Below are 115,343 nucleotides of genomic sequence, written 5' to 3' on the forward strand. Positions count from 1 at the left end.
TTTAACTGAACTAAACTTTTTAGATAATTTTCTGGCAACTCTTTTACTTGCCTTAGCCACTTCAGTACTAATTTCAGAAACATCATGACCTAAACTCTTTATTACATCCAAAAACTGACTGGTGATGGATTGCTCTAATTCCTTTTTTATCGCTTTTTTCCCCGGTTTTTTTTGAGACTTGGTTTTAGTGGTTTTCATAATATTTTTCGTTTTTTTGTGAGATGGATTTAAATTCTCTTAAATCTACTTATTTTTTTACTTTAAAGCTAAAACCATGCCTTCTTTTGATATTGTAAGTAAAGTTGATGCCCAAACCCTTGACAACGCAATTAATAATGCGAAAAAGGAAATTTTAAACCGTTTCGATTTTAACGGTTCAAAAAGTACCATCGATCTGGATAAAAAAACAAATGTAGTAACCATTGTTACCGAGGATGATATGCGCTTAAAAGCAATTGAAGGTTCTATTATTTCCCGGATGATGAAACAAAATCTGGATCCTAAAAGTCTTGATTTTGGAGACGAGCACCAGGCTTCAGGAAACATGATCCGGAAGGAAATTAGCATTAAAGAAGGTTTAGATAAAGAAGCTGCTAAAAAAGTGGTTGCTAAAATTAAAGCCAGTGGTTTAAAGGTTCAGCCATCTATTATGGATGATCAGGTTAGGGTAACTGCAAAGAAAATCGACGATTTACAGGCGGTTATTAATCTTTGTCGTAATGAAGATTTCGGACAGCCCTTGCAATATATTAACATGCGCAACTAACCATCTGTTTAACTGTAAGTTATAACAATTTATTGACAGTTCTGCAATAACCAAATCTAAAAATGGAAATAAGTGAAAATGGCTTTGTTTTTTCAGATGACAAATCACTTTTGGATATAAATGTCATTCATCGGTATTTGAGTAAAGAATCTTACTGGGCTAAAAATATCCCTTTTGAAACTGTTAAAAAATCTATTGAAAATTCGCTTTGTTTTGGAATTTATCAAAATGCTAAACAAGTTGGTTTTGCCCGTTGGGTAACTGATTGTGCTACATTTGCCTGGCTTTGCGATGTTTATGTGGAAACAGATTATAGAGGTTTGGGATTATCTAAAAAACTGATGTCTTTTATGATCTTTCACCCGGATTTGAAAGGATTAAGAAGTTACAGATTAGGCACTTTGGATGCACATGGCCTATATAAGCAATTTGGATTTAAACCGGTGAAAAACCCGGAAAGACTGATGGCTATTGTTGTTGAAAATCCATACGATGCAGATTAAGAAGCATAGTTAAACTATAAAGTGTCTACAGAATATAATAAAGCCTGAATACTCAATAGATTCAGGCTTTATTATATTCAATGATTTTTATTTAAACAGATATAAATCATCTTTTTAAAGAGATTTTCACTATTTAAAAAAATTAAAATTATATTTCGGCGTTTAATACAAAAGAACATAAATGAATAAGAATAATTTTTTAAAATCGCTGCTTACTGTGGCAGCTATTGGTGCCATGCCATTTCTGGGAATGGCTCAGCAAAGACCAAACTGGCAAAATCTTGATCTTAAAACCGATACTATTTTTGGTATCAGTACAGATAAAGCATACAAAGAACTTCTTAAGGGTAAAAAATCGACTAAAGTTATTGTTGCGGTAAATGATGGTGGTGTTGAGGCGCAACATGAGGACTTGAAAAGAATTATGTGGGTGAATACCAAAGAAGTGGCTGGCAATGGAGTAGATGATGATAAAAATGGTTACATCGATGACATTAACGGATGGAACTTTATTGGTGGTCCAAAAGAATCTGTTAATTTTGAAACACTGGAATTAACCCGTTTGGTTCGTCGTGATCAGGCTAGATTTGCCAACACTACAGATGCAAATGTTGCAGAAAAGGATAAAAAGGATTTTGATACTTTTAAAGCCAGAAGAGCGGACTTAGAAAAACAATTAGGTGAAGCAAAAGCAAATTTGAGTGGAATTACGGGTTTTAAAAATGCGCTGGATAATCTGGTAAAAAAAATGGGTAAAGAAAACCCAACAGCAGAAGATTTTGCCAATTATAAACCAACTACTGAAATTGAAGGCAGATTACAAGCTGCATTGGCTGAGCCGTTAAAGCAAATGTCGTTCAAAGATTTTTACGAAGACCAGATTGTTGAAGGGTTTGATTACTACAGCAGACAGGCTAACTATAATTTAAATTTAGATTACAATCCTCGCAGTATCGTTGGTGATGATCCAAACAATAGTAAAGAAAAATTTTACGGAAATAATGATGTAGCCGGACCTGATGCCATGCATGGATCTCACGTTGCAGGTATTATTGCTGCAGACAGAACCAACCAGCTAGGTATTATGGGCGTTGCGGATAACGTAGCCATTATGGGTGTGCGTTGTACGCCTAATGGTGACGAACGCGATAAAGATGTTGCAAACGCCATTCGTTATGCGGTTGATAACGGTGCTAAAGTAATAAACATGAGCTTTGGTAAACCATATACCTGGGATAAAGCTGTTGTTAATGAAGCAATGAAATATGCTGTATCCAAAGATGTGCTTATTGTACAGGCGGCCGGAAACGAAAATAAAGACATTGATACTGAAAATAATTTCCCTAACCATAAAGATTTAGATGCTAAAACCATTGCTTCATGGATTACTATTGGTGCTTCAGGACCAAAAGATGATGAAACATTAAAAGCAAGCTTCTCTAACTTCGGTAAAACGCAAGTTGATGTTTTTGCGCCGGGTGTACAGATTTATTCTACTGTACCGGGTTCTAAATACAAATATTTGGATGGAACGAGTATGGCCTCTCCTGTTGTTGCAGGTTTAGCCGGATTAATTCGTTCTTATTATCCTAAACTTACAGCGGCACAGGTAAAAGAAATTATCGTTAAATCTGTTGTAAAAGTTAACCACAATGTAGAATACAAAAAAGGTGAAGGTGATGATGCTCCAAAAGTTTCTGTTCCATTCTCTGATTTATGTATTAGCGGTGGTATTGTAAATGCTTATAATGCTTTAAAATTAGCAGCTACTTACAAATAAAATTAAAACATAAAAGTTGTGCGTCGGTTTAAACAACTGGCGCACATACTAAAACATGAAAATAAATCCGCTCTTAATCGTTAAATTAATTCTTGTCCTTTTTATACTGGTTGGCTTAGGCTTAACATTTTTTATGATCAGACAGGAGGTTAAGATTATTGGGGCCTATTTAGTTTCTGTACTTTTTTTCTTAATCCCTTCTTTGGTACTTTATGATTTAATATTTGGATTTAGCATTTCTGAAAAAACGATAAAGAAGCAAACCGAACGACAAAAAAGCTTATCATTTGATCATGATGGCATTCTTTATAAAAGACCTCTTTTTGATATCACTCAATTAATTTCCTGGGATTCCATTGAAACCGTAATTTTCAGAAATTATAATAGTGATGATCGGGCACAATATATCTTTCATTTAACAAAACCACCAGTTCAAACTTTGTCTGAAAATCCATGGTGGCTCAATAGAATTTTTCCAACCGCAATAAAGAATACAAATAAAATTTTGATCGATGATGAAGCTAAAGGTTTTAATGAAATACCTAAAATGATGGAAACTTATTTAGGGAAAGTGAAATCGTTTAATCCATCAGAAGATAATAGAAAAGGTGTTTTATTGAGTTCGAAAACAACTATTAAGCAGGATGTGATACAAACTGAGGAGCATTGGAAACCAAATAATGATTATGAACCTGAAAAGGTAATATTTGATAGACTGGATAGAAATATTGAGCAAATAAATAGTAAACAATAAAGGCGAACCTAAATGGCTCGCCTTTATTTCTTTAAAAAACCTGAATTAAATTAAACTGTAGCCATATCAATTACGAATCGGTATTTAACATCGCTGCCTAAAACTCTTTCATAAGCTTCGTTTACGTAATTGATGTTAATCACTTCTACCTCAGAAACGATACCATGTTCTGCACAATAATCAAGCATTTCCTGTGTTTCTTCAATACCACCAATACTTGATGCAGTTAAAGCCCTGTTACCACTCATTAAAGCCGAACCCGGGAATTGAATTGGCACCGGCGGAATACCTACGCAAATGTGAACACCATTTACATTTAATAATTTAAAATACATTTCATAATCGTGCGGTGCAGAAACAGAATCCAGGATAAAGTCGAAATATTTAGCATATTTTTTTAACTCATCCGGGTTTTTAGTTACGACGAAATTATGTGCACCCAGTTTTTTTGCATCCTGCTCTTTAGATGGCGAAGTACTTAAAACAGTTACCTCAGCACCAAAAGCTACAGCAAATTTAACGGCCATATGTCCTAAACCACCTAAACCTAAAACTGCAACTTTATGTCCTTTATTAATACCCCATCTTTTAATCGGCGAATAAGTAGTAATACCGGCACATAGTAATGGTGCAACACCACTTAATGGTAATTTATCAGAAACTTTTACTACAAATTCTTCTGTACAAACAATTTTGTTTGAATAACCTCCATATGTTGGAGTTACTTTATCGCGTTCAACACTATTATATGTCCAAACGGTTTCTCCCTTTTCGCAGAACTGTTCCTGACCGCCCTGACAGGTTGGACATTCTTTACAGCTATCCACCATACAACCGATACCAGCAAGATCACCTGCTTTAAATTTAGAAACTGCTGATCCTACCTCCGTAATACGACCTACAATTTCGTGTCCCGGAACCATTGGATATTTAGCAGGGCCCCATTCACTTCTTACCTGGTGAATATCAGAATGGCAAATTCCGCTAAATAATATTTCAATTAATACATCTTTAGGTCCAACGTTTCTTCTTTCGAAATTCCATGGAGCCAATTTATCAGTTTGGCTGTGAACAGCATATCCTTTTGCAGCTATCATATTTATTTTTTTGTTTTAACAAAGCTATGCAAACATCTTCTTAATGGAAAAATCAAACCACCTTCAAAAGGTTTATATAATGTAAAAAATGTTGATTTTATTTTTCTCACAAGAATTTTATCCGGCCAGTATTTTATCCGGTGTTATTGGTAAAGTCCTGATTCTTTTACCTGTAGCATTGAAAACAGCATTTGCAACTGCCGCAGAAAATCCTATTAACGCAATTTCGCCCATTCCTTTTGCACCCATTGGATTAATAATCGGATCGGGCTTATCTATAAATATGACATCAATTTGTGGAACATCGGCATGTACCGGAACATGGTAATCAGCAAAGTTGTTGTTAATGTAACGCCCAAAGCGATGATCAATAACAGCTTCTTCAGTTAGCGCCATACCTATGCCACCTACCGCGCCACCAATCATTTGGCTACGGGCAGTTTTTGGGCTTATAATTTTACCAGAATCACCTACAGAGACAATTTTACTCACTTTTACAACACCCGTCAGGTTATTCACTTTTACCTGTACAAAGTGAATCGAAAAAGAATACATAGAATAATTATCCCGTTCTTTTCCGGCCTGACTTTCTTTAGTTACTTCAATAGATGGTAAATTATTTTTCCGGAGTACATCCACAAAATTAGAAGTAGCATCCATATTTGAATTGGCTGCCAGTTCTGCAATAGTTGATTTTAGGGATAGGCAAACATCATTAACGGCAGAACCTATGGTAGAAAGCGTTGCGGAACCGCCCTGGCTTGGTGCCGGAGGCAGCGATGAATCGCCTAATTCAAAAGTGATTTTATTAACCGGGATATCCATCAGTTTATTCGCGATTAAAGTCATTCCGGTACCTGTTCCCGGGCCAATATCACTGGTTGCACTTTGCAATACCAAGCTTCCATCGGCTTTTAAAATGCCTTTAACACTTGCTTTTCCACGATTAGCATTAAATACACCCACACTTACACCATAACCGGTTTGCCACGGCCCTTCTACCAAACTTCCAGGCTTATTTTTTCTGTTGCTCCAGCCTATTTTTTCAGCGCCAAGTTTATAGGCTTCCTTAATATTTTTACTGGAGAAAGGTTTATTTCTTTGCTGGTCTGTTTCCGGGTCGTTCATGATCCTAAAATCAAGTGGATCCATATCTAATGCATGTGCCATTTCATCAATAGCACTTTCCAGTGCAAAAGCACCAGTTGCTTCACCCGGGCCACGCATCCAAATTGGTACGCCCAAATCAACCGGAACAATGGTATAAGCCGTATTTACATTATCGCACTGATACATAAATTTGGCCATGTTAACCACACCTTCAGTAAAGTTTTCATAAACAGAACTTTCTCCGAAGGCAGTATGTGTAATTCCGGTTAACTTACCTTCTTTTGTTGCACCCAATCCTACTTTTTGAATGGCTGCTGGCCTGTTGCCCACCATGGTAAACATCTGCATCCGGGTAATGACCAGTTTAACGGGTTTACCAATATGTTTTGAAGCCATTACGGTTGCAATTTCAAGTGGCCAGGTTCTTAAAGCCATTCCAAAACCGCCACCCACAAATTCAGAATTAACCTGAATATTTTCTGCCGGGATTTTGAAAACATTGGCAATGGTATTTTGGGTTGCCTTTACCCCTTGCGTTTTGGCATAAACCGTTACCCGATCTGCAGGTTTCCAATCGGCTATAATACCATGAAGTTCCATAGGATTATGGGTTTCAATTGGCAATACATAACGCTGCTCTACCTGTACATCAGCTGTTTTATAAGCATTTTCTATTCCTCTTTTATAATTGGGTTGCCCCTGAAGCTTTTTCGCCTTCGGATCTGCCAAGGCTTTTTCAAAATCGGTGTTAAAATCTTCCTTTTCGTAGGTTGCTTTAACCAAAGATGCTGCATAAGTTGCTCTTTCAAAGGTATTTGCAACCACAATGGCTATAGGCTGACCATTATAAAAAACCTGGTTGGTATAAAAAATCTTCATTGGCGAGCCGCCTTCCTGTTCGTAAAGCGGTGCCGAAGGTTTATTTAAATGAGATACAACGGCTATAACACCCGGCGCCTTTTCAGCAGCTTTCGTATCTAACGAAGTTATTTTACCTTTGGTTACTGTACTGGTAACCAATACCCCATAGGTTAAGCCGGGCAATTCATACTCTGCAAAGTATTTAGCTTTGCCCGTTACTTTAAATATGCCATCAACACGATCGTTATCGTCCTTAAAAAATAGATTTTCCATTAGGCTTTAGTTTTTGCAAGGGTTAAAGCTTCGATAATTGCGTTGGGAGCCAGTTTCAATTTAAAATCATTCTCGCCGAAACCTTTAGCACCAATCATAGCCAGTTTGGCTGCTTCTTCAAAATTCTGAACGTTTGCTTCTTTGCCTTTTAAAAAGTTTTCGGCTGCTGTTAATCTCCATGGCTTATGCGCCACCCCACCCATAGCCAACCGAATGGTATTTATTTTATTATCCCGCATCTCAAAAGCGGCAGCTACAGAAACCAAGGCGAATGCATAAGAGGCACGGTCACGGATTTTAAGGTAATGAACGTTTTTATTCAGTGCATTAACTGGAATTTCTACCCTGATAATCAGCTCATCCGGCTTCAGGTTGTGGTCCAGATGTGGCGTATCGCCCGGTAAACGATGAAAATCTGCAAAAGCTATTTTCCTTTCTGTTTTGGCATTGGCTATCACCACTAAGGCATCAAGTGCAGCTAAAGCGATACACATATCGCTTGGATGAACGGCGATGCATTGTGGCGAAGTGCCAAAAATAGCATGCATCCGGTTAAAACCTTCTATCGCTCCACAACCAGTTCCAGGTTGCCTTTTGTTACAAGGCATTTCTGTATCATAAAAATAGCCACATCTTGTTTTTTGAAGCATATTACCACCAACCGTAGCTACGTTTCTTAATTGAGCAGATGCACCAGCTTGCAAAGCCATGGATAATAAAGGCAGTTTTTCTTTAATTAAAGGATGATCAGCTACCGCAGAATTCGAAGCCAGGGCACCAATATGAATTTTATCGCCTATTTGTTGTATCTGTTTGAGCGGTACATGATTAATATCGATCAGTTTTTCAGGTGCCAGTACACCTCTTTTCATCAGGTCAATCAGGTTTGTTCCACCGGCAATAAATTTTGAGCGCTTATCTTTCAGCAATAAAGCAATGGCTGATTTTGCACTGGTTGTTCTAAGGTATTGAAAGTTGATCATAACTTTGCTCCTCCTTCTTTTACTTCAACAATAGCATCAACTATATTAGGATAAGCACCACAACGACAAATATTTCCACTCATATATTCCCTAATTTCGGCCCTTGAATTTGCATGTCCTTCTTTAATACAGGCAACTGCCGACATAATTTGTCCGGGTGTACAATAACCACACTGAAAACCATCGTGTTTAATAAAAGCCTTTTGCATGGGATGCAGTTCATCTCCTTCTGCTAAACCTTCAATGGTGGTAATTTTCTTGCCCTCATTCGTCACAGCCAGGCTTAAACACGAATTTACACGTATGCCATCCACATGAACCGTACAAGCACCACATTGCCCATGATCACAACCTTTTTTAGTTCCCGTTAAATGGAGTTCTTCTCTTAATAAATCAAGCAAAGTAACCCTGGGCTCAACAGACGCCGTATAGGCCTTGTTATTAACAGTAAGATTAAGCGGGATCTTTTCAAAAAGTTCCGCGAAACGTTCGTCAACCCCATTTTCTGCAGCCTTAACTGCAGCAGAAGGTGTTAAAGCAACAGCAGCAATGATTGTACTTTTCTTAAGAAAATTACGCCGGCTATCACCCTGATTTTGATTCGGATCAGAAGATTGCATAAATTGTAGTTGTAATGATTGGATACTTCTTCTAAGTTCGTGAATTGGTGGCGAATAATACAGAAAACCAGAAATTTAGAATAATTCTAATAAGGAAGAAACGAAACCACTTTCGAGCTTGAAGCATAAAATGATTTAATATTTAAAATAATTTTTATAATGTGCTTTCAATGTATATTTTTAGCAAATGGAGCAAGCAAAACCACTACCCGAATTATCAGCAGAAGAGCAGCGTGTTTTAGGATCGTTAATTGAAAAGAGCAGAACAACGCCCGATTATTATCCAATGACCCTTAACGGCTTAACTGCTGCATGTAATCAAAAAAGTTCGAGGTATCCTGTTGTAAATTATGATGAAGAAACAGTTACCTTAACTTTAAATCAGTTGAAAATTAAAGGTTTAATTTCTACCGCAACGGGAGGATCAAGCCGGGCAACTAAATATAAACACAATTTAGCCATTGTTTATCCTTTACTTCCTTCGGAATTGGCCATTATTTGCCTGCTACTTTTACGCGGACCTTTAACGCCCGGAGAAATTAACAGCAACTCGGGCAGATTATATGAATTTGAAAGCATTGAAGAAGTTTTAGAACAATTGCAAAAACTGGCTGATGATGAAACATCTTTTGTTAAACAATTAGTTAAAAAACCGGGGCAAAAAGAAGCACGTTTTATCCATTTGCTTGGCGAATTTGTAGAAAACGATGCAAATGTTGTTGCAGAACAACAATCTGTAGCTGTTTTTCAGCCTAATGAAGCGCTTGAAAACCGTTTAGTTAAACTGGAGCAAGAGGTGGAAGAATTAAAGGAGCTGGTGAATCTTTTAATGAATAAATAGTATATATAGCTTTTATGAGATAATTTGTCATTCTGAGGAACGAAGAATCTCTTTAGTTCTTAAATAAACTTAAGATAACCCAAAAATAATTCGGGATGAATAAATAATTGGTTTCTCTTCTTTGGGCAACCAAAGAAGCAAAGTTGCCGGCTTAAAATTTTTGTATTTAAGTTACTGCATAGGCCTGGACATTACCTTCCCAAAAATTTGTTATGCCGGATTTAAGAAAAACGTAGAAACAGTGCTTTGGCCTTGTCGGGTATAAAAAATACCTTCTATACATCCTGAGCTTCCCGAGGGATCCTGAGTATCGTTTTAAGCCACTAATAAATTTAGACGAACCCCGAAATAATTCGGGGTAACGAAATTAAGCTGGATTTATAGTACCCGAAAACCCTGAGCACTATAAATCCATTATTTTTTAGGCTTCGTATTTCTTAAAAATGGTACTTGCAGTATGTCCGCCAAAACCAAAAGTGTTATTTAAAACATAATTGATTTCCTGTTTAACAGATTTACCCAAAATAATATTTAATCCGGCCGGAATTTTCTCATCCAGCTTAGTGGTATTAATTACTCCCGGGATAATGCCATCACGAATAGAAAGGATACTAATAATACTTTCTACAGCACCTGCGGCACCTAATAAATGGCCTGTTTGAGATTTAGAGGCACCAATGGCCACCGGTAAATCTCCAAAAATTGCATTTATAGCTGTTAACTCACTTAAATCACCTAAACCTGTAGAAGTGGCATGGGCATTAATATAATCGATTTTATCAGCAGAGATTCCGGCATCGCTTAAAGCTTTTTTCATGCCCAGTACTGCACCAATTCCATTAGGAGGTGTGCCGGTCAAATGATAAGCATCACCGGCCATCCCGCCACCAATAATTTCAGCATATATTGTTGCGCCACGCTGCAAAGCATGTTCCAGATCCTCTAAAATCAATGCTCCGGCGCCTTCACCCATTACAAAACCATCTCTTTCTGCGTCAAATGGTCTTGAAGCTGTTTCAGGATCATCATTTCTTTTGGATAAAGCCTGAGCGGCATTAAAACCACCAACAGAAGACTTCGTTAAAGCCGCTTCAGATCCTCCTGCAATCATAATATTTGCTTTTCCTAAGCGAATGGTATCAAAAGCGCTAATAATGGCCGTATTGGAAGAAGCACAGGCAGAAACCGTACAATAATTTGGACCGCGTAATTTATGGCGGATTGAAATGGCTCCGGCTGCAATATCCACGATCATTTTCGGGATAAAGAAAGGGCTAAATCGTGGCGTACCATCACCTGCGTGAAATTCTTCCAGCTGTGCTTCAAAAGTACCTATCCCTCCATTTCCGGTGGCCCAGATTACACCAACTTCTGCAAGCTGATCATCGTTCATTCCAGCAAAATCAAGCCCTGCATCCTGAATGGCCTGATCTGTTGAGGCAATGGCATATTGGGTAAATAAATCAAACTTTCTCAGTTCTTTTTTATCCATGTAAGCCTCTGCATCAAAGTCTTTAACCTCACAGGCAAATTTGGTTTTAAATTTATCGGTATCAAATTTTGTGATTGGACCTACGCCGTTTTTTCCGGCAATAATATTCTGCCAGAAATCGTTAACGTGGTTTCCCAATGGCGTTATTGCACCCAACCCGGTAATAACTACTCGTTTCATTTTAATTTTGTTTCAGGCCGGTATTCTTAAATAAATAATCGACCAATTTTTGAATTTTAGGACCAATAATAAGTATAGCAGGAATTACGATTACATAAGCAATTGCCCATGACCTCAGCCATATCTTAATAAAATTATTAATAAAGCCAAGATTGGCAGCGATTACCGAACCCGTTATAATTCCGGTGGTAAAAATACCCATAATTAACGCAAAGGCCAGTTTTTTCTTCATATTCCTGCTATAAATTTAAATTGATTACTTAACAGATTCTACCCATTCGGCTCTGTTTGCATTCATAACATTCAGTGCATCAGCGGGTGAAGAACGAAACAAGTTATATATTGTTTCTGTATCACCAACCCTGATTTCGTACTCATTATTTTCTAAAGCTTTAATTAAATCGTCAGCTACTGCCGAAGGATGAATTCCATTGTGTCCCCCTATTTCTTTTGAAAGTTCTGTATTCACCAATGGCGGCATTAATTCAAAAACTTTAATGGCTGTATTTTCAAGGCTTAATCTTAAAGAAATGCTGTAAGAATGTAATGCGGCTTTACTTGCGGCGTAAGTTGGCAAACTAATTCCCGGAACAAAGGCTACAATAGAAGAAACATTTACTATTGCCGCTTCTTCCTGTTGTTTTAATGCAGATAAGAGTTTTTGATTCAGTTTAATTACAGACAAATAGTTGGTTAACATTTCTTCTTCTGCAATTGCTGCTGCATCCTGATTTTGATGGCCAAGGTTATGAAGAATGGCTCTACCAGCATTATTGATCACAATATTCAATTCAGGGAATTCTCTCTTAATGCGTTCAACCAGCTGATCTATGTCAGTAGCTTTACTTACATCAAAAGGAATGGCCGTTACATTATTTAATCCGGCAGCAGCGGCATTTAAACGTTGCTCATCACGGCCAGTAATAATTACATGATTACCCAGAGCCGATAATTGTTTTGCAATCTCAAAACCTATTCCAGCGCTTCCACCGGTAATTAAAACTGTATTTTTTGTTGTTTTCATGATTATATTATTTTTTAAAATTTTAAGATTAAACAGGTACTCACCGCATGCGCATAAATGGTTTGATGTTCATCAACCAACTGAGCTTCAACCAAAGCAGTTCTTCCACCCAGATTAATCACTTTACTAATAGTTTTTAACGATCCTGTTTTAATGGTTACCGCTTTAAGGAAATTAACCTTTAATTCAAGTGTGGTATAACCTTTCCCTGCAGGTAAAAGAGAATGCAAAGAACAACCCGTCGCTGAGTCTAAAATGGCCGATATTACACCGCCATGTACCGTCCCTATAGGATTATAATGAAATTCCTGAGGAGTAAACTCAAATACAACTTCGCCTTCTTTCATCTCGGTTACGGTAAAATCTAATGTATACAACAGTGGTGGTAATGGTAATTTCCCTTCGCTCATTGCTTGCAGATATTCGAGCCCGCTTAATTGTAGAGCTTCTTTTGCGCCTTCCATCGGGTCTTTCCAGGTAATTATTTTGCTTCTTTCCATAATTTAAATACCGATCGGTATATTTTAGATTAAAAAATTTTAACTGATGCTATTGATGTATTTTTTTAAAGAGTCCATAATTAAATTCCAGTAATCCGTTTTTTCAGTAAGGCGTGCAATCATAATTGCCCCCTCTATCATTGCAATAATGGTTAAAGCAATTTGCGCCGGATTTTCGTCTTCCCTTATCTCCTTTTTAACAATTCCCTGCTCTGCTATTCTGGTTATGCCATTCTTCCAGGCCAATACCGCTGCCAGTACTTTCTCTCTCAATACCGGATGGGTATCGTCAGCATCAATTGCTGTATTTAAAATCGGGCAGCCTCCTTTTGCAAAATTACCAGACAAAAACTGATGATACATTTCTGCATAAACCATTAATTTATCCTGAGTACTGGTTCTTCTGTTAATTTCTGCCCCTATCCTTGAAACCACATTACTTAGATTGTAATCGAAAGCAGCAATTGCTACTTCATCTTTATTGAGGAAATTGCCATAAATACTGCCCTTTGTTAAACCAGTAGCAGCGGTAAGGTCATTCATAGAGGTACCCGCATATCCTTTCATATTAAAGATTGGTGCGGTTTGCTCTATAATAAACTGCCTTGTTTTTTCTGCCTTGGTCATGATGTTTTAAATAACAACACAAATATATACCAATCGGTATTATTTAAACAAATAATTTTATCATAATTAAATCACATTCTATTTATAGTTGAATTTTGTGACTTAACTAAAGCATAAAATACTAAAATTGAAGCCGTTAAAACAGATGACAACTGGGAACAATAGCTGCAGCAACCCATTAAGGATTAACAATTTAATTTATAAAAGGGATAGCAGTTATCCCTTTTTCCATTTAATACCGCAACCTATTGCTTTGGTAGAAGCTATTACTGGTTTTTTACCTGCAGAAAGATCTGATATTGCATTTTTAACATAATTTGTCCTGCCCGCATTTTCAACCTCGGGATCATTATCAATAGCGCCAATATATTCAACAATGTTGCCTTTATCTGTTTTATTGAGTACAAAAACATGTGGCGTTCTGCTTGCACCAAACTGTTTGGTTACTATGTGGTCAGGATCCAGTAAATAAGGAAAAAGAAAATTCTTTTCTTTCGCCAGTGCCTGCATCTTTTCAAAGCTTTCATCAGGTACAGCTTCAGCATCGTTAGGATTGATGGCAATCACCGGATAACCTTTTGATGCATAATCAACATTTAATTCGGCTACGCGTTCCTGATAAGCTTTAGCCACCGGGCAGGTATTACAGGTAAAAACAATTATAAACCCTTTTGCATCTTTGAAATCAGCGAGACTCAGATTTTTATTGTTTATATTTTTTAAACTGAAATCTTTTACAACATCACCAATCTTATAACCTTCAGTTTGACTAAATGCAGCATAAGAAATAAGCATTAATCCAATTAAAAACAGCTTTTTCATAACTTTTCTATTTAAAATTTAACAACGTTTCTTTTAGTTCCGGATAGGTAAATTCCTTTTCGTAAAAGCGCCTGTTTTTATGATTAACAAATAGTGTGGCCGGTATTGCTCCAGTCCATTTTTTATCTATTCGTTCTATATATTGCTGTTGATCGGGTTCATTCAGTAAAAAAACTTCGGCTTTTATTTTATTTGTCTTAATAAAAGGAATTACTTCTTTCTGTAATTTCGATTTAAAATCCAGGCTAATCAATATCACTTTTACAGGCTTTTTTGCATTTTCCACACGCAATTTTTCAAAATTTGGAAGTTCTGCCACACATGGCGAGCACCAGGTTGCCCAAAAATTAATGACATAAGTGGTGTCTTTTCCACCAGCCATGCGTTTATCCAAATCGTTTAAAGTGATCATCCTTACCTGAGAAGAAGCCTGATAACTCATTAAATATAAACAAACTATAAAAAATAAACGAATCATATTTTCTTCCTGTATACTGTAGTTTCAGGTAATTTTTAATTGATTGAGCCTGATTTCACCAAAACTTTTTGATAAGCCGGTAAGGTCAGATCATCGACAATTACCCCCCTTGTGGTTGATGCATGTACAAAAAAGCCATTATTTAAATAAACGCCTACATGATCTACATTGTTGCCTCCAAAAGAGAAAAAGAGCAAATCGCCTTCCTGCAAATTATTTACGTCTTTAGAACGGACTACATTGGCCTGATCACGGGAGATTCTCGGTAATGTTTTACCATAAATTTCCTTTTCGAGCAAAAAAGCAAAACCCGAACAGTCTATTCCATTTTTATCCAAACCACCTAACCGATACCTGACACCTGTCCAGTCGGTAATGAAACGATAAAGTGGTTTACTTTTTAAATTTGCCATAGCATCGGCAGCTTTTGAGGCTTTAGTATCTGTTTTAACTGTATACTTCCTTGAACCGCAAGAAGAAAGGATCAGCATAGTTGCTATAAGGTAAAAGATGTGAGGTTTGAGGTTTAGGGTTCTTTGTATCATATTATAATAAGTTGTCCGGCATGATTTTAACTTTAGTCTCTGCTAAATCTACATCCTTAGACAAGCTCAAGAATGACAGGTTTGCTGTGATGGGTATTTCTATTTACAACAGATGCTGAAACGGGTTCAGCATGAGGCAATGAATTAAACTTTTCTAATTCTTGATCAGCCTTTGGATTTCATCCAGCTTTAGCAGCGCTTCTACCGGAGTTAACGCATTTACATCTAAATTATTGAGCGTATCACGGATTTTAATCAACACAGGATCATCTACTGCAAACATTTGCAATTGGTATGCCTGGTTCTGTACTTTTTTAATACTGTCTTTAATGCTCTGTCCTTCGGTCCTGTCTATTTCTAATTTCTTTAAAATTTCATTGGCCCGCTGAATCAGTTTTGTTGGCATACCCGCCATTTTTGCGACATGAATACCAAAACTATGTTCGCTACCTCCTGGAACTAACTTTCTTAAAAAGATCACTTTATTAGCCATTTCTTTTACTGATACATTAAAATTCTTAATGCGGGGCATGGTGTTGGCCAACTCGTTTAATTCGTGGTAATGGGTAGCAAATAAGGTTTTAGGACGAGATGTTGGATGCTGGTGCAGAAACTCTGCAATAGCCCAGGCAATAGAAATCCCGTCGTAAGTACTGGTACCACGACCAATTTCGTCTAAAAGGATTAAACTGTCATCAGAAATGTTATTTAGAATACTGGCCGTTTCATTCATCTCCACCATAAACGTACTTTCTCCTGATGAAATGTTATCCGAGGCGCCTACACGGGTGAAAATCTTATCCACCAATCCTACTTCAGCCTCTTTTGCAGGAACGAAACAACCCATTTGAGACATGAGTACAATAAGTGCAGTTTGCCTTAAAATAGCTGACTTACCTGCCATATTGGGACCGGTAATCATAATAATCTGCTGACTTTCAGTATCGAGGTAAACGTCGTTTGTAATGTACTCCTGCCCTACGGGTAACTGTTTTTCAATTACCGGGTGACGGCCGCCTTTAATATCCAGCACTTTAGTAGTGCTCATTTTTGGCTTGGAGTAATGATTTTTAACCGCAAGACTTGCAAAACACAGCAAGCAATCCAGTTGGGCAATTAAAAATGAGTTGAGCTGGATGGGTTTAATGTATCCTGCAGTTTGATACATTAATTCGTTGTATAAACGAACTTCAATTTGCTGTATCTTTTCTTCGGCACCTAAAATCTGATCTTCGTATTCTTTCAACTCGGGTGTAATGTAGCGTTCTGCATTAACCAAAGTTTGTTTACGAATCCAGCCTTCGGGGACTTTATCTTTATGGGTATGGGTTACTTCTAAATAATAACCGAATACATTGTTAAAAGCTATTTTTAAAGATGGTATTCCGGTTGCTTCTGCTTCACGTTTCTGAATCTGTACCAGATAATCTTTACCACCGAAAGCAATTTTGCGTAAACGGTCTAAATCTTCATCAATACCATCGGCAATTACATTTCCTTTAATGAGCAATGCCGGCGGATCAGCCTGTAATTCTCTTTCTATCTTTTCGCGAATGGCAATACAGGGGTTTAACTGATCGGCAAGTTTAATTAAAAAAGGATTTTTAGAGGCTGCACCTAAGGTTTTAACAGCTTCGATATGCGTTAAAGCCCTTTTAAGCTGCATCAATTCTCTCGGGCCAACACGCTGTAAACCAACCTTGGAAATTAATCTTTCTAAATCACCAATTTGTTTAATATGCGTTAAAAACTCCTGCTGAAGTTCATCGTGTTTCACAAAAAAATCGACCATTCCTAAACGCTCTTCAATTGGTTTAAGCTCCTTTAAAGGCATTATGATCCACTTTTGAAGCAAACGGGCCCCCATGGGTGTACAGGTTTGATCTAAAATATCGAATAGGGTAACGGCATTATCATTGGCAGAGTTAACCAATTCCAGGTTGCGGATGGTAAAACGATCCAGCCACATGTATTTGTCTTCTTCTATCCTGCTTATCGACGTAATGTGTTGCAAATTACGGTGTTCGGTTTCGCCTAAATAGTGTAAAATTACACCGGCAGCAACAATGCCACTTTGCAAACGATCTATACCGAAGCCTTTTAAGGAGGTTACTTCAAAATGTTTGGTTAAGGTTTCATTACCATAATCAGCAGTAAAAGGCCATTCATCCAAACCAAAAGTATAAAAACGATCTCCAAATTGTTCGGTAAATACCTGACGTTTAGATTTCTGAAAAATAACTTCCGAAGGTTTAAAGCCTTGCAAAAGCTTATCTATATAATCACTGTTGCCTTGTGCAATTAAAAATTCACCGGTTGAAATGTCTAAAAAGGAAACACCAATTTGCGTTTTATCAAAGTAAACGGCGGCTAAATAGTTATTTGATTTTTGATTAACAATATTATCGCCATAGGCTACGCCCGGCGTTACCAATTCGGTTACGCCCCGTTTTACAATGGTTTTGGTGGTTTTTGGATCTTCCAGCTGATCGCAGATGGCAACCCTTTGTCCGGCTCTAACCAGCTTGGATAAATAGTTATCTAATGAATGGTGTGGAAAGCCTGCCAGTTCTAAAGCACCCCCATTTGGGCCTGTTCCTCTGCGGGTTAATACAATGCCTAAAATCTGAGCTGTTTTAACGGCATCTTCGCCAAAGGTTTCATAAAAATCGCCTACTCTAAATAATAATAATGCACCGGGATACTTTGCTTTAATGGCATTGTATTGTTGCATTAATGGGGTTTCTTTATTCGTGTCTTTAGCCAAAACTGAAATTAATTTACAAAAGCCATAAAGATAGCAGGTTTAACGGTTGTATAAAGATTTTGTTGAAAAGTTAAAAGATTGTGGAGGAATAAAAGAGAGAATTCATATCTGAATATGAACAACCAAATTCTAATTAAACTTATTTACTTAATGTTGCCTGTTTACTAAATGGCAGCAAAAATTGTATTTGCATCAGCCGTGTTAGCAGTTAAACGGGCTACATGATTTGTGGCCAGTGTTTTAAGAAATAATGGAGGCCCTGAATATTTAGCAATTTCTTTTGGAGGTTTAACCAGCTTGTTATTACAGGCGCATATTAGAGTATCTACTTTTAAGCCGCTATAGTACCTTATTGCCTCTATTAATGCCCCAGAGTAATCGCCCATAGTGTAAAAAGCAACTTGTTGACCTTTGTACGTAACTATAACTGAAAAATCATTAGAATTGGCTCCTAATTGTGTTTTAATACCTGGTACTACACCTGTTTTAATAAGCATGTCGTAAACGATATTTAATGTGGTGGTTTTTCCTTTACCGGAATCACCGTAGAGCGTTAGGATTTTCATGTTTTATTGTAGTTAGAGTTATTAGTTTTGGATTGCTCAGAACAATAACTAATTAAAAAATTATTTAATTGAGGTCAAATACGGTGCCCTCGTTCCATTTCCCATTGATAAAAGCTCCCTTATACTGACATTCAGGTCCTTTTTTTTCATTGATAACTACTGAATGATGTCTGAAACCATAAATTTTATATACTTTTTTATTGTAAACAAGTTTTATCGTATCCTGAACGGAAAAGCTACCCTCATATTTAAATTCATTAACCTCTTGAGTATCATACAGTATTTTGTTTAGTATTATTTTACCTTTATTATCTTTTAGCTGTACGTCGATCTGATTTGAGTTTTCTGTTTGTTTCACTGCGAACGTTAAGAATGTGTGGATATTCGGATTTTTTTCGCATGCTGTTTGAAACTGATCATCCTTACTTTTCTGGTCAATGTAGCCATATCCCATATATCCCAATATGGCAAGCACTATAAGTATTATGAAAAAAGGGGTCTTATTCATATTATTTACAAATTGGATATCACTGGTATTTTAGATTAAAGTATAATTTATTTAATATTTTTTCCTTAAGGTACCCCCTTCACTGATGCGTGTATATCACCTCTACACCAATCATAAAAATCAAATTGACAGTTTGAAAAAATAATAAGTTCTGTGGATAAATATAGATATTACAATTGGGCAATATAACTTAAAAACAATTCCATTGCTTTTTTTCTGTCTGTTGTAACTTCAAATTGTAGTTTATGGTACAGGTAATCATCTAAATCGAAGTTCGGGTTTTGCGGCAGTCCAGCCAGCACTTCTTTGCGATGGTCTAAGCCAAATTTTAGGGCTGTATTAAATTCATCTTTAAAAGCTTGAGGAATATCTTTATTGGCTACCCATGCGGCGTACATAAAAGGCAATCCGGTAAAATTTTTCCATTCTTCGCCCATATCGTACACGTAAGCATAATCGCCCTTTTTGCCGAAGGTTCTATCACCAATTAAAACAATTGCATCACTTTTAGCCGTTTGATCGGTTGTGAATTCAACATCCAGTTTCCAGAAGAACTTAAGCAGTACTTTAGCCAGGTTATTTGAAGTGCGTGAATGTAAATCTAATTTCAGAGTTTTGATTTCATTAACGGGCACATCGCTAAAAATAAACACGGAGTTTACGGCACCATCACTGCCAATACAATAATTAGCTACAATATTGGCATTGGGTACCAAAGGAATTGCGGCTACAGGCATTAAACCAATATCTACCTGACCGTTAATTATTTTAGCGGCACAATCTGAAGGAATATCTAAGCTTAAATCTATTTTATTAATGATATCAGAATGTTCTATTCCGTAAATAAATGCTTTGGTGTTGGTGTAATTAACTGCCGAAATTTTAATCTTATTCAAGGTGTTGTGTGTTTAATAATATCTGTTTCCAGATGAAGCAATTTCTTATTGTGCGTTTTGCAACTGATCTAAATGTACTGCACTATTAAAATCAATAATATCAAATTTTCCATTTTCATAACCTAGTTTATATAAAACCGTATTTTGATGTGGAAATTCAGTCATTTCGCTTAATGGTTTGCCGGTAAGCAGGCAAAGAAAAACCCGCATCGCCCTGCCATGCATACAAAGTAACACGGTTTGCTCCTGCGGTCTCGAAGCCAATAGCTGCATGGGTTCTTTTAACCGTTCATATACATCCTGCACACTTTCTCCACCTTCAAAATGAGCGGTATAATTGCCATCCTGCCAACATTGCAACATTTCTCTAAATGCGTCGCGGGCATCTTCAGTATTCGCTTTACCCTCCCAAATGCCCCAGGCAAGCTCATCCAAACCGGATAACTGTTCCCAGGGTAAACCAGCATCTATAAATTTTTGTACCGTTTGATGGGTACGTTTAAGCGTAGAGGTATAAATTTTATCGAAAGAAATGTTTTTATAGGTTTGATAAAATGCCTCCGCCTGTGCCCTGCCCAAATCATTTAAATCTGAGTTAATGCCTCTGCCCTGTACAATGCCTTGTCTGTTCAATTCGGTTTCGCCGTGACGGATGATGTATATTTCTTTCATTAGATGTAGTCAGGATGAGCTTGCCAAAGGTAATTTATGCGTAAATATTAAAAGATGACCTTCGGCAGGCTCAGATTGACTTTAATCTTTAAATAATTTTGAATTAATTAATAACGGGTAATTTATAGTACTGTGGCTTTTTTTCTTCTTCAAAAACAACGTTTTCAAAGTCGGTAACCACATTGTAAAGCGTATCGCGTTCTACCGCTTTCCGTCCTACCTGCTTAATTAAATTAACCAATTCTTGTGTACTCATGGCTGGTGTTTGCTCTTCGGCTCCTGCCATTGAATAAATTTTAGTAGTATCATCTAAGGTACCATCTATATCATCCACTCCGTAATTAAGCGATAACTGTGCGGTTTCGCGACTAATCATCGCCCAATAAGCTTTAATGTGGTCGAAATTATCCATATAAATACGGGCAATGGCATAATTCCTTAAATCTTCGATCACAGAAGATTCGGGTACATTAGACATTTGGTTGTGCTGATTTCTAAATTTTAAAGGAATAAAAGTTTGAAAACCACTTGTTCTGTCTTGTAATTCACGCAGTTTTTCCATATGATCCACACGATGCCAGAATTTTTCTATATGGCCATAAAGCATGGTTGCATTACTTCTCATACCGAGTTTATGCCATTCTTCGTGTATAGCCAGCCATTGTTCGCCGGTACATTTATCTTTGGCAATTAAATCCCTTACTTCAGGATGAAAAATTTCTGCTCCACCACCAGGCATAGATTCCAGTCCGGCTTCTTTCATCAGTTTCATTCCGGTGGCATAATCTATTTTGGCCTTTTTAAATATATAATGATATTCTACAGGGGTTAAAGCTTTAACATGCAATTCTGGCCGATGCTGTTTAATTGCGGTAAATAAGGCCGAATAAAAGGCCACATCGTACTGGGGCAGTACACCACCTACAATGTGCACTTCGGTTACGGGCTCATTATCGTATTTTTTAACAATATCAAGCATCTGATCCATTGTTAATGCCCATCCCTCTTCTTTTTGCTTGATAAGTTTAGAATAAGAACAGAATTTACAATCGTAAACACAAAGATTGGTTGGCTCTAAATGGAAGTTACGGTTAAAGTAAGTGGTATCGCCATGTTTTTTCTCTCTGATAAAGTTAGCCAGAATACCCAGGTAACCTAATTCGGCATGTTCGTACAGGTAAACACCCTCATCAAAGGTAATGCGTGCTCCGTGAAGAACTTTGTATGCTATGTTTTGTAGTTCAGTTGATAATTTTGTATCAGCTAATATTTTTTCAACCTGCTCAGTTGTATTCATTCCTGATTTATTTTGAACAAAAATACAATATTGAGGGGATTTGAAAATCATTTTCTTGTAACAAACGACATTTAGTGCAGTTTAATTGCTGCAATACTATTTAACCACAGGAAGGTAGAAAACGTTTCTGTGGCAAACAAATCAAATACTATTAACAAAAAAAGCACCTCTTTTCAGAAGTGCCTTTAATATTATGTTTTTCACAGGTATTTATTAATTTGTTTGCGGCGCAAATGTTAAAACAATATTTGCAGTTTTTCCACCAAACTCAATAGGCGATTTTAAAACCATATTGGTGCTTGATAAATCACTTAAAACTAAACGATAACCTTCTGTTACGTTTTTAGCTTTATCGCCTTCGTATATTTTTTTGAACTGAAAAGTTTGATCTTTAGGTGCTGCAGACCAGAAAATAGTTTGCATTACCGAACCACAAGTACTTGATGCCGGTAAAGTATAAGAGCCATTACCACTATTGGTTAAGTGCCAGGTACTGCCCTGAAAACATTTATATGATTTTTCGCCGAATAAACCCTGAACTGCGCCATCAGGTAAACCTTCCAGTGTTACGTTGGTTACTACCCAGTCGCGAACTACTGTACCTCTGCTACCTGTTACACCAGCAGTTACTCTTTTTGCAGTATTGCAGCTTTGTAACATTACTAATGTAGAACATGCTATTGCAATAGCTATAAATAATCTTTTCATGTTGTTTAATTTTATTTTCGTCAAACTAAACACATAAATCCTGCCAAAACAAATGGACAAATAAAATTTACCATCAAATTATTAAATTGCAGCCCTAAACTTTTCCCCTAAATTAAATAACGATGAAACCCGAAACCCTTGCTATACACGCTTCTAATCTGGTTAAAAGTGCAACCGGAGATGTAACGCTTCCAATAAGTTTATCTACAACTTTTTTTCGGGATGAGGATGGTGCATATCCTGGCGGACACATGTATAGCAGAGTAAGCAATCCAAATCGTTCTGCTTTAGAAAACACTATTGCTCAATTGGAGTTTGGCGAAGATGCTGCTGCTTTCTCTTCAGGCAATACTGCAGGTATGGCACTTTTTCAATCGCTTAAACCTGGCAGCCATATTATTGCACCAGATGATATGTATTGGGGCTTTAAAAAACAATTGCTTAGTATTTTTGCAGATATCTTAGAATTTGATTTTATCGATCAAACTGATTTAAAACTGGTACAGGCTTCTATAAAACCAAACACCAAATTAATATGGGTTGAAACACCTTCTAATCCATTATTAAAGGTTACCGATATTGAGGCTATTGCTAAAATTGCCAAAGCTGCTCAAATTACTTTTGCTTGCGACAGTACTTTTGCTTCGCCTATTTTACAAAACCCTATTCTTTTGGGTGCTGATATTGTAATGCACAGCAGCACTAAATATTTAGGCGGCCATAGCGATATTTTAGGTGGTGTTTTAATTACGGCCAAAAAAGATGCACTTTGGGAAGTGATTAAAAATGTACAACAAATTGGTGGTGCTGTGCCTTCACCTTTTGATTGTTTTTTACTGACCCGTAGCATTAAAACTTTGGCTTACAGAATGAAAGGTCATTGCGAAAATGGCAAGAAACTGGCTGAATTTCTTAAAAATCATGCTCAGGTTGTTGATGTTTACTATCCGGGTTTAAGCAGTCACCCACAACATGATATAGCTAAAAAACAAATGAAAGATTTTGGCGGCATGCTTTCTTTTTTAGTTAAAGGTGATGGTAAAATGGCTAAAAAGGTGGTAAATAAGGTAAAATTATTTGCACAGGCAACCAGTTTAGGTGGTGTAGAGAGTTTAATTGAGCATCGTGCATCTGTTGAAGGTCCTGATACTAAGACACCAAAAACATTGATCCGGGTTTCAGCCGGACTGGAGCATATTGATGATTTAATTGCAGATCTGGAACAGGCTTTGGGGTAAATCATTACTTCAGGATGCCTGGTTTAGCTGGAGAGATGCAAAATGCTTTAAAGATTTGGAAATGAAAGGCCTGTGATACTTAGCTAACAGCAGCCCCGCTCCCGTTGCTGTACCGATGAAAAATCGGCACATCCACTCAGATCGGGTTTAGGTACCATGTTTTGTTCCCCACAATGACGGTCGTTTTAAGTTTCTCGTACTACCCTGCATTATTTAAACCTGATTGAAGCGGCATCCCCCGGCTTTTTTTTCGGGGATATAGCGAAAAGCGGGACTGCTTTAACAAAAGAATTACTGTACTGCCTTTACTTAAAAAAAGTAAAACTCTTAATACGATTTGTGATAGGCTCACATTAACAGACTAATCTTTCAGTACAATTCTATAATCAGTACTGAATTTAAATGAGATTGCTTCGTGCCTCGCAATGACGACTACTCGTAAGTATAGTCTTCGACAGGTTTAAAGTAATAACTATTTAATTATGCTATAAAACCGGATCTTATTTTGGAGAACAGATTGTAGTTAACTTCAATTTATAATCAGGATTTAATGGCTCATTAGTTTGCGCTAAACGTTGTGCACCCGTATTTGCGGGACAGGCAATATCGCCGGCTGCATCGTAAATAATTTTATTTCCGTTGGCCACCAATTCTTTAGGCACATAAACCTGCACTTTGGTAACCGAATAACCGGAAGGAATATAACGAATATAGTAGCCATCAGGGTGCAATGTCCAGATGCCGCTTGGCACATCGTTTCGCGGGGCAGCCATACCTGCTACAATTGCATAGCTTTCCAACTCAGCATAGGTATAGTTTCCGGATGAAACCAGTTGGCGGATGTTATTTTCGGCTTCAAACACCGCCTGAATCCCTTGTGGCAACTGATCTTTAGCTTTTTGCATCACATCAAAAGGCAAAACGCCCAGTGCACCACCTTCCAATTGGGTTAATTGGGTTGGGGTTAACAATTTTATAGCGGTTAATTTAATGGTACCAGAGTAATCAGCAAATTTTGTTCTGGCAATAATGGTCCATAATAAAGCTTGTATATCATGTTGTTCTACTTCGGGATGCTTTTCGGCACTCTTTAAAATAGAAATCACTATTTGTTCTTTCGAACCTAAAACCGGTGCATACATATAACCATCTCCCTTTGATGGGGCGTAAGTTCCGGCCTTTAAACAATAACTCTTATTAGTCATTTCGTACAAACCCGCACAAAGTACAAAACCTCCGGTAGGTGCTTTTGGCAATAAATACAAGGGTTGTACTTTTTCAGAAGCCATAAAATCGGGCATTTTGGAACCATCACGGTTTACATCTTCAAAAGAAGTGGTTATAGCTGCCGGCTGCTTTAAAAATTTATCTACACCAAGTGCTTTTGCGCCCTGTGCTGCACCTGCTTTTAGTAATTTATCTTTTAATGCACCAAACTGGGCATAAGCCTGACCGGAAATAGCCATTAAAAGAAACAAAATAATAATGCCGTTATTTATTTTTTTCATAATCAGATAGGTTATACTGGTTTAATGTAAAAGTAAAGTTTTAACCATTAAGTTATATGATGTTATCGTTTTATTGCATTTCGAATAAAAATACCATGCTGATTTTCAAAAAGTTAATTAATTTTCAGAATTATATTTTGCACATTGAAAAATAATTCAGACATTTGAAAATATTATTTGGCGAAAAGCTAAATAAAAGTCAATCCGTAACACAGGTTGATTTATAAAGAAGTGGCGAGAGACAGGCTCTTTGACCCACTGGCAACCCTCAGAAAGAGAAGGTGCCAATTCCTGACCGGATAACATGGTGTTATTTGGAAATATAAATTGGAACTGATGAAAACATTAAATCTTCAATCGCTAAGCGAACCCGGTTTAAACCTTAAGAAGGCAGGAAATTTCTATGCTTCTTCTTCTATTTGTTGCCGCATGCAATTTATTGCCTGTATGTGCTGTTGCATACAGTAATTTAAAAATCTTCCCTTTTGTATGCTGTCAAACTGGAAGGCCCTCAAAACTGAGGGTACGCATGAAAGGATTGTGTCAGGTTCAAAGAAATTCTTTGTCTGCATTATCTAACAACATTTAGTCATTCAGTTACAAAATTTAACCTTAATTATCATGTCTGCTACATATAAATTTGAAACCTTACAATTACACGCTGGTCAGGAAATAGACCCTACAACAGGATCTAGAGCTGTTCCAATTTACCAAACAACTTCTTACGGCTTTAAAAATGCCGAGCATGGCGCCAACTTATTTGCCTTAAAAGAATTTGGTAATATTTATACCCGGTTAATGAATCCAACAACCGATGTTTTTGAAAAGAGAATTGCCGCTTTAGAAGGTGGAGTTGCAGCCTTGGCTGTAGCATCAGGTCAGGCGGCACAATTTATTGCTTTACACAATATTTTAGAAGCAGGCGATCATTTGGTTTCATCGTCACATGTTTATGGTGGTACCTACAATCAATTTAAAGTTGCATTTAAGCGTTTAGGCATTCAGGTCGATTTTGCAAATCCGGATCAGCCTGAAGACTTTGAAGCAAAAATAACCGATAAAACAAAAGCCATTTACCTGGAAACCATTGGAAATCCTGCATTCAGTATTCCTGATTTTGAAAAGATAGCTGTAATTGCAAAGAAATACGATATTCCCCTGATTGTTGACAATACATTTGGTGCGGGTGGTTATTTATTTAAGCCACTGGAACATGGGGCCAACATTGTGGTAGAATCGGCTACAAAATGGATTGGCGGACATGGAACCAGCATTGGCGGTGTTATTGTTGATGGTGGAAATTACAATTGGGGTAATGGAAAATTCCCTCAGTTTACCGAACCTTCTGAAGGTTACCATGGTTTGGTTTTTAATGATGTTTTTGGCATCGGTGGACCTTTTGGTAACATTCAGTTCATTATCCGTGCACGCGTAGAGGGTTTAAGAGATTTAGGTCCTGCTTTATCTCCTTTCAATTCATTTTTATTATTGCAAGGCTTAGAAACCCTGTCGCTTCGTGTACAACGCCATGTTGATAATGCGTTGGAACTGGCTACCTGGCTGGAAAACCATCCGGCGGTAAAAGAAGTGGCCTACCCTGGTTTAGCCAGCAGTAAATACAATGATTTAGCCAAGAAATATTTAAGTAATGGTTTTGGAGCGGTTTTATCTTTTGAGTTGCATGGCAGCAAAGAAAATGCTACGCAACTGATTGATAATTTAAAACTGGTTTCGCACCTGGCAAATGTTGGTGATGCTAAAACGCTGATTATTCAACCTTCAGCAACCACACACCAGCAATTAAGTGATGCCGAACAACTGGCTGCAGGTGTAAAACCAAATGCCCTTCGGGTATCTGTTGGTATTGAGCATATAGATGATATAAAAGCGGATTTTGAGCAGGCATTTGCTACGGTAAATGCAGCTGTAAAAGTTGACAGCTTAGAGGCCTAAATTAAATATTTCAACAAAACAACAACATTACAATTTAGAAAATGAGTTCAGAATCTATATATAAACATCCCAAACAGTTTAAATTAGAAAACGGAAAAAAAATACGAAACCTGCAAATTGCCTATCAAACTTATGGCAAGTTAAATGCTAATAAAGACAATGTAATTTGGGTTTGCCATGCTTTAACAGCAAATGCCGATGTATTTGAATGGTGGGAAGGCTTATTCGGGCAAAATTCTTTATTTAACCCAGCCGATCATTATATCGTTTGTGCCAATGTTTTAGGGTCGCACTATGGAAGTACAAGCCCATTAAGCACCAATCCGGTAAATGGCTTGCCATATTATCTGTCGTTTCCACAATTTACCATTCGCGATTTAGTCGCTGCGCATCAGTTATTGGCTGCACATTTAGGCATTAACCACATCAGCACTTTAATTGGTGGTTCGTTAGGCGGTCAGCAGGCAGTAGAATGGAGCATTTTGGAAGCCTCAAAAATTGAAAACCTGGTTTTAATTGCAACCAATGCGGTTCATTCTCCATGGGGAATTGCCTTTAATGAAAGTCAGCGTTTGGCCATTACAACTGATCGTACTTTTTATGCAAACCAACCTAATGGTGGTAGCAAAGGTTTAAAAACCGCCCGTAGTATTGCACTTTTAAGCTACCGTACCTATAATGCCTACGGCAATACGCAGGTGGAAAGTGTAAATGATAAAACAGATCAGTACCGTGCTTCTTCTTACCAAAACTACCAGGGCGAAAAATTAATAAACCGCTTTAATGCATATAGTTACTATTATTTAACTAAAGCGATGGATAGCCATAATGTAGGCCGGAACAGAAAAAGTATTACGGATGCTTTGAAACAAATTAAGGCCAACACACTGGTTATTGGAATTGAAAATGACTTCTTATTTCCACTTTCTGAGCAGAAGTATCTGGCAGATCATATTCCTGGTGCAGAATTTTCGGCACTGCATTCTGACTATGGTCATGATGGTTTTTTAATTGAAACGGATGCTTTAACCAAAGTGATCGGCAACTTTATTAAAGAACACAAAAACAAAAAGATTATCAAATTACAGCAAACCGCTTAATGTGGTTTGGCAACGAAACAATTGAATAACAAAAGAACATTTATATCATAATGAGTAAGAATTTAAAAATCGGATTATTTGGTTTTGGGGTTGTAGGACAAGGTTTATTGGATATTATCCAAAGCCAGAGTTTGAACTTAGAAATCATTAAAATCGCCATAAAAGATCCTAAGAAGAAACGTACTTTAAATAAAGATTTATTTACGACAGACCGTGATGAAATTTTAAATAACAAGGAAATCAATACCATCGTAGAATTAATAAATGATGCTGATGCAGCGTATGAAATTGTAACTACAGCGCTTAAAAATGGTAAAAATGTGGTATCGGCCAACAAAAAAATGATCGCTACGCATTTAAAAGAATTGGTAGACCTGCAAAAAGAACATGGCACTTCCCTGCTGTATGAAGGTGCAGTTTGTGGTAGTATTCCAATTATCAGAAATTTAGAAGAATATTATGATAATGAACTTTTCCATGCTTTGAGCGGCATTTTTAATGGTTCTTCGAATTACATTTTATCGAAAATTTTTAATGATAACCAAAGTTATGATTCGGCTTTAAAAGAAGCTCAGGATTTAGGCTTTGCAGAAACTGATCCGATTTTGGATGTGGGCGGTTACGATCCAAAATATAAATTGGCTATTGCCACGGCCCATGCTTATGGTTTGTTTGTTAATCCGGATGCAATTTTAAACATCGGGATTCAAAACCTTTCTGACCATGACATTAAATATGCGAGAGAGAAGAATTTTAAAATCAAGCTGGTTCCAACCGCACGTAAAGTAGATACGAAACAGATTGTTACTTATGTGCTGCCAAAATTGGTGGCTAAAGATGACTTCCTGTATAATGTGGAGAACGAATATAATGCAGTGACCGTTCAGGCGGCTTTTGCAGATAAACAATTTTTCTTTGGCAAAGGTGCTGGTGGTCACCCTACCGGTGCAGCAGTACTATCTGATATTGCGGCTTTACGTTATGATTACCGTTATGAATATAAAAAATATCATCAGGAAAACGGGGTTAAACATACAGATAATATTCTGTTAGAAGTGTATTTGCGTTACGCTGATGAGGATTTAATTAAATTGTTGGAGTTTGATAACATCAGCGAGCGTTATGCCGCCAGCAGCTTTAAATATGTAATTGGTACAGTTAAACTTCAACATTTGATTACCAACCGCGATTTGCTTTTAGATGCCAATGTGTTTATCGCTTACACCGGCAGACAGATTTATAAAGAAGAAAAAATCACCGCTCAGGCTTACGAAGAAGCGGTTTTGTAAGGAACAGCACAAATTAGATGCGTTGCTATAACGCATCCGGTTTTTATAAAAGCTCAAAAGAGTTTTTTAAGGTTAATTTTTTTATTTGTTTTGTTGTTAAGCATAAAGGCCGGAGCGATTCCGGCCTTTTGTGTTTTGTTTTAAGGTCTAACCTTTACGTATTTTTCAATAATTACACGGTTAATACCGGCCTCTTCAACCTTTTCTTCTCCTTTTTGGATCAAAGTATCCTGGCTTAAAGTCAGGTTAAATTTAAAGGTTTTACCTTCCCAGTTTTTATCTTTATAATAATCAAGATGTTCTGTATACTCCTGATCTGCAAGTGTGTAACGACCACCTCCGGCGTCAAAGCCATTTGTATCTTTTGGATTGGTACTGTGCCTTAAAAATGCAAAATGCGTATCGTTAATAATTTTAATCATTCTGGAATCTTTAGAATAATCAGTTGTTTTACTGGTTCCATTTTCGATGGTTGTACCAGAAATCAGTTGCCAGGTACCCTGAATGGGTAGTTTAGCATCATCTGCTTTTTCAGTTTTGCTTTTACATGAAATGAAAAAGGCAAAGACTGAAAGGGTTAAAAGTTTTAGTTTCATATTTAATAGGGATTTTGTTTTAAAAAGAAATAATCAACCTCTCCCTGCCATCTTGATAAGTTTATGTGCCAGATCTTTACCTAAATAACCATCAATAATACCATGTACAACGTATAAAATCGGAGTCATTAAAATGGCGACAATAAATTTGTAAGTATACCCAACCAAACCAATTGCGCCAACCATTTGCCAGCTGTAATGATATTGTGGGTTTAAATAGAAGGCAATAAATATAACTACAAAACTATCAATCAGTTGAGATATTAACGTTGAACCTGTAGCACGCAACCACAAGGCTCTTTCGCCTGTAATTTTTTTGATTTTATGAAATATTAAAACGTCTGCCAGCTGCCCGATCATAAAAGCCGTAATAGAGCCTACAATGATCCACATACCTTGCCCGAAAATACCGGCAAAGGCATTATTCATATTTAAGTTCTGTCCGTTTACCTGTTGATTTATCCAAAAATCAGAAGGCTGCAAATGCATGGCTGCCCAAACTACAAAAAATGCAAAAGCAATAAGTATGGAGGTTAGAATGGATAAAAACCGAACCTGTTTCACGCCAAAATATTCATTAATGATATCGGTCATGATAAATATGATGGGCCAGGTTAATACCCCTGCTGACATGTGAAAAGAAAGATGCGGAACGCCAAGCAAATTAATATCAAAGGGTTTGATACCCAGCGTACCTTCTACACTGAATAACTTTACCCCAATAAATTCTGACAATATTGCGTTTGCAACGAAAAAACTCCCAAGAACGAGTAACAGACGGCTTTCTTTTGTTTTAAAAGTCATAGTGTATAAAACTATAAATAAATTGGCTAAATACCCACACCCGATCCATTTTTTCGCAACGCTATATTTGTCATAAGCTAATTTTACAGTAAAGCGCTTGATTTTTACAAACGACAGACCTTATATATGTGCTTAAGAAATTAAATCTCACAATCTTTGCGACTCAGAAAAATCGGAGATTTCATGGCTAAAAAACAACACTTCTATCTTATTTTAATTTTAGGCTCTTTAGCTGCTCTCGGTCCTTTTTCTATTGATATGTATTTGCCTGGCTTTATTGACATTGCCAAAGATTTACATACTACAGAATCAGCTGTTTCGCTTTCTTTATCTAGTTTTTTTATTGGTATTTCTGCCGGACAGTTACTTTATGGTCCGCTATTGGATAAATACGGGCGTAAAAAACCTTTGTATTTCGGTTTAGTGCTTTACATTATTGCTTCTTTAGGATGTTTAGCGGTAACGGATATTAACCAGTTAATTGTGTTGCGTTTTGTACAAGCCATCGGAAGTTGTGCTACCGCAGTGGCTTCCGTAGCCATGGTCCGCGATTTATTTTCGGTAGAAGAAAGTCCTAAAGTATTTGCTTCGCTAATGCTGGTAATTGCCGTATCGCCAATGCTGGCCCCTACTGCCGGCGGTTATTTAATTGCTGCACTGGGCTGGAAATATGTATTTGTATTTTTAGGTTTTATGGCTTTATTGATGTTGCTGGCCTCTGTTTTCAAACTTCCCGAAAGTTATAAACCGGATCCTGCCTATTCGTTAAAACCAAAACCAATTATAAACAGCTTTTTATCCGTTTTAAGAGAACCCCAGTTTTACACCTACGCCTTAATTAGCTCCATTACATTTTCTGGTTTATTTGCTTATGTTTCTGCTTCGCCAACAGTATTTATGAAAATATACGAAGTAAGTAAAACCGGTTACGGATGGATTTTTGCCTTACTTTCTGTTTCATTTATTGGCTCCAGTCAAATAAACAGCTTGATTTTGAGGTGGTTTAGCAGCAAAAAGATTGTTCAATGGGCTTTATTGGCACAATGTATTTTCAGCTTAATATTTCTAATTTTTGCCTTAAACAATTGGCTTAACTTATACAGTACCATTGGGTTTATTGCGTTGTTTTTAGCCTGCCTGGGTTTAATTAATCCTAATGCTGCTGCCCTGTCGTTGGCACCATTTAGTAAAAATGCAGGAAGTGCTTCTGCTTTAATGGGTGCCTTACAAATGGGTTTAGGTGCTTTGGCTTCGGTTATGGTGAGTTTATTTAGCGAACATTCAGTATTGCCAATGCCTATTGTAATGACAGCTGCTGCATTTGTAGCTATGTTTTGTTTATTATTTAGCAGAAGGTTTATCAAACATGAAGTTGAGGCTTCGGCAGATGCTACCGTTGCTGCCCATTAATTATAATAAATTAGCCACAGAAAACATAGTTTTTTAATTCCGTGATTTCTGTGGCATCCCATTTAAGGGACAAATAACTTATAAATTAAGTAACAGGCTATTGTTCCAACAGCGGCAATAATAAAGCCGCTTAATCTTTTCTTTTTAATAAAGCAGATCAGGATAATACCGGATATGGATACCAAAGTCATTAGTACAGCCGAAATATCAATAATCCATGACCACGCTTTGCCAGAATCCCGGCCTTTATGCAAATCGTTAATAACGGCTACAGCACCTAAACGGGTTACAGATAATTCATATTTTCCACTTTCGCGGTCCACAAAAGCATCTGCAACATAACCCGGGCCGTTAAAAGTTAAACTGCATTCGCCATCATCAATTCTAAAATCACTTAACGCTCCTTTAACCTGGTGTTTATTTCTAAAGTATTCAACAAGTTGAAGTTTATTAATTTTGGTAGTATCAGGCTGATTGACCCATTTAAGGCTTACCGCTCCCGAATCTTTGGTAACCACCTCTTTTCCGGAAGTAAACCAATCTGCATGATTTAATGTTAAACCCGATACGGCAAAAAACAATAATATAGTGAAACTAACCATAGATAAGTAAATGTGCAACCAGCGGGACAAACCCGCCAGTCGTTTTTTACCTTTTTGTTTTCCAGTTTCTTTTTTAGTCTGTTTTCTGCCTAAACCTGCCGGAGCAGCAATTACATTACTTTTTGGTTGTTGCGATTTTTCTGTAGTCAAGTGATGCTGATGCTAATTCTGTATTCGGGGTTAATTCTATTTTCTTTGCAGAACCAGTAAATTTCATGGTTTGAGAAATCATCTGATAAGTTCCATGCTCACGGGCAACTTCAATATAAACAGTGTATGTACCCGCTTTTACTAAATTTCCGCTGTCATCTTTACCATCCCAGGCCAGGCTGTATTTTCCAGGACCACGGGTTGCACTGCTTGTAGAGCTTAATTTACCTTCAGCTCCTTTTTTAAACTCGTCGCCATTAACACGGGTCCATGATTTTAAATCTGGTAACCAGCGTGGTTTATTATACCAAATGGCCAAATTACGAACCGGTGTTTTGGCTTCATTTTCTACCCAAACGGCAACAAAAGGGCGACGAACACGTTTTCCGTCTTTAGATTCAATATTTGCAATTTCAAGGTTAACAATCAATTCATATTTGCTATTCCAAAGCTTATCTGCCTTACTGGCTATAGCGTTTGTAATAACGGGTTTATCAACAGCTACTTCGTATTTAGACCAGCCTTTGCTTTTAATTTCTTTACCTTCTTTAGTTACCAGTAAATATTCAACATCATTTCTGGTTTCGGTCAATTTTTGAATTTCGGCAACGGATAATACGTTAAACGAAGTTGCTAAAGCACCTGCTTCGCTTGCATTTGGTGCAATTACCGTTGCACTGATAATATCGCTAACCGGATTACCTGTACGCGGATCAACGATGTGCGAATACCATTTTCCATTTACGTTAAAACCTCTGCGATAATTTCCACTGGTTGCAACAGCCATATTTGAAACTTTAATGGTGGTTAAAGCGGCATCATTTTCAGCATCTGCTTTAGGGTTGGCAATTTCAATATTTTCGGTATCCGAACCTTTAATAACCATATCACCACCAATGTTAACCACTACATTTTCAATACCAGCTGTTTTTATAGCTTTTTCAGCTGCTTTATTAATGATGTAACTTTTAGCAAAAGAGTTTAAAGCCAAAGGCGCATCATCCAAACGGGTTACGGTTAAGTTTTTTTCGTCCAAGGTATAGTGTTTTTGTTTTACTGTGTTTACAGCACTTTGCAAAGCCAATGCAGAAGGCAAATGATTCTCTGCTGCTGCTTTTTTCCAAACCTGGCCAACAACTTCTGCAGATGCATCTAAAGCACCATTAGTTAAACCTTTGTATGTTTCAAATTGCTGTAAAACTTCAAATAACTCAGGGGATATTTTAGTGGTTTTACGGCCATTTTTAATCCATTGATTAAATTCACTGGTTGGTTTATAGGCACTCAATATCTGATCTAAACGATCAATTTCATTTAAGGCATTGGTTTCTGCCACATCGGCATCGGCCTGGTTAACGGTTTTAAACTTCAGTTCTAATGAAGTACCCAAAACATTTTCATAATTGGAAACAAATGTCCGCAAAGCCTTTTTAGGACTCACAAATGCTGAAGCTGTAATCATCAGCAAGCCAATAACAGCTAGGTGTTTAAATTTCATAAATTTCAATTGATTATTTTGCAAAGAAAAAGCTTTATTTGGATTAATTATAGATAACGATCAAATATATTTGAAATAATACAATTTTAACATTTATAAGCCGTTTTTTTAACAATTAGCATATTCATATAAACAACACGATCAGGCTGCATTTTACCTTTGTTTTTAAAATCCGAAGCCTAAAGCAAGCACATTAAACCTTTTACCTTAATATTCTTTTTCCTATTTTCGCTAACGAACATATGAATATACAATCTAAACTTCCGGGTGTAAACACGACCATTTTTACGGTAATGTCTAAACTCGCTACAGAATATAATGCCATAAACCTTTCACAAGGATTTCCAGATTACGCATGCGACCCTAAACTTACTGAACTGGTAACCAAAGCCATGAAAGATGGTTTTAATCAATACGCTCCCATGCCAGGTTTACCTGCACTACGGGAGACTATAGCTCAAAAAGTAGAAAATTTATACCAGACAAAATACAATCCGGATACCGAAATTACGGTTACAGCAGGTGGAACCCAGGCTATTTTTACTGCTTTGGCAGCCATTATAAATCCGGGCGATGAAGTGATTATTTTTGAACCGGCTTATGATTGTTACGCACCAACCGTAAAGCTTTTTGGTGGTTTGGTTAAAAGTTATGCCCTTGCCCCACCAAATTATAGTATTGACTGGGAAATGGTAAAAAAACTGTTTACTGTAAATACGCGGATGATTATTTTAAATTCGCCACACAACCCTACCGGAAGTATTTTATCCAAAGATGATATTGAAGCCCTTATAAAGTTAACCCATAACACGGATATCCTCATTTTAAGCGATGAAGTTTACGAACACTTAATTTACGATGAACAAAAGCATCAAAGTGTAATGCTTTATCCTGAATTAAAAGAAAGAAGTTTTGTGGTTGCCTCATTTGGCAAACTTTTACATACCACCGGGTGGAAACTTGGTTATTGCCTCGCCCCTGCCAAACTAACTGCTGAATTTAGGAAAGTACACCAATTTAATGTTTTCAGCGTTAATAGTCCAATGCAGCATGCAATAGCTAATTATATTAACCAACCAGACAATTATACCGGTATTGCACAATTTTTTCAGCAAAAGAGGGATTATTTCCGATCACTTTTGGCTGAGAGCCGCTTTAAACTCTTACCTTGTAATGGGTCTTACTTTCAATGTGCCAGTTACAGCAATATCAGTGATGAAAAGGATACTGACTTTAGTATCAGATTAATTAAAGAATTTGGTGTTGCCACCATCCCAGTTTCGGCATTTTACCAAAGGGCTACGGATCATAAAATTATCCGCTTCTGCTTTGCCAAAGAAAATTTAACCCTTTCTATGGCTGCAGAAAAATTAAAAAATGTTTAAATCTCCCAAACCAATAAACATATGGAATCACCAATTTACACCCAAATAGAAAATCTGAAAGTTACTGTCTTTCAGGCTTATCTCTTTTGGGAAAATACAGACAAAAACCTTCAAAACCTTAGCCTCAGATTATCCATGGGCGTTAGGGAAAAAACCGATTTAATTATCCTCCCCGAAATGTTCAATACAGGCTTCAGTATGCAATCAGAATTGCTGGCTGAAGAAATGGGAGGCAAAACCATGCAATGGATGCAGCAAATGGCCACCAAATACGAATGTGTGGTAACCGGAAGCTTAATTATCAAAGAAAATGGAAAATATTATAACCGGATGATCTGGATGCTGGCCAATGGCGAACATCAGCATTATGATAAAAGACATTTATTTAGCATGGGTGATGAAGATAAACATTACACCGCAGGAAATGATAAGTTAATTGTAGAGCTTAAGGGCTGGAAAATAAGATTAGCCGTATGTTACGATTTGCGTTTTCCGGTTTGGTTAAGAAATAAAGATGCCGAATACGATATTTTATTATTAGTAGCCAGCTGGCCTGATAAACGTTCTTCACATTGGAAAGCATTGATTCCGGCCAGAGCGATAGAAAATCAAAGTTATGTAATTGGTGTAAATCGTGTAGGACATGATGGCAACCAGGTTTACCACGGCGGGCATTCAATGTGTATTGATCCTTATGGCAATACGGTTTATTACAAACCAGAGGATGAAGACATGTACACCATTACCATTACGTACGAAGAGATTGTTAAAATAAGAAGGCAATTTCCTTTTTTAAAGGATGCCGATGATTTTCAAATAAACTAATTGCAATAAACCTTAACAAACCGATCAATTTAAATGTTTAACCGTCGTAAATTTATTAAAGCTTCTGCCCTATCGGCCGGATTACTGGCCCTTGATAAAACCAGTATGGCTGATGTAGTTCCAGCAAAAAAAGCAAATGCTAAAAACCTGCCCATTGTAATTTCAACCTGGGATTTTGGTATTGCAGCCAATGCAGATGCCTGGAAAGTTTTATCAGCCGGTGGACGTGCCCTGGATGCCGTTGAACAAGGTGTTTGGGTACCCGAAGCTGACGAAAAAAATCAGTCTGTGGGTTATGGAGGCTTACCAGACCGCGACGGACATGTAACCCTGGATGCCTGCATTATGGATGAGTTAGGAAATTGCGGTGCTGTTTTAGCACTCGAACACATTAAACACCCAATATCAGTTGCACGTAAAGTGATGGAGAAAACGCCTCACGTGATGCTTGCAGGTGATGGTGCCCTACAATTTGCCCTCGAACAAGGATTTAAGAAAGAAAATCTTTTAACACCTGCCAGCGAGAAAGCCTGGAAAGAATGGTTAAAAACGGCTAAATATGCACCGGTAATGAATATCGAGAATAAGCTTTATGAAAAAGCTGCCCCTCAAAAATTACCGGGCAATCAATACAACCACGATACCATTGGTATGTTAGCCATTGATGCCAAAGGTAATATTTCTGGTGCCTGTACCACAAGTGGAATGGCTTATAAATTACATGGCCGTATCGGCGATAGCCCTATTATTGGTGCTGGTTTATATGTAGATAACGAAGTGGGTGGTGCCACATCAACAGGTGTTGGTGAAGAAGTGGTTAGAAACGTAGGTTCATTTTTAGTGGTGGAATTAATGCGTCAGGGTTATGCGCCTGAGGCTGCTTGTAAAGAAGCTGTTTTACGTATTATTAAAAAGAAACCAGAAACTGCAAAAAACATTCAGGTTGGATTTTTAGCCATTAACAAAAAAGGCGAATATGGAGCTTACGCCATTCAACAAGGTTTTAGTTACGCGGTATGCAATGCAGAAAAGCAAGATTTGCTAATTAAAGGCAAAAGTTATTATTAATTGAGTTTTCCCCCGATAAACCTATAACAGCAACATGGGCCTATTATCCAAATTTTTCGGAAAGAAAAATGTAGAAGAACGTAAAGACGAACCCGAAATGGTTTATATCCCCAATGAGGATGAACGCATGAACTGGGCCATTGAAAAAGCCAATTTAACCCTTTGGTATTTTGAAGAAAGCCTTAAAAATCCCCAACCCCACCAGGTTTATTTTTCGGTTAAAGTAAAAATAGTAGATCAGGATAACAGTGAACACATTTGGCTTACTGATCCTCATTTTGATGATGAGGGCAATTTATTTGGCACAGTTGGAAATGAGCCTGTAAACGTAACAACTGTAAAGTTTGAACAAAAGATAGGCATTGACCGCAACCTGATTTCAGACTGGATGACGATAGAAAACGGCCGCCTAATTGGTGGCTACACCATCAGAGCCATAAGAGAAGGTATCCCTGAACAGGAGCGCCAGGCTTTTGATAAGAGCATTAATTTATACATTGATGAAGGTGTAGATCATTTTAAAGCCAATCTGGATAGCCCTGAAGGTGCAATTTTAGCCTTGGAAAAGGCATACAACGAAAAAGATATTGATGCTGCCCTGGCCTGCAAAGATTTTCATGAAGAAGCCAAAGCCATGCTTTCCCGCTTAAATATGGATACTGATGAAGAAATTATCGCAAGTACTGCCGAAGTTTTAAATCTTTCTTTTATTAATAATCTGGAAGAAAACGGTTTCCCTGATTTTTCTAACCTTCAAAATGCCTTTACCGAAAGGGAGAAAACGGATGAAAACCACTGGATTATTACAGAGGTATGCTGGTTTCCGGATGGGGGCAAATCTGTTCAAAAATTAAACACATTCAAATCAGCTACCGGATGGAAAGTTTTAGCTCCGGTTTCTGAAGATTAAATTAACCTACTCTATAAAATATGAGCCATACAAATTCAAAATCTCCTGCTGAAGATTTGAATGTTTTAGAAATCTGTGCCAACTCTTATGCTTCTGCTCTTGCCGCTCAAAATGGTGGTGCAAAGCGGGTAGAATTATGTGATAATTTGGCTGAAGGTGGAACAACGCCCAGCTATGCCCAAATTGCCCTGTCCAAACAAAATTTAAGTATAGAAATCTGGCCAATTATCCGGCCAAGAGGCGGCGATTTCCTTTATTCTGACTTAGAGTTTGAGTTAATGAAAGAAGATGTAAAAATCTGTAAATCATTAAATTGTGACGGCATTGTTACCGGTATCCTCAATGAAAATGGTAGCATAGATAAAAAAAGAACCCTTGAAATCATTGAGCTTGCCAAACCTATGCCAGTTGCTTTCCACAGGGCTTTTGACATGAGTAATGATCAAGAAAAAGCATTGGAAGATTTAGTAGAAATGGGTATTGTACGGGTACTTTCTTCCGGTGGTTCTTCTTCTGCAATTCAGGGCATTGATACTTTAACTAAACTTGTTAACCAGGCTAATGGAAGAATTGCCATTATGCCCGGAGCAGGAATTAATGAAAATAATATTATTGAATTAATGTCTAAAACAGGTGCTAAAGATTTTCATGCTTCTGCCAAACAATTTGTAGCCAGTAAAATGGAATACCGCAATACAGAAACCAAAATGGGCAGCATTGATGATGAGTATCAATATGAATTAACCTCGGTAGAAAAAGTAAAAAAACTGGTAAGCCTTTTAGAAAAATAAAAATGAGGGGAGAATTTCTGAAACCTTATCGTTTCCTGACGCTAATCGCCATTCTACTTTTAATCTCCTCATTCTTACTCACGAAGAAAACAATTGATATTAATTTAATTCGACACCTATTACATTATAAATTACAGTCAGCTTGCAAGATTACTTTCTATCATATTATTTGTAATCAGCATTTTTTATAAATTTTATAAAGTAAAAGCTTAAAAAAATGAACTGGTTGCTCCTATCAGAAATTGTCTATGCAATTATAGTCATACTCGTTTGTTTAAGGGTTGTTATTGATACGCGAAGCAATACCAAAACGCTTGCCTACCTCCTGCTGACTATTTTTATTCCGGTGCTGGGTATAATTATTTATTTCTCTGTTGGGATTAATTACCGCAAAAGAAAGATGTTTTCTAAAAAGCTATTGCAAAATGAAGATTTAGCAAAGCAGATTGAAATAGAAGTTAACCAATATTCTCAAAACACATTTAATAACAGCCCTGAGCATGTTCAGGTTTATGAAAGGTTATCCCATCTTTTACTTAAAGACACCCGGAGTCCTTTAACCGGGCACAATGCCGTTAAATTGTTATTTAATGGTGAAAACAAATTTCCGGAGGTTTTACAGGCATTACGGAAGGCCGAACATCACATTCACATTGAATATTACATTTTTGAAGATGATGAGGTTGGACGGTCTATTGAAAAAGTACTCATCGAAAAAGCTAAGGAAGGTATAGAAATCAGGTTTATTTATGATGATTTTGGAAGCCGGTCCATTCGAAAAAAAATGGTAGACAGGCTAAGGAATGCCGGAATTGAAGCCTTTGCATTTTCGAAAATTACTTTCATTGCTTTAGCTAACCAGCTTAATTACCGAAATCACCGCAAAATTATTATTATAGATGGTGTTGTAGGCTTTGTAGGTGGTATTAATGTAAGCGACAGGTATGTAAATCATGCAGAAAGTAAAGCACTTTTTTGGAGAGACACACATCTTCGGTTAGAAGGTCCGGGTATTTATTATCTTCAATACTTGTTTTTATGCGACTGGAATTTTTGTGCAGAGGAGAAATTACAGCCTAATAATTTATTTTTCCCAAGACATCATGCTGATTCTAAAAACACTAAAGTTGTTCAAATAGCGGCAAGCGGACCGGATTCAAACTTCCCGTCCATCTTGTTTTCTTTACTTGAAGTGATTAGCAATGCAAAAAAGGAAATTCTGATTACAACGCCTTATTTTATACCTGGCGAAAGTATTATTGATGCCTTAACGGTTGCAGCATTGAGTGGTGTATCCATCAAATTGCTCGTTCCGGATATATCTGATTCTAAACTGGTAAATGCAGCTGCAAAATCATATTACGACGAGTTGTTAAAGGTTGATGTAGAAATATATCTTTATCAAAAAGGTTTTGTACATGCCAAAACGATGGTTGCTGATAAAGAAATTGCAATAGTAGGCAGTGCCAATATGGATTACAGAAGCTTTGATCTTAATTTTGAAGTGAATGCCATTATTTATGATGAAGAAATCGCTGGTCAGTTAAGCAATGCTTTTTATGATGATATTCTGAATGCTAAAAAAATTGACCGCCAGGCATGGGAAAATCGCCCCGCCATCAGGCAATTACTGGAAAAATCGGCTAGACTTATTTCTCCTTTACTATAAAACAGTTTTTATAGAGATCAACTTCTTGCAATTTCACGCAAAATCAAAATATTTCTATTCTTTTTTTGAGATTGACACTTTCAATTCTATATTTATAGCAATTTAAAAACGCTCACATGATTGAAACCCAAACCAATACTTTCTGCAGTTGCTGCTATAGCAAATATACTCTCGATGATATTTTTTGTAAAAATTGCGGATATCCTTTGCAGGGAACTAAACATCAGCAAGATTCTTTCATTTCAGACAGACAAATCAGAGAAATTGAATTAGAAGAATCAAATAAGAAAATTAAATCTGCGACTAATTCTCTTTATTGGATAGCTGGGGTACTCGCTTTTTGGGGAATAATATTTTTCGCAATGAATCAAGACAGTGGAAATGATGGATTTGTAATATTTATTACAAATATAATCCTCTCTATTTCCTTTTTGGCACTTGGAGCATGGAGTAAAACTAAACCTGCACCAGCATTAATCTCTGGATTATCATTATTTGTTATTATTCAAATTTTAAATGCTGTAGTTTCTCCTATATCAATACTTTCAGGTATTATTTTTAAGGTTATAATTATTGGATACCTGATAAAGGGAATCAAGGGAGTACTTGAAGCAGATAAGTTAAAGAAAGAATTAAATGTAGATTAACTTGGAGGATACTGAAAACCTAACCAAAGTTTGTCATAACTGTCAATCAGAAATCCTGACCAGCAACCATTATTGTAATTATTGCGGACAAACTCAAAATGCTGAAGAAATTGAGACCGCTGGTTTTAAGTGGTCAAACCTTCAACAATTAGCTCTATTTTTCGTTGTTCAGGTTTTACTTTGCATAACACCTGCTATTATAAAAGAAAACAGCATTTTCTTTAATTTAAGTTTAGATGTTGTAATGGCCATTACAACCTTAATATTTTTTGGTTACAGCTGGGCAGAAAATAAATATTTATTAAAATGGCCTGCCTTTTCTCTGAAAAAGTTACTTCTTTTTATTGTAATTGCTTCTCTGGCCTCTGTAATTGTTCAGTACCTGGTTACCCATTTAAATTTAATTTTGTGGAATAAAACACAAAGCTACTACGATACTTTCAGTGGGCATCCTTACGGTAAATACCTGATGATTTTATCCATCGCAATATTTCCTGCTTTATTTGAAGAACTGGCCTACCGGGGATATTTAATGCAAAAACTGATCAATATTTTTGACGAAAAGCAAGCTATTTACATTAGTTCCTTTATCTTTTTTATTATGCATTTTAGCCTGATTTCTTTTTTCTGGCTATTGCCTTTTGCAATAACATTAGGTTTTATCAGGATCCGTGAAAAAACGATATGGTACGGTGTAATCATTCATTTTATTTTTAACCTTACGGCGTGCTTATATGAATTGGTTGATTATGATGAGTTGCAACACCTTTTAAATAGTCTTCAATAAACCTTTTTGTTCCTTATTGAGGAAAAGAATCTTTAAACCGACCATAAACCCAGGTTCCGGCTACTGCGCTTAACAAGGTAACAATTACAACAGTTGCTCCTGTTCCAATTTGTGCAAACAATGGACCGGGGCAGGCACCGGTAATGGCCCAGCCCATTCCAAAAATTAAGCCACCATAAATTTGCCCTTTATTAAATTTCTTTGGCGTAATCACGACTTCCTCTCCTGTTATAGTTTTAATTTTAAATCGTTTAATAATCAAAATGGAAATCATTGCCACTAAAATAGCACTTCCAATTATACCATACATATGAAATGATTGTAACCTGAACATTTCCTGAATGCGAAACCAACTGATAATTTCAGCTTTTACAAACACGATTCCGAAAACCATACCTACAATCATATATTTTAAGTTTGAGATCAGTTTCATTATAGTTTCAAAATATAAGGTAAAATCAGGTTTGCGGTAAAAAAACCGCCAACCATAAAACAAATTGTAGCAATTAAAGATGGCCATTGCAGACTGGAAATCCCCATGATGGCATGCCCGCTGGTACACCCGCCTGCGTAACGCGTACCAAAGCCAACCATAAAACCACCAAAAACAATTAAAATAAAGCCTTTTAAAGAAAGTAAATTGGTCCAGTTAATCATTTCTGATGGAACAAGCTTAGAGAAATCATGAATCCCATACCCGGATAATTCATTTACTAATTTTGAATTGAGCTTCAGTTCATCCGGATTGGAGAGCCATAACGAAGTTAAATAAGCCCCCAATAAAATGCCCAGCACGAAGAATAAATTCCAGCTTTCTTTCTTCCAGTCGTATTGAAAAAACGGAATTTTAGCAGGAATGCAGGCTGCACAAATGTGCCTTAAATTGGCAGAGATACCAAATGGTTTATTACCCAGGAGCAATAGCCCAGGAACAATAAGGCCAATTAGAGGCCCTGCAACATACCACGGCCAGGGTTGTTTTATCCAATCCAGAAAATTCATTGGATAAATGTCGGTATAAAATCTCTAATTACTAATCTCCACTGCCTGGAACATAATGTAAACCAGGGGTTAAATAGTGTAATAAAACAACTCTCGAATAGCGGTAATTAATTGGAGAACATAACAAAACACCAAAAAGAATTAAACCAACGTAATACCATAAGTTCTCGTAAATTAATGGTAAACCTAAAATATATGAAGCTACACCTATGGTTATAATTTCAGCTACGTTCATTGCATAACTCACAAACATGGCTACATAGAAAAAGCCCGGCTCACGTTCAAATTTTAAATTACAATGTGGACAATTGACATTGGTTTTTTGCAATTTAAAAGCATAAGCACTTCCGGTAAAAATATCGCCTTTTCTACAACGTGGACACTTACACTGAATAAACGCCTGAAATTTAGATAACTCTTCCATAATTCATTTTATTTAATGTTACAAATTTAGGCCTAATTGAATGTCTAAAACATGACCTATATCATATTCTTAAAACAAGACAATCCGCTTACATTCGATAATTGAAAGCTATAAATCCGGTATAACATTCATTTATCATTCTGAACACACTGAAGAATCCAAAACAACTGGCATCAGCTTATAAGAGAAATTTTAAAGTATAGCTGGTGTGAGATTCTTCGTTTCTCAGGATGACAAAAGCTTTTACCCCTTAAATCTTATCGATATATTTTATAAAAAACGATCCATTTCTATAGAATCATTTTTTATGATTTTACCTTTTTTAAGCTGTATAATTTGCTTTGCAGCCAATAACTTTACTTCTCTGATCACTGTTTCTACACGAAGCCCGGTCATATCTGCCAGTTCCTGACGGGTTACGTTTAAAGGCTGTCCGGCCGGAACATCAGCAATTAAATAGTTAATAATGGTTAATAAGCGGTGTTCTGCCTTTTCATTTGCAAGTTCTTCCAGCATCATCGATTTATAAAAGAGGCGGTTACTCAGTACCTTTATTAAATCCATACTAAAATCCGGATCGTTTTTAAGCAGGTCGAAAAACGCATCTTTGTTTACCGCAATCAGCTGGCTATCTTTATTGGTAACGGTGTACGCGAGATAAGGCCGGTTAATCAATAAAGCTGGTTCGCCAAAATATTGACCGGATTTAAAAATACCCTGTATAAATTCTTTTCCCTCATCGCTTACGGTAACCATTCTAATCTCGCCCGATTTGATAAAGTAAACAAACCTGGGTTGCATACCAGGTTCGTAAATTATGGTATCCTTTAAATATTCTTTAACCTGAAAACCTTGATCTATTAATTTTTTAATGTACATTTTAGTCTGCAGTTTTCAGTAATCGGCCTGGTTAAAACAATGAAAGAAATTTTAACTAGTTATTTAAAGTTTCTTTCATTAAGCGGCTATAAAAATCTTTAAGGGTTAAACCCATCGCAGCCACTTGCTGTGGAATAAAACTGGTAGCCGTTTGCCCCGGAATGGTATTAATTTCTATAAAGTAAAAATCACCCTCATCTCCCGTTAAAATAAAATCAATGCGCACCACGCCTCTGCAATTTAACCTTTTATATACTTCAGCAGCAATTTGTGCTACCCTGTCTTTGGTTTCTTCCCGTATAAGTGCGGGTGTGGTTTCAGTGGCTACACCTGGGGTATATTTTGCTTCGAAATCGAAAAATTCTTTTGCTGTTTCAACTTCGGTTGGAGGTAAAACAACAATTTCTCCATCTAGCTTAGCTACACCAACGGTAAACTCACGTCCTTCTATAAACTCTTCAATTAAAATTTGAGTATCCTCATTAAAAGCTTTGTCCAGTGCTGTTTCCAAATCGTCAGCATGTGTAACTTTACTCATTCCAATACTACTGCCCCCGTTATTAGGTTTTACAAAATAAGGAAGTTTTAAATCAGCCTTAATCTGATCAAGACTATAATTTCCATCTTTAAAAATCTGAACTGACTTAGCTGTATTTAAATTTTCAATTCCAGTTACAATGGCTTTTGTATAACCTTTGTTCATCGTAATAGATGAAGTTAAGGCATCGCAGGTAGTATAAGGAATATTCAGCATATCGAAATAGCCCTGTAATTTACCATCCTCACCCGGAGAGCCATGAATGGCAATAAAAACACCGTCAAATTTAATTTTACGACCATCAAGCGTTAAAGAGAAATCGTTTTTATCTATATCAATTTTAACCGAATCGGCAGGCTCATAAAACCAGCCTTTATCGTTCAGCATTATTTTGTATACCTCGTATAAATCAGTGTCAATATTTTGCGCAATCGTGGCCGCACTCTTTACCGATATTACCCATTCTCCAGTTGTACCGCCAGTTAACAATGCAATAGTTTTCTTCATGTGGAAAATCCTTAATTATAAATAGAATTGAATATAAATATATCCTCAAAAATATAAATATCTTTGCGCAATAATTAATTTTGAATGATAGAATTAATAAATGTTGAAATTATACGTTCATGGAGATAATGAATACGCTAACCTAAAAATCATTCATTCAATTATTAAAATAACTACATTTGAGTTTGTATGCTTAACCCCAGAATTTAAGATTCATGTCTAAATTTATTGATTATTTAAAAACCAAATCTTTCAGAAACAACATATTAGCCGCTGTTTTTACTGTATTTGCATTGTTGCTGATTGCCTTTTTTAGCTTAAGATATTACACCAAACACGGTGAAGGTTTAAATGTACCTTTGGTTAAGGGGCTTTCTTTTGAGCAGGCTGTTGCTAAACTTAAAGATGCGGGCCTAAAATATGAAGTGGATTCTGTTTATATTATGGATCAGCCACCCGGTTTGGTTATTGATCAGGATCCTGATGCAAATACCTTTGTTAAGGATAACAGAACTGTTTATCTGACTATAAATACAGCTAAAACGCCGAATACCAAATTTCCGGATATCGGTTTTAAAACTTTAAGAGAGGCGGTAGCCATTATTGAAAGTGCGAGATTAAAACTTGGAGATACTACCTATAAACCTGATGTGAGTAAAGACGTGGTTTTACAGGCTTCATTTGGTGGACAACCAATTCAGGCAGGTCAATCTTTACCTGTAGGTTCCCGTATTGATCTTGTTTTAGGCGATGGCCGTGGCAGTGAAGAAGTTGATATCCCTCAACTAGTAGGTTTAACCGTTGATGAGGCTAAATTTAGCTTAAAAGGCTCGATGCTTTCTTTAGGCAATATTATTTATGAAGGCGAAATTACAGATAGTGCCAATGCTGTAATTACCAAGCAAGACCCAATGCCGGCAGATTCTTTAACCAAAGTTTCCATCGGCACCAGAATTAACATTACTTTATCTAACAAACAACAATAATTACGCATTCGCATTCCAATGACTGAAATAGAAAATAAGAAACCTGGAGCAGGTAAAAAAGTAGCAATCATTATTGCTATTGTAGCCATTTTAATTGCAGGATATTTTGCCCTGAATTTTTATAAGCTTTACTTTTCTCCTAACGTAACCGAAAATCAAAAATACCTTTACATCAAAACAGGAAGTGATTACAACAATTTGCTTGATGTTTTAGACAAAAAAAATATTCTTAAAAACCTACCCTCTTTTAAAGAAGCCGCGGGTAAAATGAATTTAGCCTCCAATTTAAAACCTGGTCGTTACCGCTTAAAAAATGGTATGACAAACCGTAGCCTGATTAATTTGATAAAGGCAGGAAACCAGGATCCGGTTAAACTTAAATTTCAAAACATCCGTAAGAAAGAGAATTTTGCCGCTTATTTAGCCAATAATTTAGAGCCTGATTCTTTAAGTTTCATTAGTGTTTTAGATTCTACAGCATTGATTAGTAAATATGGTTTTAACCAGGATAATATTTACGCAATGTTTGTACCGAACACGTATGAAATGTACTGGAATGTTTCTCCAACAGATTTTTTTGAACGTATGCATAAAGAATATGAGAAATTCTGGACTGCAGAACGCAAACAAAAGGCAGCAAGTCTTAACTTAACCCCAATACAAGTTCATATTTTAGCTTCTATAGTAGATGCAGAGGCACTTTACGATAAAGAAATGCCAATTATTGCTGGTTTATATTTGAACCGCTTAAACAAAGGAATTTTATTACAGGCAGATCCTACCGTGATTTTTGCCAATAACGATTTTACCGTTAAAAGGGTTACCGGAAAATTATTACAGGTACAATCACTATACAACACTTATAAATATGCAGGCTTACCTCCGGGACCAATCATGATGCCAAGCATTAACGCGATTGATGCTGTTTTAAACCGCGACAACAATAAATATATTTACATGTGTGCTAAAGATGATTTTTCGGGTTACCACAACTTTGCTGAAACTAAGGAACAACACGAAATTAACGCAAAAAAATACCGCGACGCTTTAAATAAAAGAAACATCTTTAAATAATGTTTGTACACGAAACTAAAGTTAAAGTGCGCTATGCTGAAACCGACCAAATGGGTGTGGTTCATCATGCAAACTATGCACTTTACTATGAACTTGCCAGAACGGAATGTTTTGAGGCCTGCTCCGGTATAACATACGCTTCAATGGAAGCCGACGGAGTAATGTTACCCATTTTAGAATTACAATCGAAATATTTAAAACCTGCATTGTACAATCAGGTTTTAACCGTAAAATCTATTGTTAAGGAATTACCAACCGTACGTTTAAAAGTTGATTATGAGATCTATAATGAAGAGAATCAACTGATAAACATTGGCCATACTACATTGGTTTTTGTAGACAGAGAAACGAGAAAACCCTGCCACCCACCAAAAAATTTTATGGATGGGGTAAATCAGTACTTTATATAATTTTACATGGAATGGTTACACCGGCAATTATTAAGATTTAAGCTCTATTCTAAATTTATCGAATGGACTAAAGTCTGCGTTTTGCCAGGCTTTAGCCCCCTGCCCCTTTATACCGTAGCAACTTTCTTTTTTAGAGAAATAAAAAAAGAGTCACTGGTAAATAAATCATCTTCTCTGGCTTATAGTTTTATGCTGGCCATTTTTCCGGGAATTATCTTTTTATTTACCCTGATTCCATTTATTCCAATCAAGCATTTCCAGGATCAGTTATTAGGTTTAATTGAACTTGTGTTGCCGCATAATGCTTTTGATGCTTTTGAAGCGACTTTAAAAGACATTATCAAAAAGCAAAACAGCCGTTTACTATCTTTTGGTTTTGTTTCTGCCCTATTTTTTGCTACAAATGGCGTTAAAAACTTAATGAAGGCATTTAATAAGTCATCGTTAGTGATTGAAACCCGAAGCTGGTTAAAACAACGTTTAATTGCCTTAATTTTAACAACCGTTATTTGCTTTTCCATCATTATCTGTATTAGTGCAATGGCACTTGGAGAGGTTTTATTAAGGTACATTCAGGACGAGCTTCACATTAAGGATAGTTTGGCCGTGTACGCCATACAATTAACCCGCTGGACCATTTTAGCTGCTTTGTATTTCATGACCATTTCAATTCTTTACAGATACGGCCCTTCACACGCAAAAAAATGGAAACTTTTTAGTGCAGGTTCCTGGCTGGCTACTATTCTTGCTTTTTTAACCATCTGGGGGTTTTCCTTCTACATTAATAATTTCGGTTCTTACAATAAAGTTTATGGCTCGATTGGAACTTTAATTGTCATTATGATCTGGCTTTATTTAAATTCTTTGATCTTATTAATCGGATTTGAGCTTAATGCAAGCGTTGATGTAAGCAAAAGAAGCGTTAAAATTATCCGTCCAAACTTCAATTTATTTAAAAAATCTGCCCGGATTGAGGAGAATTTAAGGAAGGATTAAAATTTTTCTTCCTCTGTGTTAAGCAATTATCAATTTAACATAAAAAAATATAGATCACGGTTTGCAGTTCTGATCGGAATTTGTACTTTTGCCGATGGAAAGCTGGCAGAGTGGTCGAATGCGGCAGTCTTGAAAACTGTTGACTGTAACAGGTCCGGGGGTTCGAATCCCTCGCTTTCCGCAAAAGCCAAATGGCACCATTGACAGACAAATGGTGCCATTTTTATATTTATTCTATAAGTTGCAAATCTTAGCAGTCTATTGAAAAATATAGGTCTTCATTTCTCATGCTTAAATGATTTTAAACGCTTGTTCACAGGATAACAGATTACTGTTTTTGGCTCTTTTTTAATTCGAAAAGAGAACCTCTTAAATATAATTTTTTGATAATTTGTGATTTGATTTATCAGCGCTATGCAATTCACAATTCATTACCAAGGTATTTCTCCCGTTTCGGGATTATTTTCTTCACTAAAGAATTTTCCGGTCGGTCCGTCTTTGTCAATTAAGGCATATTTTACAATTCGCTTTCCGGCATCCTCTATAGATCCAGTTCCTCTATGACCGTTGAAATCGGTTTTTGTAAATCCCGGGCAAACAGCATTTATTTTAAAGTTACTATCCTTTAACTCATACGCCAAAACAACGGTATACATATTCATTGCTGATTTGGAAGAAAGATAAACCGCTGCTTTGTAGTCATAATACTTATATGAAGGATCGCTGTGCAAAGTAATTGAACCTTGACTTGAAGTTACATTTACAATACGGGGGTCAGAAGATTTTTTCAATAAATCAATAAATGCCTGTGTAACCCTTACAACCCCATAAACATTTACATCGTATGCAGCTTTGAACTGGTCTATGGTAGAATCAAGTGCCATCTGTGGATAACCACCAAAAATACCTGCATTATTGATGAGTATGTCCAGCGTTTTTGTTTTCTTACCCATTGTTGTACGGGCATGTTTTACAGATTCATCATCTGTAATATCAAGCTGAATAGCCTCTACATTGCTTAGTCCTTCCGTCTTTAATTTATTCACTGCTGCTATACCGTTTTCTAAACTGCGACTGCCGAGATAAACGTAAATTCCTTTTTGAGCAAGTTGCCGTGCAACTTCAAAGCCAATACTTTTGTTAGCTCCTGTTATTAACGCTGATTTCATTTTTTATTTGTTTAAATTAATGAAGCAAAAGTAGATAGCTGAAAAATAGAGGAGATGGACAAATCAATTTATTATCTTGACGAATCTTGCTGGGCTTCCAAAAAATCACTTACGCTTTTCCCTGTACATTTTTTGAAAAATCTTGAAAAGTAATCAGGATCATTAAACCCCAATTCGTAAGCTAATTCTTTTACAGAAAGAGGAGAATACTGTAATTTTCGCTGTGCTTCAATGATTAACCGGCTAGTGAAAAAATCTTTAGGCGAAACTCCCGAATATTCTTTTACAATTCTATATAAACTGTTTGTGGTTAAAGCCAGTTTTTCGGCTATTGCATTTACAGAAGGCTGCTCTGTAAGATGAGTTTCCACCATTAATTTGAACTCAATGAACTTTGAAAGATTGGTATTTAGAATATTTACAGGTTCTGTATTTTTGAAATAAGCGCTATTTAACTCTGCTAATAGAGTGTTCAGGTAAGCTAATGTTATTTCTATATCGGTAGGATTTTCGTCTATATGAAGGATCTGATTTAAAATTTCAAAAACTTTTCTTACTCTTTCTCTTCTAATAGGATCAAAAATTATAATCTGTGAGTTTAAAGGATTGACCAAAAAAGGAAATTGTTGTGGTAGCAGTGCTAATGTATTTTCATCAAATAATAATTTGAAATATTTAAGATCAGTAGTTTTAGGTGGAGGTACAAATACCTGATTAGGCATTGCAAAAAGCAAATGACCGTTAGTAAGAGTGATATCCTTTAAATCCAAATTGTATGTAATAGAACCGCTCTCAACCAGCATTATAAAATAAGAAGTCAGCCTACGGGGTTGTAAGAGCTTTTGCTGCATATCAGCAGAAAGATAAGGACTGTTGTTCGAGACAATCTTTACACTCAATTTACCTTGCTTTAAATTGTTGGATTTTTCGTTTTGTTCCCGCATATTGTCTGTTCAGATTTAGTAATATGCCTTTTAAAATGTAAGCAAAGAAAAACAGTATTAAAACATATTTTAAAGGCTTTTTATTACGGGGCAAATTTAACTATAATATTTTCAATGAATTCAGCTCTTATATTGAAACCAAAATTTGGATTCATTGATGGCATTTAAAAATAATGATATTAAGTGTTCGACCGTAATCCCTTTCAGTCCGCAAGAGAAATTTTTCTTTGAATATCAATAATTTATAAAAAAACTAACATTAATCGAAAGTCCTTTAAAATTACTTTTTAAAGGACAATCCCATTCAGGCACCTTGTTTAAAATAGCTTATTGTCCTAAATTATAACCCCCAGAAATTTTCGGCACATTTATATACAAGATAAATATACTGTAATCTATACTACCCCGTAAAATCGGGATATTATGTATGAACTCTTATTTTTATTTAAAATTCGGTTACTTTGCATAATGCTATTTCGTTTTCCACCAACGGCTCCGATTATAAATGACCATACCTTTTTATATAGCGAGTCACAAACATTTGCAAAGCTAAAAATCGAATCTAAAGCTGGAAAAAGAACTGTCTTTATGTCTGAACATACTCTTATCTTTGTAATGAGTGGAATAAAGCTTTTGCATTTTTCAAACCAAACCTTAAAAATCACTCCCGATAATGTTTTCCTTTTAAAGAAAGGAATATATGTAATGGCAGAATACATTCAGGAAGGATTGACTTTCGAAGCGCTCATGATATTCCTATCTGAAAACATTTTAAAATCCTTTATATCAAAACCGAATAAATACATGGGCTTAAACAAAAGCGATCCGTGTATAGTCTTTCCAGTCAACCCCCTTATTCAGGATTTCAAAATTCAATTTCGACAATATTTTGAACACCCTTTATTCAATTATGAACAACTAATTCAACTGAAACAGATGGAGATTCTTACTCTTCTGCTTGCTTCAGGTTATAAAGAACAAACATTAGCTTTTATTGATTCTGCAGTTAGCAAGAATCTGCAAGATATGGATTCTGTACTACAGGAATATATGTTACAGCCCATTACCATTGCCGAACTTGCCAACCTCTGCAATAGAAGTCTGGCTACTTTTAAAAGGGATTTTAAAAAGCAATATCATACCTCGCCAAGAGTATATATCAATAAGCACCGGTTACGCCATGCCAGAATGCTGTTGGAGAATACGGATAAACAAATTTCTGAAATATCTACTGATTGTGCCTTTGAAAGCACTTCCTATTTTATTCGAATCTTTAAACAGGAGTTTGGTCTTACCCCTCAAAAAATGAGAGCCAAAATTACCATTGAATGAGCCATTAGAAATATTCTACGGAAACAAACTGCCTTAATTTTGTTAAAAAAACAAATATGAAAATTTTAATAGTAGGCGGTAATGGCACAATAGGAAAAAAGGTAGTTGAAGGATTGTCTAAAAAACATGATCTGATCATTGGTGGGAGAAATACCGGTGATGTTAGTGTTGACATTTCTTCTTCGGCGTCTATTTCTGAACTGTTCAAAAAGATTGGTAAACTGGACAGTATTGTCTGCACCGCAGGAACAGGCTATTACGGCTCTTTTGACGAGATGACACAAGAGCATATAATGCCTGGAATTTATGGAAAATTGCTAGGTCAGATAAATCTGGTTTTGATAGGTAAGAACTTTTTAAATCCTGAAGGGTCAATTACTCTAACAACAGGCATAGCGGCGACTCATCCTGCCCGAAATGGATCTTGTGTTGCAATGATCAATGGGGCGATTAACAGTTTCGTGTTAGCAGCTTCACAGGAGCTCAGGGAAGACAAAAGAATTAATGCAGTAAGCCCTGGTCTGGTAGAAGATAGTAAGGAACGTTATGGTGAATTCTTTCCCGGTTATAACCTTGTATCCATGAGTAAACTGGTAAATGCATATATCTTAAGTATCGAAGGAGCCGTAAACGGAAAAATTCTGAAGGTATACTCTTGAAAAGCATAATCAATGTAAGGATAGGCTCATCTTAGTCTCCATCAAAAATGCTACCTCAAACAGGTAGCATTTTTTGTTTCTGGACATTTCCGTTTATTCAGTTGCTAATCTCCCTATTCCTTCATATAGTAAGAACTAAAAATATTCGAAACCTTTTAAAAAATAGTTGGTTGTACATACAAATCTTAAAATACATCACTATGGCAACTACAACAAAAACAACGAACACAAAAAGTTCAACAGCAAAAAAAACGATCAAACCGAAAAACAAAACAGGTAAAATGGAAGATTCAGAATTCCATAAGTTTTTTGTTGACGAATTGAAAGACATTTACTGGGCAGAGCAACACTTGGTAAAAGCTTTACCAAAAATGAAAAAAGCGGCAACAAGTCCTGAGCTCGCTTCAGCATTTGAGAAACATACAGTAGAAAGTCAAACGCATATTGAAACATTGGAACAAGTTTTTTCATTGCTGGATGAAAAAGCTGCAGCTAAAAAATGTGATGCGATGGCAGGTTTACTGGAAGAAGCAACTGGAATTATAGAAGATACAGAAGCAGGTACGATGATTCGTGATGCCGGTTTAATCTTAGCTGCACAAAAGGTAGAACATTACGAAATTGCAACCTACGGTACTTTAAAAACCTTTGCCGAAAACATGGGACATACGCAGGTGGTTGAATTATTATCACGCACCCTTGAAAATGAAAAGGAAACGGATGTAGCCTTAACGAAAGTTGCTGAAGCCTTTATTAACCAGGAAGCAGCAGCAGAATAGTTAAACCTAATTTAATACAGATGCCCTGAATAATATTCCGGGCATTTTTTGTTTAAGCCTTTTTAGTTTGCCTGAATTTTAAAACACCGGATAAAAACAGTAAAAATGAAAAACTACCTGAAAGCTCCGTATTTATACGTAAAATAAATTCTTAAGCCAAAGTAAAAAAATCAAAAAACTGCTTGGAACACTCAACCAGGTACACTCAGACCATATTTTATCTTTCATTGCTTTCTTTTTAACTCCAAATTGGTATAGGTTTTGTTTTATAAAAAACATCACCCCTAACCTATAATAACATGACTCAAATTGAATTTAACAACATGGTTAATAACCATTCAGCTTCGCTTCGGATGCACGCTTTAAATTTCACAAAAGACATTGAGGATGCAAACGATCTGGTACAGGATACCTTACTCAAAGCGATTCGTTTCTATCAGAATTTTCAGGAAGGAACGAATTTTAAAGGCTGGCTTTTTGTGATTATGAAAAATACTTTCATCAACAATTACCGTAAAATAACGAAGTCTAAATCATTGGTTACACAAGATGAAGAGATATCATCAGCAAACCTGATGTATAGTGCTGAGCAAAACGGATCTGTTGGAAAGTTAATTATAGATGATATTCACACCGCATTAAGCAAATTACCTGAAGCATATAGTGTTCCATTTATCCGGTATTTTGAAGGTTACAAATATCATGAAATTGCAGAAGCGTTGGATATTCCACTCGGCACTGTTAAAACCAGAATTCATATGGCCCGGGAAATGTTAAAGAAATATCTTAAAACCTACGCGAAGGTCAATCAATAATATTTAAAATAAAGATTTGGAAATGGATAGATTGCAGTTTTTGGCTAATGCGGTCCCACTCCCGGTTTCTGTCCCGATGGAAAGATCGGTACATTCATTCAGATTTGGGGTTTAGAAACAGAGTTTCTCTTCTCCACGTCATTGCGAGCCATGAAGCAATCTCAAAGCGTTTGTTTTAAACTAACTACAGTTGCAAAATTGCTTCGTGTCTCGCAATGACGATAGTTTTAAGTATTTTGTACTACCCCATGCTATTTAAATGCAATTGGAAGCAGCATCCCCCGATTTTTCTTCGGGGATATAGCGGAAAGCGGGATTAATATTCAAAAGAAAACCAAGCCTGGCTTTACAAAAAGACTTGATAAAATCATCAAACACTTTCGGCTACTTGTCCTGGTTTGTATCAGAAAGTTCAACGTAATTTACTTATGAAAAAGAAAACCCCGGAGATTAGAAATCTTCGGGGTTTATTATTTTAAACTTTCGATGTTTTACTTTCAGCACTCCGCTTCAGTAAAGTATTAATTCTTATTAAAATATCGTCAATATCAAATGGTTTGCTAATGTAATCATCAGCAAAAGCAGCAGTAGCTTTTTCTTCACTATCATTTTGAGCAGACATTACAATAATCGGGATGTGTTTTGTAAAAATATCTGTTTTTAAATCTTCACATATTTCTGCTCCATTTCCATCTGGCAGCATCACATCCAACAAAAACAAATCAGGCATAGCATCCTGAATATTCATTTTTAATTCTGAAAAAGACGATGAAAGCTGTAATTCAAAACCTTCTTCCTTTAAAAGAATTTCGATTACATTTCTAATTTCCTGATCGTCTTCCAATACGTGTATTCGTGTTTTTCCCATATTCAAATCTAAAGTTAATTTTTGCCTGGTTAAGGTTATACTATAGTTACAGTAACACCTAAAGCTTCCAAATGTTTTACAATCTGATCAGAAATTCCTTTATCGGTTATAATGTGATCGATTTCTTCCAAACCACATATTTTACCAAAGCCACGTTTGCCAAATTTAGTCGAATCTGCCAGCACAATTGTCCTTTGCGACACATCTATCATTTTCCTGTTTAAGTGTGCTTCCATTGCATTGGTTGTGGTTAAACCAAAATCCAAATCTATACCATCAACACCTAAAAAGAATTTATTAAAGTAAAAATCCTGTAAAATCTGCTCGGCATAAGTTCCCATAACCGAAGATGAACTTTTACGCAATAAACCGCCCAGTTGAATTACCTCAATACTGGATTCCCTCATTAATTCTAAGGCTACATTTAAGGCCGAAGTAACAACTGTTAAATTGCTTCCAGGTGTAATATTTTTAGCAAAATACAATACCGTAGTTCCGGAGGCAATTACAATAGAATCATTTTCACTTAGTAAACTGGCAGCAGCAGCCCCTATCCTGTTCTTTTCAATTGATTGCAGCTTTTCTTTCTCATTAACCGGACGATCTACCGTATATGGATTATTTACAGTGGCCCCACCGTGGGTTCTAAATAATAAACTTTTATCCTCAAGCAGTTTTAGATCCTTTCTTATGGTCACAGAAGATACTTTCAATTCCTTACACAGATCAACAACATTGATATATTGATCTTTTTGTAAACGGTTTAATATGAATTGATGTCTTTCAGCTAAATTCATCATAAGCTTTTAATAGTTATATTTTATTGCAAAATAAGTAAATAAAATAGCTACCGAAATACTTTATCTTTTATTTAAAATTATTTAACAAAAATAACACATTATTTCGATCATTATTATTTATACTTGCGTATTGTTTCGTTTTAACAAGAAATAGAAAGCAAATGAAAAGACTACATCACTACCATATAGCAGAACAAACCGAATGGGACTTTATTATTATTGGAGGCGGGGCAACAGGTTTAGGTACGGCGCTTGATGCAACCAGCCGTGGCTTTAAAACTTTACTGGTTGAACAATCAGATTTTGCGAAAGGTACATCCAGCAGAAGCACCAAACTTGTTCATGGTGGTGTACGTTATTTGGCCCAGGGCGATATTGGGCTGGTTAAACATGCGCTTAAAGAACGTGGATTAATGCAACAAAATGCTGGTCATTTAGTTAATAAAGAAGAATTTATCATTCCATGTTACGATTGGTTTTCAGTGGCAAAATACTTAACCGGGCTTACACTTTACGATTGGCTTGCCGGGAAATACAGCTTTGGAAAATCCAAATATCTATCAAAAAAAGAAGTGATTTCTGTGATGCCCGGTATTAAAACGAAAGGATTAAAAGGAGGGATCCGTTATTTTGATGGTAAATTTGATGATGCTCGTTTAGCCGTTAATATTGCACAAACCGCTGTTGAAAACGGAGCAACCTTAATAAACTACATGAAAGTAACGAATCTTTTAAAAGATTCGAAAGGAAACATAACCGGTGTAGAAACTGAAGATACCCTTACCGGAAAAACATTAAAACTAAACGGCAAGGTGGTTATTAATGCTACGGGTGTATTTGTTGATGAGATTTTACAAATGAACAATCCTCAATCTAAAAAAATGGTCCGCCCGAGTCAGGGTGTTCATGTTGTTTTAGATAAAAGCTTTCTAAAAAGTGAGTCAGCACTGATGATTCCTAAAACGTCTGATGGCCGGGTTTTATTTGCGGTGCCCTGGCATAAACATGTACTGGTAGGCACAACAGATACCCCTTTAGATGAGCATAGTTTGGAACCAAGAGCACTAAAAGAAGAAGTAGAATTTATTTTAAATACGGCTTCAGCTTATTTTAATCAGCAGCCAACTGAAAAAGATATTTTAAGTGTATTTTCAGGGTTAAGACCACTGGCTGCTCCTACCAATGCAGGAAGTAACAGTACAAAAGAAATTAGCCGTGATCATAAATTAGTCGTTTCTGCTAAAGGTTTGATTACCATAACCGGAGGCAAATGGACAACCTACAGAAGAATGGCTGAAGAAACAGTAGATTTGGCGATTACGCACGCTGGTTTGGAAACGAAAGCATGTGTAACTAAAACTTTAAAGATTCATGGCAATACCGATACACATGGGGAGAATCATTTAGATATTTACGGATCAGACAGGGCAAAGATTGAAGCACTCGCACTTTCAAATCCAGAATGGAACAAAAAACTTCATCCGGATTTTCCTTACCTCGAAGCAGAAGTAGTTTGGTCTGCAAGGAATGAAATGGCTGAAACTGTAGAAGATATTTTGAGCAGAAGATTGCGAATTTTATTTATTGATGCACATGCTGCAAAAGCAATGGCCCCAAAAGTTGCCTCGCTTCTGGCCAAAGAATTAACAGCAGACGAAAGCTGGATTGAAAATCAAATTTCTACCTTTAATGCATTAGCCGATGGCTACTTATATAAAGCAAATTAAAACCGAATAAAAACGATAACCTAACTAAATAATTTATTATGAGTAAGTATATCCTGTCTCTCGATCAGGGAACCACAAGTTCGAGGGCCATAATTTTTAACCATGATGGCGAAATTGTTGCCATCGCTCAAAAAGAGTTTAAGCAAATATATCCTCAGGCTGGCTGGGTTGAACACGATCCACTTGAAATCTGGTCTACACAACTTTCTGTTGCCACTGAAGTAATTGTAAAGGCTGATCTCACTGCGAAAGACATAAACTCCATAGGCATTACCAACCAAAGGGAAACGACTGTGGTTTGGGATAAAAAGACCGGAGTTCCTATTCATAATGCAATTGTTTGGCAAGACCGCCGGACATCGGATTATTGTGATGAAATCAGAAGCCAGGGTTTAGCAAAAAAAATCCAGGATAAAACCGGGTTAATTATTGATTCTTATTTTTCTGCTACAAAAGTAAAGTGGATTTTAGATAATGTTGAAGGTGCCAGGGCAAGAGCTGAGGCTGGAGAATTGGCTTTTGGAACAATAGACAGTTGGTTAATCTGGAAATTGACAGATGGAAGAGCACACGTTACCGATGTAAGTAATGCTTCCAGAACGATGATTTACAATATTCATACGCTAAACTGGGATAAAGAATTATTAGAGCTCTTTAACATTCCGGAGCAAATGTTACCTGAAGTTAAATCGTCAAGTGAGGTTTATGCAGAAACTACCGGAAACATATTGGCTGCAAAGATTCCAATTGCAGGCATCGCCGGAGATCAGCAATCTGCATTATTCGGACAAATGTGTACAGAACCCGGGATGGTTAAAAACACCTATGGTACTGGTTGTTTTATGTTAATGAATATTGGAAAAGACCCTAAAATAGCGGCAGGTAATCTTTTAACTACTATTGCCTGGAAAATTAAGGGTGAAGTATTTTACGCACTTGAAGGCAGTATTTTTATTGGTGGTGCTGTAGTACAGTGGCTTAGAGATGAAATGGGTTTCATTTCCAGATCTGCTGATGTAGAAACCCTTGCTGAAAGAGTGCCAGATACCCAGGGCGTATATGTAGTTCCTGCTTTTGCGGGTTTAGGTGCACCACACTGGGATCAACATGCCCGTGGAACCATTACAGGGCTTACCAGAGGTACAAATAAATCGCATATTGCCCGAGCTGCTTTGGAAAGTATTGCCTATCAAACCATGGATGTTTTAAAAACAATGGAAGTGGTATCAGGTGTAAACATCGCCGAACTTAGGGTTGATGGTGGCGTAACCGCAAATAACCTTTTAATGCAATTCCAGGCTGATTTACTAAATTGTAAAGTAATAAGACCAGAGGTTACTGAAGTTACGGCAATTGGCGCAGCTTACCTTTCAGGTTTGGCAACTGGTTTTTGGGACAGCGTTGATCAAATCCGTTCTCAATGGAAAGTAAATAAAACTTTTGTTGCTGCAGAGGGCATAGACAATACCGAAAGAATAAAAGGCTGGAACAGGGCTGTAAAAGCAGCCAGAGTAAATGCTGAAGATTAATTAAAATAAAATAACTTAGCTCCGGGTAAAATAAACCCGGAGATTTTAACCAAATATTTATTATGTCAGATTTTGTTGCAGAATTTATCGGCACCGCACTATTAATTTTGTTAGGAAATGGTGTTGTAGCCAATGTTGTACTAAAGGGTACAAAAGGAAATAATAGCGGATGGATTGTAATTACAACCGCCTGGGCTTTAGCTGTTTTTGTTGGGGTTGTAATTGCGGCTCCATACAGCGGCGCTCATTTAAACCCGGTAGTAACGCTGGCACTGGCCATCACTCAAAAATTTGCCTGGGTTAAGGTACCCTACTACATCTTGGCCCAACTACTGGGCGCAATGGTAGGTTCATTTCTGGTTTGGGTTATGTATAAAGATCATTTTGACGCAACAGACGATCAGGGTCTAAAAGCTGCTCCTTTTGCTACAGCACCTGCCATACGAAATCTTAAATCAAATCTTTTCTCTGAAATTATTGGAACATTTGTTTTAATTTTTGTGATTTTCTATTTCACGAATGCAGAAATGGGTACGGCAAAAACACCAATTGGATTAGGTTCTCTTGGCGCTATTCCGGTTGCATTTTTAGTTTGGGTAATTGGCTTGGCACTTGGAGGAACAACCGGTTATGCCATTAACCCTGCGAGAGATTTAGGCCCCCGTATCGTTCATAGTTTAATTCCGATGAAAGGCAAAGGAAGCAGTGACTGGTCTTATGCCTGGGTTCCTGTTATAGGCCCGGTTATTGGAGCTTCATTAGCCGCACTCTTATATATTGCACTAAACCCTTAATTTACAGATAAACAAACTATAAAAATCTCTGTCAGTATATCCGGCAGAGATTTTTATACGTTTTAAATAATTTCCAGATTACCTAATAATTTAAACGGGTTATAACAATCAACTATTCTTTGCGTTATTTTGTTAATTCAATTTTAAATTTTATTTTAGATTAAGTCCCTATATATATTCATCCAAATAAATAGAGTTATAAACATTAATAATTCAACTAAATTTAATACTATGGGAAAATTTGTAATTACAAAAAGAAAAAACGGTGAATTTCAATTCAATTTAAATGCTGGTAATGGTCAGGTTATTTTAACCAGCGAAGGGTATGTTGCAAAAGCAAGTTGCGAAAATGGAATAGAATCTGTTAGAAAAAATTCGCAGGATGATTCAAAATTTGACAAGAAATCATCCACAAACGGAAAAGCTTATTTTAATTTAAAGGCTACAAACGGACAAATTATAGGGTCGAGCCAAATGTATGAAAGTGAGGCATCACGTGATAATGGCATTGCATCGGTAAAAAACAATGCTCCGGATGCAACAGTGGATGATCAAACAGTTTAAATAAAACATAAAAAGGGAACCAGATTGGTTCCCTTTTCAATATCATGATCGCCTGAGCGAAAATATCTATTTTACTGCATCAATAACAGCTTTGAAAGCCTCAGGATGATTCATTGCTAAATCAGCTAATACTTTACGGTTTAAACCGATTTCTTTTGAAGCTAGTTTACCGATTAATTGAGAGTAAGAAATACCGTGCTGACGGGCACCTGCATTAATACGTTGGATCCATAATCCGCGGAATTCTCTTTTCTTAACTTTACGGTCACGGTATGCATATTGCAAACCTTTTTCTACTGTGTTTTTAGCAACAGTATAAACCTTACTTCTTGCTCCCCAATAGCCTTTGGCCATATTAAGGATTTTCTTTCTTCTTCTTCTCGAAGCTACTGCGTTTACCGAACGTGGCATGTTGTTGTTGTTTTTTGGCAAGCGGCGTTCCGTTTATCGGAAACTTAAAGCCTGATACCTGGTGAAATTAATAAATTACTTTCCGATGCAAAGCATACGTTTAACGTTTCCTGAATCAGCGTCTGAAACTAGACTTGCTTGACCTAGTGCACGTTTACGTTTAGTACTCATCTTGGTTAAGATGTGACTTTTGTATGCGTTGTTTCTTTTGATTTTACCTGTTCCAGTAAGCGAAAAACGCTTTTTAGCACTGGAATTGGTTTTCATTTTTGGCATAACCTGTTTTTTAATTTATAAACCTATTTTTATTTTTTTGCTACTTTAGGCGCAACTGTCAGAAACATACGTTTACCTTCTAATTTAGGTAATAACTCTACTTTTCCAACATCTTCCAAAGCCTGGGCAAATTTTAATAATAAAATTTCTCCCTGCTCTTTGTAAACAATTGCTCTACCTTTAAAATGTACATAAGCTCTAACTTTCTCACCGTTCTCTAAAAAGCTTACTGCGTGTTTTAATTTAAATTGAAAATCGTGATCGTTCGTGTTAGGACCAAAACGAATTTCTTTAATAACCGTTTGCTTAGCATTAGATTTGATCTCTTTCTGCTTTTTCTTTTGCTCGTAAACAAACTTGCTGTAATCAATAATCCTACAAACCGGTGGCACTGCATTTGGAGAAATTTCTACCAAATCCAATTCCAACTCATCAGCAAGTGACAAAGCTTTTGCCAAAGGATAAATCCCCGGTTCAACATTATCGCCAGCTAAACGCACTTCAGGCGATTTAATAAACTGATTAATGTTATGCTCTGCTTCTTTTTTCTTAAAAGGTGGACGTGGTCCCCTGTTAAATCCTGGTCTTCCTAATGCCAAATTTGTACTATTTTAATTAAACTGTTATTTCTTTTATTAATAAATTATTGAACTCTTCTAAAGTCATTTCGCCTAAATCTCCCACTCCATGTTTACGTACCGAAGCTTTACCTTCAGCCATTTCTTTCTCACCAATGATGAGCATATAAGGGATTTTTTTAACCTCCGCATCGCGGATTTTGCGACCGATTTTCTCATCACGAAAGTCAATCAGCCCGCGAATATCGGAATTATTTAGTTCATCTAAAACTTTTTTTGCATATTCTTCATACTTTTCTGAAATAGGAAGGATTATAAACTGCTCCGGACTTAACCATAATGGGAAGTTTCCGGCACAATGTTCAATCAAAACAGCAACAAATCTTTCTAATGAACCAAAGGGTGCACGGTGAATCATTACTGGTCTGTGCTTCTGGTTATCGCTACCTGTATATTCCAGTTCGAAACGCTCAGGCAAATTATAATCTACCTGAATGGTACCCAACTGCCACTTTCTACCCAATGCATCTTTAACCATAAAATCAAGCTTCGGACCATAAAAAGCAGCTTCTCCATATTCTATTACGGTATTCAATTCTTTTTCAGCAGCAGCTTCTATAATTGCATCTTCAGCCAGTTTCCAATTTTCATCGGTACCAATATATTTTGTTTTATTTTCAGGATCGCGTAAGGAAACCTGTGCAGTATAATCCTCAAACCCTAATGATTTGAAAACATATAAAACAAGATCGATTACTTTTTTAAATTCTTCTTTTACCTGATCCGGGCGACAAAATAAATGCGCATCATCCTGAGTAAAACCACGTACGCGGGTTAAACCATGCAATTCTCCACTTTGTTCGTAACGGTAAACAGTACCAAACTCTGCAAAACGAACCGGTAAATCTTTGTAAGAACGTGGTTTAAACTTATACATTTCGCAGTGGTGCGGGCAGTTCATCGGCTTTAACAAAAACTCCTCTCCTTCTTGTGGAGTTCTTATTGGCTGAAAACTATCTTTACCATATTTTTCGTAGTGACCAGAAGTTACATATAAATTTTTATGTCCGATATGTGGCGTAACCACTTGCTCGTAACCATGTTTTGCCTGTGCTTTAGCTAAAAATTGAACTAAACGTTCACGCAAAGCAGTTCCTTTTGGCAACCACATTGGTAAACCCATGCCTACCTTTTCAGAAAACATAAACAATTCCAGTTCTTTCCCTAATTTACGGTGATCGCGTTTTTTAGCTTCTTCAATCATTAAAAGATATTCGGTAAGCTCGCTTGCCTTAGGAAAAGTTACTCCATAAATACGGGTTAGCTGTTTTTTAGTTTCATCACCACGCCAGTAAGCACCAGCAACGTTCATTAACTTAACCGCTTTTACAAAACCCGTATTCGGAATGTGCGGACCGCGACATAAATCAGTGAAAGAACCTTGAGTATAGAAAGTTATCTTTCCATCTTCAAGTCCTTCAATTAAGTCCAGTTTGTATTCATCACCTTTTTCGGTGAAATATTTAATTGCATCGGCTTTGCTTACACTTTCGCGAACAAAAGTTTCTTTTTGCTTGGCCAACTCAACCATTTTTGTTTCAATAGCTTTGAAATCGTCAGAAGAAAATTCCCTGTCGCCAAAATCTACATCGTAGTAAAAACCAGTTTCAATAGCCGGACCAATTCCAAATTTAGTTCCCGGATAAAGTGCTTCTAAAGCTTCGGCCATTAAGTGGGCTGATGAATGCCAAAAAGTAGATTTTCCGGCAGCATCGTTCCAGGTTAATAATTTTACGGATGAATCAGACTCAATTGGTCTGCTCGAATCCCAAACTTCGCCATTAACTTCTGCAGCTAAAACGTTGCGGGCTAATCCTTCAGAAATAGATAATGCAATTTGATGGGCAGATGTGCCCTTTTCGTACTGACGTACTGAGCCGTCAGGTAAAGTAATGTTAATCATCTACAACTATGATTTAAATTTTAAAATAAATAATTAATTAAAAAATCACCTACTACGTGATTTTATTTGCTGCAAAAGTATGGATTTCATAACGGATTACCAAGTTTTGGCTGTAAATCAATCTTAAAATCCATCATTTTATAATGCAGTGTAGCACATTTAAATAACAACAGCCCTCCTCCTGTTCCTATAAGATGAAAACTGAAACATCTCGCTCAGAATACAGGTTTAGAAACGATGTTATCAGTTAATAACGTCATTGCGGGGTAAGAAGCAATCTGGCAATGACGATGGTTTTAAGTATTTTGTACTATCCGGCGTTATTTAAACCTGATTGAAGCATCATCTCCCGATTTTTCATCGGGGATACAGCGGAAAGCAGGAACAATTTTCATAAACAGCACAGGATTTGCTTTCCAAAAACAAAAGCCTAGGCTTTGATCATCTTTGTTTTTAAATACTTTCGCAATGGTACATCAATAAACTTCATAACCAGATAAGCCACAACAATTAAAAGGATTACGGAAACCGGAATTATAACCTCCAGTAATGACATTTTAGGTTTAACTACTGCAACATAAGTTAAAAATATCCACACGAAAGGATAATGCGTCATGTAAAGCGGGTAGGAAATTTCGCCTGACAGTTTACATATCTTTTTGAATGAAGTAGTAAGTGTAGCACCTGCGCCCAAAGCAACCAGAAGTGGAAAATAAAACAACACCATTATTGATTCTGTTAACCAGTTCCATTGATCAGAAAAAGGCACTAAAAAGGCAAGAACTAACAAAATGCTGACCCCTATAAATCCTAATTTATTTTTGATGATCCAGTTAGAGCGATAAACCAGCATGCCTGCTAAAAAGGAATAGAAAACCCTGGCACCACCATCCCAAAAATTTGGCCCGCCCCAACCGCCACTTAAATTAGTGGAATGAACAGCAACATAACAGATTAATACTGCTGCAACTACCGTTAATACAATCAGTATTTTCTTATTGAGTTTATACAGGATAAAAATGTAAAAAATGTTGGCTATATATTCCCAAAATAATGACCAGCTGGGTGCATTTAAGCAAAAAAGGTTTAGGTAACGCTCAGGCATAACCGGATAGGGAATTAAAAAGGCAGAGGCTAAGAACATCATCAGTGTTTTACCAAGACCATAAACAGTATAAAAGTCACTGTAAGGATCGAAAAGAAAGGTTAATAAGCCAAGCACTGAACCAATAACAACCAGCGGATGCAAACGAATGAGCCTTAGTTTAAAAAACTGCATAACACCTATCCCTTCTGCCCGGTTATCGTAAGCGTATGCAATTACAAAGCCTGATAAACAAAAAAAGAAATCGACGGCCAGATAACCGTGTGCAATAAAATTTTTGCTGTAATCGGTAATTGCAATTTCCATAAAATGAAAAATTACAACGGCTATGGCTGCAACACCTCTTAATCCATCTAAAATTTCAAAATGTTGTTTCGTCTTTAATAAATCTACGTTAGTTTCTTTCGTAATCACGCTTGGTTAGGGTTAAAATCTGATCCCAATAATAACCATTTTAGAATAATGGACAAAAATCTGAATGTACCATTGATCTTACATTTAAATTGTTTGGATGAATGGCTACCATGTTTTATTTATACCTGAAAAATAAAAAAGCCTGCTCAATTAAAATTGAGCAGGCTTATAGTTGCTTATGAAACAATTAGTTAACCATAATTGTTCTTACTTGACCTGCACCACCCTGTCTTCCATTTCCCCTAAAACGTTTCATCATATTATCCATTTTAGTTTTGTATTCTTCCTGGGTAATTAGTTTTGCTTTTTTCGGCGCAGTAACGTCTTTTGCACTCACGCCCCGGTATTCAATGCTTTTCGCAATGGTATTGTTTCCCCTGCTTTCGATTGCCAGAACTGTTCCTTCTGTCCACATATTTGGATTAGGCGAAAAGTTAAATCCTAAGTCATTTGTGTACCAAATGTGTGTTTCTTCGGTAACTTCTTTATCCATATCCAGAATTTTAACGGTCCTGGTTGATTTAACAATCACTTCTTTACAGTCAAAACCAATAATTTTTTTAGTTGCATCTGTTTTTACCACTTCAATTTTAGGCGGAGCCACGGGTTTTGCTTTTGTTGTATCATTTGGATTTCCGCCACCCATTCTCAATGAACCTATCGGACCTGACGTTGATAGAGTCAATTTACCAGGCATATAATACGTAGTATCATTTAAATCAAATACTTCCGTTAATTTTTGATCCGCGAAAGTATAATAATATTCTCTGTTACCACCAGCCCCACCAAAACGCATCATCATACGGCCCATACCGCCACCACCACCGCCTGCACCATTGCTATCTTCAGTTTCTTCAACAGGCATATAACTTGCGTTAGTTGCGGTAAATAAGAGTTCGAAATTATTTTTACTGCTGGAAGGCATGCGGGCTGCCATTTGCTCAGGGATTTTAATGCCACTTGCCGCTGCCATTGCTGCCGGATCTACAGTAGCTTCAAATTGTATAGCTCCTGAAGTTTTCTTTTGCGCATTTGCAATAAATACGAATGAGAAAACACCAAAAAGAGCAAAAATTACTTTTTTCATTTTTATGAGATTTTGTTTTGTTGTTTGATTCAGGAATATTGAAATGGTTTAAACAAAAATACTATTGTTTTAATATTCAGGCTGTTAAAATTTGTTAAAACTAATATTCGGTGCTTTCTAACCAGCCATTGGTTAACACATCAGCGATGTGCATGGTTTTAATTGGTAAATTATTTTGATCAATATAACCCTGAAGATGTAAAAGGCAAGATAAATCTGTTGAAATAATATAATCGGCTTTTTGTGCCAAAGCATGGTTAACCTTTTGTTCGGCCATTGCTGAAGAAATTGCATTGAATTTAACTGCAAAAGTACCACCGAAACCACAGCACATATCAGTATCTTCCATTTCAATCATTTCCAAACCGTGTACCTTTGATAAAAGCAAACGTGGTTCATCTTTAATTTTGCATTCGCGTAAAGCACTGCAGGAATCATGGTAAACAGCTTTCCCCTCTAACTCAGCTCCAAAATAATCTTTCTTTGCGATGTTAACCAGAAAATCAGACAGTTCGAAAATATTAGATTGAAGGCTTCTGCATTTATTATGGACAATGGTATTGGTAAACAAATCGTTATAACCGTTCTTAATCATGCCTACACAAGATGCTGAGGGGGCTACAACATAGGTGTTTTCTGTAAAATCATTTAAAAATTTAGTTCCCACCTCTTTGGCTTCGTCCCAGTAGCCTGCATTGTACGCAGGCTGTCCGCAACACGTTTGCTTTGAATTGTATTCCACCTTACATCCAGATTTTTCTAATAATTTTAACGTATTAAAAGCGGTTTCGGGATATAATTGGTCTACAAAACAGGGAACAAATAATTCTACTTTCATCAACAAAAATCTTTAAGCGGGTAAATTTACAATTTTAGGGCTTGCCTTGTGTTCTATTTTTTTAAGAAGCATTAAAAAGATTAAACCAATGATAAAAAATGATGCCAAAGCTATAATAGAATACCTGATATTGTCGGTTACTTCTTCAATATAGGCAAAACTGAAAAGACCGATTACAATTGCCAGTTTCTCTGTTACATCATAAAAGCTAAAGAAAGAGGTCGAATCCGGGGTATTTTCAGGCAAAAGCTTCGAGTAGGTTGACCTTGAAAGTGATTGAATACCGCCCATAATTAAACCCACTACCGCAGATAAGGCATAAAACTGATATTCATTACTTACATAATACCCACCAATACAAGCGCCAATCCAAATGATTACCACATAAATAAGGACATTGGTATTGCCCCATTTTTTGGAGAGGAACGACATCAACATGGCACCTGGTATGGCCACCAATTGAATAATTAAAATTACTGCAATTAATTTTGCCGTTCCTAGTTTCAGCGTTTTCTCTGCAAAACCTGCAGCAGCAAGCATAATGGTTTGAACGCCCATTGAATAAAAAAAGAATGCGGTTAAAAACCCTTTTAGTTTCTTCATTTGTTTTACCTGACTCCAAACCTTTGATAATTCGTTAAATCCATCTTTAATCAAATTGCGCTTTACTTTTTCGTATTGCTTTTTGACAGATGGCAGGTTTTTAAAAGGAATTTGAGCAAATGCAATCCACCAGATGCCCACAAGCAGGAAAGAAATCCTTGCCGGTAAAGAACCATCGGTTATGCCAAACCAATCTGGTTTTAAAACAAACAGAAAACAAATAAGTTGCAATAAAACAGAACCTACATAACCATAAGAAAAGCCCTGTGCGCTAACTCTATCCTGCTCACTCTCTGTCGCAATTTCGGGTAAATAAGAATTATTAAACAATACACCACCAATATAACCCATTGCGGCTAGTACAAAACAGATAATCCCTATTTCGAGTGTTTTTAGTTCAAAAAAGTATAGGCCTGCACAGGCCAGGCCACCCATGTAGGTAAAAAATTTCATAAAAGCCTTCTTATTTCCCCTGTTATCGGCAATTGAAGAAAGAACAGGCAATGCCAAAGCCATAACCAGGTAGGCAAATGATAGGGCATAATTACTTAAAGCGGTATTGGTAAATGTTCTGCCAAAAAAATTAACCTGATCTCCGTGTGCTTTGGTTGTGGTAATGATGGTGTAATAAGCAGGGAAAATGGTGGAGGTAATTACCAGATTATAGGCAGAATTTGCCCAATCAAAAAAAGCCCAGGAGCGGATTACTTTTTTATTGTTTTTTTCTATCATTTGTATTTTATGAGGGTTAACTGCTTACTTGTTTAAATTGGCTAATTGTGCAAATTAACCAGTTCATACAGTTTAAACGATTAAATATTTTATCGGCTAAAGATAGTATTTCTTGCCATCTGATTTAATTTTACCGGCATCTAATAATTCACGAATGGCCTCTAAACGTTCATTTTCATTTCCTTTTTTTATGCTCATCACTAAATCATCCAAACTTAAAGGTTGTTGCTGCAATAATGAAATAATTTCAAAATCAAGCTGATCGTTTATTTGTGCTTCATTTTCCTGTTTCTTTTCAGCCAGACAAACATCACATACGCCGCACTTTGGCGCATTATGCTCGTCGAAATAATTTAACAACTGCATACTTCTGCATACAGAACTCGACGCATAAGCAACAACCGCATTGATTTGCTTGAGCAAAATTTCTTTTCTTAATTCCAGGTATTTAACGTCCACATCAAAATGATCCATATCCACACGTGGCCGCACATATTGCAGCTGAGGCTGATCCGTTTGCTGCAAATAAGAAAGCAGTTCTATAGATTCAAGTTTATTCAATAAGGATACGATTCCACTATAAGAAAAGCCTGTCCTTTTGGCCAGTTCTGCCTCATTAATCTTTACATAACCATCAAATGCCCCTCCGTAAGAACGAAGAATGGTTTTTATTAAATTATCGTAGGCTTTATTTTCAATCTGAAATCGGTAAACTTCTTCATGTGAAACGGTAAACATTAATCTCGAAGGGAGAAAAACACTTTCCGACAAAGTTAGGTAGCCATCATGTTCTAAAAATTTTAGTGCTGATAAAGTTTTCAAAACACTTAAATTAAATCTTTTGCAAAAATCGGCCACATCGAAAGGAAAATTGAGCCCTTCGCCAGCACCGAAAGCCAGCTGAAAATAATTACCAAGATAATGATAGGTTTTTCTAATCTCGTCAGCTGACGGGAAGCTATCGATATACCTGGATTCTAAATTTAAAGCATCAGCCTGGTTGGCCAATAAAACGGCATAACTCCTTTTTTCATCTCGTCCTGCCCTGCCTGCTTCCTGGTAATACGCTTCTAAACTTTCGGGTAAATCCAAATGCACTACAAACCGAACATCGGCTTTATCAATCCCCATTCCGAACGCATTTGTAGCCACCATGATCCTGGTTTTATTCAGTTTCCAGTCTTCCTGTTTTTTGAAACGGACATCACGTTCTAATCCGGCATGATAAAAATCGGCTTTAAGCTGATTGCGGTTTAGGAAATTAGCAACTTCTGTGGTTTCTCTCCTGCTTCGAACATAAACCAAACCTGTTCCTTTTACATTACGGCAAATATCAATCAGTTTTTTATATTTATCTTCCTGTCCAAAAATTACATAACTCAGGTTATCTCTGGCAAAACTTTTAACGAAGATTTGTGGATCTTTCATTTCAAGTTTCTCTACTATATCCTTTCGAACAAATGAAGTAGCCGTAGCAGTAAGAGCTAAAACAGGTACATTGGGTAAAATTTCACGAAGTTTTGAAATTTGCTGGTATGGCGGGCGGAAATCGTAACCCCACTGCGAAATACAATGTGCTTCATCAACCGCAATCAGGTTAACATTCATGTAAGAAATCCGTGTTCTAACCAGATCGGAAAGCAATCTTTCAGGAGACAGGTACAGGAATTTAACTTTACCATAAATACAGTTATCGAGTAAGATATCGATCTCTCTTTTACCCATGCCTCCATAAATGGCAATGGCTTCAATCCCTTTTGACTTCAGGTTTTCTACCTGATCTTTCATCAGGGCAATCAATGGAGAAACTACAATACAAATGCCTTCATTTACCAAAGCCGGTACCTGAAAACAGATGGATTTGCCCCCACCGGTAGGTAAAAGCGCCAGACTATCCTTTCCTTCCAAAACAGAAGTAATGATATCCTGCTGCAGTGGCCTGAAAGACTGATGTCCCCAATACTTTTGTAAAATCTCTATTGCTGTCATAAATCGGCAGTACCAAAACTATAAAAAAGCGGCACATATTACTAAATTGCGGCGCAATTAATCTTAATAATTTAATGAAACAATTTTTCTTTTTATTCGCGTTCTCGCTATTTACGTTTACTTCAATGGCTCAGGAAAAAAAATGGGACGTAGAAAAATATCCTGGAACCACCAAAAACTTTAGCATTAACACGGACGAAGGTACCTGGATGAATGTAGATGTTAGTGCAGATGGTAAAGAAATTGTTTTTGATTTGCTTGGCGATATTTATGTTATGCCAATAACCGGTGGAAGTGCAAAATTATTAAGCGGCGGCATTGCCTGGGACGTGCAACCGAGGTTTAGTCCCAATGGAAAATACATTTCTTATACCAGCGATAAAAGTGGTGGCGATAATATATGGATAATGAATCGGGATGGTTCTGCTAAAAAACAAGTCACTAAAGAAAGTTTCAAGTTACTGAATAATGCAACCTGGATGCCTAATAGTGAATATTTAGTGGCAAGAAAACATTTTACAGCTTCCCGTTCTCTTGGTGCAGGCGAAATGTGGATGTACAACATCAATGGTGGAGAAGGCATTCAGCTTACCAAAAGAAAAAATGATCAGCAGGATGCTGGTGAGCCAAATGTTTCTCCTGACGGTAAATACGTTTATTTTAGTGAAGATGTAACCCGCGGGCCCAATTTTGAATACAGTAAAGATCCGAATGGAACCATTTACGCCATCCGTCAGCTGGATTTAAACAGCGGCAAACTTTCTACTTTTATTAATGAGCAAGGCGGCGCTTGTCGTCCTCAGATTTCTCCTGATGGAAATTTAATGGCTTTTGTTAAGCGTGTTCGCTTAAAATCTGTTTTATATGTACAAAACATAAAAACAGGTGAAGAATGGCCGGTATATGAAGATTTATCTCATGATCAACAAGAAACCTGGGCCATTTTTGGTGTTTATCCAAATTTTGCGTGGATGCCGGATAGTAAAGGCCTTGTTTTTTATGCAAAAGGAAAAATCAGGAAAACGGACCTCGCCAATTTACAAACCGACGAAATTCCTTTCCAGGTAAACAGCACACAAACTGTGCAGCAAGCCTTACATTTTGAACAGGAAGTTTTTAAAAGTGAATTTTCAGCTAAAATGTTAAGGCAGCTGGTTACTGCTCCGGATGGAAATATGGTTGTATTTAACGCAGCCGGATATCTGTATAAAAAAGAAATGCCAAACGGAAATCCTGAACGGTTAACCAACGGTACGGATTTCGAATTTGATCCGGGTTTTAGTCCTGACGGGAAGTATATTGTTTACACCACCTGGAATGACGAACTTAGAGGAGCCATAAAAAGAACCGATCTTAAAACGGGTAAAACCATTACATTAAGTGATGAAAAAGGTTTTTATTATTCGCCCCAATACTCAACCAAAGGGGATAAAATTGTTTTCAGAAAAGGTGTTGGAAATGATGTTTTGGGTTACAGCTATGGTCGTGGTACAGGAATTTTTATAATGCCTGCTGGCGGTGGAACCAAAACTTTAGTAACCGAAAACGGTATCAGACCACAATTTAACAACACGGATAGCAGAATTTACTTCCAGAGTTATGCTGATGGGAAAAAAGCATTAAAAAGTGTTGATTTAAATGGTTCAAATGAGCGTACACACTTTACTTCGCAATATGCAAATCAGTTTGTAATAAGCCCGGATAATAAATGGGTTGCTTTTAACGAATTGTTTAACGTATACATTACACCAATGATTAATGTTGGAACAGCGCAGGATGCATCAGCAGGCAATAAAGCTATTCCCGTAACCAAAGTAACAACTGATGGTGGAACATACATCCAATGGAGCACGGATAGTAAAAATTTACACTGGACAATGGGGCCGAAATACTTCACAATCGATGTAAATAATGCTTTTAACTTTGATGGCAATACTCCAAAAACCACAGCAACATCCACAGATATTAATTTAGTGCTGAAAAGCGATGTTCCAACGGGAATTGTTGCACTTAAAGGCGCCAGAATTATTTCAATGAAAGGTGATGAAGTGATAGAAAACGGAACAATATTAACAGATGGAAATAAAATTACAGCTATTGGTAAAAGTGATGCAATTACCATCCCGGCAAATGCGAAGGTTATTGATGTAAATGGTAAAACCATTATGCCCGGCATTATTGATGTTCACGCACATTTGCGTACCAGCCCGGATGGAATTACGCCTCAAAGTGACTGGAGTTACATGGCCAACCTGGCTTTTGGTGTAACCACATCACACGATCCTTCGAGTAATACGGAAATGGTATTTAGTCAAAGCGAAATGCTTAAGGCTGGCAGAATGATTGGCCCTAGGGTTTATTCTACCGGCTCTATTTTATATGGTGCAGATGGTGATTTTAAAGTTGTAATTAACAGCCTGGACGATGCGTTGGCAAACCTGCGCCGGTTAAAAGCTGTTGGGGCATTTTCTGTTAAATCTTACAATCAGCCACGCCGCGAACAACGTCAACAGATTTTAGAAGCTGCCCGTCAGTTAAAAATGGAAGTAGTACCTGAAGGCGGTTCAACATTTTTTACCAATATGAATATGGTAGCCGATGGACACACTGGAATTGAACACAGCATTCCGGTGTTACCGGTATACAAAGACGTGACTAGCTTTTGGAACAATACCGAAGTTGGCTATACGCCTACTTTAATTGTGGCCTACGGTGGACAATGGGGCGAAAATTATTGGTACGACCGCACCAATGTTTGGGAAAATGAAAAGTTAATGACTTATACCCCACGTTCGATTATAGATGAAAAGGCCCGCCGCAGAACAACTTCTGAATATGGAGATTATAACCATATTGAAATTGCTAAAGCCACTAAACAAATTGCAGATGGGGGCACCAAAGTAAACTTAGGGGCACACGGACAAATACAGGGTTTAGGTGCACATTGGGAATTATGGATGATGGTTCAGGGTGGTTTCTCTCCTCTTCAGGCCATTCGAAATGCAACCTTAAATGGCGCTTCATACTTAGGCATGACTAAAGAAATTGGTTCACTGGAAGTTGGAAAACTAGCAGATTTAGTGATCATGGATGCTAATCCGCTGGATGATATCCGTAATTCGGAAAAGATAAAATATGTGATGATTAACGGTCGTCTGTATGACAGTGCAACTTTAAATGAAGTTGGAACAAGAGAAAAACTACGTGGAAAATTATGGTTTGAAACGGCTAAGGGCAATGGCTATGTAATTCCGAATGCGGAAGCAGAAACCTGGACTTTTACTGTTCCTCATTGCGATTAACAAATTGGAATCATCGTTATATCCACATAAAACAAATGCAGCCAAATAAATTATACAATATAGCTTCCGTTATTTTTCTGATACTGGCTTGCTTTGTTTTTTCTTACAGCGGTTATTATTTACTGGGCATACAAACCATAGATTTGTTTCTGGCTTTGGCTGCTATGGCTTATATCAGTGCTTTTGTTGCGGTAATGAAAGATAAAAAATCAGTGATATCCTGGTTACTTCTGATTTTCAATTCAATTCTGCTGATTTTTATTATCTATTTCTTAACCCATTACAAAATAAAAGTATAAAAAATAGGTCTGTTATCCTGAGTAGAGCAATAATAAAATCTTCGATAAACTCGAGGATTGACAAATTAGGTAATGAACCCGATCATTCTGAATTTGTTTAAGGAAGAGTAGCTAATAATTAAAGAACCAAAAGACCAGCGTCTCTTAAAACATTAACAGGTTTTGAATACCAAAACAATTCAAAATCTTGAAAATTGGTTTCAAAATCAGTTTTTATCTCCTGAAAGGTATAAACCTTGTCATTTGATATCGATACTTTTTCTAAAACAGCGGACAGCCACATCCCTTCATCCTGATTAGTTTGAATGGTAAGACTATCTTTTTTATTCTGAAAAGTTAAGGAAACCATTTCCCACGAATTTCCTTTTTTAGATTTTGTAAAGCTTTCTACTTCAGGTTTGCCACCCAACCAAACAATCTTAGCTGTTGATTTTATATTGAAATGATTGTCTTCATTTAAAGCCTTTTCGATAAAGTCAGCCGGAATTTTTGTTCTCGGAATTTTAAAATCAAACCAATCCTGCAATTCGTAATCAAAACAAATTCCATGCATAAAATTGAAAAGCGATTTTTTTAATCCGTAGCTAAATTTATTATGATCTATACCTGTTTTATCAATATAGTTAATGTCATTGTTTGCAAAAGTTCCAATAGTTTCCGTTTCTTTTACCACCCCAAATTTTTCGGGATACATACCAACCGGGCTATGCGCTGTCATGGCAAACTGATGCCAAAATCCGGATTGTAAAATACCCATTTCAAATAACTGCCGAACCATTTCTAAACTATCTACCGTTTCCTGAATGGTTTGTGTTGGGTAGCCATACATTAAATAAGCATGCACCATAATGCCCGCTTCGGTAAAATTTCGGGTAACTTTTGCCACCTGTTCTACCGTTACCCCTTTATCAATAAGTTTTAATAAACGATCTGAGGCAACCTCCAAACCACCTGAAACGGCAATACAGCCCGATGCTTTTAACAACACACATAAATCCTGCGTAAAACTTTTTTCAAAGCGAATGTTTGTCCACCAGGTTACTGCAAGTTTTCTTCTGATAATTTCTAAAGCAACCTCACGCATTAATGCCGGTGGTGCCGCTTCATCCACAAAGTGAAAACCATTTTGGCCTGTTTTTTCTGCCAGTTCTTCAATCCGGTCTACAACTAGTTTTGCGGCAACCGGTTCATATACCTTAATATAATCTAAAGAAATATCACAAAATGTACATTTACCCCAATAACAACCGTGTGCCATGGTTAATTTATTCCACCTGCCATCGCTCCACATTCTATGCATCGGGTTTACAATTTCGATGACAGAAATGTACTGATCTAATTTTAAGTCCGAATAATCGGGTGTTCCAACGTCAGCTTGTTTATAATCCTGCCGTAAAGTGTCATTACGATAAACCACTTTTCCATTTTCGAGTAAAAAAGTGCGTTTAAATAGCTGCATTTCTACAGGAGCAGATTGATTTATATTCTGAATCAGTAATTCAACCGGAAGTTCGCCATCATCCAGTGTGATGTAATCAAAAAATTCAAAAACGCGTTGATCGGATAACGAACGTAATTCTGTATTAGGGAAACCACCACCCATAGAAATCCTAATTTCAGGATGGTATTTTTTAACCCATTGTGCCGCACGAAATGCACTGTACAAATTACCCGGGAAAGGAACGGAAATTAAAAATAGTTTCGGTTGGATAGTTTCAATGCGTTCTTTTAAAATATCGATCAGAATTTCGTCGATATAAGTCAGTTCCTTTTGCAGGGCACAATAAAGTTCATCAAAAGAGTTGGCGCTTCTGCCTAAACGTTCTGCATAACGACTAAAACCAAAATTTTCATCAACACACTCTACAATAAAATCAGAAATATCCTCCAGATATAGCGTAGCTAAATGTTTGGCCTTATCTTGAGTTCCCATAGCTCCAAAAGCCCAATCCAACTCTTCAAGCTGCGAAAACCTGGATGCCTGAGGCAAAAAGTCGTCACCGCATATCTGTAATGCCAGGGTGGGGTTTTTCCCCTGAAGAAAATCAATTACCGCATCTATTGTTTTTAAATATTCATCTTTTAAAGCCAGTATACGCTTACTATTGGCAGAAATTGCAGACAAATTAATGATTTGCTCCACATGATTAAACAAATTTTGCAGTCCGGATTTTGAAAACAACACCAGTATAACTTCAATACCCAAATCTGCCTGCGTAGCGCTTATATTTTTTGTATTTAAAAAACCTTTTATATACGCCGTTGCCGGATATGGAGTATTCAGTTGAGTAAAAGGCGGCGTAATAAGAAAAAGTTCTGTTTTCAAAAGAAAATATTTAATTACAAATTAAGTGATTTTAAAGATTAATTTAGGCATTAAATAAAGGTATTCTCTCTGCTTACCTAACCGGAAATACAATTAATGTTAGTCACTAACGTTTTAAATACAAAACACGTTTTATCGTACATGAAATTTATTCAGCTGCTCTTCTTTATAATTCTTACTCAAGTCAGCTTTGCACAAAAAGCATTTATTTTCCCTAAAATTAAAACTCAGGGCGAAACTATCGCACAGCTTACTCCAATTAACTGGGCTGTTATTGATCAAACTCAGGGCGATTTAAACAATGATGGTTCGGAAGATCTGGCAATGGTTTTAGAATATCATAAAGCCATTGATGAAACCCGTGTTTATGGCGATAATAGCACCGATATTATAAAGGAAACACAGAAACCGAGAATGCTGGTTATTTTTTTTAAAGATAAACTTAATGGTCTTTACCAGCTTTCGACCCAAAACAATGATTTTATTTTAAGATCGGAAGAAGGCGGTAAACTTGGTGACCCGCTTCAGCAAATTTACATCAGAGAAGGACAATTATATTTAAGATTTAGCGGAGGAAGCGAATGGCGCTGGGAATTAGGTTATACATTTAAATTCCAGGACAAAGATTGGTTTTTAACCAATGCAGTTAACCTTTACTACAATAACAATACTGGCGAAATGACCGAAAGGGTTTATAATTTTACAGATCGTGAATTGTACACCACCTATGGAAATATATACCGCAGAGACATTTCTAATCATAGAACCAGCGAGGTTTTATTCTTTAATCGTTTAAGAACTTTTAAAACTTTTAAAAAACCATGGGCCTGGGAAATTATGCCTAATGTTTACCTGTAAAAATCTATTTGTTGTGTTGTTCTACTTGAAAAACCGATATCAGTGATATGGAAATGGGCAACTATAGCCTCGTTTCTGATGAAAAATCTGAATAGCTCATTCTGCTTTCCAAATCATTTTAATCTGTAAATTAATTGACATTTATATCCTTCGTACTCTGGAAATGAACAGGCAGCAACATTTACGAAACTACAGCCCCGCTCCCGTTTCTGTTCCAATGAAAAATCGGAACATTTCACTCCGATCGGGTTTAGAAACAATGTCACTTTACGACATTTTGTCCATTACTTGCACGATCCGATTTTATAAACCCGATTGCAGCGGCATCCCCCGATTCTTTTCGGGGATATAGCGCAAAGCGGGAACAAACTTATATAAAAACTACAGCCTATGCTTTCCAAATCATTTTAATCTGCAAATCAATTGGTGTTTATTAGGAAAGGAGTTTATAAATTCTGTGCAATTACAAAACCACTTGCCCATGCCCATTGAAAATTATAACCACCCAGCCAGCCCGTAACATCCATACATTCGCCACCAAAATATAATCCAGGTATCTTTTTACATTCAAGCGTTTTAGAGGAAATTTCATTGGTATCAATTCCACCACGCATTACCTCAGCCTTATCGTAACCTTTATCCCCGGCCGGTTTAACCTTAAAATGATGAATGGTTTGTTCAATCTGCTCAATTTCTGCATTAGTTAAAGAAGCAACTGTTTTGCTTAAAGGCAGAAATTTGCCCAAGGCATCCGTAAATTTCCGGGTATAAAATCTGTTCAATAAAGTCGATAGCAATGATTTTCCATTCGTTTTACGTTCTTCATCTAGTAAAACAACTATATTTTGATTGGGCAACAGGTTCAGATTAATCACCTCACCCCTGCGCCAAAAAGAAGAAATTTGTAAAATTGCCGGTCCGCTTAAACCCCAGTGCGTAAAGAGAATATTTTCTTCGAAAGAAATTTCGTCATTACTGACTTCACAAAAAACCGAGTTGCCTGATAATTGGGCAAACCATTCTTCATCTTTACCTGTAATGGTTAACGGAACCAAAGCAGGGGCTGTTTCTATAATTTTCAGATCGTTTTTCCGGGCAAAACGCAGTGCAAAATCTGTAGCACCCATTTTAGGAATCGGTAAACCTCCTGTTGCGATAACGAGCTTAGTGGCGGTTAATACCACTGTTTTACCATTTTTATCGTAAGTAACTTTAAATCCATCGGCTAATACTTCAATATCCTTTACATCCGCATTACACCTAATCTCCTGACCCAAATCTGCACAAACTGAAGTAAAAATAGCGACTACATCCTTTGCATTTTTGTTATCCGGAAACAACTGCCCAAGCGTTTTTTCCTTACCCTGAATGCCGTAAGTTTCAAAAAAACTAATGGTATCGTCAACTGTCCATTGTGTAAAAGCCGATTTTATAAAATGTGGATTGGCAGAAATAAACTGCTCTGCCGATGCTAAATAATTGGTGTAATTACACCTTCCACCACCCGAAATTAAAATTTTAGCACCGGGTTTTTCGCTCTTTTCCAGTACAATAACCTGTTTACCTAAATAACCCGCCTGTACGGCACACATTAAGCCACAAGCACCGGCACCAATAATTATTGCATCTGCATTCATCAATAAAGTTTATTATGGTTACTTTTGTGCAAAATTAGCATACTTTTTCACACCTCATGGCAAAACAGATCAGCGAATTAAAATTAGGCATATTAGGCGGCGGGCAATTAGGACGAATGCTCATTCAGCAGGCGATTAATTACAACGTAACTTCTTTAGTTTTAGATCCAGACCCCGACGCTCCCTGTAAACACATTTGCAATTACTTTGAAAACGGTTCAATTACAGATTTCGACACCGTATATAATTTCGGTAAAAAAGCAGATATTATTACCATTGAAATTGAAAAAGTAAATATTGAAGCCCTTGAGCAGTTGGAGAAAGAAGGCAAACAGGTTTTCCCTCAATCCCGTGTAATCCGTTTGATACAGGATAAAGGCATACAAAAGCAGTTTTTTAAAGAAAACGACATTCCTACTTCTCCTTTTCAGCTGGCCAATACAAAGGATGATATGCTGAACAGCAACTTTGATTTCCCCTATATTTTAAAACTGCGGAAAGATGGTTACGATGGTAAGGGTGTAATGCGGATGAACAGTATTGAAGATATTGACAATGCTTTTGATGCACCCTGTATTATTGAGAAGTTAGTCGATTTTGAGAAAGAAATAGCTGTAATTGTGGCCCGAAACTCTAAAGGAGATATGAAAACCTTCCCAGTGGTGGAGATGGAATTTAATCCCGAAGCCAATCTGGTTGAGTTTTTAATCTCACCTTCTACTTATGCGGAAAGTTTACAGCAAAAGGCAGAAAATATTGCGAAAAATATTGCTTCTTCTATGAACATTACCGGAATTTTAGCGGTTGAAATGTTTGTGACCAAAGAAGGCGAAATATTGGTAAATGAAGTTGCGCCCAGACCGCATAATAGTGGACATCAAACCATAGAAGGTAATTATGTTTCTCAATTTGAACAACATATACGGTCTATCTATAATTTACCTTTAGGTGATACATCCAGCATAACCAATGCGGTAATGATTAATTTATTGGGTGAAAAAGGTTATGAAGGCATAGCTAAATATGAAAATCTGGAAAAAATATTATCTATAGATGGCGTTTTTGTTCACCTGTATGGTAAAAAATATACCAAGCCTTTCCGAAAAATGGGGCACATTACCATTGTGGATATCGACCGGGAAAAAGCCATCGAAAAAGCGAGATACGTACAAAAAACATTAAGAGTAATTGCATAAATAATAAAATTTAAATACCAATTCTAAAACAATACATCATGAGTAATACAAATTCACAAAACTTCAGTGTCGGAATTATTATGGGAAGCAAGTCTGATTTACCGGTTATGCAGGATGCAGCTGATATTTTAAAAGAATTTGGAATTAATTATGAAATTACAGTGGTTTCTGCCCACCGTACGCCTGAGCGCATGTTCAATTATGCAAAAGAAGCGCAAGGAAGAGGCTTAAAAGTAATTATTGCCGGTGCTGGCGGTGCTGCACATTTACCGGGTATGGTGGCTTCCATCACTACCCTGCCAGTTATTGGCGTTCCTGTAAAATCATCAAATTCTATTGATGGCTGGGACAGCATTTTATCTATCCTGCAAATGCCTAATGGCATTCCGGTTGCTACAGTAGCTTTAAATGCAGCAAAAAATGCAGGCTTACTTGCAGCTCAAATTCTGGCCACTGCTGATGAATCTTTAACCATTAAAATGCAAGCTTATAAAGATGAGCTTAGAAAAAAGGTTGAAGAAACAGCGGCTGAAATGGAAGGATAAACTTTAAGTGAAAATTAATTCAAACTTGGATCTGCCGGGAAGTTACTGATGTGGGCATATTTTGGCCCAAGGTTTACAATTACGTCACGCCAAAGCTTTTCATCATCATTTGAAAAAATAGTATCAGGATCAGGAATATCGCTCACCATCCAGGCGTTTTGCTCTATTTCTCTATCCAATTGCCCTTCATCCCAGCCTGAATAGCCCATAAAAAATTTCACGTCGTTTTCGCTAATGGCGTTGGTATTAATTAAAATTCTTAAAGTTTCAAAATTCCCTCCCCAGTAAAGTCCATCTCCAATAGGCTCTCCACTTTGCATCTGATCATAACACCTGTGAATAAAATGAAGCGTATCAGCAGCCACAGGCCCGCCAAAGTAAATGTGGTTATCAGCTTGCCATAAATCCTGAATAACATCTTTTAACAATAAATTACCCGCCTGATTTAAAATATACCCAACCGAACCTTCGTCACCATGTTCAGTTAACAAAACAACAGATCTTTTAAAATTCGGATCGGCCATAAATGGCTCAGAAATGAGCAAGCGCCCTATTTTGGGTTTAATATTGTTCAGCATGATGATAATCATTTGTAGCACCATAAAAGATGCTTATTTTTGTTTTATGCAAGTTACTAATGAATTTCTACAAAACCTACGCCAAGATTATAAAAGCGCCACATTGGATGAATCTGATGTAGATAACAACCCCATTAATCAATTTAAAAGCTGGTTTGAACATGCCATTTCAGCTAAAATATATGAACCGAATGTAATGACTTTAGCTACTGCCGATAAGAGTGGTAAACCCGATGCCCGTATTGTACTGCTTAAAGGTGTAGATGAGGATGGTTTTCGTTTTTACACCAATTACCTGAGTCAGAAAGGAAAAGAGTTAAAAAGGAACCCACAAGCTTGTCTGGTATTTTTCTGGCCTGAACTGGAAAGACAGGTGCGTATTGAAGGTACTGTAGAGAAACTGGATAAAGAAACTTCTGAACAATATTTTCATAGCCGCCCTAAAGACAGCCAGATTGGAGCAATAGCCTCTCCCCAAAGTCAGGTTATTCCAAACAGAGCCTTTTTAGAAGAAAAAGTAGCCGATTTAACTTTAAAAAATGAAGGCAAAACCATTGTTAAGCCTGCACATTGGGGTGGTTATATTGTTAAACCAACCAGAATAGAATTTTGGCAGGGAAGATCAAATCGTTTACACGACCGGATCAATTACCAATGGATTAAAAATGAGTGGGTTAAAAGCCGTCTCGCTCCTTAAAATTTTGTTCATAAACAAAATAGAGATCGGCTATCCAGCAAGATCTCTATTTTAACTAATCATTAACTAACCTAATTTTCACCAGGAAGCGCTTTTATATAAACGCCTGGACTATTTAAATCCAGCCGATAACTTTCTTCGCTTTTATAAGCAATTAACTTGCCTGTTTTGTTTGTAGGAAGGTTAAAAAAGTTTAAATAATAAATAATGACGATGGATCAACAAATAGAAAATCCTTAATTATAAAGTGGCATTAACTACATTTGAGTACAATACTTATATAAAACCAAATTATAAACAGATAAAAAAACCAGGTACATGAAAAATATATCAGTAATCGGATCAGGAACAATGGGAAATGGCATTGCACACACATTTGCGCAGTTCAATTACCATGTAAACCTGATCGATATTAACCAAAGTGCTTTAGATAAGGCGATACAAACCATTAGCAAAAATCTGGACAGACAGGTAAGCAAAGGTTCTATTACTGAAGATCAAAAGGCGACAACACTAAAAAACATCCGCACTTTTGTTTCTACAGAAGAAGGTGTAAAAAACGCAGACTTAATTGTTGAAGCTGCAACTGAAAATATCGACCTTAAACTTAAAATTTTTAAGGATCTGGATAGCTTTGCACCCCAAAATGCAATTTTAGCTTCCAATACTTCATCTATTTCGATTACCCAAATTGCGGCTGTAACCAACAGAGGTGATAAAGTGATTGGAATGCATTTCATGAATCCGGTACCGGTGATGAAACTTGTTGAAGTTATAAGAGGTTACGCTACCAGTGATGAAACGACTAAAACCGTAATGGCACTTGCTGAACAATTACAAAAAGTGCCGGTTGAGGTAAATGACTATCCTGGTTTTGTGGCTAACCGTATTTTAATGCCAATGATTAATGAGGCCATTTATACCTTATATGAAGGCGTGGCTGGTGTTTACGAAATTGATACTGTTATGAAATTGGGCATGGCTCATCCGATGGGTCCATTACAACTGGCTGATTTTATTGGCCTGGATATTTGTTTGGCTATATTAAAAGTATTGCATGATGGATTTGGTAATCCGAAATACGCACCTTGCCCACTATTGGTTAATATGGTTGCTGCCGGTAAAAAAGGAGCCAAAACCGGTGAAGGTTTTTATCAGTACACGGCAGGTTCTAAAGAATTAGTCGTTTCTACAAAATTTAAATAATCACAAAAGCTGTTTAATTTTTATCGTTCCCTTATATTTTTATAACTAGAATTTTAAACAGTTTCCTAATTTTTTTAGCATTTAATTTTATCTTTGTTTCATGAATGAGAATCTTGATCCAGAAGCAGGCAACCTAACCCCTACCGATCGCGACATTGAGCGGGTGCTGAGGCCGCAGGCTTTTGAAGATTTTACCGGACAAGAGAAAGTAATGGAGAACCTGAAGATTTTTGTTCAGGCAGCCAAACTTCGTGGCGAATCTTTAGATCACGTGTTATTACATGGCCCTCCGGGATTGGGTAAAACAACCCTTTCACATATTATTGCCAATGAAATGGCGACCGGAATAAAAGTAACTTCGGGTCCTGTTTTAGATAAACCCGGAGATTTAGCCGGACTTTTAACCGGGCTTGATGAAGGTGATATTCTGTTTATTGACGAAATCCATCGTTTATCGCCATTGGTAGAAGAATACTTGTATTCGGCAATGGAGGATTTTAAGATTGACATTATGCTGGAAACAGGCCCTAATGCCCGTTCCGTACAAATTTCATTAAACCCATTTACTTTAGTGGGCGCTACCACCCGATCAGGATTATTAACGGCACCATTACGTGCCCGTTTCGGGATTAATGCCCGCCTGGCTTATTATGACGCCAAACTTTTAACAACAATTGTTTTAAGATCATCAGATATTCTAAAAACTGCCATCAGTGATGAAGGCGCTTATGAAATTGCCCGCCGTAGTCGCGGTACGCCCCGTATTGCAAATGCTCTGTTAAGGAGAACAAGAGATTTTGCACAGATAAAAGGAAATGGAAACATTGATACTGAAATTGCCCGTTATGCTTTAAATGCCTTAAATGTTGATGAACACGGCTTAGACGAAATGGACAACAGGATCCTGGTTACCATTATTGATAAATTTAAGGGCGGACCAGTTGGTTTAAAAACAATTGCAACCGCTGTTGGTGAAGATGAAGGTACCATTGAAGAGGTTTATGAGCCTTTCTTAATTCAGGAAGGTTACATTATGCGTACCTCACGTGGAAGAGAAGTTACCGAAGCAGCATACAAACATTTAAAGAAAAACTATCCCGGACAAACCGGAAAATTGTTTTAGATTTTACAACAAAACTTTCGTCATTGCGGGGTACGAAGTATTCATTTTCAAACCATTGATTAACGGATCACTTCTCACCTCACAACGGCAACTTGTACACAACTGCATGCCATTTATCTTCATAAAACTGGCACTATAAGCCATTTCTACAAACATTTTGGTATCTTTTTCGTTCAATAAAGTATAAACAAATTATAATGAATATTGAATTACGAAAATTAACGCTCGAAGATTATGCTGATCTTGCAGCGTCAATGGCTCAGGCCTACGACACCATGGGCGGACAAATATGGTCAAAATCAAGCATCGCTAAATTATTAAAAATCTTTCCCGAAGGACAGCTTTGTATTGCTGTTGATGATAAAGTTGTAGCCTGTTCATTATCCATCATTGTTGATTATGATGAATATGGTGATAAACATACTTATAAACTGATTACAGGAGATTATTCTTTTTCTACTCATAATTCAAACGGCGACACTTTATATGGTATTGAAATTTTTGTAAGCCCCGAATTTAGAGGATTGCGTTTGGGCAGAAGACTTTATGAAGCTCGTAAAGAACTTTGTGAGAGCTTAAATTTAAAAAGCATCATTGCAGGTGGCCGTATCCCGGGTTATCACGAATATGCTGATAATCTGAGTCCAAGGCAGTATATTGATAAAGTTAAAGCAAAGGAAATTTACGATCCTACTCTAACCTTTCAGATATCCAATGATTTCCACGTGAGGAAAGTGCTTAAAAACTATCTTCCAGGCGATCATGAATCAAAAGAATATGCTACTTTAATTGAGTGGAATAACATTTATTATCAGGGCGTTGATGCCTCTGCCAGATCAGCTATGACCATTCGTTTAGGACTGGTCCAGTGGCAAATGCGTTTGTTTCCGGATATGGATAGCTTTTACGAACAGGTTGAGTTTTTTGTTGATGCAGTAAGTGGTTATAAATCAGACTTTATCCTGTTTCCCGAATTGTTTAACACACCATTACTACAACCCTATAACCATCTGCCGGAAATTGAGGCCATGCGCAAACTGGCCGAAAAAACAGAAGAGATTGTACAGAGAATGCACGAATATTCACTGAGTTATAATGTGAATATTATAACCGGCAGTATGCCTTTGCTGGATAATGGGAAACTGTATAATGTGACTTATTTATGCCATAGAACAGGAAAAATAGACGAATACCGCAAAATTCACATCACCCCTAACGAACAAAAGTATTATGGTATGGTTGGCGGCGATAAAGTACAGGTATTTGATACCGATTGTGGCAAAATCGGTATTTTAATTTGCTATGATGTTGAATTTCCCGAATTGAGTCGCATTTACGCAGATCAGGGTATGCAAATTCTTTTTGTTCCATTTTTAACCGATACCCAAAATGGCTATACCCGCGTAAGGCATTGCGCACAGGCCAGGGCAATTGAAAATGAATGTTATGTAGCCATTGCAGGTTGTGTGGGTAACTTGCCAAAAGTGAATAATATGGATATTCAGTTTGCTCAATCGGCAGTATTTACTCCATCCGATTTTGCTTTTCCTACCAATGCAGTTAAAGCCGAGGCAACGCCTAACACAGAAATGGTTTTGGTGGTTGATGTAGATCTGCATCTTTTGGATGAATTACACCATTATGGAACCGTTAAAATTTTAAAAGACAGGAGAACCGATTTATACAGTGTTAATCTTTTAAAATAAGTTCTTGAAAATATTGATATAAAATAAAATGCCGGCCCATCACAACCGGCATTCACCTAAAACTATTTGCTACTTACGCATAGCAAACCAAACTATCAATCCTACAATAATTAATATAGGGATGATCCATTTCATTGCCAGCCCTGCTCCATTTTCATCTTTTTCTGTTACGGCAGGTTTACCGGGCCCCGGATCGTCTTTATGTTTTTCGTAATCTTGTTCAATAGGTTTGGGAGCTGCTCCCGTTTCCATATGTTTTGGATCTGTATTTTCCATCTTATTAGCTATTGAGTAGAAAACCGGATATATTTATTGCATTATAGCTCAATTTATATTCTGGTTTAATAATCAATTAATTTAGTTTTCATAATTACAACAGTTCATTAAGTAAAAGGTTTTAATCTTAAGCCTTATCTTTGCAAAATCCATGTACAATAATTCTGCAAAATACAGCCGGTTAATAAAAGATGAAGCCATTCGTTTGGGCTTTATGGCCTGTGGCATTTCTAAAGCAGAATTTTTAGAAACTGAAGCCCCCAGATTGGAAAAATGGTTAAACAATAACCACCACGGTGAAATGAAGTACATGGAAAATTATTTTGATAAACGGCTCGATCCCAGACTATTAGTTGACGACGCCAAATCGGTAATATCCTTATCTTTAAACTATTATACTGAAGAAAAGCAGACGGACCCAGATGCCCCTAAAATTTCTAAATATGCTTACGGTCAGGATTACCACACCGTAATTAAAGATAAACTTAAACACTTATTAAACTTTATTGAAGAAAATATAGGCGAAGTCTCTGGTCGTGCTTTTGTGGATTCTGCCCCTGTTTTAGATCGTGCCTGGGCGCAACGCTCGGGAATTGGCTGGATTGGCAAAAATTCAAACCTGATTAGTAAAACCGAAGGGTCTTTTTTCTTTCTTGCAGAATTAATTGTTGATCTGGAATTGGATTATGATCATCCTTTCCAAGCCGATCATTGTGGAAGTTGTACGCGTTGCCTGGATGCTTGTCCTACAGATGCCATTATCGCCCCGCAGGTTGTAGATGGCAGTAAATGTATTTCATATTTAACAATTGAGCTTAAAAATGAAATTCCGGACGAGTTTAAAGATAAAATGAGCAACTGGATGTTTGGTTGCGACATCTGTCAGGATGTTTGTCCCTGGAACCGATTCTCAAAAGCACACCAGGAAGAAGCTTTTAAACCCGAAAATGGCTTGTTAGACCTTAGTGCTAAAGAGCTTACTGAAATAACCGATGAGGTTTTTAAAAAGGTATTTAAAGGATCGGCTGTAAAACGAACCAGGTTTAATGGTTTAAAAAGAAATATTGATTTTTTAAAAATAGAAAATGCTTAAATCTATTGTTTTTTCCCTGCTGCTGCTTGTTTTTGCATTGCACACAAATGCACAAAACCTGCATTTAAAAAAAAGAAAAACTGATGTCCCTGGTGGTAAAGCTTTTGCCCAAAGTATTAGCGACAGTACATTGACATTAGAAGATCGTGAAAAGATCATTTTCAGAGAAATTAAAAATGGCAATGTCCCTGATTTTTTAAGAAACCTTGTGGAAATTAAGAAGAATATTACGATAGAAGGCGATACAAATATTTATCACATCTCCTATTATGTGTTGCCGGATTATTTTGCAATAGGCAACAATGATGATTTCATTTATATGCCCATGACGCCGATTTTGGCACAAAAAATTGCTGATTTAACGCATTGTATTTTACCAACAAAAAACCTGGTAGACGAGATTTACGCAAATTCAAAGATTAAATTAACGCCACAAAATATTCCGCCAACTAAAGCCATGACTACAGTCCCTGTTTTTATTGCACATACAGATTCCGTTTTAACCCAGCTGAAACCTGTTCTTAACCGGCACAATCATGGAGAATTAACTGCAGGGAACAAAAAAGACATCATCCTTTCCAATAAAATATATGGAGAAAGTACCCCAAGAGTTGTTATTTATGGCTGGCACCGGGCCGAAGGAAAACCCATTCAACCCGTTTATAACAAACACACTAACTTATGGGCAGATTATAGCCACGGAATAAGGTTAATTCAAAACAAAATATTAATAAACGGAAAAAAGACGACCTTAAAAAAAGTTTTATCAAACGACAAGTTAAATGTGCTCTTTAGCAACGAAGGCACAATTAAACAAGCATATTATCCTGTTTTTGATTCTTATTAAGAGTTATCTAATCTTCTTAGAATCAGAAACAATCCTGATTACTTAGTTTACGTTAAAAGTATTATCACTCTTAGCTTTATCAGGAACATGTGCACTTCCTAAAACCACTTTATTTAGTTTTTTAACTGTAACAACAGATACTGAGATTTCTTTATCGCCTTTTTCCCAAACGCCAATACTTGCATGTTGTTTTTCTACTGATCCGTCTTCGTAGGTTAAAGTCAAATCAACTGGTAAAGGTTTATTACTTTTATTTTCGACAGTTATAGCATAACCGTTCTCCGTTTTATTCACAGCTTTAATCCCCATATCGGTTATTCCACCTTCAAAAAACCAGCGTTTCCAAAACCAGTTCAAATCTTTACCACTTCCCTCATTCATGCTGTAAAAAAAGTCGTATGGCATAGGGTGTTTTCCATTCCAATTTTTGATGTAATGGTGTAAAGCTTTTGTAAACAATTCATCTCCCAGATAATCTTTAACAAATAAGTAAGCCAATCCAGGTTTCGGATATGAATTGGTAAAAGAGCCTGAACCATTTAAATCAGGAGTTAGGGTCATAATCGGTGTATCGTCTTTACTGCCTGAAGAAGATGCAGTAGCCTGCACACCATATTCATCAATGATAGTAGAATCAATCATCGGCGAAATTAACCACTCTCCTATGGTCGCCCAGCCTTCGTCCATCCAGCCATACTTAGTTTCGTTAATGCCCATATAAAATGGAAACATGGTATGAAAAATTTCGTGGTCTGTTAAAGTAATGGCATCCGTACGATTATCAACCGGGTTATCATTTACCATCATTGGATATTCCATTTGATCTAAACCATCAAAAATAGTTTCGTGGTTGTATGGAAAAGGCCATTTAGGGAAACTATAACTCATAGATTCAACTGTTTTACGGGCAAAATCAATTACTTCGTAATAATCTTTATGTTTAGCATTAAAAACAGCATCTACCCTTGTTCTTCTTTTAGTAAGCGGGTCTACAACCAAGCTGGTCGATTTCCACAAATAATGATCACTTAATGCAAAAACAAAATCAGTTACATTTTTAGCTTCAAATTTAAATGTGTTGAAAGGTTTAGGTTGTGTTACCTTTTTATTTTCCAGATCTTCAGCTGTAATTACATCTACAATTGCATCATTCTTTTCAGCTGTCGTAATTTTGGCAACAATGTCCTTTTGGAAAACCTCAGATGCATTTTTTAAATCTCCTGTAGCCCACACTCCAAAACTGCCGGGAACGGTAATCTCCGCATTGAAATGATCGAAATCATTATAAAATTCTTCTGCTCCGGTATATGGATATTTATTCCAGCCATCTACATCATCATAAACGGCTATTCTCGGAAAAAAATAAGCTATAAAGTATGAGCCATCGTCTACCTGACCCGTACGCATGTGAGAACCTTTATTCAAAATGTAATGATAGTTAATAGAAAAAGTAATGCTTTTTCCCGGCGCAACTGCTGGTACATTAACTGTCATATTGGTACCATCAATGTGGTAGCTAGCATTTTTGCCATTTGCATTCAGCTTTTCAATGGATACACCTTCACCCAAATCAGATTCAGAAAATTTTGTTTTTCTTGGTGTTCCCTTCTTGTATAAATTAGGATAAAGTTTAAACCAAATTTCCTTTAAAGTATCAGGACTATTATTGAAATAGGTAATTTCTACGTTTCCTTTTAAAAGTCGGCTTGAAGGATTAAAATCTACTTTAATTTGATATTTAGAAGTATTTTGCCAATATTTTTCACCGGGTTTACCGCTAACAGTTCTGGTTGATTGCTGATAAGTTTTTTGAAAAACCGATTCTATTGGAAGTTGTACCTGCGCCTGGGTAAATGCGCCCCACAACAACAAACTAATAAATATTTTAATAGATTTCATAATTAGTTTTATATAAGGTAAAACGAAAAAACACCAGATTAGATGCTCTTATCTTTCCTGGTGTTCTTCTATTTTTTTAATGATTTTATTTACCAAATTTCATTTTTAGCTGTTCCAGCATATCCGTATTAATCGGCTCAGCAGGCTTTTCCTTTTTTTCCTGAGGCTTTGCCGGATAGGGCTTTGCAGGCTGATTGGCTGGCTTTGGCACTCTGTTTTCATTCTTTTTCACATTAAACTTAGCCCATTCTTCGTCGAGTTTCTTCTTGGTGTAAAGCGGGAAGTCGCCATTTTTCATCCAGGCATAATAACTGGGCTCTACACTAAAAACCTGCTCCGTAGTTTTTCCTTTGTGTTTACCAAAGTTAAAACATACTTCATTTTTATCATTGTACACCATTCTACCTGCAAAATCAACAGGTTTGTTAATGTTTGTAAAAACATGCAGTGCATCCACGTCATTTACTACCGGAATGCTTTTATTACCTTGTTTATCTTCAAACTCTGTTTCCTTATATTTCTCCAGCTGTCCAAGCAATACTTTATATGTTGCAATTACATCGGCTTCAGCGGCGTGTGCGTTAATTAAATCTTCCTGGCAATAAAATTTATAGGCGGCCTTTAATGTACGCTGTTCCATTTGATGAAAAATATTCTGTACATCAACAAACTTACGCCCGTTCATATCAAAATCGACTTCTGCCCTTAAAAATTCTTCTAAAAGCATCGGGATATCAAATTTATTAGAGTTATAACCGGCCAAATCACTATCACCTAAAAATTCGGCAATTTCTACAGCAATGGCTTTAAAAGTTGGTTCGTTAGCAATATCCTCATCATAAATACCATGTATTAATGAGGTTTGCAGCGGGATGGGCATTTCCGGATTTACACGCCATGTTTTAATTTCTTCTGATCCATCAGTCATGGCTTTAAGAATTGCAATTTCAACAATTCTGTCTGCACCAACGTTTACGCCAGTTGCTTCAAGATCAAAAAATGCCAGGGGGCGTTTTAAATTTAATTTCATTATATAAAGTATAAGCTCTAAAACAGATAAATTTTAAACCACCTGTCTTTAATTTCTTTTTTTTCAAAAATGCTAAAAAGGTTTGGTTTGTTCTATAAAAAGCGAGTCATAAATTTAAAATATAATTCTCAATTTATTTCTGAATGTTACTTCCTACATTTAAATTGCCACAAAATTATATACGCTCCAATGAAGAAATTTTTAACGCTTATTTTCCTCTGCTTTATCACGTTAAGTACTTATGCTCAAAACTTTAACTTTGGCGGTGTTAGCGCTGAAGATTACATATTTGACCGAAATAAAATTGATAGTACCGCTAATGCTGTTGTTTTAAGAGAATTTGGAACGGCCATGATGCAGTTCAATGATAATAACGGACGGCTCGAACTGTATTTTGATCATCACGTTAGAATTAAAATATACAATAAAGAGGGTTTCAAGGAAGCAAATATTATAATTCCATTATACAAAGATGCGAATCGCGAAGAAACGGTTTCGGACCTGAAGGCATCAACCTTTAACTATGTTGATGGAAATTTTATAGAAACAGCAATGGATAAAAAGGCTGTTTTTAATGAGGAACGTGGTAAATATACCCGATTAACCAAATTTACTTTGCCTAACCTTAAAGAAGGCTCTATTATTGAATACAGTTATCGCCTGACCTCTCCAAATATTTTTAATTTTAAAACCTGGGAATTTCAGTCCGATATTCCAAAAGTGCATAGCGAGTATGTAGTTTTTATTCCGGGCAATTACAATTACAATGTTTCTTTACGGGGTTATCAAAAGTTAACAGACCAAAAATCGGAGATTTCTAAAGAATGTTTACGTGTTGGTGGTGCTGCTGTAGACTGCTCTAAGATTATGTACTTAATGAAAAATGTTCCTGCATTTATCGAAGAGGATAATATGACGGCTGCCAGCAATTTTAAATCGGCCATTTATTTTGAACTTTCTGATGTACAACATTTTAACGGATCAAAAACTTCGTACACTAAAACCTGGAAAGATGTTGATTATGAAATTGTGTCCGATAGAAATATTGGTGATCAAATGAAAAGAAAAGATCTTTTTAAAGATCTGATTCTAAACCTTACTAAAAATGCAACAACAGATTTAGATAAAGCTAAAGCCATTTACGATTATATTAAAAAACAAATTAAATGGAACAATTATTACGGCAAATATTCAGAAGAAGGCATTAAAAAAGCCTTAGATCTAAGATCAGGAAATGTAGCGGATATTAATTTAAGCTTAATTGCAGCACTTTCTGCTGCAAATCTGGATGCAGAAGCCGTTATTCTTTCTACTCGTGAAAATGGTACTGTTAATAAACTTTATCCTGTAATTAGTGATTTCAATTATCTGGTTGCTAAAGTAAATATTGGAGACAAGAGTTACATGCTCGATGCTTCTGAACCATTACTGCCTTTTGGCTTATTGCCACTAAGGTGTATCAATGATCAGGGAAGGGTGATTAACTTGAAAAAACCTTCTTACTGGATTGATTTAAAGGCGGATCAAAAATCGATCATCAATTATATTTTGATTGGAAAACTAAATGCGGATGGAAAAGTAACCGGAACCATTACCACGCATAGTTTAGGTTATGCGGCATTTAATAAAAGAAAGGAAATTAAAAAATATAATTCAACGGATGAGTATGTAGAAAAATTAGACGAAAGGTTGAACAAAATGAAAATCCTGAATTTTAAGATCAATAATATTGATAGTACTGAAAATACGCTTACCGAGATTTATGATGTGGAATTTACGATGTTTGACGAGTTGAAAGATCAATTTTATTTCAGTCCTTTCTTAGTTAATACAATAAGTAAAAATCCTTTTAACTTAAACCAGCGTACCTACCCTGTTGATTTGGGTACAACTTCTGATGAACGCATCATTATAAAAATATCACTTCCAGCCCACTACGAATTGCTGGAAAAACCAAAAGATTTAGCTATTGGGCTTCCGAATTCAGGTGGTAAATACTTATTACAAACTACTTTAGAGGAGGATATAATTTCGTTAAGCCAGATTTTACAATTTAATAAAGCCATTTATGAACCGGAAGAGTATCTTTACTTAAAAGAATTCTACAGTAAAATCATCCAAAATCAGAAAACAGAACTTTTATTGAAAAAAGCCAAATAGATGAAGCATTTAATCACTTTTTTAGGTCTTTGCTTAATGGCATTAATCAGTTTTGGGCAAGATAATTACGATGCCGATTTAATTCCTGCTGAACTTAAAAACCGGGCAAATGCCTGCATCCGAAATCAGGAAAATACGGTTGATATGCGTGCTCCGGATAATGTAGCGATTATTATTAAGCAAGCCATTACTATTTTAAATAAAAACGGTGATGAAAATGCAAGATTGAGGATTTATTATGATAAAAGCACTACAATAAAGAGTATTAAAGGCGAAGTTTATAATTCCGCAGGTAAACTGATTAATAAATTTTCGCAAAATGATTTTAATGATGAAAGCGCAGCTGATGGCTTTTCTCTGTTTACAGATAGCCGCGTAAAACATTATCTGCCAGCTGTAAATGTATATCCTTATACCATTGTTTACAATTACGAAATCAGGAACAAACAAAATTTATCTATCCCTGACTGGACTCCTAAACCGGCCAATGATATTTCTGTAGAAAAAAGTACTTATACCTTTATTTGTAAACCTTCCGATCAGATTAGAATAAAAGCACAAAATTTTTCAGGAACACCAAAGGAACTTGTGGATGAAAAACAAAAAATGTTAATCTGGAATGTAAATAATCTCCCTGCAGTAAAAACCGAAGCTTATAGTCCTGATCCGGACACTTACCGTACAAGCATTAAAATAGCTCCGCAAGACTTTTATTATTATGGACATAAAGGAAATTATACCAATTGGCAGCAATTAGGCAAGTGGGTTTATGATGATCTTTTAAAAGGCCGCGATGTATTATCGCCTGTAACAGTACAAACCATTCGCGACTTGGTAAAAGAAGAAAAAAGTGATCAGGGTAAAGCCAGAAAAATATACGATTACCTGCAGAAAAAGACCAGGTACATTAGTGTTCAGGTTGGAATTGGAGGCTTACAACCTTTTCCTGCAACTGAAGTTGATCGCCTGGGATATGGAGATTGTAAGGCCTTGGTTAACTATATGCAAAGTTTGTTAAAGGCCGTTGGAATTGAATCTTATTACTGTTTGGTAGAAGCCGGTTCCTTTAAAAAGAGCTTCGATGTAGATTATGCCAGCGCAGTTCAGGGCAATCATATTGTTTTGTGTTTACCCTTAAAAGGCGATACCACCTGGCTGGAGTGTACCAATCAAAAAATTCCTTTCGGATTTTTAAGCGATTTTACAGATGACAGACTGGTTTTAGCCTGTACGGCCGAAGGTGGAAAATTGTTGCGCACACCAAAACTGACCACTCAAAATAACCTTCAGGTGCGTAAAGGAAATTTAATACTGGAAAAAGATGGCAACATCAACGGAACCATCAATACCATATTTTCAGGTGCTCAATATGATAACCATGAAGACTTTATGGGAAAACCGGTTATAGAGCAACACAAATTGCTTAAAGAGGCTTACGACATTGATAATATAGATTTTGATGCTGTAAACTATGTTCAAAAGAAAAACATCGATCCGGAACTGGTAGAAGATATAAAGCTGAGCATCAGAAATTATGCGCCGGTAAATGGCGAAAAAATGTTTTTGCAACTAAATGCCTTTAATGTAAAAAGTACAGCACCCGAGGTACGTAACAGAACGCTCCCGCTTTACATTAACCGTGGTTTTACGGATGAGGATATTTTAGTTTATACGCTCCCTGAAAATATAAATACGGCATTGATATTACCTTCAAATAAGAATATTAAAGGAATATTTGGAGAATATGTTGCAAAAACAAAAGTGGATGGCAAAAAATTAACCTACTATCGAAAATTGATTATAAATGATGGCACTTTCCCTGCAAATGAATATGCAGCCTTTGCCAAATTTTTAAGTGATGTAAACTCTGCCGATCACCTTAAACTGGCGCTTAGCTTAAAAAAATAATGCCCAGGGTAATTCCTATAATCATGATTAAATACATCAATATTTCTGTGCTTGCAAAACGCTTGTATTTTGTCCAGAATGAATAATCTTTATCTTGATCGGGCATATTGACTGATTAATTTTCAGGCAAAAATACGCAAATAGATTTAATAAATTATCTGGATACAGAGTGAGCTGGTTGCTTGTAAATAATCTATTATAATCCTGTAAATCAAACTTATGTATTCCCAAAAGCTATACATTTTTCTCTCCTTTTGTAATTACTGAACAATATTCAGCTAAAAAAAGCGTATAAGTAGTTCTGTATCAAGGAAAATAGTATTAATGAGAAAACACATTTTGGGCATTACTGCGCTTGCTTTATTAGCGATCAGCCTTGTCGGAACCAGTTGGAAAGCGGTGGAGGCTCCACAATCACAGCAACAAATTTTAAAAAGTATAGCTGAAGACAGTTTATACAGTAAGTATATCTCCAATCTTTATCATGCCGTTCGTTTGGATTCTGCAGGACTTAACGAAAATGTTTTCGAAAAGGCCCTTACCGGATATTACAATATGAAATATGCCGGAATGCTTCATTCAAAATCGATATTAACCATAGCAGATTTTGATCAGGAGAGCCGCAAAAAACGTTTATACGTAATTGATGTTGACAAAAAAGAATTATTGGTCAACACCTGGGTGGCACATGGCGAAAAAAGCGGTGGTGATAAACCCACTCAATTTTCAAATGCGGTTAATTCCAATCAAAGCAGTTTAGGTTTTTACTTAACCGGTGAAGTCTATTTCGGTAAGCATGGCCGTTCTTTAAAACTGGACGGAATGGATCAGGGTTTTAACAGCAATGCCCGTGAAAGAGCTGTTGTGATGCATGGAGCCAATTATGTTGGGCAGGAAAGCATTAATCAGTTGGGGCGTTTGGGCCGAAGCCAGGGCTGCCCTGCTGTTCCTACAAGGCTTGCCAATACCATTATTAATACAATTTCAGATCATACTGTTTTATTTATTAATAACTCTGAGCAAACTTACAGTTCAGCATTTTTGAATGAGCATTTGGCGGCCAGCGTGGTTAACAATGAGAATCAGGAAGTATTGGCCGCTCAGATGGATTAATACGCCTTCAGTTTTCGGGCATTCAGATTGTCAGGTAAAATTTTAATCAGGCTGTTTTTGTAACGTGCTAAAAAATTCCATAACCAGCGGTTGCTGTCTACCTGCTTTTCACCACAATCTACAATTTCTGCCCGTTCAATTAATTTCATTAATAAATGCTGAATCCATTTTATTCTGACGGCCTGATGAATACGGAGTCCTAAGTAATCGCAATAAATATGAACTAATATTTCGGTAATCAAAGAATCGTGTGTAATGTTTAAAGGCTTATTAAATTGTTTTTCATAATCCGTTTTTATCATTTCGGCCAACATTTCTAAGCCGGAAAATTTATAACCTTCTAAAAATTTCCATAAAGCCTCATTACTGTAAATCCTGACTAATGCAGGTTTAAAATCTATTTTAATCTGATTATTTTCCAGTAACCTTATTTTATCCATTATAAAATTAGATTTTTTCAATTCATAATTGTTACGCGTAAAATTCTATTCGCTTAACACACAATTAACTAAAATGTTTATTGACTTTGCAATGCAATGTGGGTAAAATTTTAAGGCATCAGCGAATAATTTTAAGCATCTTTGAGGTTTGAAAAATACCACCGATTCATGAGGATTGTTATTGCAGAAAAGCCTTCTGTTGGTCGTGAACTTGCAAAAGTTTTTGGAGCAACCACCAGAAAAGATGGATACATTGAGGGTAAAGGATATTCTTTTACCTGGGCATTCGGGCATTTATTACAATTGGCACCACCACAGGATTATGGCTTTATTGGTTGGAGAAAGCAGCATTTACCCATGCTGCCTCAAAAATTTAAGCTTTCGGTAAGAAAAATAAAAAGTAAAGATGGTTTTATAGAAGACCCGGCGGTAAGAAAACAGCTGGATACCATTAAAAAGCTTTTTGATGAGGCAACCGAGATTATTGTGGCAACGGATGCGGGACGTGAAGGTGAACTCATTTTCAGGTACATTTACTACTATTTGAAGTGTAAAAAACCTTTTAAAAGATTATGGATTTCTTCTCAAACTGATGAGGCCATTAAAGACGGTTTTAGAAATTTAAAACCCGGAACAGATTATGATACTCTTTTTAACTCTGCACATTGCCGCTCGGAATCGGATTGGCTTGTAGGTATGAACGCCACACAAGCATTAAGTATTTCAGCAGGAAACCGTAGTGTTTTATCTTTAGGCCGAGTTCAAACCCCTACTTTGGCCATGATCTGTGCCCGTTTTTTAGAGATTAAGAATTTCGTACCTCAAACTTATTATCAAATCAGCATTCAACTGATAAAAGATGAACAAGTTTTTAAGGCCATTTCAACTTCAAATTACAAAGATAAGGCCGAAGCTGAAGTTTTGTTTGCACAGGTGGAAGATGTGGCCTCAGGCTTTGCTAATGGGGGCAACATTACTGCCGTTGAAGCTAAACCCCGTAAAGAGCCACCACCTTTATTACACGATTTAAGTAGTTTACAACAGGAAGCCAATAAGAAAAAGGGATTTACAGCCGATCAGACACTAAATATTTTGCAAAACCTTTACGAGAGTAAGCTGGTTTCTTATCCGCGTACGGGCAGCCGGTATATTGGTGATGATGTTTTTGCAGGTGTACCACAGCTGATCGATAAATTTACAGATCACCCTGATTTTGGAAAACAAGCTACTTTTTTACAAACTATAACCTTAAATAAAAGAAGTGTTAATGCCAAAAAAGTAACCGATCACCATGCTATTTTACCAACCGGAGAAAATGCCCATGGTTTAAGCAGTGATAAACAAGCCGTTTACGATATGGTTGTGGGTCGCATGATTGAATCCTTTCATCAGGAATGCTTAAAGGAAATTACTAAAATTACCATCCAATCCGGCACTACATTTTTAGCCAATGGCACTGTGATCCGCTCAGCGGGCTGGCGTTCTGTTTTTAATGAAACGGAAGACGATAAAAAAGATGAAGATAATGCTGCTTTGCCTAAAGTAGCCGTTGGCGAACAATTACCCATTACTGAAAAGGCTTTTCTGGAAAAACAAACTAAACCAAAAGCCATGTATAATGAGGCTTCTTTATTAAAAGCACTGGAAACTTCGGGTAAAGAAATTGAAGATGAGGAGCTGCGTTATGCTATGAAAGACAGCGGATTAGGCACACCAGCCACCAGAGCGGCCATTATAGAAACGCTAATTACCCGGGAATACATTATAAGGGAAAAAAGAAATCTGGTCCCTACAAATAAAGGTTTAGCCGTTTACGAAGTGGTAAAGGATAAGCAAATTGCGCAAGCTGAATTAACCGGTCAGTGGGAAAAACGTTTGGAAGAAATTCGTGGCGGGGCATCTGTTAAAGATTTCAAAGCTGAAATAACAGAATATACCAAAACCATTACCCATGAGTTATTAATAGCCGGCGCCTCTATTTCAGATAAATTATCGGATAAAAAAGCAGAGCAAGTTTAAGTTAAAAGTACTCTTGTACAAAGGCGGTTGTATTTTGCAAAATGCTATCGTCTTTTTGAATAAATCCAACTGCACCTGCATCTAAATAAATCTGTTCAAATGTATTTTTATCATTTCCTGAAAACATACAAATCTTTAATTCTGGCTGCAGTTTTAAAATTTCACGAACCTGATCCGGATTGCTATCTCCGCCAGGCATATTAATATCCAGAATCAGCAAATCAAATTCCTGTTGTTTTAAGAGTTTGAAGGCAGGGGCAAGATCAGAAGCTTCATAAATTTCCGGTAACTGAAAAAGATTAATCAAACACCCTTTAATAACAAGGCGCATCATTTCATTATCGTCAACTACAAGAATTTTCAAAAAATTTTGCATCAAAAGCTTGAAATTTATTTTAAATTTTAGTCAAAATAGCGCATATACACTCCTTTTCGAAGGTACAGCACTAATAAATAGCAGAGATAGGGATCTTATTAAGCTATCAACCTAAAATATTTCAAGTTTATAATGAAAGTGGGAGTTTTAAGTTGCATAAAAATTGTAATTAAGGATGATTATCCAAAAATAACAATTTAATTGACTTTTGAATAAAAATTGACAGGAGAAATCGTTTAAAATTTAAACAGATATAAATTCCCAGGCACTGTGGTAAGTACCCAAATTTTCAGCGAACTGTATAAAATCTGCATAAAACCCTGATTTTGAAAGCGTAGAACTGTCTCCGATAACCACCAGCTTTTTCTTTGCCCTGGTCATAGCCACATTCATTCTTCGTATATCTGATAGAAAGCCAATTACACCATCGCTATTGCTACGCGTTAAACTAATATAAACTACATCCCGTTCCTGGCCCTGAAAGCTATCAATTGTATTGACTGCTATTTTATCGGTGTAACTCGCCAGGGTAGTTTCTTCCCGCATCAATTCCTTTAAAATTTGTACCTGCTGTTTGTATGGCGAAATAATAGCTACAGATGGAAAATCTTTTATCAAATCTTTTTCTTTCAATCTTTCTGTTAAATTGACCAAATGTCTCAGTAAAAAAGCAGCCTCATCTGGGTTTGTTGTACTCGTACCATCCAATTTCTCATCATAACTACATCCGGCTGTATCGATAAAGGTTAGCGTTTCATCTTCAGGAAACAGGCAGTGATTGGCAACCGAAAAATGTGCCCGCAATTTATTTTCATAAAAAACCTTTGAAGAATAAGCCATTATATCTTGATGCATCCGGTATTGCTCCTCAAGCAGTACAACAGACTCAGGATGAAGCAAAACAGATTTTTCAAGCAAAGTATGACTTAAACCATTTCTAGCAGCTTCGTTAGATTTTATAGTCGGCGACAACTGGAAATGATCGCCCGCAAGTATAAGTTTTTGTCCCTTTAAAATTGGAATCCAGCAGGCAGGTTCCAATGCTTGTCCTGCTTCATCAATCACAACGGTATGGTACTTCAAATTCTTAACCGTATAATGATTAGCGCCTACCAAGGTAGCGGTAACAATTTGGGCCTTACCGAACAGATTATCCATAATATACTGCTCAGTTTTCTCAACCTCTCTTCCTATTTTGTGTGCTTCATCAAAAAGTGCTTTTCTTTGATCACGTTCGGCTTTACCAAAGCTTCTTTTGTACTTATGAGCCATATTTTTATACTCATTAGCTTGTTTTTTTAAAGCTTTAATGGTTTTCATTTCCGGATGATCAGCCATTTTATGATCCAGCGTGGAACTTATTAATCTTTCTGAAACCCGGGCAGGATTTCCTACACGTATTACATTTAAGCCCTCTCCTGCTAATTTTTCTGTTAATAAATCAACAGCCGTATTACTTGGGGCAACCACTAAAATTTTTTGATGATCTTGTTTGGCAAGTGCTTTTATGGCCTGTACCAAAGTAGTTGTTTTTCCCGTTCCCGGTGGCCCATGAACAATTGCAAGATGATTAGCCGTAACAATCTTATGAACAGCCAATTGCTGTGATTCATTTAAATGACCTGGTAAAATGAATTTCTGTTCATTTTGAAAAGCTGCTGCATCTCCTTTAGTAAGAATTTTGATTAATGTATTTTCACTTTGATTTTCTGATTGAACAGCTGCTTGTTTAAGCGCATTCTGCATTTCATCATAACTGTTGTTGTCAAAAAGCAAATCAATGCCAAGCTTACCATCACGTGTCCAGTCTGGCAGCTCATCCACCCTTAAGCTAAGCTTCATTCTATTACCGCTCTGATGAGAAACAATACCTTCAACCCTGTCATTTTTAGGATCGTGATTAGAAAACAATACAACAGATGAACCAAACCTGAACTGATGGGATAAGTCCTGATGTGCGGTACGCTCCAATTCTACAGTCAGATAATCTCCCCGCCCAATTTCCGTATTTCTAATGGCAATTGGATACCAGGTTAAACCCAGGATTCTTCTGTCAGCAGCAGAGGTATTTTCGGTAAGTTTAAGATAAGATTGTAAATCTTCTTCACGCTCGGTAAGAAGTAAATCCTGAAGTTTTTTAAAGTATTCTTTTGGCAAGGAAAAGGAGATTAACAGTTTAAATAAAAAGCAGTTTCATTATGATTACAAAACCAATTGCTGATGAAGTTTTTGTAACGTTTCTTCTGCATCCGTACAAAAGCCCGGATGTACTTTTGAACATTGCACCACTGTACTTCTTGTAGCGGTTAACCACCTGAATCTTGAGGCCATATCGTACTGACCAATTGGCCCGGAGTTTTCAATGCCTTCACTTATCCGTTGAAAAGCATCTAAATTTTCTTTCAATTCAGGAATATCCGTTTCCGGAGAAAATGCACAAATACGGGATTCATTCAAATAAAAGATACTCTTTAAAAATTTCTGCTTTGCACAGAATAAAATAATTCCCACATTCAGAAATTCTTCACGTTCTACCCTTGGCATCACGCGGATTACAGCATACTCAAATAAAAACTTCTCTTGCATGCTGTGCTTCTTTTAAAAATATAGCTGAATGTGCCAGGCGGCTTTCTAAAAATTTAGCATAGGCTTCTCTATGCGCTTCCTTTGTTTCAAAATTAACTTCGCCCTCCAACCAAACGTCAGGAATTAAATTTACAACAGATCGAATATGAGCTGCATTTAGCAGCACTCTGAATTCTGAATCTACCAACTCCAGTTCGGATGCCCATGGCAATAGTACATGATCTTTAACCAAAACAAATGGCCTTTTGGCCTGTTCTTCCCAATTTTGCCAGGAATGGTGAAAATATAAGGATGCTCCGTGATCAATTAACCAAAGTTCTTTATGCCACACCAGCATATTGGTATTACGGCAAGTGCGATCCATATTGGTTAAAAAACAATCCAGCCAAACAATTTGCGATGCAAGTTTAGTATCAATCTTTGTAACTGTCGGATCAAAAGTAATGGCGCCTGATAAATAATGTAATGCCAGATTAAGGCCAACACTGGCTTTAAGCAGATCTTGTATTTCTTCGTCAGGTTCAGTCCTTCCAAAAGCTTCATCTAAAGAGGCAAAAACCAATTCAGGCACTCTAAATCCCAAAATACGGGCAATTTCGCCTCCAATAAGTTCGGCAATGAGCGCTCTCGGCCCCTGTCCGGCACCTCTAAATTTCAATACATATAAAAAGCCATCATCGGCTTCTGCAATGGCCGGCATAGAACCGCCCTCACGCAGAGGCGTTACATAACGGGTTACATTTACGTTTCTAAGCTGAATTTGAAAATCGTTCATAAATAAGATAAGAAAGCGATTTACAATAAAAGTATACGCTTTAAAACTTTTGCAAATTTAGCAGAAATCTATCAATTACAGCCTACTATAAAATCAAGCTTTAATCGTGCCCCAGGTATTCAATACCGGCAGGTGTCATTGCCGCCGACCATTGAACAGCATCTCTGTTTATTTTAATAAAACCCAGCCTTTCGAGTTCTTCATAAGTTTCTTCCATCCCTCCCAAAACAGAGGAACTCATTTGTTGATTAATTACCTCAAGTAGAGATATAATTTCTTCTTTTTTCATTGTCTGTAAACAATTAAGGTTAGATAATAACAGCCGGTTTATTGAAATGTTTAGACCTTTTCTGTATTAAAGTTAAGATTAAAACCATTGAGTGAGAGATATGTTTTTAAGTAAAAAATATATCATGCCATCTTCTGTAATTAATCATTTCAGCTACAATATACAATCGCATACTTTGAAAATAACTTTTGTTACCGGATTAACCTATCAATACAGCAATGTGCCGCAGGAAATTTATGATATGCTAAAAGCAGTAAAATCAAAAGGAAAGTATTTCAATGATGCCATCAGGAATAAATACAAATACAAAAAATTAAAAAAACATCAGGATTGATCCATTTTATATTTCAAAAGGTAAACAATTAAGTTTTTCTTACCTTTTTAGTGAAATTCTATACTAACAATTTAATTAAATCAAAAAAAATGCAAAAAAAAGGCCTCACTAATCAAAATATAACTTACTTATTACTAAAACTTTAATAAATACCTAAAAATGTAGTTAAATTTTAAATTATAATTTTAAAGTAAAAGAAATGATAAATTATTAGGAAATTCAAAAACTAGGCCTATATTTGTCCTCGAGAGCGTTAATTTAGATACGGGTATATGACTTAGGTTATATGCCCGTTTTTTGTTTATAAGAAATTTAAATATTGCTCTTCGACCTGTTTAAGGCATATTTTTAACCAGGGCGTGTATAAATCCGGTTGAGTATGAATATCTTTCTTTAACGTTTCCAGGTCTGTATAACGATAAGTCGCCACTTCATTTGGGTTAATGACCGGAACCTCATCCGACACTCCAAAAAATACATGATCAAGCTCATTTTCAATTAAGCCATTTTCAAGATTTGCTTTATAAATAAAATTAAAAGCATAGGTAAGCTTGCAATTCATTCCCATTTCTTCCTGTAAACGGCGGCTTGCAGCATCGTTATTATTTTCGCCTAAGCGTGGATGACTACAACAGGTATTCGTCCATAAACCAGCAGAATGATATTTATCTTTCGCTCTTTGCTGAAGTAACAATTCATTGTTGCTATTAAAAATAAAAACAGAGAATGCCCGGTGCAACAAACCTTTTTGATGCGCTTCCATTTTCTCCATACCTCCTTGCGGTTCATCAAATTCGTTTACCAGAATGACTTGCTCTACGATCGTATTTTGCAATTTATATAACGTTTAATTTATGACGGATGACAGAATCAAACATTAAACCAATTTTATGATGATTTGGTATTCTGATTCTTTCTGTCATGATTTTTTCTGCACTAAGCAGTTTTATTTTACCGAATAACTTTTTGTAATAAATATAAGCGAGATAAACCCCGTTTCTTGAACTGGAAGGCAACATTTTAATCCCTGTTAAAGCTTCTTTAAACTCCTCTTCTATCTCCTTTTCAATGGCTTGTTTTTGATGATCACAAAAGGCTGCAAGGTTAACATTTGGAAAATAATTACGGTTGAGCGATTCATGGTCTGCCTTCACATCACGAAGAAAATTTACTTTTTGAAACACAGAACCCAGTTTCATGGCAAAAGGCTTCAATTTTTCATAATCATGCTCATTACCTGCAGTAAATACCTTTAAACACATTAAACCAACCACTTCGGCTGAACCCAAAATGTAAGTATCATATAATTCAGGTGTATATTTTTGCTCATTCAAATCCATTTCCATGCTGTTAAGAAATAAATGAATAAGCTGATGATCAATCTGATATCGATTAACAACCTCTTGAAAGGCATTTAATATTGGATTTAGGCTAATCCCCGCTGCGATGGCTTCAAAAGTATCGTTCTTAAATTTATTTAATAGGTATTTTTTATCAAAGCGATGAAAACTGTCTACAATTTCGTCGGCAAGGCGAACAAAACTATAAATAGAATAAATGGGTGATCTCATTTCTTTACCCAGGAAGTAAATTCCGAATGAAAAGCTTGTGCTATATCGTTTCGTTATAAGCTTACTGCAATCTGCGGACAACTGATCAAAAATCTCTTTCATAAGGCTATACGGGGTTGGATAATATTTTCAAATTCATCAAGGCTTTTAAACCAGTTGATGTGATTTATATTTTTGAGCTGATTGATAATTTGACCATTTCCGGCCAAATGAATTTGAGTAGATCTGCATATTTCTGATAATTGATCAATATATTGCTGAGCAGTTTTAACTAATTTTAAATTGATCATAAAAATTAAAACCTGATCAATATGAGTACTGGAAAGAACCTTTTCAATTGAGCTTAAGGGCACTTTACTACCCAAAAATATAACTTTTTGTTTCGCAGCCCTAAGAAAATAATTTGCAAAAAGTAAGCCAATGTCATGGTCTTCATTTTCAGGAAGAAATAATAACCAGGTTTGACCTTCACCCTGTTCTAATGGAATATTATTAATGGCTGAAAAGATTTTTTGCCGGATAATATTGGATAAAAAATGTTCGTGAGCCGGGCAAATATCATCTTTACGCCACATCAATCCTAACCGAACTAAAAGCGGATACATCACCCTGCGGTAACAATCTGTTAACCCATATTTATAAATAAATTCGTTAATGAGACGATCAAATGCAGCTTCGTCAAAAGCAATACCATGTTTGATTAGTTGCGAAATATAGTATTCAGCCTGATGATCTTCATTAGAAACCTGATGCTGCTTGCTTAATAAGGCATTTAAATCAGTATCTGAAAGGCTGCAAATTTTAGAAATTTTTAACCCCGTCTGATTTAAACTTACAATATTTAACAACTTTTTTAATTGCTCATCATCATACATACGGGTATTGCCCTGAGAGCGCATCGGCTTCAGTGCATTGTACCGTTGCTCCCAAATCCTGATCGTATGAGACTGAATTCCGGAAAGCTGTTCTAAATCAGAAATGGTGTAAGTCATTATTTTGTTTAAATATATCTAATAATATCTAAACAAAAAAATCAAAATTAAGTTTTAACTTTTGATAAATTGCAAAATGCAACTCAATCCTTAGTTAAATAGCAGGAAAGCATTAATATTTAAACAAAAGAATGCTCGCTGAGCAATACACCTCTCTCTCCGTTTCCGGTTTCTATGATATGAATATGTTTGTAAGATTGACTAAACCAATCATATCCTTGTTCCATGTTTTGAATAGATACACTATTTAAAGGATAGTTTCTATTGTTTTGCATACAAAGCAAACTGCCGTTTGCTAATAATAGAAAATCACAATCATATCCCCTGTCTTGTAATTCAATTACTTTACGGGTTAATGATTCATTTAATTTTTTAGGTTTTAATACTCGGTTTTTCATGGGAATGATGATTTAGGGGTGACCGATCTTATTGATCATACAAAGTATAATCAATATCTACTACGAAGTAAAATATAATTTATTGTATTTCAATATATTATGCAATATTATTTTTATAATTCATTAAAATAGTTACACAACCGCTTTTATTTTAACATTAAAGTAGCAAGGTAACGCATTCGTCATAAAACCGGGTCAATAAAAAAGCATATTCATGAATTACAAACCTGATGAATACCTATATAACCTTTACCAATAATTCAAAAACCTTGATGAACGTGTTTTTATTTTATATTTGATTAATCATGCCTTATTTTGTGTATTAACAGCTCTATTAAATTTAAGATGAAATTAAAATGTATTGTAATTGATGACGATATCCATGCAATAAACGGCATAACTAACTACATCAGTACCTTATCCAACATACAACTTACACATGCCTACACTGATCCCTTACAGGCTTTAACAGAAATTAGCGGCGGTGGCAGTGTAGATATTATATTTATGGACATTGATATGCCTATGATTTCAGGCATTGAGCTTTCTAAAGCCATCAGACATAAAACGAATAAATTAATCTTTACAACGTCTCACTCCAAATATGCTTACGAAGCCTTTGAAATGCATGCAAATGCTTATTTATTAAAACCTTATACATTTGCACGTTTTGCAGAAACCATTAACCGGCTTTTTCCAAAAAGCCCAAGCATTCCCGCGGTTAATCTGAAACAGGAAGAAGATTATTTTTTTGTTCGCAATAAGAATGAAAGAAATAACTTAATCAAAATCAGGTATAGTGATATTATTGCAGTAGAAAGTCTTCAAAATTATATTAGAATCTATACCGTTGATGAAACTATTGTTACTTACATTGCTTTATCAGAAATTAAGGTAATCCTTAAAGATCTTCCTTATTTTATGCAGGCGCACCGGTCTTTTATTGTAGCTAAAAAATATATCGAACAGGTAGAGGGTTATACCTTAAAAATGACCAATAACTTAACGGTTACCATAGGTATTCGTTTCCGTGAGGAAATATTAGAATATATTAGAGAAAAGACAATAAAAACCAGCCGAACCTAAACGACTGGTTTTTATTGCTGAACTATTGAACAATGCCAGTCCCCATTGTTGTTCCCATCATAGTTTTGGTAGGATCAGTAGTAAAACTAGTTTTTAAAACAATTGATTTAAATACAAAGACTGTTTTTCTGATGATTTTAGCTTGCCGTTTCATGTTTTTTTTCTGAAACTTAGCGGGCTTTTTAATCGTCAGAAAAATCCTTACACCAATAACATGAAATCCTACACAGATGCTTCTTTTACCATAAAAACTGATTTTATAAAGTGGATCGACAGCAAGAAATATCACTTTATTGGTTGGGCTTTTTTTATAACCTATGAAGTACTCATCATAGGATTATTCAGCGGCCATTTTGGGACATTAAGTAGTTATATTATCCATTATATCTTAAATATCTGGCTCTTTTACTTTAATGCCCACATTGTCTTAATTAATTCACTAAAAAATCGGAAACAAGCCATTTGGAGGATTCCCATTTTGTTCCTTTTTCAAACAGCCATCTATTTATTATGTATCTATTATATTGAGATCTTCATGATTAAGTACAAACAAGTTACTGATCCTGGAAAACTTGAACTTAATTATAACTATGTTATTGGACCCTTATTCAGATGTTTCTACTTTATATTTTTCTCTGTAGGATACTTTTTTCTAATCAACTTTCTTAAAGAGCGCAAAAAGACTGAAGAGCTTGAAAAACAGCGGTTACAAAATCTGATTCAAATCACTAAATCAGAAAATGCCTTTTTAAAAGCCCAAATCAATCCCCACTTTTTATTTAACACATTAGATTTTATTTACCATAATACCATAAAATCTTCTCCGGTAGCAGCAGAAAGCATTCTTTCTCTTGCCAATATGATGCGCTATGCGGTTGATAGTAATTCGGATGATGAACTTATAACCCTGGGAGATGAAATTGACCAGGTAGAAAACCTTATTAATTTGCATCAGCTGAGGCAAAATCATTCCCTTCAAATTCATTTTGATTACGAGGATGAAATACGTTCGCAAAAAATTATTCCGCTCGTACTCATTACTTTGGTCGAAAACATTTTCAAGCATGGTGATTTAAATGATCAATCTCAGCCCGCCGAAATTAATTTGGAACTAGGTCCTGATGTATTGATTTTAAAAACGGATAATCTGGTTAGTGCAACTCAAAATAGTAATGGATTAAACTCTGGAATGGAAAACATCAGAAAGCGTTTAAATTATACTTATGGAGATCGGGCTTCGTTTAAGTTTTATAAAGACGAAAGAAATCATTTCATTGTAACACTAAAAATAAAAGCAATAAGTGAGATAAAATATAAATAAAATCAAGCTCTTGAATGAATAATCAATCATTTCTTCTTGATTAAGAAGCATAAATCCGTTACGAATGAGTTAAAATCCGTTTCTAAAAGTTTTTTTTTTCATTTTAAAGGGCCTTGTTGTAATTTGCCCCGACAAAAACCTATAAAATGCCAATAAGTTGCATCGCGATTGATGATGACCCGAGTTCATTAGAAAATTTAATGGCTTACATGAGTAAATTACCGGATTTAAACCTGGTAAAAAGTTTTACAGAACCATTAAAAGCGCTTCAAGAGATTTCTGCTTCAAATCCCGTTGACATTATCTTTATGGATGTAGAAATGCCTGCAATTTCGGGCATTGAACTTGCCAGCTTGCTAAGACAAAAAACAAAATACCTTGTTTTTACAACAGCCCATGCAAAATATGCAATTGATGCGTTTAAAGTTGATGCCGACGCTTACTTATTAAAACCTTATTCTATTCTTCATTTTGCCAAAACGATAAATAACCTTTATCCATCCGAGAAGAAAAAACCTCTTCCGTTTTCAATTTCCGAAAATCACTTTTATATTCCCATTCAAACCATTGAAGAAAATTTAGCCCGTATAGATTTAAACGAACTGATTGCAGTGGAAATCCTGAAAGAAGATATACACTTTAAAACACTAAAAAACAATTACTTAAGCCCTAAACTAAACTTCCTTAAAATTGTAAAAATGCTGAGCAAGTATCCTACATTTATACAGGTTAATCCCAAAACTGTCATATCCAAACAGTATATAAAAAACATAATTGGTGAACAAATTTTTCTTTTTAAAAGTCTTTCTTACCGGATGGAAGAGCCTTTTAAAGAGGCTTTTTCAGATTTTGTTAAGCGAAACCTTTTACTCCCCGGTAAATCAAAAATTTCTTAACTACCCTCGTTTTTCCAGCGTACTACGCATAACCATTAAGGCATTTTCAGCAAGAATCTGTTTTTCAGCTGAGTTTCATTTCGAAAAATGCTTTAATTAAAACATTTCACAATATTTTTTGTCTTAAAGGTTAATTATTTTATTATTTAAAATGACTTCTTGAAATTTTAAATGCCCTGACCTATAACAAAAAACAACAGATGAATTTAAAACGAATTGTATCCTTTACATTGTTAACCTTAGTAGCGTCGATAAGTTTACATGCGCAAACGAACCGTCCGGACAAATTATACAGTATGAGCGGAATAGGCTTTTCTTTTCCTATGGGTGAAACCAGCGATTATTTAAAACCGAAATTTTCTACTTCGTTAGGTGTAAATTTAGGCCTTGGCAAAGGTGGATTATTTCTATATCCGAAGGTTAGTTTACATGCTTTCAAATTTAATGAACTCAACCCTGATGCAGGTTATAATTATGCTTTGCAAAACGGCCGGTCTACAACTTACCTTCTGAATGTTGCTTTAGGCTACCGAAAAATCGTAGACAAATGGGCTTTTTATGGTTTTGCAGGAGCTGGAGGTGGTTTTATTTTAACGCCGAGAGCAACAGTAAATCCTGGTTCAATGCAGGTTATAATGGATAATAAAACCATCGGAACAGCTATTGCCGAAGGTGGTGGTGGTATTGAATATAATATTGGAGGGGCAAACCTATTTGTTGAAGCCAGTTATATGTATGGATTTAGCAAAATACAAAACCGGGCTTTTAATACAGTTCCCATTTCTATTGGGATAAAACCAAATCTAAGCAAGTTGCTTAGTAAATTATAATCTACATACAGTAAAAATGAAGTGGTTGCATAAAGATGTAACCACTTTTTTTGCTATAAAGCAGGTTTCTATTAATAAAGAAATTAAAATTCTTTTATTACTAAATATTTTAGCATAGATTTGTGATTATAATCGAGCTTAATGTTATACGCAGTTGTAGATATAGAGACCACAGGAGGCCATGCATCAGCAAATAGAATTACTGAAGTTGCCATCAATATCCACGATGGACAGAAAATTATAGAATCGTACAGTACCTTAATTAATCCTAAACGGGATATTCCGGATTACATTACTGCTTTAACCGGTATCAGTAATGAAATGCTGGTTGATGCCCCTTCTTTTGAAGATGTGGCGCTACAAATTTATCAATTGCTGCACAATAAAATCTTTGTGGCACATAATGTAAACTTCGATTATTCTTTTCTAAAACATCATCTTTCTTATGCTGGTTACGATTTGCAATGCAAAAAACTTTGCACAGTCAGGTTAAGCCGCAAATTATTTCCGGGTAAAGTCTCCTACAGCTTAGGAAAGTTATGTAATGCTCTTCAAATTCCGATTCAAAACCGTCACCGGGCTGCCGGAGATGCAGATGCAACCAGCATTTTATTTAACCTTCTTTTAGAAAGTGATGCTGACGGGATAATTTCGGACATGTTAAAAAAAACGTCCAAAGAACAGGTTTTACCTCCTCATTTGGACAAAAAACACATCCTGAGTTTACCCAACAAACCCGGTGTTTATTATTTTAAAGATAGTAAGGGTAAGATTATTTATGTTGGAAAGGCTAAAGATTTAAAAAAACGGGTAACCAGTCATTTTACTGGCAATAAACCGAATAGACAGCGACAAGATTTTTTGAGGACAATTTATCATATCGATTATGTAACCTGTGGTACCGAACTTATGGCCCTGATTTTAGAAGCCAATGAGATTAAACGGTTATGGCCCGAAAATAACCGGGCTATGAAACGTTATGAACATAAATATGATCTCTATGTTTTTGAAGACCAAAACGGATACATGCGCTTAGCAATTGATAAGCATAAAAAGAATAATTATGCTTTGCAAAGTTTCAATAATTTACTTGAGGGTTATAACTTTTTAAATCAACTGGTAGATAAATATCAGTTGTGCGCAAGGTTATGTTATCTGCAAAAAACTAAAACGAAATGTATAGCGCATGAAAATGGACAATGTTTTGGGGCTTGCAGTGGAATAGAAACGGTAGCCGTTTACAACAAAAGATTAAACAGCGCTTTGCAGGATATTGCCAGTTTACAACCCAGTTTTGCACTGGTTGACGAAGGACGTGAAAATGAAGAATTGAGTTGCCTTATTGTAGAAAATGGAAAATTTTATGGCATGGGTTACTTTACCGAAAAAACTTATCTCGAAGAAGGCATGGCACCGATTAAGGATAACATATCTATTTATCAATCAAATAGTTATATTTTAAATTTAATTTTACATCACGCAGAACAGTTTCCCAATAAACTTTATAAACTCTAGTCAGTTTTCTTTAATCCTGATTTTGTTTAAGTACCTTATGAATAGAAAAACTGTTTAACAATTCCAAATGCAGCTTTAATGAGGACTTGGAAAATGAACAGATGATGGCTTCAATCTGGACTAACTTTCAAAAGAAATCCAGACGTTACTTTACTAAAAGACCTAATAAAATTTATTCAACACTTCGACTACTTGTTTCGATTCTTATCGGGACGCTCAATGCGACAAATAATTAAGTTATAATACAGTTGCTTAAATTTCTTCTAATGCAGATTTTATTGCAGAATATATGTAATCTAAATCCTCATTACTGATTACGTAAGGAGGTAAAATATAAATGATGTTTCCAAGCGGTCTTAAAATAATGCCTTTATCCAGGAAGTAAGCATAAAGTAAATTCCTTAGCTCGCTTAAATAAGAAGTCTCATCTCCTGTCTCCCACTCAATCACAATAATGGTTCCGGTATGCCTTGCCGTTTTAACCTTTTTATGATCTTTTATTTCATTTAAAAATGTAGCGTGTTTCGTTTCGATACGCTTAATATTTTCTAATGTTTTACTTTCCAGTAAAATATCCAAGCTCGCTAAAGAGGCTACACAAGCAATTGGGTTGGCTGTAAATGAATGCCCGTGATACAATGTTTTGAGCTTATCGTCGCTTAAAAAAGCATTAAAAATCCGATTTGTGCAAGTGGTTACGCCCAATGGCATTGTTCCACCGGTTAAACCTTTACTCAAACAAAAAATATCAGGTCTGTTTTCCAGTTTTTCGCAGGCAAAGTAGGTTCCGGTCCGGCCAAAACCTGTCATTACCTCATCAGCAATCATTAAAATATCATTTTCCTTGCAAACAGATAAAAGTGCATCCAGGTATTTTGCTTCGTACATTAACATGCCTCCAGCGCCTAAAATCAGAGGTTCAAAAATAAAACAGGCCACTTCAGATTTTAGCTCCGTAATTCGGGTTTGAAGTACCGAAATATTTTGCTCATTGGGTAAATCAATAAATTCTACATCAAATAAAAGGCTGTTAAACGGATCAGTAAAAATGCTCCTGCCACTTACAGACATAGCTCCAAAAGTATCGCCATGGTAGGCATTTTTAAAGGCAAGAATTTTTGTTTTAGGTTTTCCAAGGTTATTCCAATACTGTAGACACATTTTTAATGCCACTTCCACTGCTGTGGAGCCATTATCAGTGTAAAAAACTTTTTCCTGTTGTCCCGGCAAAAGGGGCAATAAACGTTCTGCAAGTAAAACCGCTGGCTCATGCGTAAAACCAGCAAAAATTACATGTTCCAGAGTATTTAATTGTTCGGATACTTTTTGCGCAATATGCGGGTGCGAATGCCCATGAATATTTACCCACCACGATGATACAGCATCAATATACCGTTTTCCATTTTCGTCAAAAACATATACGCCTTCACCCCTAACAATTGGAATGTGTGGCAAGGCATTTTTCATTTGTGTATAAGGGTGCCAGATTACCTTTTTATCTCTCTCCGATAAACTCATCATCATTAAATATTTCTTGAACAGGCTGTATTTTGCCTTTAATTAATAACCAAACAATATAAATTAACAAAATTACAGTGCAGAGTAATGACCCTTCAGCACCAAATAAACCACCAGAAAACAGTGGACTTCCAATTGGCTTAGCAACCATTAATCCTGGCGCATCCAAACCGCTTACCTTAAAGCCCAGCAAAGTACCCTGGCAAAAATTCCAGCCAAAATGCAGGCCAACTGCCCACCAGATATTTCTTTTCTGCAAGGTAATAATCGAAAATAAAATACCACTTAAGGTAATATTGATCATTGGAACGATAGAAAAATTAGGGTTGGTTAAGTGGATAAGGCCAAATAATAAACCATTTATAACAACGGCAATTGAAATTAAATAACGTTCGGAAAATACCACCAGTGGAAAACTTCTGAATACAAATTCTTCTGAAATGCCAACTAAAACAAAGAATAACAAATAAGCTAAAATTGAAACCGGATTGATTTCTGATTTAGAAAAAACAACATTTCCATTGGCATAAATAATTGCAGTACAACAAGCAATTAAGCCTAAACCAATGAGTGTTCCTTTAAAAAAGCCGGACAGGATATTTGTGTTAACAATAAATACGCCTTCAAAATTTCGTGAAGGAAATATTTTAAAGATCATCAATAAAGCGCCAACAGCCATAATAATTAATGAAACTTCATTATACAGGTTACTGGAGAAGCTTCCTTCGGGGAAATTAAAAACTTTCATCTGGTCCAGCATTCCGAAAGGAATTCCCCAGATAAGAATTAAAAAAGCGAATAAAAAAACACTAAGAATCGGTTTTAGGTAATAAAGAAATTTATTCTCCATTTGCCAACCATTGATTTTTTAATAAACTAACCACGGTTTTATCAGTTTTAAAAGTA

At 36.3% G+C, this 115,343-nt stretch carries 114 protein-coding genes, 1 tRNA gene and 1 riboswitch (2 of these 116 cut by a window edge); of the genes, 52 read left to right on the plus strand and 63 right to left on the minus strand.

The window, feature by feature from the left end:
* On the minus strand, nt 1–198 hold the start of the coding sequence (locus O0955_RS07335) for a hypothetical protein (RefSeq protein ID WP_269426893.1). The gene continues 450 nt to the left of window position 1, outside the view; 198 of the gene's 648 nt are visible here — the first part of the coding sequence; it begins with the start codon at nt 196–198; its stop codon lies off the left edge, out of view.
* A gap of 76 nt (nt 199–274) precedes the next feature.
* On the opposite strand from O0955_RS07335, the gene O0955_RS07340 reads away from it, so the two are divergent.
* The 4 genes from O0955_RS07340 to O0955_RS07355 all read left to right on the plus strand — a co-directional run bounded on the left by O0955_RS07340 (nt 275) and on the right by O0955_RS07355 (nt 3,803).
* Nucleotides 275–766 carry a YajQ family cyclic di-GMP-binding protein gene (locus tag O0955_RS07340; protein ID WP_269426894.1) on the plus strand — a complete coding sequence of 164 codons (492 nt, stop codon included), beginning with the start codon at nt 275–277 and terminating at the stop codon, nt 764–766.
* 62 nt (nt 767–828) lie between these two features.
* On the plus strand, nt 829–1,269 hold the full coding sequence (locus O0955_RS07345) for a GNAT family N-acetyltransferase (protein WP_269426895.1): 441 nt from the start codon (nt 829–831) through the stop codon (nt 1,267–1,269).
* Between the two features lie 181 nt (nt 1,270–1,450).
* Nucleotides 1,451–3,049, plus strand: coding sequence for a S8 family peptidase (locus tag O0955_RS07350; RefSeq protein WP_269426896.1), 1,599 nt, complete (start codon nt 1,451–1,453; stop codon nt 3,047–3,049).
* A gap of 55 nt (nt 3,050–3,104) precedes the next feature.
* Nucleotides 3,105–3,803 carry a hypothetical protein gene (locus O0955_RS07355; protein WP_269426897.1) on the plus strand — a complete coding sequence of 233 codons (699 nt, stop codon included), beginning with the start codon at nt 3,105–3,107 and terminating at the stop codon, nt 3,801–3,803.
* Nucleotides 3,804–3,853: 50 nt separating this feature from the next.
* On the opposite strand, the gene O0955_RS07360 is transcribed toward O0955_RS07355, so the two are convergent.
* From O0955_RS07360 to O0955_RS07375, 4 genes are all read right to left on the minus strand, one after another.
* Nucleotides 3,854–4,900: an NAD(P)-dependent alcohol dehydrogenase gene (locus tag O0955_RS07360; RefSeq protein WP_269426898.1), complete on the minus strand. Its 1,047-nt coding sequence runs from the start codon at nt 4,898–4,900 to the stop codon at nt 3,854–3,856.
* 117 nt (nt 4,901–5,017) lie between these two features.
* Entirely contained in the window at nt 5,018–7,144 is a 2,127-nt protein-coding gene (locus tag O0955_RS07365) for a xanthine dehydrogenase family protein molybdopterin-binding subunit (protein WP_269426899.1), read from the minus strand.
* Complete coding sequence (locus O0955_RS07370; protein ID WP_269426900.1) at nt 7,144–8,127, minus strand: FAD binding domain-containing protein; 984 nt, start codon at nt 8,125–8,127, stop codon at nt 7,144–7,146. The genes O0955_RS07365 and O0955_RS07370 overlap by 1 nt, the downstream gene beginning before the upstream one ends.
* The gene (locus tag O0955_RS07375) at nt 8,124–8,747 is read right to left on the minus strand and encodes a (2Fe-2S)-binding protein (protein WP_269426901.1); all 624 of its coding nucleotides are present in this window, start codon (nt 8,745–8,747) and stop codon (nt 8,124–8,126) included. The genes O0955_RS07370 and O0955_RS07375 overlap by 4 nt, the downstream gene beginning before the upstream one ends.
* Before the next feature lie 187 nt (nt 8,748–8,934).
* Between O0955_RS07375 and O0955_RS07380 the strand changes: the two genes are divergently transcribed.
* Nucleotides 8,935–9,588 (plus strand): YceH family protein, encoded by a 654-nt coding sequence (locus O0955_RS07380; protein WP_269426902.1) that lies wholly within the window; start codon nt 8,935–8,937, stop codon nt 9,586–9,588.
* A 421-nt stretch (nt 9,589–10,009) separates the two neighbouring features.
* Here O0955_RS07380 and fabF read toward each other — a convergent pair whose 3' ends face one another.
* From fabF to O0955_RS07455, 15 genes are all read right to left on the minus strand, one after another.
* On the minus strand, nt 10,010–11,260 hold the full coding sequence (gene fabF / locus O0955_RS07385; protein WP_269426903.1) for a beta-ketoacyl-ACP synthase II: 1,251 nt from the start codon (nt 11,258–11,260) through the stop codon (nt 10,010–10,012).
* Nucleotide 11,261: 1 nt separating this feature from the next.
* Nucleotides 11,262–11,492, minus strand: coding sequence for a DUF2798 domain-containing protein (locus O0955_RS07390; protein WP_269426904.1), 231 nt, complete (start codon nt 11,490–11,492; stop codon nt 11,262–11,264).
* Nucleotides 11,493–11,516: 24 nt separating this feature from the next.
* Complete coding sequence (locus O0955_RS07395) at nt 11,517–12,284, minus strand: SDR family oxidoreductase (RefSeq protein ID WP_269426905.1); 768 nt, start codon at nt 12,282–12,284, stop codon at nt 11,517–11,519.
* 14 nt (nt 12,285–12,298) lie between these two features.
* Complete coding sequence (locus O0955_RS07400) at nt 12,299–12,784, minus strand: PaaI family thioesterase (protein ID WP_269426906.1); 486 nt, start codon at nt 12,782–12,784, stop codon at nt 12,299–12,301.
* A 39-nt stretch (nt 12,785–12,823) separates the two neighbouring features.
* On the minus strand, nt 12,824–13,411 hold the full coding sequence (locus O0955_RS07405) for a TetR/AcrR family transcriptional regulator (RefSeq protein WP_269426907.1): 588 nt from the start codon (nt 13,409–13,411) through the stop codon (nt 12,824–12,826).
* A gap of 216 nt (nt 13,412–13,627) precedes the next feature.
* Entirely contained in the window at nt 13,628–14,233 is a 606-nt protein-coding gene (locus tag O0955_RS07410) for a thioredoxin family protein (protein WP_269426908.1), read from the minus strand.
* Nucleotides 14,234–14,240: 7 nt separating this feature from the next.
* Nucleotides 14,241–14,711 carry a TlpA disulfide reductase family protein gene (locus O0955_RS07415; RefSeq protein WP_269426909.1) on the minus strand — a complete coding sequence of 157 codons (471 nt, stop codon included), beginning with the start codon at nt 14,709–14,711 and terminating at the stop codon, nt 14,241–14,243.
* Nucleotides 14,712–14,746: 35 nt separating this feature from the next.
* A complete protein-coding gene (locus O0955_RS07420; RefSeq protein WP_269426910.1) occupies nt 14,747–15,256 on the minus strand; it encodes a C40 family peptidase in 510 nt (169 codons plus the stop codon).
* A gap of 154 nt (nt 15,257–15,410) precedes the next feature.
* Nucleotides 15,411–18,023, minus strand: coding sequence for a DNA mismatch repair protein MutS (gene mutS, locus O0955_RS07425; protein ID WP_269426911.1), 2,613 nt, complete (start codon nt 18,021–18,023; stop codon nt 15,411–15,413).
* A 164-nt stretch (nt 18,024–18,187) separates the two neighbouring features.
* Nucleotides 18,188–18,589, minus strand: a complete 402-nt coding sequence (locus O0955_RS07430; RefSeq protein WP_269426912.1) for a hypothetical protein — start codon at nt 18,587–18,589, stop codon at nt 18,188–18,190.
* A 64-nt stretch (nt 18,590–18,653) separates the two neighbouring features.
* The gene (locus O0955_RS07435) at nt 18,654–19,097 is read right to left on the minus strand and encodes a hypothetical protein (RefSeq protein WP_269426913.1); all 444 of its coding nucleotides are present in this window, start codon (nt 19,095–19,097) and stop codon (nt 18,654–18,656) included.
* Nucleotides 19,098–19,267: 170 nt separating this feature from the next.
* The gene (locus O0955_RS07440; RefSeq protein WP_269426914.1) at nt 19,268–19,993 is read right to left on the minus strand and encodes a menaquinone biosynthetic enzyme MqnA/MqnD family protein; all 726 of its coding nucleotides are present in this window, start codon (nt 19,991–19,993) and stop codon (nt 19,268–19,270) included.
* A gap of 45 nt (nt 19,994–20,038) precedes the next feature.
* The gene (locus O0955_RS07445) at nt 20,039–20,665 is read right to left on the minus strand and encodes a histidine phosphatase family protein (protein WP_269426915.1); all 627 of its coding nucleotides are present in this window, start codon (nt 20,663–20,665) and stop codon (nt 20,039–20,041) included.
* 103 nt (nt 20,666–20,768) lie between these two features.
* Nucleotides 20,769–21,962 carry an aminofutalosine synthase MqnE gene (gene mqnE / locus O0955_RS07450; RefSeq protein ID WP_269426916.1) on the minus strand — a complete coding sequence of 398 codons (1,194 nt, stop codon included), beginning with the start codon at nt 21,960–21,962 and terminating at the stop codon, nt 20,769–20,771.
* A gap of 213 nt (nt 21,963–22,175) precedes the next feature.
* A complete protein-coding gene (locus O0955_RS07455) occupies nt 22,176–22,670 on the minus strand; it encodes a hypothetical protein (RefSeq protein WP_269426917.1) in 495 nt (164 codons plus the stop codon).
* A 122-nt stretch (nt 22,671–22,792) separates the two neighbouring features.
* Here O0955_RS07455 and O0955_RS07460 point away from each other — a divergent pair, with 122 nt between their 5' ends.
* Nucleotides 22,793–23,908: a trans-sulfuration enzyme family protein gene (locus O0955_RS07460; protein WP_269426918.1), complete on the plus strand. Its 1,116-nt coding sequence runs from the start codon at nt 22,793–22,795 to the stop codon at nt 23,906–23,908.
* Nucleotides 23,909–24,408: 500 nt separating this feature from the next.
* Here the strand turns inward: O0955_RS07460 and O0955_RS07465 are convergent, their stop codons facing one another.
* A complete protein-coding gene (locus O0955_RS07465; protein WP_269426919.1) occupies nt 24,409–25,416 on the minus strand; it encodes a hypothetical protein in 1,008 nt (335 codons plus the stop codon).
* 218 nt (nt 25,417–25,634) lie between these two features.
* Nucleotides 25,635–25,745: riboswitch (SAM riboswitch) on the plus strand.
* A gap of 292 nt (nt 25,746–26,037) precedes the next feature.
* On the opposite strand from O0955_RS07465, the gene O0955_RS07470 reads away from it, so the two are divergent.
* Genes O0955_RS07470 through O0955_RS07480 form a run of 3 tightly spaced genes read left to right on the plus strand, consistent with a single transcriptional unit; the run spans nt 26,038 to nt 29,758 of the window.
* Nucleotides 26,038–27,369, plus strand: coding sequence for an O-acetylhomoserine aminocarboxypropyltransferase/cysteine synthase family protein (locus O0955_RS07470; RefSeq protein WP_269426920.1), 1,332 nt, complete (start codon nt 26,038–26,040; stop codon nt 27,367–27,369).
* A gap of 41 nt (nt 27,370–27,410) precedes the next feature.
* Nucleotides 27,411–28,469: a homoserine O-acetyltransferase family protein gene (locus tag O0955_RS07475; protein ID WP_269426921.1), complete on the plus strand. Its 1,059-nt coding sequence runs from the start codon at nt 27,411–27,413 to the stop codon at nt 28,467–28,469.
* A 50-nt stretch (nt 28,470–28,519) separates the two neighbouring features.
* A complete protein-coding gene (locus tag O0955_RS07480; RefSeq protein ID WP_269426922.1) occupies nt 28,520–29,758 on the plus strand; it encodes a homoserine dehydrogenase in 1,239 nt (412 codons plus the stop codon).
* Nucleotides 29,759–29,898: 140 nt separating this feature from the next.
* Here O0955_RS07480 and O0955_RS07485 read toward each other — a convergent pair whose 3' ends face one another.
* Together O0955_RS07485 and O0955_RS07490 are read right to left on the minus strand one after the other, a co-directional pair.
* On the minus strand, nt 29,899–30,354 hold the full coding sequence (locus tag O0955_RS07485) for a DUF4488 domain-containing protein (RefSeq protein WP_269426923.1): 456 nt from the start codon (nt 30,352–30,354) through the stop codon (nt 29,899–29,901).
* Nucleotides 30,355–30,387: 33 nt separating this feature from the next.
* Nucleotides 30,388–31,158, minus strand: coding sequence for a queuosine precursor transporter (locus O0955_RS07490; RefSeq protein ID WP_269426924.1), 771 nt, complete (start codon nt 31,156–31,158; stop codon nt 30,388–30,390).
* A gap of 183 nt (nt 31,159–31,341) precedes the next feature.
* Here O0955_RS07490 and O0955_RS07495 point away from each other — a divergent pair, with 183 nt between their 5' ends.
* Nucleotides 31,342–32,568 carry a multidrug effflux MFS transporter gene (locus O0955_RS07495; RefSeq protein WP_269426925.1) on the plus strand — a complete coding sequence of 409 codons (1,227 nt, stop codon included), beginning with the start codon at nt 31,342–31,344 and terminating at the stop codon, nt 32,566–32,568.
* Between the two features lie 62 nt (nt 32,569–32,630).
* Here O0955_RS07495 and O0955_RS07500 read toward each other — a convergent pair whose 3' ends face one another.
* On the minus strand, nt 32,631–33,320 hold the full coding sequence (locus O0955_RS07500; protein WP_269426926.1) for a PepSY-associated TM helix domain-containing protein: 690 nt from the start codon (nt 33,318–33,320) through the stop codon (nt 32,631–32,633).
* Nucleotides 33,286–34,818: a DUF2271 domain-containing protein gene (locus tag O0955_RS07505; protein ID WP_269426927.1), complete on the minus strand. Its 1,533-nt coding sequence runs from the start codon at nt 34,816–34,818 to the stop codon at nt 33,286–33,288. The genes O0955_RS07500 and O0955_RS07505 overlap by 35 nt, the downstream gene beginning before the upstream one ends.
* Nucleotides 34,819–35,060: 242 nt before the next feature.
* Here O0955_RS07505 and O0955_RS07510 point away from each other — a divergent pair, with 242 nt between their 5' ends.
* The 8 genes from O0955_RS07510 (at nt 35,061) to O0955_RS07545 (ending at nt 42,900) form a co-directional block, all read left to right on the plus strand.
* Entirely contained in the window at nt 35,061–36,203 is a 1,143-nt protein-coding gene (locus O0955_RS07510) for a methionine aminotransferase (RefSeq protein ID WP_269426928.1), read from the plus strand.
* A gap of 21 nt (nt 36,204–36,224) precedes the next feature.
* Nucleotides 36,225–37,028: a nitrilase family protein gene (locus tag O0955_RS07515; RefSeq protein ID WP_269426929.1), complete on the plus strand. Its 804-nt coding sequence runs from the start codon at nt 36,225–36,227 to the stop codon at nt 37,026–37,028.
* A gap of 33 nt (nt 37,029–37,061) precedes the next feature.
* Nucleotides 37,062–38,096: a glycosylasparaginase gene (locus tag O0955_RS07520; protein ID WP_269426930.1), complete on the plus strand. Its 1,035-nt coding sequence runs from the start codon at nt 37,062–37,064 to the stop codon at nt 38,094–38,096.
* A gap of 34 nt (nt 38,097–38,130) precedes the next feature.
* A complete protein-coding gene (locus O0955_RS07525) occupies nt 38,131–39,006 on the plus strand; it encodes a DUF2314 domain-containing protein (protein WP_269426931.1) in 876 nt (291 codons plus the stop codon).
* Between the two features lie 20 nt (nt 39,007–39,026).
* Entirely contained in the window at nt 39,027–39,797 is a 771-nt protein-coding gene (locus O0955_RS07530) for a copper homeostasis protein CutC (protein ID WP_269426932.1), read from the plus strand.
* 217 nt (nt 39,798–40,014) lie between these two features.
* On the plus strand, nt 40,015–41,466 hold the full coding sequence (cls, locus tag O0955_RS07535; RefSeq protein ID WP_269426933.1) for a cardiolipin synthase: 1,452 nt from the start codon (nt 40,015–40,017) through the stop codon (nt 41,464–41,466).
* Between the two features lie 116 nt (nt 41,467–41,582).
* Nucleotides 41,583–42,113 (plus strand): RING finger protein, encoded by a 531-nt coding sequence (locus O0955_RS07540; protein WP_269426934.1) that lies wholly within the window; start codon nt 41,583–41,585, stop codon nt 42,111–42,113.
* Nucleotide 42,114: 1 nt separating this feature from the next.
* Nucleotides 42,115–42,900 carry a CPBP family intramembrane glutamic endopeptidase gene (locus tag O0955_RS07545; RefSeq protein WP_269426935.1) on the plus strand — a complete coding sequence of 262 codons (786 nt, stop codon included), beginning with the start codon at nt 42,115–42,117 and terminating at the stop codon, nt 42,898–42,900.
* Between the two features lie 13 nt (nt 42,901–42,913).
* On the opposite strand, the gene O0955_RS07550 is transcribed toward O0955_RS07545, so the two are convergent.
* From O0955_RS07550 to O0955_RS07570, 5 genes are all read right to left on the minus strand, one after another.
* On the minus strand, nt 42,914–43,333 hold the full coding sequence (locus O0955_RS07550; protein ID WP_269426936.1) for a DUF6691 family protein: 420 nt from the start codon (nt 43,331–43,333) through the stop codon (nt 42,914–42,916).
* Nucleotides 43,333–43,902, minus strand: coding sequence for a YeeE/YedE family protein (locus tag O0955_RS07555; protein WP_269426937.1), 570 nt, complete (start codon nt 43,900–43,902; stop codon nt 43,333–43,335). Before O0955_RS07555 ends, O0955_RS07550 begins: the two co-directional genes overlap by 1 nt.
* A gap of 31 nt (nt 43,903–43,933) precedes the next feature.
* Entirely contained in the window at nt 43,934–44,326 is a 393-nt protein-coding gene (locus tag O0955_RS07560) for a DUF983 domain-containing protein (RefSeq protein WP_269426938.1), read from the minus strand.
* A 270-nt stretch (nt 44,327–44,596) separates the two neighbouring features.
* Entirely contained in the window at nt 44,597–45,205 is a 609-nt protein-coding gene (locus O0955_RS07565; RefSeq protein WP_269426939.1) for a Crp/Fnr family transcriptional regulator, read from the minus strand.
* Nucleotides 45,206–45,260: 55 nt separating this feature from the next.
* Nucleotides 45,261–46,250: a D-alanine--D-alanine ligase gene (locus tag O0955_RS07570; RefSeq protein WP_269426940.1), complete on the minus strand. Its 990-nt coding sequence runs from the start codon at nt 46,248–46,250 to the stop codon at nt 45,261–45,263.
* Nucleotides 46,251–46,465: 215 nt separating this feature from the next.
* Here O0955_RS07570 and O0955_RS07575 point away from each other — a divergent pair, with 215 nt between their 5' ends.
* The 5 genes from O0955_RS07575 (at nt 46,466) to O0955_RS07595 (ending at nt 49,897) form a co-directional block, all read left to right on the plus strand.
* Nucleotides 46,466–47,236: a PASTA domain-containing protein gene (locus O0955_RS07575; protein ID WP_269426941.1), complete on the plus strand. Its 771-nt coding sequence runs from the start codon at nt 46,466–46,468 to the stop codon at nt 47,234–47,236.
* 18 nt (nt 47,237–47,254) lie between these two features.
* Complete coding sequence (gene mltG, locus O0955_RS07580; protein ID WP_269426942.1) at nt 47,255–48,310, plus strand: endolytic transglycosylase MltG; 1,056 nt, start codon at nt 47,255–47,257, stop codon at nt 48,308–48,310.
* Nucleotides 48,310–48,720, plus strand: coding sequence for an acyl-CoA thioesterase (locus O0955_RS07585; RefSeq protein WP_269426943.1), 411 nt, complete (start codon nt 48,310–48,312; stop codon nt 48,718–48,720). The genes mltG and O0955_RS07585 overlap by 1 nt, the downstream gene beginning before the upstream one ends.
* Nucleotides 48,721–48,726: 6 nt before the next feature.
* Nucleotides 48,727–49,716 carry a YihY/virulence factor BrkB family protein gene (locus O0955_RS07590; protein WP_269426944.1) on the plus strand — a complete coding sequence of 330 codons (990 nt, stop codon included), beginning with the start codon at nt 48,727–48,729 and terminating at the stop codon, nt 49,714–49,716.
* Nucleotides 49,717–49,812: 96 nt separating this feature from the next.
* A tRNA-Ser gene (locus tag O0955_RS07595) sits at nt 49,813–49,897 on the plus strand.
* Between the two features lie 250 nt (nt 49,898–50,147).
* On the opposite strand, the gene O0955_RS07600 is transcribed toward O0955_RS07595, so the two are convergent.
* Nucleotides 50,148–50,885 carry an SDR family oxidoreductase gene (locus O0955_RS07600; protein ID WP_269426945.1) on the minus strand — a complete coding sequence of 246 codons (738 nt, stop codon included), beginning with the start codon at nt 50,883–50,885 and terminating at the stop codon, nt 50,148–50,150.
* A gap of 71 nt (nt 50,886–50,956) precedes the next feature.
* Nucleotides 50,957–51,655 carry a helix-turn-helix domain-containing protein gene (locus O0955_RS07605; protein WP_269426946.1) on the minus strand — a complete coding sequence of 233 codons (699 nt, stop codon included), beginning with the start codon at nt 51,653–51,655 and terminating at the stop codon, nt 50,957–50,959.
* A gap of 597 nt (nt 51,656–52,252) precedes the next feature.
* Between O0955_RS07605 and O0955_RS07610 the strand changes: the two genes are divergently transcribed.
* The 4 genes from O0955_RS07610 to O0955_RS07625 all read left to right on the plus strand — a co-directional run bounded on the left by O0955_RS07610 (nt 52,253) and on the right by O0955_RS07625 (nt 55,414).
* Complete coding sequence (locus O0955_RS07610) at nt 52,253–53,161, plus strand: helix-turn-helix domain-containing protein (RefSeq protein WP_269426947.1); 909 nt, start codon at nt 52,253–52,255, stop codon at nt 53,159–53,161.
* A gap of 56 nt (nt 53,162–53,217) precedes the next feature.
* Nucleotides 53,218–53,820 carry a short chain dehydrogenase gene (locus O0955_RS07615; RefSeq protein WP_269426948.1) on the plus strand — a complete coding sequence of 201 codons (603 nt, stop codon included), beginning with the start codon at nt 53,218–53,220 and terminating at the stop codon, nt 53,818–53,820.
* A 200-nt stretch (nt 53,821–54,020) separates the two neighbouring features.
* The gene (locus tag O0955_RS07620; RefSeq protein ID WP_269426949.1) at nt 54,021–54,599 is read left to right on the plus strand and encodes a YciE/YciF ferroxidase family protein; all 579 of its coding nucleotides are present in this window, start codon (nt 54,021–54,023) and stop codon (nt 54,597–54,599) included.
* A gap of 299 nt (nt 54,600–54,898) precedes the next feature.
* Nucleotides 54,899–55,414 (plus strand): RNA polymerase sigma factor, encoded by a 516-nt coding sequence (locus O0955_RS07625; RefSeq protein ID WP_269426950.1) that lies wholly within the window; start codon nt 54,899–54,901, stop codon nt 55,412–55,414.
* Between the two features lie 475 nt (nt 55,415–55,889).
* On the opposite strand, the gene O0955_RS07630 is transcribed toward O0955_RS07625, so the two are convergent.
* Nucleotides 55,890–56,282 carry a response regulator transcription factor gene (locus tag O0955_RS07630; protein ID WP_269426951.1) on the minus strand — a complete coding sequence of 131 codons (393 nt, stop codon included), beginning with the start codon at nt 56,280–56,282 and terminating at the stop codon, nt 55,890–55,892.
* 35 nt (nt 56,283–56,317) lie between these two features.
* Complete coding sequence (locus O0955_RS07635) at nt 56,318–57,082, minus strand: DeoR/GlpR family DNA-binding transcription regulator (protein WP_269426952.1); 765 nt, start codon at nt 57,080–57,082, stop codon at nt 56,318–56,320.
* A gap of 161 nt (nt 57,083–57,243) precedes the next feature.
* Here O0955_RS07635 and O0955_RS07640 point away from each other — a divergent pair, with 161 nt between their 5' ends.
* The 4 genes from O0955_RS07640 to O0955_RS07655 all read left to right on the plus strand — a co-directional run bounded on the left by O0955_RS07640 (nt 57,244) and on the right by O0955_RS07655 (nt 61,696).
* The gene (locus tag O0955_RS07640) at nt 57,244–58,809 is read left to right on the plus strand and encodes a glycerol-3-phosphate dehydrogenase/oxidase (protein ID WP_269426953.1); all 1,566 of its coding nucleotides are present in this window, start codon (nt 57,244–57,246) and stop codon (nt 58,807–58,809) included.
* 38 nt (nt 58,810–58,847) lie between these two features.
* Nucleotides 58,848–60,338, plus strand: a complete 1,491-nt coding sequence (gene glpK / locus O0955_RS07645; protein WP_269426954.1) for a glycerol kinase GlpK — start codon at nt 58,848–58,850, stop codon at nt 60,336–60,338.
* Nucleotides 60,339–60,400: 62 nt separating this feature from the next.
* A complete protein-coding gene (locus O0955_RS07650) occupies nt 60,401–61,132 on the plus strand; it encodes an MIP/aquaporin family protein (RefSeq protein ID WP_269426955.1) in 732 nt (243 codons plus the stop codon).
* 231 nt (nt 61,133–61,363) lie between these two features.
* Entirely contained in the window at nt 61,364–61,696 is a 333-nt protein-coding gene (locus tag O0955_RS07655; RefSeq protein ID WP_269426956.1) for a YegP family protein, read from the plus strand.
* 66 nt (nt 61,697–61,762) lie between these two features.
* Here O0955_RS07655 and rplT read toward each other — a convergent pair whose 3' ends face one another.
* From rplT to O0955_RS07700, 9 genes are all read right to left on the minus strand, one after another.
* Entirely contained in the window at nt 61,763–62,107 is a 345-nt protein-coding gene (gene rplT, locus O0955_RS07660) for a 50S ribosomal protein L20 (RefSeq protein ID WP_123206121.1), read from the minus strand.
* A 75-nt stretch (nt 62,108–62,182) separates the two neighbouring features.
* Entirely contained in the window at nt 62,183–62,383 is a 201-nt protein-coding gene (gene rpmI / locus O0955_RS07665; RefSeq protein ID WP_131537864.1) for a 50S ribosomal protein L35, read from the minus strand.
* Nucleotides 62,384–62,412: 29 nt separating this feature from the next.
* Nucleotides 62,413–62,982, minus strand: coding sequence for a translation initiation factor IF-3 (gene infC / locus O0955_RS07670; RefSeq protein ID WP_131537863.1), 570 nt, complete (start codon nt 62,980–62,982; stop codon nt 62,413–62,415).
* Nucleotides 62,983–62,998: 16 nt separating this feature from the next.
* Nucleotides 62,999–64,924 carry a threonine--tRNA ligase gene (gene thrS, locus O0955_RS07675; protein WP_269426957.1) on the minus strand — a complete coding sequence of 642 codons (1,926 nt, stop codon included), beginning with the start codon at nt 64,922–64,924 and terminating at the stop codon, nt 62,999–63,001.
* A gap of 430 nt (nt 64,925–65,354) precedes the next feature.
* Nucleotides 65,355–66,443 (minus strand): acyltransferase family protein, encoded by a 1,089-nt coding sequence (locus tag O0955_RS07680; RefSeq protein WP_269426958.1) that lies wholly within the window; start codon nt 66,441–66,443, stop codon nt 65,355–65,357.
* 187 nt (nt 66,444–66,630) lie between these two features.
* Nucleotides 66,631–67,530: a hypothetical protein gene (locus O0955_RS07685; protein WP_269426959.1), complete on the minus strand. Its 900-nt coding sequence runs from the start codon at nt 67,528–67,530 to the stop codon at nt 66,631–66,633.
* Nucleotides 67,531–67,630: 100 nt separating this feature from the next.
* Entirely contained in the window at nt 67,631–68,368 is a 738-nt protein-coding gene (locus O0955_RS07690) for a (Fe-S)-binding protein (protein WP_269426960.1), read from the minus strand.
* A 12-nt stretch (nt 68,369–68,380) separates the two neighbouring features.
* Nucleotides 68,381–69,703, minus strand: coding sequence for an MFS transporter (locus O0955_RS07695; protein WP_269426961.1), 1,323 nt, complete (start codon nt 69,701–69,703; stop codon nt 68,381–68,383).
* A gap of 96 nt (nt 69,704–69,799) precedes the next feature.
* Nucleotides 69,800–71,692, minus strand: a complete 1,893-nt coding sequence (locus tag O0955_RS07700; RefSeq protein ID WP_269426962.1) for a RecQ family ATP-dependent DNA helicase — start codon at nt 71,690–71,692, stop codon at nt 69,800–69,802.
* Nucleotides 71,693–71,766: 74 nt separating this feature from the next.
* Between O0955_RS07700 and O0955_RS07705 the strand changes: the two genes are divergently transcribed.
* Together O0955_RS07705 and O0955_RS07710 are read left to right on the plus strand one after the other, a co-directional pair.
* Complete coding sequence (locus tag O0955_RS07705; RefSeq protein WP_269426963.1) at nt 71,767–74,994, plus strand: amidohydrolase family protein; 3,228 nt, start codon at nt 71,767–71,769, stop codon at nt 74,992–74,994.
* 35 nt (nt 74,995–75,029) lie between these two features.
* On the plus strand, nt 75,030–75,293 hold the full coding sequence (locus O0955_RS07710) for a hypothetical protein (RefSeq protein ID WP_269426964.1): 264 nt from the start codon (nt 75,030–75,032) through the stop codon (nt 75,291–75,293).
* 118 nt (nt 75,294–75,411) lie between these two features.
* Here the strand turns inward: O0955_RS07710 and O0955_RS07715 are convergent, their stop codons facing one another.
* The gene (locus O0955_RS07715) at nt 75,412–77,619 is read right to left on the minus strand and encodes a B12-binding domain-containing radical SAM protein (protein WP_269426965.1); all 2,208 of its coding nucleotides are present in this window, start codon (nt 77,617–77,619) and stop codon (nt 75,412–75,414) included.
* Nucleotides 77,620–77,760: 141 nt separating this feature from the next.
* Here O0955_RS07715 and O0955_RS07720 point away from each other — a divergent pair, with 141 nt between their 5' ends.
* A complete protein-coding gene (locus O0955_RS07720) occupies nt 77,761–78,477 on the plus strand; it encodes a hypothetical protein (protein ID WP_269426966.1) in 717 nt (238 codons plus the stop codon).
* Between the two features lie 446 nt (nt 78,478–78,923).
* On the opposite strand, the gene O0955_RS07725 is transcribed toward O0955_RS07720, so the two are convergent.
* Nucleotides 78,924–80,114 (minus strand): BaiN/RdsA family NAD(P)/FAD-dependent oxidoreductase, encoded by a 1,191-nt coding sequence (locus O0955_RS07725; RefSeq protein ID WP_269426967.1) that lies wholly within the window; start codon nt 80,112–80,114, stop codon nt 78,924–78,926.
* 56 nt (nt 80,115–80,170) lie between these two features.
* Here O0955_RS07725 and O0955_RS07730 point away from each other — a divergent pair, with 56 nt between their 5' ends.
* Both O0955_RS07730 and purE read left to right on the plus strand, forming a co-directional pair.
* Nucleotides 80,171–81,310, plus strand: coding sequence for a 5-(carboxyamino)imidazole ribonucleotide synthase (locus tag O0955_RS07730; RefSeq protein ID WP_269426968.1), 1,140 nt, complete (start codon nt 80,171–80,173; stop codon nt 81,308–81,310).
* 38 nt (nt 81,311–81,348) lie between these two features.
* Nucleotides 81,349–81,855: a 5-(carboxyamino)imidazole ribonucleotide mutase gene (gene purE / locus O0955_RS07735; protein WP_269426969.1), complete on the plus strand. Its 507-nt coding sequence runs from the start codon at nt 81,349–81,351 to the stop codon at nt 81,853–81,855.
* A 14-nt stretch (nt 81,856–81,869) separates the two neighbouring features.
* Here the strand turns inward: purE and O0955_RS07740 are convergent, their stop codons facing one another.
* Complete coding sequence (locus tag O0955_RS07740) at nt 81,870–82,433, minus strand: YqgE/AlgH family protein (protein WP_269426970.1); 564 nt, start codon at nt 82,431–82,433, stop codon at nt 81,870–81,872.
* Between the two features lie 46 nt (nt 82,434–82,479).
* On the opposite strand from O0955_RS07740, the gene pdxH reads away from it, so the two are divergent.
* The 3 genes from pdxH to ruvB all read left to right on the plus strand — a co-directional run bounded on the left by pdxH (nt 82,480) and on the right by ruvB (nt 85,459).
* Nucleotides 82,480–83,130, plus strand: coding sequence for a pyridoxamine 5'-phosphate oxidase (gene pdxH / locus O0955_RS07745; protein WP_269427229.1), 651 nt, complete (start codon nt 82,480–82,482; stop codon nt 83,128–83,130).
* 318 nt (nt 83,131–83,448) lie between these two features.
* Nucleotides 83,449–84,336 (plus strand): 3-hydroxybutyryl-CoA dehydrogenase, encoded by an 888-nt coding sequence (locus O0955_RS07750; protein ID WP_269426971.1) that lies wholly within the window; start codon nt 83,449–83,451, stop codon nt 84,334–84,336.
* 100 nt (nt 84,337–84,436) lie between these two features.
* A complete protein-coding gene (gene ruvB / locus O0955_RS07755) occupies nt 84,437–85,459 on the plus strand; it encodes a Holliday junction branch migration DNA helicase RuvB (RefSeq protein ID WP_269426972.1) in 1,023 nt (340 codons plus the stop codon).
* Between the two features lie 3 nt (nt 85,460–85,462).
* Here ruvB and O0955_RS07760 read toward each other — a convergent pair whose 3' ends face one another.
* Nucleotides 85,463–85,636 (minus strand): hypothetical protein, encoded by a 174-nt coding sequence (locus O0955_RS07760; RefSeq protein WP_269426973.1) that lies wholly within the window; start codon nt 85,634–85,636, stop codon nt 85,463–85,465.
* Nucleotides 85,637–85,656: 20 nt separating this feature from the next.
* Between O0955_RS07760 and O0955_RS07765 the strand changes: the two genes are divergently transcribed.
* On the plus strand, nt 85,657–87,165 hold the full coding sequence (locus O0955_RS07765) for a bifunctional GNAT family N-acetyltransferase/carbon-nitrogen hydrolase family protein (protein WP_269426974.1): 1,509 nt from the start codon (nt 85,657–85,659) through the stop codon (nt 87,163–87,165).
* 69 nt (nt 87,166–87,234) lie between these two features.
* Here the strand turns inward: O0955_RS07765 and O0955_RS07770 are convergent, their stop codons facing one another.
* Nucleotides 87,235–87,441 carry a hypothetical protein gene (locus tag O0955_RS07770; protein ID WP_269426975.1) on the minus strand — a complete coding sequence of 69 codons (207 nt, stop codon included), beginning with the start codon at nt 87,439–87,441 and terminating at the stop codon, nt 87,235–87,237.
* A gap of 151 nt (nt 87,442–87,592) precedes the next feature.
* Here O0955_RS07770 and queG point away from each other — a divergent pair, with 151 nt between their 5' ends.
* On the plus strand, nt 87,593–88,534 hold the full coding sequence (gene queG / locus O0955_RS07775; protein WP_269426976.1) for a tRNA epoxyqueuosine(34) reductase QueG: 942 nt from the start codon (nt 87,593–87,595) through the stop codon (nt 88,532–88,534).
* A complete protein-coding gene (locus O0955_RS07780) occupies nt 88,527–89,381 on the plus strand; it encodes a hypothetical protein (protein ID WP_269426977.1) in 855 nt (284 codons plus the stop codon). The genes queG and O0955_RS07780 overlap by 8 nt, the downstream gene beginning before the upstream one ends.
* A gap of 42 nt (nt 89,382–89,423) precedes the next feature.
* Here the strand turns inward: O0955_RS07780 and O0955_RS07785 are convergent, their stop codons facing one another.
* Both O0955_RS07785 and O0955_RS07790 read right to left on the minus strand, forming a co-directional pair.
* A complete protein-coding gene (locus tag O0955_RS07785; RefSeq protein ID WP_269426978.1) occupies nt 89,424–91,280 on the minus strand; it encodes a M1 family metallopeptidase in 1,857 nt (618 codons plus the stop codon).
* A gap of 85 nt (nt 91,281–91,365) precedes the next feature.
* The gene (locus tag O0955_RS07790; RefSeq protein ID WP_269426979.1) at nt 91,366–92,310 is read right to left on the minus strand and encodes a 3'-5' exonuclease; all 945 of its coding nucleotides are present in this window, start codon (nt 92,308–92,310) and stop codon (nt 91,366–91,368) included.
* A 189-nt stretch (nt 92,311–92,499) separates the two neighbouring features.
* Between O0955_RS07790 and O0955_RS07795 the strand changes: the two genes are divergently transcribed.
* The 3 genes from O0955_RS07795 (at nt 92,500) to O0955_RS07805 (ending at nt 97,491) form a co-directional block, all read left to right on the plus strand.
* A complete protein-coding gene (locus O0955_RS07795) occupies nt 92,500–94,470 on the plus strand; it encodes a transglutaminase family protein (RefSeq protein WP_269426980.1) in 1,971 nt (656 codons plus the stop codon).
* On the plus strand, nt 94,471–96,378 hold the full coding sequence (locus O0955_RS07800) for a DUF3857 domain-containing transglutaminase family protein (protein WP_269426981.1): 1,908 nt from the start codon (nt 94,471–94,473) through the stop codon (nt 96,376–96,378).
* 324 nt (nt 96,379–96,702) lie between these two features.
* Nucleotides 96,703–97,491 carry a murein L,D-transpeptidase catalytic domain family protein gene (locus O0955_RS07805; protein WP_269426982.1) on the plus strand — a complete coding sequence of 263 codons (789 nt, stop codon included), beginning with the start codon at nt 96,703–96,705 and terminating at the stop codon, nt 97,489–97,491.
* On the opposite strand, the gene O0955_RS07810 is transcribed toward O0955_RS07805, so the two are convergent.
* Entirely contained in the window at nt 97,488–97,931 is a 444-nt protein-coding gene (locus O0955_RS07810) for a hypothetical protein (protein WP_269426983.1), read from the minus strand. The two genes, O0955_RS07805 and O0955_RS07810, sit on opposite strands and share 4 nt — an antisense overlap.
* 168 nt (nt 97,932–98,099) lie before the next feature.
* Here O0955_RS07810 and O0955_RS07815 point away from each other — a divergent pair, with 168 nt between their 5' ends.
* Nucleotides 98,100–99,950 carry a DNA topoisomerase 3 gene (locus tag O0955_RS07815; protein ID WP_269426984.1) on the plus strand — a complete coding sequence of 617 codons (1,851 nt, stop codon included), beginning with the start codon at nt 98,100–98,102 and terminating at the stop codon, nt 99,948–99,950.
* A 1-nt stretch (nt 99,951) separates the two neighbouring features.
* On the opposite strand, the gene O0955_RS07820 is transcribed toward O0955_RS07815, so the two are convergent.
* From O0955_RS07820 to O0955_RS07840, 5 genes are all read right to left on the minus strand, one after another.
* Nucleotides 99,952–100,314, minus strand: a complete 363-nt coding sequence (locus O0955_RS07820) for a response regulator (protein WP_269426985.1) — start codon at nt 100,312–100,314, stop codon at nt 99,952–99,954.
* A gap of 255 nt (nt 100,315–100,569) precedes the next feature.
* A complete protein-coding gene (locus O0955_RS07825; protein WP_269426986.1) occupies nt 100,570–102,483 on the minus strand; it encodes an AAA domain-containing protein in 1,914 nt (637 codons plus the stop codon).
* A 45-nt stretch (nt 102,484–102,528) separates the two neighbouring features.
* Entirely contained in the window at nt 102,529–102,912 is a 384-nt protein-coding gene (locus tag O0955_RS07830) for a DUF3037 domain-containing protein (protein ID WP_269426987.1), read from the minus strand.
* Nucleotides 102,890–103,687: a HipA family kinase gene (locus O0955_RS07835; protein ID WP_269426988.1), complete on the minus strand. Its 798-nt coding sequence runs from the start codon at nt 103,685–103,687 to the stop codon at nt 102,890–102,892. The genes O0955_RS07830 and O0955_RS07835 overlap by 23 nt, the downstream gene beginning before the upstream one ends.
* Nucleotides 103,688–103,787: 100 nt before the next feature.
* Entirely contained in the window at nt 103,788–103,976 is a 189-nt protein-coding gene (locus tag O0955_RS07840; protein WP_269426989.1) for a hypothetical protein, read from the minus strand.
* 124 nt (nt 103,977–104,100) lie between these two features.
* Between O0955_RS07840 and O0955_RS07845 the strand changes: the two genes are divergently transcribed.
* Entirely contained in the window at nt 104,101–104,310 is a 210-nt protein-coding gene (locus O0955_RS07845; protein ID WP_269426990.1) for a KTSC domain-containing protein, read from the plus strand.
* Nucleotides 104,311–104,611: 301 nt separating this feature from the next.
* Here the strand turns inward: O0955_RS07845 and idi are convergent, their stop codons facing one another.
* The 4 genes from idi to O0955_RS07865 all read right to left on the minus strand — a co-directional run bounded on the left by idi (nt 104,612) and on the right by O0955_RS07865 (nt 107,271).
* Nucleotides 104,612–105,145, minus strand: coding sequence for an isopentenyl-diphosphate Delta-isomerase (gene idi, locus O0955_RS07850; protein ID WP_269426991.1), 534 nt, complete (start codon nt 105,143–105,145; stop codon nt 104,612–104,614).
* 1 nt (nt 105,146) lies between these two features.
* Nucleotides 105,147–105,983: a phytoene/squalene synthase family protein gene (locus O0955_RS07855; RefSeq protein WP_269426992.1), complete on the minus strand. Its 837-nt coding sequence runs from the start codon at nt 105,981–105,983 to the stop codon at nt 105,147–105,149.
* Nucleotides 105,980–106,873, minus strand: coding sequence for a MerR family transcriptional regulator (locus O0955_RS07860; RefSeq protein ID WP_269426993.1), 894 nt, complete (start codon nt 106,871–106,873; stop codon nt 105,980–105,982). Before O0955_RS07860 ends, O0955_RS07855 begins: the two co-directional genes overlap by 4 nt.
* Nucleotides 106,874–106,992: 119 nt before the next feature.
* The gene (locus tag O0955_RS07865; protein ID WP_269426994.1) at nt 106,993–107,271 is read right to left on the minus strand and encodes a hypothetical protein; all 279 of its coding nucleotides are present in this window, start codon (nt 107,269–107,271) and stop codon (nt 106,993–106,995) included.
* Nucleotides 107,272–107,616: 345 nt separating this feature from the next.
* On the opposite strand from O0955_RS07865, the gene O0955_RS07870 reads away from it, so the two are divergent.
* The 5 genes from O0955_RS07870 to O0955_RS07890 all read left to right on the plus strand — a co-directional run bounded on the left by O0955_RS07870 (nt 107,617) and on the right by O0955_RS07890 (nt 112,919).
* Nucleotides 107,617–108,357 carry a LytR/AlgR family response regulator transcription factor gene (locus O0955_RS07870; protein WP_269426995.1) on the plus strand — a complete coding sequence of 247 codons (741 nt, stop codon included), beginning with the start codon at nt 107,617–107,619 and terminating at the stop codon, nt 108,355–108,357.
* A 214-nt stretch (nt 108,358–108,571) separates the two neighbouring features.
* Nucleotides 108,572–109,678, plus strand: coding sequence for a sensor histidine kinase (locus O0955_RS07875; RefSeq protein ID WP_269426996.1), 1,107 nt, complete (start codon nt 108,572–108,574; stop codon nt 109,676–109,678).
* A gap of 146 nt (nt 109,679–109,824) precedes the next feature.
* A complete protein-coding gene (locus O0955_RS07880; RefSeq protein WP_269426997.1) occupies nt 109,825–110,574 on the plus strand; it encodes a LytR/AlgR family response regulator transcription factor in 750 nt (249 codons plus the stop codon).
* 200 nt (nt 110,575–110,774) lie between these two features.
* Complete coding sequence (locus tag O0955_RS07885) at nt 110,775–111,404, plus strand: hypothetical protein (RefSeq protein ID WP_269426998.1); 630 nt, start codon at nt 110,775–110,777, stop codon at nt 111,402–111,404.
* A 141-nt stretch (nt 111,405–111,545) separates the two neighbouring features.
* Nucleotides 111,546–112,919, plus strand: a complete 1,374-nt coding sequence (locus tag O0955_RS07890) for an exonuclease domain-containing protein (RefSeq protein WP_269426999.1) — start codon at nt 111,546–111,548, stop codon at nt 112,917–112,919.
* Between the two features lie 252 nt (nt 112,920–113,171).
* On the opposite strand, the gene bioA is transcribed toward O0955_RS07890, so the two are convergent.
* The 3 genes in view from bioA to O0955_RS07905 are tightly spaced (each overlapping or abutting the next) and all read right to left on the minus strand, a layout consistent with a single transcriptional unit that may run on beyond the window.
* The gene (gene bioA / locus O0955_RS07895; RefSeq protein ID WP_269427230.1) at nt 113,172–114,437 is read right to left on the minus strand and encodes an adenosylmethionine--8-amino-7-oxononanoate transaminase; all 1,266 of its coding nucleotides are present in this window, start codon (nt 114,435–114,437) and stop codon (nt 113,172–113,174) included.
* Nucleotides 114,415–115,287: a CPBP family intramembrane glutamic endopeptidase gene (locus O0955_RS07900; RefSeq protein ID WP_269427000.1), complete on the minus strand. Its 873-nt coding sequence runs from the start codon at nt 115,285–115,287 to the stop codon at nt 114,415–114,417. Before O0955_RS07900 ends, bioA begins: the two co-directional genes overlap by 23 nt.
* Nucleotides 115,277–115,343 carry the 3' portion of an NUDIX domain-containing protein gene (locus O0955_RS07905; protein ID WP_269427001.1) on the minus strand. 389 nt of this gene lie beyond the right edge of the window, so the window shows 67 of its 456 coding nt (coding positions 390–456); its start codon lies off the right edge, out of view; it ends in the stop codon at nt 115,277–115,279. The genes O0955_RS07900 and O0955_RS07905 overlap by 11 nt, the downstream gene beginning before the upstream one ends.

It is taken from the genome of Pedobacter punctiformis (assembly GCF_027213715.1).
Classification (GTDB): domain Bacteria; phylum Bacteroidota; class Bacteroidia; order Sphingobacteriales; family Sphingobacteriaceae; genus Pedobacter; species Pedobacter punctiformis.

Coding starts and splice junctions, on each gene's coding strand:
- O0955_RS07340 (WP_269426894.1), top strand. CDS start 275: ATGCCTTCTTTTGATATTGTAAGTAAAGTTGATGCCCAAACCCTTGAC.
- O0955_RS07345 (WP_269426895.1), top strand. CDS start 829: ATGGAAATAAGTGAAAATGGCTTTGTTTTTTCAGATGACAAATCACTT.
- O0955_RS07350 (WP_269426896.1), top strand. CDS start 1,451: ATGAATAAGAATAATTTTTTAAAATCGCTGCTTACTGTGGCAGCTATT.
- O0955_RS07355 (WP_269426897.1), top strand. CDS start 3,105: ATGAAAATAAATCCGCTCTTAATCGTTAAATTAATTCTTGTCCTTTTT.
- O0955_RS07360 (WP_269426898.1), bottom strand. CDS start 4,900: ATGATAGCTGCAAAAGGATATGCTGTTCACAGCCAAACTGATAAATTG.
- O0955_RS07365 (WP_269426899.1), bottom strand. CDS start 7,144: ATGGAAAATCTATTTTTTAAGGACGATAACGATCGTGTTGATGGCATA.
- O0955_RS07370 (WP_269426900.1), bottom strand. CDS start 8,127: ATGATCAACTTTCAATACCTTAGAACAACCAGTGCAAAATCAGCCATT.
- O0955_RS07375 (WP_269426901.1), bottom strand. CDS start 8,747: ATGCAATCTTCTGATCCGAATCAAAATCAGGGTGATAGCCGGCGTAAT.
- O0955_RS07380 (WP_269426902.1), top strand. CDS start 8,935: ATGGAGCAAGCAAAACCACTACCCGAATTATCAGCAGAAGAGCAGCGT.
- fabF (WP_269426903.1), bottom strand. CDS start 11,260: ATGAAACGAGTAGTTATTACCGGGTTGGGTGCAATAACGCCATTGGGA.
- O0955_RS07390 (WP_269426904.1), bottom strand. CDS start 11,492: ATGAAGAAAAAACTGGCCTTTGCGTTAATTATGGGTATTTTTACCACC.
- O0955_RS07395 (WP_269426905.1), bottom strand. CDS start 12,284: ATGAAAACAACAAAAAATACAGTTTTAATTACCGGTGGAAGCGCTGGA.
- O0955_RS07400 (WP_269426906.1), bottom strand. CDS start 12,784: ATGGAAAGAAGCAAAATAATTACCTGGAAAGACCCGATGGAAGGCGCA.
- O0955_RS07405 (WP_269426907.1), bottom strand. CDS start 13,411: ATGACCAAGGCAGAAAAAACAAGGCAGTTTATTATAGAGCAAACCGCA.
- O0955_RS07410 (WP_269426908.1), bottom strand. CDS start 14,233: ATGAAAAAGCTGTTTTTAATTGGATTAATGCTTATTTCTTATGCTGCA.
- O0955_RS07415 (WP_269426909.1), bottom strand. CDS start 14,711: ATGATTCGTTTATTTTTTATAGTTTGTTTATATTTAATGAGTTATCAG.
- O0955_RS07420 (WP_269426910.1), bottom strand. CDS start 15,256: ATGATACAAAGAACCCTAAACCTCAAACCTCACATCTTTTACCTTATA.
- O0955_RS07430 (WP_269426912.1), bottom strand. CDS start 18,589: ATGAAAATCCTAACGCTCTACGGTGATTCCGGTAAAGGAAAAACCACC.
- O0955_RS07435 (WP_269426913.1), bottom strand. CDS start 19,097: ATGAATAAGACCCCTTTTTTCATAATACTTATAGTGCTTGCCATATTG.
- O0955_RS07445 (WP_269426915.1), bottom strand. CDS start 20,665: ATGAAAGAAATATACATCATCCGTCACGGCGAAACCGAATTGAACAGA.
- mqnE (WP_269426916.1), bottom strand. CDS start 21,962: ATGAATACAACTGAGCAGGTTGAAAAAATATTAGCTGATACAAAATTA.
- O0955_RS07455 (WP_269426917.1), bottom strand. CDS start 22,670: ATGAAAAGATTATTTATAGCTATTGCAATAGCATGTTCTACATTAGTA.
- O0955_RS07460 (WP_269426918.1), top strand. CDS start 22,793: ATGAAACCCGAAACCCTTGCTATACACGCTTCTAATCTGGTTAAAAGT.
- O0955_RS07465 (WP_269426919.1), bottom strand. CDS start 25,416: ATGAAAAAAATAAATAACGGCATTATTATTTTGTTTCTTTTAATGGCT.
- O0955_RS07470 (WP_269426920.1), top strand. CDS start 26,038: ATGTCTGCTACATATAAATTTGAAACCTTACAATTACACGCTGGTCAG.
- O0955_RS07475 (WP_269426921.1), top strand. CDS start 27,411: ATGAGTTCAGAATCTATATATAAACATCCCAAACAGTTTAAATTAGAA.
- O0955_RS07480 (WP_269426922.1), top strand. CDS start 28,520: ATGAGTAAGAATTTAAAAATCGGATTATTTGGTTTTGGGGTTGTAGGA.
- O0955_RS07485 (WP_269426923.1), bottom strand. CDS start 30,354: ATGAAACTAAAACTTTTAACCCTTTCAGTCTTTGCCTTTTTCATTTCA.
- O0955_RS07490 (WP_269426924.1), bottom strand. CDS start 31,158: ATGACTTTTAAAACAAAAGAAAGCCGTCTGTTACTCGTTCTTGGGAGT.
- O0955_RS07495 (WP_269426925.1), top strand. CDS start 31,342: ATGGCTAAAAAACAACACTTCTATCTTATTTTAATTTTAGGCTCTTTA.
- O0955_RS07505 (WP_269426927.1), bottom strand. CDS start 34,818: ATGAAATTTAAACACCTAGCTGTTATTGGCTTGCTGATGATTACAGCT.
- O0955_RS07510 (WP_269426928.1), top strand. CDS start 35,061: ATGAATATACAATCTAAACTTCCGGGTGTAAACACGACCATTTTTACG.
- O0955_RS07515 (WP_269426929.1), top strand. CDS start 36,225: ATGGAATCACCAATTTACACCCAAATAGAAAATCTGAAAGTTACTGTC.
- O0955_RS07520 (WP_269426930.1), top strand. CDS start 37,062: ATGTTTAACCGTCGTAAATTTATTAAAGCTTCTGCCCTATCGGCCGGA.
- O0955_RS07525 (WP_269426931.1), top strand. CDS start 38,131: ATGGGCCTATTATCCAAATTTTTCGGAAAGAAAAATGTAGAAGAACGT.
- O0955_RS07530 (WP_269426932.1), top strand. CDS start 39,027: ATGAGCCATACAAATTCAAAATCTCCTGCTGAAGATTTGAATGTTTTA.
- cls (WP_269426933.1), top strand. CDS start 40,015: ATGAACTGGTTGCTCCTATCAGAAATTGTCTATGCAATTATAGTCATA.
- O0955_RS07540 (WP_269426934.1), top strand. CDS start 41,583: ATGATTGAAACCCAAACCAATACTTTCTGCAGTTGCTGCTATAGCAAA.
- O0955_RS07550 (WP_269426936.1), bottom strand. CDS start 43,333: ATGAAACTGATCTCAAACTTAAAATATATGATTGTAGGTATGGTTTTC.
- O0955_RS07555 (WP_269426937.1), bottom strand. CDS start 43,902: ATGAATTTTCTGGATTGGATAAAACAACCCTGGCCGTGGTATGTTGCA.
- O0955_RS07560 (WP_269426938.1), bottom strand. CDS start 44,326: ATGGAAGAGTTATCTAAATTTCAGGCGTTTATTCAGTGTAAGTGTCCA.
- O0955_RS07565 (WP_269426939.1), bottom strand. CDS start 45,205: ATGTACATTAAAAAATTAATAGATCAAGGTTTTCAGGTTAAAGAATAT.
- O0955_RS07570 (WP_269426940.1), bottom strand. CDS start 46,250: ATGAAGAAAACTATTGCATTGTTAACTGGCGGTACAACTGGAGAATGG.
- O0955_RS07575 (WP_269426941.1), top strand. CDS start 46,466: ATGTCTAAATTTATTGATTATTTAAAAACCAAATCTTTCAGAAACAAC.
- mltG (WP_269426942.1), top strand. CDS start 47,255: ATGACTGAAATAGAAAATAAGAAACCTGGAGCAGGTAAAAAAGTAGCA.
- O0955_RS07585 (WP_269426943.1), top strand. CDS start 48,310: ATGTTTGTACACGAAACTAAAGTTAAAGTGCGCTATGCTGAAACCGAC.
- O0955_RS07590 (WP_269426944.1), top strand. CDS start 48,727: ATGGAATGGTTACACCGGCAATTATTAAGATTTAAGCTCTATTCTAAA.
- O0955_RS07600 (WP_269426945.1), bottom strand. CDS start 50,885: ATGAAATCAGCGTTAATAACAGGAGCTAACAAAAGTATTGGCTTTGAA.
- O0955_RS07610 (WP_269426947.1), top strand. CDS start 52,253: ATGTATGAACTCTTATTTTTATTTAAAATTCGGTTACTTTGCATAATG.
- O0955_RS07615 (WP_269426948.1), top strand. CDS start 53,218: ATGAAAATTTTAATAGTAGGCGGTAATGGCACAATAGGAAAAAAGGTA.
- O0955_RS07620 (WP_269426949.1), top strand. CDS start 54,021: ATGGCAACTACAACAAAAACAACGAACACAAAAAGTTCAACAGCAAAA.
- O0955_RS07625 (WP_269426950.1), top strand. CDS start 54,899: ATGACTCAAATTGAATTTAACAACATGGTTAATAACCATTCAGCTTCG.
- O0955_RS07630 (WP_269426951.1), bottom strand. CDS start 56,282: ATGGGAAAAACACGAATACACGTATTGGAAGACGATCAGGAAATTAGA.
- O0955_RS07635 (WP_269426952.1), bottom strand. CDS start 57,082: ATGATGAATTTAGCTGAAAGACATCAATTCATATTAAACCGTTTACAA.
- O0955_RS07640 (WP_269426953.1), top strand. CDS start 57,244: ATGAAAAGACTACATCACTACCATATAGCAGAACAAACCGAATGGGAC.
- glpK (WP_269426954.1), top strand. CDS start 58,848: ATGAGTAAGTATATCCTGTCTCTCGATCAGGGAACCACAAGTTCGAGG.
- O0955_RS07650 (WP_269426955.1), top strand. CDS start 60,401: ATGTCAGATTTTGTTGCAGAATTTATCGGCACCGCACTATTAATTTTG.
- O0955_RS07655 (WP_269426956.1), top strand. CDS start 61,364: ATGGGAAAATTTGTAATTACAAAAAGAAAAAACGGTGAATTTCAATTC.
- rplT (WP_123206121.1), bottom strand. CDS start 62,107: ATGCCACGTTCGGTAAACGCAGTAGCTTCGAGAAGAAGAAGAAAGAAA.
- rpmI (WP_131537864.1), bottom strand. CDS start 62,383: ATGCCAAAAATGAAAACCAATTCCAGTGCTAAAAAGCGTTTTTCGCTT.
- thrS (WP_269426957.1), bottom strand. CDS start 64,924: ATGATTAACATTACTTTACCTGACGGCTCAGTACGTCAGTACGAAAAG.
- O0955_RS07685 (WP_269426959.1), bottom strand. CDS start 67,530: ATGAAAAAAGTAATTTTTGCTCTTTTTGGTGTTTTCTCATTCGTATTT.
- O0955_RS07690 (WP_269426960.1), bottom strand. CDS start 68,368: ATGAAAGTAGAATTATTTGTTCCCTGTTTTGTAGACCAATTATATCCC.
- O0955_RS07695 (WP_269426961.1), bottom strand. CDS start 69,703: ATGATAGAAAAAAACAATAAAAAAGTAATCCGCTCCTGGGCTTTTTTT.
- O0955_RS07700 (WP_269426962.1), bottom strand. CDS start 71,692: ATGACAGCAATAGAGATTTTACAAAAGTATTGGGGACATCAGTCTTTC.
- O0955_RS07705 (WP_269426963.1), top strand. CDS start 71,767: ATGAAACAATTTTTCTTTTTATTCGCGTTCTCGCTATTTACGTTTACT.
- O0955_RS07710 (WP_269426964.1), top strand. CDS start 75,030: ATGCAGCCAAATAAATTATACAATATAGCTTCCGTTATTTTTCTGATA.
- O0955_RS07720 (WP_269426966.1), top strand. CDS start 77,761: ATGAAATTTATTCAGCTGCTCTTCTTTATAATTCTTACTCAAGTCAGC.
- O0955_RS07725 (WP_269426967.1), bottom strand. CDS start 80,114: ATGAATGCAGATGCAATAATTATTGGTGCCGGTGCTTGTGGCTTAATG.
- O0955_RS07730 (WP_269426968.1), top strand. CDS start 80,171: ATGGCAAAACAGATCAGCGAATTAAAATTAGGCATATTAGGCGGCGGG.
- purE (WP_269426969.1), top strand. CDS start 81,349: ATGAGTAATACAAATTCACAAAACTTCAGTGTCGGAATTATTATGGGA.
- O0955_RS07740 (WP_269426970.1), bottom strand. CDS start 82,433: ATGCTGAACAATATTAAACCCAAAATAGGGCGCTTGCTCATTTCTGAG.
- pdxH (WP_269427229.1), top strand. CDS start 82,480: ATGCAAGTTACTAATGAATTTCTACAAAACCTACGCCAAGATTATAAA.
- O0955_RS07750 (WP_269426971.1), top strand. CDS start 83,449: ATGAAAAATATATCAGTAATCGGATCAGGAACAATGGGAAATGGCATT.
- ruvB (WP_269426972.1), top strand. CDS start 84,437: ATGAATGAGAATCTTGATCCAGAAGCAGGCAACCTAACCCCTACCGAT.
- O0955_RS07765 (WP_269426974.1), top strand. CDS start 85,657: ATGAATATTGAATTACGAAAATTAACGCTCGAAGATTATGCTGATCTT.
- O0955_RS07770 (WP_269426975.1), bottom strand. CDS start 87,441: ATGGAAAATACAGATCCAAAACATATGGAAACGGGAGCAGCTCCCAAA.
- queG (WP_269426976.1), top strand. CDS start 87,593: ATGTACAATAATTCTGCAAAATACAGCCGGTTAATAAAAGATGAAGCC.
- O0955_RS07780 (WP_269426977.1), top strand. CDS start 88,527: ATGCTTAAATCTATTGTTTTTTCCCTGCTGCTGCTTGTTTTTGCATTG.
- O0955_RS07785 (WP_269426978.1), bottom strand. CDS start 91,280: ATGAAATCTATTAAAATATTTATTAGTTTGTTGTTGTGGGGCGCATTT.
- O0955_RS07790 (WP_269426979.1), bottom strand. CDS start 92,310: ATGAAATTAAATTTAAAACGCCCCCTGGCATTTTTTGATCTTGAAGCA.
- O0955_RS07795 (WP_269426980.1), top strand. CDS start 92,500: ATGAAGAAATTTTTAACGCTTATTTTCCTCTGCTTTATCACGTTAAGT.
- O0955_RS07800 (WP_269426981.1), top strand. CDS start 94,471: ATGAAGCATTTAATCACTTTTTTAGGTCTTTGCTTAATGGCATTAATC.
- O0955_RS07805 (WP_269426982.1), top strand. CDS start 96,703: ATGAGAAAACACATTTTGGGCATTACTGCGCTTGCTTTATTAGCGATC.
- O0955_RS07810 (WP_269426983.1), bottom strand. CDS start 97,931: ATGGATAAAATAAGGTTACTGGAAAATAATCAGATTAAAATAGATTTT.
- O0955_RS07815 (WP_269426984.1), top strand. CDS start 98,100: ATGAGGATTGTTATTGCAGAAAAGCCTTCTGTTGGTCGTGAACTTGCA.
- O0955_RS07830 (WP_269426987.1), bottom strand. CDS start 102,912: ATGCAAGAGAAGTTTTTATTTGAGTATGCTGTAATCCGCGTGATGCCA.
- O0955_RS07835 (WP_269426988.1), bottom strand. CDS start 103,687: ATGAACGATTTTCAAATTCAGCTTAGAAACGTAAATGTAACCCGTTAT.
- O0955_RS07840 (WP_269426989.1), bottom strand. CDS start 103,976: ATGAAAAAAGAAGAAATTATATCTCTACTTGAGGTAATTAATCAACAA.
- O0955_RS07845 (WP_269426990.1), top strand. CDS start 104,101: ATGCCATCTTCTGTAATTAATCATTTCAGCTACAATATACAATCGCAT.
- O0955_RS07855 (WP_269426992.1), bottom strand. CDS start 105,983: ATGAAAGAGATTTTTGATCAGTTGTCCGCAGATTGCAGTAAGCTTATA.
- O0955_RS07860 (WP_269426993.1), bottom strand. CDS start 106,873: ATGACTTACACCATTTCTGATTTAGAACAGCTTTCCGGAATTCAGTCT.
- O0955_RS07865 (WP_269426994.1), bottom strand. CDS start 107,271: ATGAAAAACCGAGTATTAAAACCTAAAAAATTAAATGAATCATTAACC.
- O0955_RS07870 (WP_269426995.1), top strand. CDS start 107,617: ATGAAATTAAAATGTATTGTAATTGATGACGATATCCATGCAATAAAC.
- O0955_RS07875 (WP_269426996.1), top strand. CDS start 108,572: ATGAAATCCTACACAGATGCTTCTTTTACCATAAAAACTGATTTTATA.
- O0955_RS07880 (WP_269426997.1), top strand. CDS start 109,825: ATGCCAATAAGTTGCATCGCGATTGATGATGACCCGAGTTCATTAGAA.
- O0955_RS07885 (WP_269426998.1), top strand. CDS start 110,775: ATGAATTTAAAACGAATTGTATCCTTTACATTGTTAACCTTAGTAGCG.
- O0955_RS07890 (WP_269426999.1), top strand. CDS start 111,546: ATGTTATACGCAGTTGTAGATATAGAGACCACAGGAGGCCATGCATCA.
- bioA (WP_269427230.1), bottom strand. CDS start 114,437: ATGAGTTTATCGGAGAGAGATAAAAAGGTAATCTGGCACCCTTATACA.
- O0955_RS07900 (WP_269427000.1), bottom strand. CDS start 115,287: ATGGAGAATAAATTTCTTTATTACCTAAAACCGATTCTTAGTGTTTTT.